This window comes from Cellulosimicrobium sp. ES-005 (assembly GCF_040448685.1).
Taxonomy (GTDB): Bacteria; Actinomycetota; Actinomycetes; order Actinomycetales; family Cellulomonadaceae; genus Cellulosimicrobium; species Cellulosimicrobium cellulans_G.
This window is the reverse complement of sequence record NZ_CP159290.1, coordinates 4,282,087-4,397,429: the sequence shown is the minus strand read 5'-3', so window position 1 is coordinate 4,397,429 and position 115,343 is coordinate 4,282,087. Positions and strand designations below refer to the sequence as shown.

89 protein-coding genes, 1 pseudogene and 2 riboswitches (2 of these 92 only partly in view) are annotated in these 115,343 nt (G+C 74.5%); of the genes and pseudogenes, 42 read left to right on the top strand and 48 right to left on the bottom strand.

Going from position 1 to position 115,343, the window contains the following annotated elements; genetic code table 11:
- Positions 1 to 870: the 5' portion of a DUF3152 domain-containing protein gene (locus ABRQ22_RS19605; protein ID WP_353707895.1), read on the bottom strand. The gene continues 45 nt to the left of window position 1, outside the view; only the first 870 of its 915 coding nucleotides appear in the window; its start codon is at positions 868 to 870; its stop codon lies off the left edge, out of view.
- A 111-nt stretch (positions 871 to 981) separates the two neighbouring features.
- Between ABRQ22_RS19605 and ABRQ22_RS19600 the strand changes: the two genes are divergently transcribed.
- Positions 982 to 1,779, top strand: coding sequence for a TetR/AcrR family transcriptional regulator (locus tag ABRQ22_RS19600; RefSeq protein WP_353707894.1), 798 nt, complete (start codon positions 982 to 984; stop codon positions 1,777 to 1,779).
- A 94-nt stretch (positions 1,780 to 1,873) separates the two neighbouring features.
- The gene (locus ABRQ22_RS19595; protein ID WP_205205335.1) at positions 1,874 to 2,098 is read left to right on the top strand and encodes a DUF3107 domain-containing protein; all 225 of its coding nucleotides are present in this window, start codon (positions 1,874 to 1,876) and stop codon (positions 2,096 to 2,098) included.
- Between the two features lie 58 nt (positions 2,099 to 2,156).
- Here the strand turns inward: ABRQ22_RS19595 and ABRQ22_RS19590 are convergent, their stop codons facing one another.
- Complete coding sequence (locus ABRQ22_RS19590) at positions 2,157 to 2,870, bottom strand: ferritin-like fold-containing protein (RefSeq protein ID WP_353707893.1); 714 nt, start codon at positions 2,868 to 2,870, stop codon at positions 2,157 to 2,159.
- A gap of 243 nt (positions 2,871 to 3,113) precedes the next feature.
- Here ABRQ22_RS19590 and ABRQ22_RS19585 point away from each other — a divergent pair, with 243 nt between their 5' ends.
- Positions 3,114 to 4,760 carry a DEAD/DEAH box helicase gene (locus ABRQ22_RS19585; protein ID WP_353707892.1) on the top strand — a complete coding sequence of 549 codons (1,647 nt, stop codon included), beginning with the start codon at positions 3,114 to 3,116 and terminating at the stop codon, positions 4,758 to 4,760.
- A 98-nt stretch (positions 4,761 to 4,858) separates the two neighbouring features.
- On the opposite strand, the gene ABRQ22_RS19580 is transcribed toward ABRQ22_RS19585, so the two are convergent.
- Complete coding sequence (locus ABRQ22_RS19580; protein WP_253050933.1) at positions 4,859 to 6,049, bottom strand: MFS transporter; 1,191 nt, start codon at positions 6,047 to 6,049, stop codon at positions 4,859 to 4,861.
- A complete protein-coding gene (locus ABRQ22_RS19575) occupies positions 6,046 to 6,756 on the bottom strand; it encodes an FCD domain-containing protein (RefSeq protein ID WP_353707891.1) in 711 nt (236 codons plus the stop codon). The genes ABRQ22_RS19580 and ABRQ22_RS19575 overlap by 4 nt, the downstream gene beginning before the upstream one ends.
- Before the next feature lie 140 nt (positions 6,757 to 6,896).
- Here ABRQ22_RS19575 and ABRQ22_RS19570 point away from each other — a divergent pair, with 140 nt between their 5' ends.
- The gene (locus ABRQ22_RS19570) at positions 6,897 to 8,978 is read left to right on the top strand and encodes a glycosyl hydrolase family 18 protein (RefSeq protein WP_353707890.1); all 2,082 of its coding nucleotides are present in this window, start codon (positions 6,897 to 6,899) and stop codon (positions 8,976 to 8,978) included.
- Between the two features lie 73 nt (positions 8,979 to 9,051).
- Here ABRQ22_RS19570 and ABRQ22_RS19565 read toward each other — a convergent pair whose 3' ends face one another.
- From ABRQ22_RS19565 to ABRQ22_RS19555, 3 genes are all read right to left on the bottom strand, one after another.
- A complete protein-coding gene (locus tag ABRQ22_RS19565) occupies positions 9,052 to 10,836 on the bottom strand; it encodes a family 20 glycosylhydrolase (RefSeq protein WP_353707889.1) in 1,785 nt (594 codons plus the stop codon).
- A gap of 157 nt (positions 10,837 to 10,993) precedes the next feature.
- The gene (locus tag ABRQ22_RS19560) at positions 10,994 to 11,626 is read right to left on the bottom strand and encodes a MarC family protein (RefSeq protein ID WP_253050929.1); all 633 of its coding nucleotides are present in this window, start codon (positions 11,624 to 11,626) and stop codon (positions 10,994 to 10,996) included.
- A 7-nt stretch (positions 11,627 to 11,633) separates the two neighbouring features.
- Positions 11,634 to 12,473, bottom strand: coding sequence for a PHP domain-containing protein (locus ABRQ22_RS19555; protein WP_353707888.1), 840 nt, complete (start codon positions 12,471 to 12,473; stop codon positions 11,634 to 11,636).
- A gap of 118 nt (positions 12,474 to 12,591) precedes the next feature.
- Between ABRQ22_RS19555 and ABRQ22_RS19550 the strand changes: the two genes are divergently transcribed.
- On the top strand, positions 12,592 to 13,479 hold the full coding sequence (locus ABRQ22_RS19550; RefSeq protein ID WP_353707887.1) for an alpha/beta hydrolase: 888 nt from the start codon (positions 12,592 to 12,594) through the stop codon (positions 13,477 to 13,479).
- The gene (locus ABRQ22_RS19545; RefSeq protein ID WP_353707886.1) at positions 13,476 to 15,113 is read left to right on the top strand and encodes an aminopeptidase P family protein; all 1,638 of its coding nucleotides are present in this window, start codon (positions 13,476 to 13,478) and stop codon (positions 15,111 to 15,113) included. The genes ABRQ22_RS19550 and ABRQ22_RS19545 overlap by 4 nt, the downstream gene beginning before the upstream one ends.
- A gap of 22 nt (positions 15,114 to 15,135) precedes the next feature.
- On the opposite strand, the gene ABRQ22_RS19540 is transcribed toward ABRQ22_RS19545, so the two are convergent.
- Positions 15,136 to 15,918, bottom strand: coding sequence for a general stress protein (locus ABRQ22_RS19540; protein WP_353707885.1), 783 nt, complete (start codon positions 15,916 to 15,918; stop codon positions 15,136 to 15,138).
- A 132-nt stretch (positions 15,919 to 16,050) separates the two neighbouring features.
- On the opposite strand from ABRQ22_RS19540, the gene ABRQ22_RS19535 reads away from it, so the two are divergent.
- Both ABRQ22_RS19535 and ABRQ22_RS19530 read left to right on the top strand, forming a co-directional pair.
- On the top strand, positions 16,051 to 17,391 hold the full coding sequence (locus tag ABRQ22_RS19535; RefSeq protein ID WP_353707884.1) for a CBS domain-containing protein: 1,341 nt from the start codon (positions 16,051 to 16,053) through the stop codon (positions 17,389 to 17,391).
- Complete coding sequence (locus tag ABRQ22_RS19530) at positions 17,384 to 17,893, top strand: DUF1003 domain-containing protein (protein ID WP_253050923.1); 510 nt, start codon at positions 17,384 to 17,386, stop codon at positions 17,891 to 17,893. The genes ABRQ22_RS19535 and ABRQ22_RS19530 overlap by 8 nt, the downstream gene beginning before the upstream one ends.
- Before the next feature lie 77 nt (positions 17,894 to 17,970).
- Here the strand turns inward: ABRQ22_RS19530 and ABRQ22_RS19525 are convergent, their stop codons facing one another.
- Entirely contained in the window at positions 17,971 to 18,768 is a 798-nt protein-coding gene (locus ABRQ22_RS19525) for a maleylpyruvate isomerase family mycothiol-dependent enzyme (protein ID WP_353707883.1), read from the bottom strand.
- Positions 18,769 to 18,877: 109 nt separating this feature from the next.
- Here ABRQ22_RS19525 and ABRQ22_RS19520 point away from each other — a divergent pair, with 109 nt between their 5' ends.
- From ABRQ22_RS19520 to galK, 11 genes and pseudogenes are all read left to right on the top strand, one after another.
- Positions 18,878 to 20,026, top strand: a complete 1,149-nt coding sequence (locus tag ABRQ22_RS19520) for a P-loop NTPase (RefSeq protein WP_353707882.1) — start codon at positions 18,878 to 18,880, stop codon at positions 20,024 to 20,026.
- A gap of 454 nt (positions 20,027 to 20,480) precedes the next feature.
- Positions 20,481 to 21,500, top strand: a complete 1,020-nt coding sequence (locus ABRQ22_RS19515; RefSeq protein ID WP_253050920.1) for a secretion protein HlyD — start codon at positions 20,481 to 20,483, stop codon at positions 21,498 to 21,500.
- Positions 21,497 to 22,384, top strand: coding sequence for an ABC transporter ATP-binding protein (locus tag ABRQ22_RS19510; RefSeq protein ID WP_353707881.1), 888 nt, complete (start codon positions 21,497 to 21,499; stop codon positions 22,382 to 22,384). Before ABRQ22_RS19515 ends, ABRQ22_RS19510 begins: the two co-directional genes overlap by 4 nt.
- Complete coding sequence (locus ABRQ22_RS19505) at positions 22,381 to 23,592, top strand: ABC transporter permease (protein ID WP_353707880.1); 1,212 nt, start codon at positions 22,381 to 22,383, stop codon at positions 23,590 to 23,592. The genes ABRQ22_RS19510 and ABRQ22_RS19505 overlap by 4 nt, the downstream gene beginning before the upstream one ends.
- 76 nt (positions 23,593 to 23,668) lie before the next feature.
- Positions 23,669 to 24,640: a hypothetical protein gene (locus ABRQ22_RS19500; RefSeq protein WP_353707879.1), complete on the top strand. Its 972-nt coding sequence runs from the start codon at positions 23,669 to 23,671 to the stop codon at positions 24,638 to 24,640.
- Positions 24,637 to 26,214, top strand: coding sequence for a hypothetical protein (locus ABRQ22_RS19495; RefSeq protein ID WP_353707878.1), 1,578 nt, complete (start codon positions 24,637 to 24,639; stop codon positions 26,212 to 26,214). Before ABRQ22_RS19500 ends, ABRQ22_RS19495 begins: the two co-directional genes overlap by 4 nt.
- 152 nt (positions 26,215 to 26,366) lie before the next feature.
- Positions 26,367 to 27,017 (top strand): ABC transporter ATP-binding protein, encoded by a 651-nt coding sequence (locus ABRQ22_RS19490; protein ID WP_253051431.1) that lies wholly within the window; start codon positions 26,367 to 26,369, stop codon positions 27,015 to 27,017.
- A 68-nt stretch (positions 27,018 to 27,085) separates the two neighbouring features.
- Positions 27,086 to 28,318, top strand: a complete 1,233-nt coding sequence (locus ABRQ22_RS19485) for an ABC transporter permease (RefSeq protein WP_353709587.1) — start codon at positions 27,086 to 27,088, stop codon at positions 28,316 to 28,318.
- Between the two features lie 154 nt (positions 28,319 to 28,472).
- Positions 28,473 to 29,246 (top strand): DeoR/GlpR family DNA-binding transcription regulator, encoded by a 774-nt coding sequence (locus tag ABRQ22_RS19480; protein ID WP_253050915.1) that lies wholly within the window; start codon positions 28,473 to 28,475, stop codon positions 29,244 to 29,246.
- A 53-nt stretch (positions 29,247 to 29,299) separates the two neighbouring features.
- Positions 29,300 to 30,502, top strand: a pseudogene (gene galT, locus ABRQ22_RS19475) (galactose-1-phosphate uridylyltransferase); the annotation flags it as partial.
- On the top strand, positions 30,476 to 31,825 hold the full coding sequence (gene galK, locus ABRQ22_RS19470) for a galactokinase (protein WP_353709586.1): 1,350 nt from the start codon (positions 30,476 to 30,478) through the stop codon (positions 31,823 to 31,825). The pseudogene galT and the gene galK, both read left to right, overlap by 27 nt.
- Before the next feature lie 94 nt (positions 31,826 to 31,919).
- Here galK and ABRQ22_RS19465 read toward each other — a convergent pair whose 3' ends face one another.
- The 7 genes from ABRQ22_RS19465 to chvE all read right to left on the bottom strand — a co-directional run bounded on the left by ABRQ22_RS19465 (position 31,920) and on the right by chvE (position 40,780).
- Positions 31,920 to 32,723: an exodeoxyribonuclease III gene (locus ABRQ22_RS19465; RefSeq protein WP_353707877.1), complete on the bottom strand. Its 804-nt coding sequence runs from the start codon at positions 32,721 to 32,723 to the stop codon at positions 31,920 to 31,922.
- Between the two features lie 102 nt (positions 32,724 to 32,825).
- The gene (locus ABRQ22_RS19460; protein ID WP_353707876.1) at positions 32,826 to 34,262 is read right to left on the bottom strand and encodes an MFS transporter; all 1,437 of its coding nucleotides are present in this window, start codon (positions 34,260 to 34,262) and stop codon (positions 32,826 to 32,828) included.
- An 86-nt stretch (positions 34,263 to 34,348) separates the two neighbouring features.
- Positions 34,349 to 35,230 (bottom strand): bifunctional methylenetetrahydrofolate dehydrogenase/methenyltetrahydrofolate cyclohydrolase, encoded by an 882-nt coding sequence (locus tag ABRQ22_RS19455; protein ID WP_353707875.1) that lies wholly within the window; start codon positions 35,228 to 35,230, stop codon positions 34,349 to 34,351.
- Complete coding sequence (gene glyA / locus ABRQ22_RS19450) at positions 35,227 to 36,516, bottom strand: serine hydroxymethyltransferase (RefSeq protein ID WP_353707874.1); 1,290 nt, start codon at positions 36,514 to 36,516, stop codon at positions 35,227 to 35,229. The genes ABRQ22_RS19455 and glyA overlap by 4 nt, the downstream gene beginning before the upstream one ends.
- A gap of 81 nt (positions 36,517 to 36,597) precedes the next feature.
- Positions 36,598 to 36,707, bottom strand: a riboswitch (ZMP/ZTP riboswitch).
- An 82-nt stretch (positions 36,708 to 36,789) separates the two neighbouring features.
- The gene (mmsB, locus tag ABRQ22_RS19445; RefSeq protein WP_253050910.1) at positions 36,790 to 37,962 is read right to left on the bottom strand and encodes a multiple monosaccharide ABC transporter permease; all 1,173 of its coding nucleotides are present in this window, start codon (positions 37,960 to 37,962) and stop codon (positions 36,790 to 36,792) included.
- Positions 37,959 to 39,524 (bottom strand): multiple monosaccharide ABC transporter ATP-binding protein, encoded by a 1,566-nt coding sequence (mmsA, locus tag ABRQ22_RS19440; protein WP_253050909.1) that lies wholly within the window; start codon positions 39,522 to 39,524, stop codon positions 37,959 to 37,961. The genes mmsB and mmsA overlap by 4 nt, the downstream gene beginning before the upstream one ends.
- A gap of 128 nt (positions 39,525 to 39,652) precedes the next feature.
- Complete coding sequence (gene chvE / locus ABRQ22_RS19435) at positions 39,653 to 40,780, bottom strand: multiple monosaccharide ABC transporter substrate-binding protein (protein WP_353707873.1); 1,128 nt, start codon at positions 40,778 to 40,780, stop codon at positions 39,653 to 39,655.
- Positions 40,781 to 41,023: 243 nt separating this feature from the next.
- On the opposite strand from chvE, the gene ABRQ22_RS19430 reads away from it, so the two are divergent.
- A complete protein-coding gene (locus tag ABRQ22_RS19430; protein ID WP_308202269.1) occupies positions 41,024 to 42,235 on the top strand; it encodes an ROK family transcriptional regulator in 1,212 nt (403 codons plus the stop codon).
- On the top strand, positions 42,232 to 43,032 hold the full coding sequence (locus tag ABRQ22_RS19425) for an ATP-binding cassette domain-containing protein (protein WP_353707872.1): 801 nt from the start codon (positions 42,232 to 42,234) through the stop codon (positions 43,030 to 43,032). Before ABRQ22_RS19430 ends, ABRQ22_RS19425 begins: the two co-directional genes overlap by 4 nt.
- A 12-nt stretch (positions 43,033 to 43,044) precedes the next feature.
- Here ABRQ22_RS19425 and ABRQ22_RS19420 read toward each other — a convergent pair whose 3' ends face one another.
- Complete coding sequence (locus ABRQ22_RS19420) at positions 43,045 to 43,563, bottom strand: GNAT family N-acetyltransferase (RefSeq protein WP_253050905.1); 519 nt, start codon at positions 43,561 to 43,563, stop codon at positions 43,045 to 43,047.
- Positions 43,564 to 43,739: 176 nt separating this feature from the next.
- Here ABRQ22_RS19420 and purU point away from each other — a divergent pair, with 176 nt between their 5' ends.
- Complete coding sequence (purU, locus tag ABRQ22_RS19415) at positions 43,740 to 44,591, top strand: formyltetrahydrofolate deformylase (protein ID WP_253051428.1); 852 nt, start codon at positions 43,740 to 43,742, stop codon at positions 44,589 to 44,591.
- A gap of 30 nt (positions 44,592 to 44,621) precedes the next feature.
- Here the strand turns inward: purU and ABRQ22_RS19410 are convergent, their stop codons facing one another.
- The 5 genes from ABRQ22_RS19410 to ABRQ22_RS19390 form a co-directional block, all read right to left on the bottom strand.
- Positions 44,622 to 45,104 carry a GNAT family N-acetyltransferase gene (locus ABRQ22_RS19410; protein ID WP_353707871.1) on the bottom strand — a complete coding sequence of 161 codons (483 nt, stop codon included), beginning with the start codon at positions 45,102 to 45,104 and terminating at the stop codon, positions 44,622 to 44,624.
- 158 nt (positions 45,105 to 45,262) lie between these two features.
- Positions 45,263 to 51,454, bottom strand: coding sequence for a pullulanase-type alpha-1,6-glucosidase (gene pulA / locus ABRQ22_RS19405; protein WP_353707870.1), 6,192 nt, complete (start codon positions 51,452 to 51,454; stop codon positions 45,263 to 45,265).
- A 256-nt stretch (positions 51,455 to 51,710) separates the two neighbouring features.
- Entirely contained in the window at positions 51,711 to 55,361 is a 3,651-nt protein-coding gene (locus ABRQ22_RS19400) for an ABC transporter ATP-binding protein (protein ID WP_353707869.1), read from the bottom strand.
- 160 nt (positions 55,362 to 55,521) lie between these two features.
- Positions 55,522 to 56,508 (bottom strand): malate dehydrogenase, encoded by a 987-nt coding sequence (locus ABRQ22_RS19395; protein ID WP_353707868.1) that lies wholly within the window; start codon positions 56,506 to 56,508, stop codon positions 55,522 to 55,524.
- Positions 56,509 to 56,650: 142 nt separating this feature from the next.
- On the bottom strand, positions 56,651 to 57,868 hold the full coding sequence (locus tag ABRQ22_RS19390) for an NADP-dependent isocitrate dehydrogenase (RefSeq protein ID WP_353707867.1): 1,218 nt from the start codon (positions 57,866 to 57,868) through the stop codon (positions 56,651 to 56,653).
- 371 nt (positions 57,869 to 58,239) lie between these two features.
- On the opposite strand from ABRQ22_RS19390, the gene ABRQ22_RS19385 reads away from it, so the two are divergent.
- Positions 58,240 to 59,313, top strand: coding sequence for an aquaporin (locus ABRQ22_RS19385; protein ID WP_253050899.1), 1,074 nt, complete (start codon positions 58,240 to 58,242; stop codon positions 59,311 to 59,313).
- A 127-nt stretch (positions 59,314 to 59,440) separates the two neighbouring features.
- Here the strand turns inward: ABRQ22_RS19385 and ABRQ22_RS19380 are convergent, their stop codons facing one another.
- Positions 59,441 to 59,869: a DUF3017 domain-containing protein gene (locus ABRQ22_RS19380; protein ID WP_353707866.1), complete on the bottom strand. Its 429-nt coding sequence runs from the start codon at positions 59,867 to 59,869 to the stop codon at positions 59,441 to 59,443.
- A 54-nt stretch (positions 59,870 to 59,923) separates the two neighbouring features.
- On the opposite strand from ABRQ22_RS19380, the gene ABRQ22_RS19375 reads away from it, so the two are divergent.
- Positions 59,924 to 61,300, top strand: a complete 1,377-nt coding sequence (locus ABRQ22_RS19375; protein ID WP_353707865.1) for an NAD(P)/FAD-dependent oxidoreductase — start codon at positions 59,924 to 59,926, stop codon at positions 61,298 to 61,300.
- 61 nt (positions 61,301 to 61,361) lie between these two features.
- Here the strand turns inward: ABRQ22_RS19375 and purH are convergent, their stop codons facing one another.
- Positions 61,362 to 63,011, bottom strand: a complete 1,650-nt coding sequence (gene purH / locus ABRQ22_RS19370) for a bifunctional phosphoribosylaminoimidazolecarboxamide formyltransferase/IMP cyclohydrolase (protein WP_353707864.1) — start codon at positions 63,009 to 63,011, stop codon at positions 61,362 to 61,364.
- A gap of 59 nt (positions 63,012 to 63,070) precedes the next feature.
- Positions 63,071 to 63,159, bottom strand: a riboswitch (ZMP/ZTP riboswitch).
- Positions 63,160 to 63,185: 26 nt separating this feature from the next.
- Entirely contained in the window at positions 63,186 to 63,842 is a 657-nt protein-coding gene (gene purN, locus ABRQ22_RS19365; protein ID WP_353707863.1) for a phosphoribosylglycinamide formyltransferase, read from the bottom strand.
- Between the two features lie 146 nt (positions 63,843 to 63,988).
- On the opposite strand from purN, the gene ABRQ22_RS19360 reads away from it, so the two are divergent.
- Positions 63,989 to 64,606 carry a hypothetical protein gene (locus tag ABRQ22_RS19360; protein WP_353707862.1) on the top strand — a complete coding sequence of 206 codons (618 nt, stop codon included), beginning with the start codon at positions 63,989 to 63,991 and terminating at the stop codon, positions 64,604 to 64,606.
- A gap of 13 nt (positions 64,607 to 64,619) precedes the next feature.
- Here ABRQ22_RS19360 and manA read toward each other — a convergent pair whose 3' ends face one another.
- From manA to ABRQ22_RS19330, 6 genes are all read right to left on the bottom strand, one after another.
- Entirely contained in the window at positions 64,620 to 65,789 is a 1,170-nt protein-coding gene (gene manA, locus ABRQ22_RS19355; RefSeq protein WP_253050894.1) for a mannose-6-phosphate isomerase, class I, read from the bottom strand.
- 2 nt (positions 65,790 to 65,791) lie between these two features.
- Positions 65,792 to 67,309 (bottom strand): phosphomannomutase/phosphoglucomutase, encoded by a 1,518-nt coding sequence (locus tag ABRQ22_RS19350; protein WP_353707861.1) that lies wholly within the window; start codon positions 67,307 to 67,309, stop codon positions 65,792 to 65,794.
- Positions 67,302 to 68,390 (bottom strand): glycosidase, encoded by a 1,089-nt coding sequence (locus ABRQ22_RS19345; RefSeq protein WP_353707860.1) that lies wholly within the window; start codon positions 68,388 to 68,390, stop codon positions 67,302 to 67,304. The genes ABRQ22_RS19350 and ABRQ22_RS19345 overlap by 8 nt, the downstream gene beginning before the upstream one ends.
- 64 nt (positions 68,391 to 68,454) lie before the next feature.
- Complete coding sequence (locus ABRQ22_RS19340; protein WP_353707859.1) at positions 68,455 to 69,345, bottom strand: carbohydrate ABC transporter permease; 891 nt, start codon at positions 69,343 to 69,345, stop codon at positions 68,455 to 68,457.
- Positions 69,345 to 70,316 carry a sugar ABC transporter permease gene (locus tag ABRQ22_RS19335; protein WP_353707858.1) on the bottom strand — a complete coding sequence of 324 codons (972 nt, stop codon included), beginning with the start codon at positions 70,314 to 70,316 and terminating at the stop codon, positions 69,345 to 69,347. The genes ABRQ22_RS19340 and ABRQ22_RS19335 overlap by 1 nt, the downstream gene beginning before the upstream one ends.
- Before the next feature lie 23 nt (positions 70,317 to 70,339).
- Positions 70,340 to 71,650 (bottom strand): sugar ABC transporter substrate-binding protein, encoded by a 1,311-nt coding sequence (locus ABRQ22_RS19330; protein ID WP_353707857.1) that lies wholly within the window; start codon positions 71,648 to 71,650, stop codon positions 70,340 to 70,342.
- A 329-nt stretch (positions 71,651 to 71,979) separates the two neighbouring features.
- On the opposite strand from ABRQ22_RS19330, the gene ABRQ22_RS19325 reads away from it, so the two are divergent.
- Positions 71,980 to 73,071 carry a LacI family DNA-binding transcriptional regulator gene (locus tag ABRQ22_RS19325; protein WP_253050888.1) on the top strand — a complete coding sequence of 364 codons (1,092 nt, stop codon included), beginning with the start codon at positions 71,980 to 71,982 and terminating at the stop codon, positions 73,069 to 73,071.
- Between the two features lie 22 nt (positions 73,072 to 73,093).
- Here ABRQ22_RS19325 and ABRQ22_RS19320 read toward each other — a convergent pair whose 3' ends face one another.
- Together ABRQ22_RS19320 and ABRQ22_RS19315 are read right to left on the bottom strand one after the other, a co-directional pair.
- Positions 73,094 to 74,800 carry an endonuclease/exonuclease/phosphatase family protein gene (locus ABRQ22_RS19320; protein WP_353707856.1) on the bottom strand — a complete coding sequence of 569 codons (1,707 nt, stop codon included), beginning with the start codon at positions 74,798 to 74,800 and terminating at the stop codon, positions 73,094 to 73,096.
- Positions 74,801 to 74,924: 124 nt separating this feature from the next.
- Positions 74,925 to 79,031, bottom strand: coding sequence for a polysaccharide lyase family 8 super-sandwich domain-containing protein (locus ABRQ22_RS19315; RefSeq protein ID WP_353707855.1), 4,107 nt, complete (start codon positions 79,029 to 79,031; stop codon positions 74,925 to 74,927).
- Between the two features lie 544 nt (positions 79,032 to 79,575).
- Here ABRQ22_RS19315 and ABRQ22_RS19310 point away from each other — a divergent pair.
- Together ABRQ22_RS19310 and ABRQ22_RS19305 are read left to right on the top strand one after the other, a co-directional pair.
- Positions 79,576 to 80,916, top strand: a complete 1,341-nt coding sequence (locus ABRQ22_RS19310; RefSeq protein WP_253050885.1) for a M20/M25/M40 family metallo-hydrolase — start codon at positions 79,576 to 79,578, stop codon at positions 80,914 to 80,916.
- Between the two features lie 57 nt (positions 80,917 to 80,973).
- Positions 80,974 to 82,464 (top strand): MFS transporter, encoded by a 1,491-nt coding sequence (locus ABRQ22_RS19305; protein WP_353707854.1) that lies wholly within the window; start codon positions 80,974 to 80,976, stop codon positions 82,462 to 82,464.
- Between the two features lie 839 nt (positions 82,465 to 83,303).
- Here the strand turns inward: ABRQ22_RS19305 and ABRQ22_RS19300 are convergent.
- The gene (locus ABRQ22_RS19300; RefSeq protein WP_353707853.1) at positions 83,304 to 84,566 is read right to left on the bottom strand and encodes a DUF6350 family protein; all 1,263 of its coding nucleotides are present in this window, start codon (positions 84,564 to 84,566) and stop codon (positions 83,304 to 83,306) included.
- A gap of 81 nt (positions 84,567 to 84,647) precedes the next feature.
- Between ABRQ22_RS19300 and ABRQ22_RS19295 the strand changes: the two genes are divergently transcribed.
- Together ABRQ22_RS19295 and ABRQ22_RS19290 are read left to right on the top strand one after the other, a co-directional pair.
- On the top strand, positions 84,648 to 85,493 hold the full coding sequence (locus ABRQ22_RS19295) for a patatin-like phospholipase family protein (RefSeq protein ID WP_253050882.1): 846 nt from the start codon (positions 84,648 to 84,650) through the stop codon (positions 85,491 to 85,493).
- Positions 85,490 to 86,548: a 1-acyl-sn-glycerol-3-phosphate acyltransferase gene (locus ABRQ22_RS19290; protein ID WP_353707852.1), complete on the top strand. Its 1,059-nt coding sequence runs from the start codon at positions 85,490 to 85,492 to the stop codon at positions 86,546 to 86,548. Before ABRQ22_RS19295 ends, ABRQ22_RS19290 begins: the two co-directional genes overlap by 4 nt.
- A 118-nt stretch (positions 86,549 to 86,666) precedes the next feature.
- Here the strand turns inward: ABRQ22_RS19290 and sucD are convergent, their stop codons facing one another.
- The 3 genes from sucD to ABRQ22_RS19275 all read right to left on the bottom strand — a co-directional run bounded on the left by sucD (position 86,667) and on the right by ABRQ22_RS19275 (position 90,538).
- Positions 86,667 to 87,557: a succinate--CoA ligase subunit alpha gene (sucD, locus tag ABRQ22_RS19285; RefSeq protein ID WP_087471388.1), complete on the bottom strand. Its 891-nt coding sequence runs from the start codon at positions 87,555 to 87,557 to the stop codon at positions 86,667 to 86,669.
- 37 nt (positions 87,558 to 87,594) lie between these two features.
- Positions 87,595 to 88,764, bottom strand: a complete 1,170-nt coding sequence (sucC, locus tag ABRQ22_RS19280) for an ADP-forming succinate--CoA ligase subunit beta (protein ID WP_353707851.1) — start codon at positions 88,762 to 88,764, stop codon at positions 87,595 to 87,597.
- 175 nt (positions 88,765 to 88,939) lie between these two features.
- A complete protein-coding gene (locus tag ABRQ22_RS19275; RefSeq protein ID WP_353707850.1) occupies positions 88,940 to 90,538 on the bottom strand; it encodes an OmpA family protein in 1,599 nt (532 codons plus the stop codon).
- A gap of 153 nt (positions 90,539 to 90,691) precedes the next feature.
- On the opposite strand from ABRQ22_RS19275, the gene ABRQ22_RS19270 reads away from it, so the two are divergent.
- Positions 90,692 to 90,913: a helix-turn-helix domain-containing protein gene (locus ABRQ22_RS19270; protein ID WP_047233082.1), complete on the top strand. Its 222-nt coding sequence runs from the start codon at positions 90,692 to 90,694 to the stop codon at positions 90,911 to 90,913.
- A 1-nt stretch (position 90,914) separates the two neighbouring features.
- Complete coding sequence (locus ABRQ22_RS19265; RefSeq protein WP_353707849.1) at positions 90,915 to 91,490, top strand: Clp protease N-terminal domain-containing protein; 576 nt, start codon at positions 90,915 to 90,917, stop codon at positions 91,488 to 91,490.
- A 29-nt stretch (positions 91,491 to 91,519) separates the two neighbouring features.
- On the opposite strand, the gene ABRQ22_RS19260 is transcribed toward ABRQ22_RS19265, so the two are convergent.
- Complete coding sequence (locus ABRQ22_RS19260; protein WP_353707848.1) at positions 91,520 to 92,446, bottom strand: DUF5996 family protein; 927 nt, start codon at positions 92,444 to 92,446, stop codon at positions 91,520 to 91,522.
- A gap of 107 nt (positions 92,447 to 92,553) precedes the next feature.
- Here ABRQ22_RS19260 and ABRQ22_RS19255 point away from each other — a divergent pair, with 107 nt between their 5' ends.
- Positions 92,554 to 93,243, top strand: coding sequence for a DUF6518 family protein (locus ABRQ22_RS19255; protein WP_253050876.1), 690 nt, complete (start codon positions 92,554 to 92,556; stop codon positions 93,241 to 93,243).
- Between the two features lie 116 nt (positions 93,244 to 93,359).
- Here ABRQ22_RS19255 and pcrA read toward each other — a convergent pair whose 3' ends face one another.
- The gene (pcrA, locus tag ABRQ22_RS19250; protein WP_353707847.1) at positions 93,360 to 96,131 is read right to left on the bottom strand and encodes a DNA helicase PcrA; all 2,772 of its coding nucleotides are present in this window, start codon (positions 96,129 to 96,131) and stop codon (positions 93,360 to 93,362) included.
- A 121-nt stretch (positions 96,132 to 96,252) separates the two neighbouring features.
- Here pcrA and ABRQ22_RS19245 point away from each other — a divergent pair, with 121 nt between their 5' ends.
- A complete protein-coding gene (locus tag ABRQ22_RS19245) occupies positions 96,253 to 96,633 on the top strand; it encodes a VOC family protein (protein ID WP_353707846.1) in 381 nt (126 codons plus the stop codon).
- A 12-nt stretch (positions 96,634 to 96,645) separates the two neighbouring features.
- On the opposite strand, the gene ABRQ22_RS19240 is transcribed toward ABRQ22_RS19245, so the two are convergent.
- The 4 genes from ABRQ22_RS19240 to ABRQ22_RS19225 all read right to left on the bottom strand — a co-directional run bounded on the left by ABRQ22_RS19240 (position 96,646) and on the right by ABRQ22_RS19225 (position 98,988).
- The gene (locus ABRQ22_RS19240; protein WP_253050873.1) at positions 96,646 to 97,128 is read right to left on the bottom strand and encodes a DUF456 domain-containing protein; all 483 of its coding nucleotides are present in this window, start codon (positions 97,126 to 97,128) and stop codon (positions 96,646 to 96,648) included.
- 27 nt (positions 97,129 to 97,155) lie between these two features.
- Entirely contained in the window at positions 97,156 to 97,962 is an 807-nt protein-coding gene (locus tag ABRQ22_RS19235) for an alpha/beta hydrolase (RefSeq protein WP_353707845.1), read from the bottom strand.
- On the bottom strand, positions 97,959 to 98,519 hold the full coding sequence (locus ABRQ22_RS19230) for a PadR family transcriptional regulator (protein ID WP_353707844.1): 561 nt from the start codon (positions 98,517 to 98,519) through the stop codon (positions 97,959 to 97,961). Before ABRQ22_RS19230 ends, ABRQ22_RS19235 begins: the two co-directional genes overlap by 4 nt.
- A 103-nt stretch (positions 98,520 to 98,622) precedes the next feature.
- Positions 98,623 to 98,988, bottom strand: a complete 366-nt coding sequence (locus tag ABRQ22_RS19225; protein WP_253050870.1) for a hypothetical protein — start codon at positions 98,986 to 98,988, stop codon at positions 98,623 to 98,625.
- Positions 98,989 to 99,429: 441 nt separating this feature from the next.
- Between ABRQ22_RS19225 and ABRQ22_RS19220 the strand changes: the two genes are divergently transcribed.
- From ABRQ22_RS19220 to cobA, 5 genes are all read left to right on the top strand, one after another.
- The gene (locus tag ABRQ22_RS19220; protein ID WP_253050869.1) at positions 99,430 to 101,184 is read left to right on the top strand and encodes a nitrite/sulfite reductase; all 1,755 of its coding nucleotides are present in this window, start codon (positions 99,430 to 99,432) and stop codon (positions 101,182 to 101,184) included.
- Between the two features lie 176 nt (positions 101,185 to 101,360).
- Positions 101,361 to 102,074, top strand: coding sequence for a phosphoadenylyl-sulfate reductase (locus tag ABRQ22_RS19215; RefSeq protein ID WP_353709585.1), 714 nt, complete (start codon positions 101,361 to 101,363; stop codon positions 102,072 to 102,074).
- Positions 102,075 to 102,082: 8 nt separating this feature from the next.
- Positions 102,083 to 103,090, top strand: coding sequence for a sulfate adenylyltransferase subunit CysD (gene cysD / locus ABRQ22_RS19210; RefSeq protein ID WP_353707843.1), 1,008 nt, complete (start codon positions 102,083 to 102,085; stop codon positions 103,088 to 103,090).
- Entirely contained in the window at positions 103,090 to 104,478 is a 1,389-nt protein-coding gene (locus ABRQ22_RS19205; RefSeq protein ID WP_353707842.1) for a GTP-binding protein, read from the top strand. Before cysD ends, ABRQ22_RS19205 begins: the two co-directional genes overlap by 1 nt.
- Positions 104,479 to 104,488: 10 nt before the next feature.
- Complete coding sequence (cobA, locus tag ABRQ22_RS19200; protein ID WP_353707841.1) at positions 104,489 to 105,892, top strand: uroporphyrinogen-III C-methyltransferase; 1,404 nt, start codon at positions 104,489 to 104,491, stop codon at positions 105,890 to 105,892.
- An 8-nt stretch (positions 105,893 to 105,900) separates the two neighbouring features.
- On the opposite strand, the gene ABRQ22_RS19195 is transcribed toward cobA, so the two are convergent.
- From ABRQ22_RS19195 to ABRQ22_RS19185, 3 genes are all read right to left on the bottom strand, one after another.
- Complete coding sequence (locus tag ABRQ22_RS19195) at positions 105,901 to 107,445, bottom strand: hypothetical protein (protein WP_353707840.1); 1,545 nt, start codon at positions 107,443 to 107,445, stop codon at positions 105,901 to 105,903.
- A 53-nt stretch (positions 107,446 to 107,498) separates the two neighbouring features.
- On the bottom strand, positions 107,499 to 108,116 hold the full coding sequence (locus ABRQ22_RS19190) for a response regulator transcription factor (protein WP_253051426.1): 618 nt from the start codon (positions 108,114 to 108,116) through the stop codon (positions 107,499 to 107,501).
- 77 nt (positions 108,117 to 108,193) lie between these two features.
- Positions 108,194 to 109,624 carry a PspC domain-containing protein gene (locus ABRQ22_RS19185; protein ID WP_353707839.1) on the bottom strand — a complete coding sequence of 477 codons (1,431 nt, stop codon included), beginning with the start codon at positions 109,622 to 109,624 and terminating at the stop codon, positions 108,194 to 108,196.
- Positions 109,625 to 109,760: 136 nt separating this feature from the next.
- Between ABRQ22_RS19185 and ABRQ22_RS19180 the strand changes: the two genes are divergently transcribed.
- Both ABRQ22_RS19180 and ABRQ22_RS19175 read left to right on the top strand, forming a co-directional pair.
- The gene (locus ABRQ22_RS19180; RefSeq protein WP_353707838.1) at positions 109,761 to 111,512 is read left to right on the top strand and encodes a PspC domain-containing protein; all 1,752 of its coding nucleotides are present in this window, start codon (positions 109,761 to 109,763) and stop codon (positions 111,510 to 111,512) included.
- Entirely contained in the window at positions 111,512 to 112,093 is a 582-nt protein-coding gene (locus ABRQ22_RS19175) for a hypothetical protein (RefSeq protein ID WP_353707837.1), read from the top strand. Before ABRQ22_RS19180 ends, ABRQ22_RS19175 begins: the two co-directional genes overlap by 1 nt.
- A 181-nt stretch (positions 112,094 to 112,274) precedes the next feature.
- Here ABRQ22_RS19175 and ABRQ22_RS19170 read toward each other — a convergent pair whose 3' ends face one another.
- Complete coding sequence (locus ABRQ22_RS19170) at positions 112,275 to 113,048, bottom strand: hypothetical protein (protein ID WP_353707836.1); 774 nt, start codon at positions 113,046 to 113,048, stop codon at positions 112,275 to 112,277.
- A gap of 180 nt (positions 113,049 to 113,228) precedes the next feature.
- On the opposite strand from ABRQ22_RS19170, the gene ABRQ22_RS19165 reads away from it, so the two are divergent.
- Positions 113,229 to 114,389: a glycosyltransferase family 4 protein gene (locus ABRQ22_RS19165; RefSeq protein WP_353707835.1), complete on the top strand. Its 1,161-nt coding sequence runs from the start codon at positions 113,229 to 113,231 to the stop codon at positions 114,387 to 114,389.
- 4 nt (positions 114,390 to 114,393) lie between these two features.
- On the opposite strand, the gene guaA is transcribed toward ABRQ22_RS19165, so the two are convergent.
- A protein-coding gene (gene guaA, locus ABRQ22_RS19160) for a glutamine-hydrolyzing GMP synthase (RefSeq protein WP_308202267.1) crosses the window boundary here: on the bottom strand, positions 114,394 to 115,343 show its 3' portion. Its footprint extends 664 nt past the window's final position; only the last 950 of its 1,614 coding nucleotides appear in the window; its start codon lies beyond the right edge, outside the window; the stop codon is at positions 114,394 to 114,396.

The window sequence follows — 115,343 nt, the reverse complement described above, 5'->3', positions numbered from 1 at the left end:
CGACTGCTGCACCATCACCGGCGCGACCGCGCCCGGGGCCGGGCAGTCCTCGTGGCCGTGCCCGAGCACGTGACCCACCTCGTGGTTCACCAGGTACTGGCGGTACGTCGCGAGGTCGTCCCCGAAGTCGGGGGCGCCGAGCACCCAGCGCTCGAAGTTGAGCACCGCGACGCCGGACACGGAGTTGCCGCACGAGTACTTCCCCTCGGTCGCGAGGGGGGCGCACATCCGGTCGGTGGTCGCGGGGCTGGCGAGCACGACGCGGATCGACGCGTCGTCGGCCGCCGTGCGGGAGAACGTCACGCCGTCGGGGCCGGACCACCCGCGCGGGTCGTTGAGCGTCGCGAGCACGGCCGTCGCGAGGACCTCGCCGTCCACGGGCAGACCCTGCTCGACCTCGACCCGCACGGACCGGACGACGCCCGCCCCCGGCGCCGGGGCCTCCCCCGGGACGACGTCGAGCGCACCCCCGAGGTCGGGCGCGACGACGACGTCGCCCACGAGGCCCGAGCCGGGCTCGGCGACCGGCGCCTCGGGGGTCGTGGGCGCGGGGTCCGGCACGGGGTCCGCGGCCGGAGCCGTCGGCGCGTCCGCGGGGGCGAGCGGCGCGACCACGTCCGGGCGCGGCGCGACGAGCTCGCGCAGCTCCGGGGCCCGCACGACGTCGTCCGCGCGCTCCACGCCCGACCGGCTCGCCGCGTCGGGCTCGTCACGGACGGGCGCGGGCGGGTCCTCGCGGTCCGCCGAGACCGGTGCCGGAGCGCCCGGGACGTCCCACACCTCCGCCGTGGCGGCACCGCCGCCGAAGCCGACGACGAGGCAGGCGGCGACCGCCGCGCCGTGCCGCAGGCCCTGCGAGGAGCGCTTCACGCGCGGCGTCGACGGGCGGTTCGAGGGGGTATGTCTGTCGGGCACCCGCCCATCGTCCCACTCCTCGCGACGCCCGGTCGACACCGGCCCCCGTTTCCGTATCCTCCCCCCATGACCGGAGCCAGCGAGGGACGCACGCGCGGCACGGCCGGGCCGCCCGTCCCCGCGCGCACCCGGATGCCCCGGGACGAGCGGCGCACGCAGCTCCTGACGATCGCCGAGGAGCTCTTCGCCTCCCACGGCTACCACCACATCTCGATGGACGACATCGCGGACCGCGCCGGAGTCGGCAAGCCCGTGCTGTACCGACACTTCCCCTCGAAGCTCGACCTCTACCTCGCGCTCATCGACGACCAGGGCGACCGCCTCGTCCGCTCCGTCCACGAGACGCTCGACCCGTTCCGCGAGCCGGCCCCCGGGATCTCCGCGGGCGACCTCGACGCGCTCGCGGTCGACGGGCTCGCCGTCATCGAGGGCATCGTCCGGGCGTACGTCGCCTACGCGCGCACCGCGGGCAGGTCCGCGGCCCTGCTCTTCGAGTCCGACGTCATGCGCGACCCGGTGGTGCGGGCGCGCGTGCTCGCCCCCGACGCCCGTATCGCCGGGGCGTTCGCCGACGTGCTCGTCCGGATCACCGACCTCGACGCGGACGAGGCGCTCGTCGTCTCGCGGACGTGCACGGCCGTGGGTCGGGCGGCGGCGACCGAGGCCGTGCGGCCGGACGGGACCGCGTCCGCCGACGACGTCACCCGGCTCGTCCCGCGCCTCGTCTGGCGCGGGGTGCACGGGATGCTGCGCCGCTCACGGGCGGGTTCGCCGGACGCCGCGGGGACGACGTCGCCCGACGTCGCCCCGGCGCCGGGCCCGGACCCCGACGCGGCGCTCGACGGGTCGACCGCGGGAATCTGACTACTATCGAACGCGTTGTCGCCGGTGGGACGCCCACGGGCGGCCCGAGACCCGTCGTCGCTGCGCCTGGCGCAGCCGCTGTGAGGAGATGTGCGTGGAAGTCACGATCGGTGTGCAGAACCTGGCCCGTGAGCTCGTCGTCGACACGGACCTGTCCGCCGACGCCGTGGCGACCGCCGTCGCGGACGCCCTCGGCGGCGCCCCCGCCCTCGAGCTCACCGACTCGCGCGGTCGTCGCGTGATCGTCCCGACGGCGTCGCTCGGCTACGTCGAGATCGGCACCGAGGAGCAGCGCAAGGTCGGTTTCGGCTCTCTCTGACCGCCACGACCTGACCGTCACGTGCCGCCGTCGCGCCTCGGGCGCGGCGGCGGCTTCGTCATGCCGCCAGACCCAGGCGGTCCATGCGCCGGGAGTGCTCCGCCGTCAGGCGCGAGAACACCCACGACTGCGTCGCGGGCGCCGGGCCGCCCGACCCGGCGTCGGCCGTCGCGTCCACGCCCGCCGCGACGAGCCGGGCGAGAGCGGGCCGCTCGGACAGGACGACGCCCACGACGCCCAGCGCCTCGCCGACGAGGCGCCGGCCCCACAGCGCGAGGCGGGACGCGAGCACCGGGTCCGCGGCGGCGGCGTCCGCGATGACGGGGGCGTAGCGCTGCGAGGGCGTGTCCTGCGTGAGCGCCTCCACGACGACGTCGCGCGAGCGCTCGTCGAGGCCCTGGGCCGCGAGCAGGCAGAAGTCGTCCGCGACGCCCTGGCCGACGTACCCCTTGAGGATCCCCTCCCACCAGGTGCTCGGACGGGTGCGGGCGTCGAAGTCGTCGAAGAGGCCGTCGAACGCCGTCATGCAGTCGGCGGGGTCGCCGCCGAGCTCGTCGACGCGCACGAGGACGCGCTCCTGCCGGTCGAGCATCGCCGCCGCGAGCCGGGACAGGGCCTGACGCTGGCGCAGCGTGGGCGCGTGCGCGGCGTCGCCCGCGAGGCGTCCGAAGCTCGCGAGCTCGGTGTACGCGACGAGCCCGAGCAGCTCCACCGCGTCCGCGTGGTCCGCCGTGGGCAGGGTCAGGGGGCTCGCGTGCTCGGCGTCGCTCATCGGGACAGGATAGTTCTCCGATATCATGGCCGACGTACATCGGTTGCCCGGTCGTCCAGACCTCACGCTCGTCACGCGGAACGACGACGGCACGGCACGGTCCGCAGCGCGGTCCTGGCCACGACATCCCACGATCGGCTGCCGGCCACGAGGTGCGTACGACCGCGACCGGGAGCCTCCCGGGACCGGGCCCCCGCCGGGCCCGCCGACGGTCGCGCGTGCCCGAACGAGACAGAGGCACCAGTGACCACCACAGACGCCACCCCTGACGTGAGCGCGGACGCGACCACCGTCGCCGCCAGCGTCCACGCGGACAACACCACCTTCGCCGACTTCGGCGTGCGCCAGGAGATCGTCGACGCGCTCTCCGACGCGGGCATCGTCCAGCCCTTCCCCATCCAGGCGATGACGCTCCCGGTCGCGATGTCGGGCCACGACATCATCGGCCAGGCCAAGACCGGCACCGGCAAGACGTTCGGCTTCGGCGTGCCGCTGCTGCACCGCGTCGTCGCGCCGGGCGAGCCCGGGTTCGACGAGCTGCCCTCGCCCGGCAAGCCGCAGGCGCTCGTCGTCGTCCCGACGCGCGAGCTCGCGGTCCAGGTCGCGAACGACCTCGGCACCGCCTCGAAGCGGCGCTCCGTGCGCATCGTCCAGCTCTACGGCGGCCGCGCCTACGAGCCGCAGGTCGAGGCGCTGCAGCGCGGCGTCGAGGTCGTCGTCGGCACCCCGGGCCGCATGATCGACCTGATGAACCAGGGCCACCTCAACCTCACGCGGGCCGCGATCGTGGTCCTCGACGAGGCGGACGAGATGCTCGACCTGGGCTTCCTCCCGGACGTCGAGAAGATCCTGGCCCGCACGCCCGCGCAGCGCCACACCATGCTGTTCTCGGCGACCATGCCGGGCGCCGTCGTGTCGATGGCGCGCCGCTACATGAAGCAGCCGACGCACATCCGCGCGAACGACCCCGACGACGGCGGCCAGACGGTCAAGAACATCGAGCAGGTCGTCTACCGCGCGCACGCGCTGGACAAGGTCGAGATGCTCGCGCGCATCCTCCAGGCGGAGGGCCGCGGACGCACGATCGTGTTCGCGCGGACCAAGCGCACCGCGGCGAAGGTCGCGGACGAGCTCGTCGACCGCGGCTTCGCCGCCGGCTCGATCCACGGCGACCTCGGCCAGGGCGCGCGCGAGCAGGCGCTGCGCGCGTTCCGCAACGGCAAGATCGACGTGCTCGTCGCGACGGACGTCGCGGCGCGCGGCATCGACGTCGAGGACGTCACGCACGTCGTGAACTACCAGTGCCCCGAGGACGAGAAGACGTACCTGCACCGCACGGGCCGCACGGGCCGCGCGGGCAACAAGGGCACCGCCGTCACGTTCGTCGACTGGGACGACATCCCGCGCTGGTCGCTCATCGACAAGGCGCTCGGCCTCGGCATCCCCGAGCCGGTCGAGACGTACTCGAGCTCGCCGCACCTGTACACCGACCTGCACATCCCCGAGGGCACCAAGGGCCGCCTCCCCAAGGACCGGCGCACGCTCGCCGGGCTCGACGCGGAGGAGATCGAGGACCTCGGCGAGACCGGCAAGCGGCACACCCCGGCCGGCGGGTCGCGGGGACGCCAGGGCGGCCGGTCCGACGGCGGTCGCAGCCGGGGCGAGCAGGGTGACCGCGGACGGTCGGGCGGCCAGGGCCGCTCCGGCGGCCGACGCGCGGAGGGCGAGCGCTCGGGCGGTCGTCCCGAGGGCGAGCAGACCGACGCCGCGGGCGCACCGTCCGAGGGCGGCGAGCGCCGTCGTCGGTCCCGCAACCGTCGCCGCACGCGCGGCGGCCGTCCGGTCGAGCAGCAGGGCGGCGCCGAGGCGACCTCCCAGCCCGCCGAGTAGCCCGGAGGCTCCCGCAAGCCCGACGACGAACCCCGGGTCGCTCCCCACGATCACCACGCGGTGGGGAGGGACCCGGGGTTCGTCGCGTCCGGGACCGGTCAGTGCACGTGCGCGTCCCGGCCCGCGAACCACACGGCGACGCCCTGGACGGCGGCCGCGGCGACGAGCAGGAGGAGCGGCAGCGTCCACGCGCCCGTGGCGTCGTGCGCGAGGCCGAGGCCGAGCGGCCCGGTCGCCGCGAGCAGGTAGCCCGCGCTCTGTGCCATGCCGGAGAGCTCGGACGTGTGGGCGGCATCGCGGGCCCGCAGGGCCATGAGCGTGAGCGCGAGGCTGATGCCGCCGCCCTGGCCCAGGCCCACCAGCACGACCCAGAGCGCCGCGGCGCCGGGGGCGAGGGCCAGCCCGAGCAGCCCCGTCCCGACGAGCACGACGAGCGCGATCCCGATGCCCCGCTGGCGGCGCATGCGCCCGGCGAGGACCGGGGTCACGAACGACCCGAGGATGCCCGCGAGGTTGCACAGAGCGAGGAGCCAGCCGCCCGCCTCCGGCGTCCGGCCGAGCGCGACCATGATCTCCGGGAGCCACGCGTTGACGGCGTAGAACGACAGCGACTGCATGCCCATGACGACCGTGACCGCCCAGGCGAGCGGGCTCCGCCACACCGTGGAGCGCGCGACCCCGGCCCCCGCGCCCGCGCCGAACGCCGTCGCGCCGGCCGGGTCGGGCCGCAGCGCGCGCGGCACCCACACGAGCACGCCGAGGACGGCGAGCACGCCCCACGTCGCGAGCGCGCCGCGCCAGTCGAGACCGGCCGCGGTCGCGACCGGGATCGTCAGCCCCGCGGCGAGCGCGGCGCCGCCCGACAGCGCCATCGAGTACAGCCCCGTCATGAGGCCGATGCGGTCGGCGAAGTCGCGCTTGATGAGCGCGGGGAGCAGGACGTTCCCGAGGCCGATCGCGCACCCGGCGACCACGGTCCCGGCGAACAGGCCCCACGTCTCGGGGACGAGCCGCAGCGCGAAGCCGACGCACAGCGCGACGAGGCTCACGAAGAGCGCGCGCTCGAGGCCCCACCGCCGCGCGAGCACCGGCGCGAGCGGCGCGAGGAGGCCGAAGCACAGGACGGGCAGCGTCGTGAGCACGCCGGCCGCCGTCGCGCTGAGCCCCAGGTCGGCGCGGATCTCCCCGAGCACCGGCGAGATCGACACGACGGCGGGGCGCAGGTTGAGCGACGCCAGGACGATCGCGACGACCGCCCCCACCCCCAGCGGTCGGCGCAGCCCGCTCACGCGTCGGCCTCCGTCGCCCCGGCGCGCTCCGCGGCGGCCTCCACCAGGTGCGCGCGCACGGCGTCGATCGTCGCGGCGACCGCGTCCTCGGCCGCGTCGGCGTCGCCGGCCCGGATCGCGGCCACCACCTCCTCGTGGCCGGGGACGTCGCGGTGGTGCAGGCGCTGCTCCCCCGAGGGGTACGTCCGGACGAGCGCGTGGTCGAGGCCGTCGTAGAGGTCCGCGAGCAGCGGGTTGCCGGCGGCGCGCACGACCTCGGCGTGGAACGCGACGTCGGCGGCCTGGAACGTGTCCTCGTCCGCACCGCGGGCCGCGGTCTGGGCCGCGAGCGCCACGTCGAGCCGGGCGAGCGCGTCCGCGTCGTGCCGGACGGCCGCCGCCCGCGCCGCACCGCGCTCGAGGACGCCGCGCACGTCGAGCACGTGGAAGGCGTCGGTGGTCCGCGCGCGGCGCGCCAGGGCGGCGTCGAGGCCGTCGGCCGCGCGGACGTAGGTGCCGTCGCCGCGCCGGGGCTCGAGGACGCCGGCGTGCTCGAGGGCCCGCACGGCCTCGCGGACCGTGTTCCGACCCACGCCGAGCTCGGCCACGAGCTCGGGCTCCGGCGGGATCCGGGAGCCGACCGGCCACTCCCCGCGAGCGATGCGCTCGCTGAGCCGCTCGACGACGAGCTCGGACACCTTGCGGGGCGGGACGATCGGCTGGTTCACCGAAAGAACCTAACATCCCCTGTTTGTCCGCGGCGACGAGGACGGGCCGTACGGGGTCTCTCGTACGGGGATTGACCAGCACGGGGCGCCCGGAGGACCTTGCGCGGGACCGCTCCTCGACGACGAAAGCGAGACCCACCATGGACCCCACGACCCCACGACGCCGACGGCTGCGCAGGATCCTCGCGCTCGTCGCCTCGGCGACGCTCGTCGGGACGCTGCTCACCGGGACCACCACCGCCACCGCAGCGGATACCGAGCTCGCCGTCAACGGCGGGTTCGAGTCGGGGCTGTCGGGGTGGACCTGCTCCGGCTCGACCTCACAGGCGACCGCGAGCCCGGTCCGCACCGGGAGCGGTGCCCTGCGGGCCGCGCCCGCCGGCGCGGACAACGCGCGCTGCTCGCAGTCCGTCCCGGTGCAGCCCTCCTCCACGTACACGCTCAGCGCGTGGGTCCAGGGCGCGTACGTCTACCTGGGGGCGAGCGGCGCGACCGCGCAGGACGTCTCCACGTGGACGCCGTCCGCCTCGACCTGGCAGCGCCTCAGCCTGACGTTCACCACCTCGGCGACGGCCACGTCGGCGACGATCTACCTGCACGGCTGGTACGGCCAGCCGGCCTACCTCGTCGACGACGTCAGCCTCGTCGGCCCGGGCGGCGGCACGACGCAGCCGCCCGCCACGCCCACCGGGCTCACCGCCGGCACCCCCACCGCCAGCAGCGTCGCCCTCACCTGGGGCGCGGTGACCGGCGCCACCGGCTACGCCGTCTACCGCGACGGCACGAAGGTCGCCACCACCACGACCCCGTCCACGACGGTCTCCGGGCTCGCCGCCTCGACCGCCTACTCCTTCCAGGTCACCGCCACCAACGGCGCCGGCGAGTCCGCCCGGTCCACCGCCGTCACCGTGACCACGGCCGGCGGCACGACGCAGCCGCCGGCCACCCCGACCGGCCTCGCCGCCGGCACCCCCACCGCCAGCAGCGTCCCGCTCACCTGGGGCGCGGTGACCGGCGCCACCGGGTACGCCGTCTACCGCGACGGCACCAAGGTCGCCACCACCACGACCCCGTCCGCCAGCGTCACCGGGCTCGCCGCGTCCACCGCCTACTCCTTCCAGGTCACCGCCACCAACAGCGCCGGCGAGTCCCCCCGCTCCACCGCCGTCACCGTCACGACGGCCGACGGCGGCGGCACCGGCGGCGACCTCCCGCCGCACGCGCTCGTCGGCTACCTGCACGCCTCGTTCGCCAACGGCTCGGGCTACACCCGCATGGCGGACGTCCCCGACTCGTGGGACGTCATCAACCTCGCGTTCGGCGAGCCGACGAGCGTCACGTCCGGGGACATCCGGTTCAGCCTGTGCCCGCAGACCGAGTGCCCGAACGTCGAGTCGGTCACCGAGTTCAAGGCCGCCGTCGCCGCCAAGCGCGCGGCGGGCAAGAAGGTGCTCCTGTCGATCGGCGGGCAGAACGGTCAGGTGCAGCTCACGACGACCGCCGCGCGCGACGCGTTCGTCGCGTCGGTGAGCTCGATCATCGACACCTACGGGCTGGACGGGGTCGACATCGACTTCGAGGGCCACTCGCTGTACCTGAACACGGGCGACACGGACTTCCGCAACCCGACCACGCCGGTGATCGTCAACCTCATCTCCGCGCTCAAGACGCTCGCGGCACGCTACGGCGACGACTTCGTGCTGACCATGGCGCCGGAGACGTTCTTCGTCCAGAACGGCTACCAGTTCTACGGCTCCGGGCCGTGGGGCGGTCAGGACCCGCGGTGCGGCGCGTACCTGCCCGTCATCCACGCGCTGCGCGACGACCTGACGCTCCTGCACGTCCAGGACTACAACTCGGGCCCGATCATGGGGCTCGACGACCAGTACCACACCATGGGCGGCGCGGACTTCCACATCGCCATGACGGACATGCTGCTCACCGGCTTCCCGGTCGCGCGCGACACGACCAAGGTGTTCCCCGCGCTGCGCCCGGACCAGGTCGCGATCGGCCTGCCGGCGAGCACGCAGGCGGGCAACGGCCACACCGCGCCGGCCCAGGTCAACCAGGCCCTGGACTGCCTCACGAAGGGCACGGGCTGCGGGTCGTACCAGACGCACGGGCGGTGGCCCGCGTTGCGCGGCCTCATGACGTGGTCGATCAACTGGGACCGCTACAACGGCTGGGAGTTCTCGCGGAACTTCGACGACTACTGGCCCTGACGGCCGTCGTGACGCACCGACCGTGACGCGCCGGCGTCCGGGGGCCGCGACCCCCGGACGCCGGCCGTCCGCCTCAGTCGTCCCAGCGCACGTCGTGCACGCGATTCCACCCGATGCCCGCGGCGTCCCACCGAGGGGCCAGCCGCACGATCCGTGCCTCGAAGTCCTCGTAGTCACGGTCGGCCTGGGCGGTCCAGGCCACCTCGGCGAGCGCGGGCAGGCGGGGGAAGGTCATGAAGTCCACGTAGACGTCGACGTCGACGAACTCGTCGGTGCTCGTCGGCAGGTGAGTGAGGCTGTCCGGGTAGGAGCGGTCCGACCACAGGGGCGCCTCGACCCCGGCGACGCGTCCCGTGACGTCGACCTTCCGCTCCGGGTCGAGGGTCGACGTCAGCTCGGTCTCGGGGTCCCACGAGTACGCGCGCTCGAGGTCGATCCGCGCGGCCCACTCCAGCCCGTACGGGGTGAGGTCGTCGTACTTCATGTCGAGGTACGTGCGGTCCGCGGGAGACATGATCAGGTCGGCGCCGGCGGCGAGCGCCGCGCGGACCTCCTGGACGTCCGCGGTCTCCCGCGCGGTCCCGATGAGCCCTTGGTTGCGCTCGCCCACGCCCCAGTACTGGATCAGGCTGCCCTCCGGCAGGGTCGTGCCCTGCGCCCACTGGTGCCAGCCGACGACCGTGCGCCCGTGCTCCGCGACGATCTGGTTCGCCGCCGCCGTGTAGTTCTCGTACCAGCCCTCCGCGGGGCTGGGAGCCTCGTCCCCGCCCAGGTGCACGTACGGACCGGGGTTCTGCGCCACGACGGCGGCGAGGACGGTGTCGAGGTACTCCTGGACCGCCGGCATGTTCTCGTCGCTCGAGCAGATCATGGGGTTGTTCACCTCCGGCCCCCAGTACGGCTCGCCGGGCGTCCCGTCGCAGCGCAGCGACCCCAGGACGGACTGCGCGGCGAGCGTGTGCCCGGGTCCGTCGATCTCGGGGACGACGGTGACGTACCGGTCGGCCGCGTACTCGACGATCTCCGCGTACTCCTCGGGCGTGTAGAACCACGGCCCGCCCGTCCCCGGCGGCCAGCCCTCCTGCGTCCGGCCGCCCACCTCGGTGAGCTCCGGCAGGCCGTCGACCGTGAGCCGCCAGCCCTGGTCGTCGGACAGGTGCAGGTGCAGCACGTTGAGCCGGTAGGCCGCGAGGTGGTCGACGAACCGCTGGACGTCCTCGACCGGGGCGAAGCGCCGCGCGACGTCGAGCATCGCGCCGCGGTACGCGTAGCGCGGCGCGTCGGTGATCTCGACCGCCGGCACCTCCCACGCGACGTCGTCGACGGGGGCGGACGCCTCGACCTCGGGCGGCAGGAGCTGGAGCAGCGTGCGCGTGCCGCGGTACAGGCCCGCGGGCGTCGTGCTGGCGAGCACGACGCCGCCCTCCCCGGCCTCCAGGGTGTACGCCTCGGCCGCCGGGTCGTCGAGCAGGCCGTCGGGGTCCCACGACTCGCCGCCGGGCTCGAGCCGCAGCACCACCGCGCCGCCGTCGGCCTCGGGGTCCGTCTCGACCGGGAGGTCGAGCGCCGTGGGCGTGCGCAGCTCCGCGGCGAGCAGCTCGCCGACGTGGACCGCGCCCTCCTGCCCGACGGCGCTGCCCGCCGCCGCGTCGACGACGACCCGGGTCCCGCCGTCGAGCACGAAGGGCGCGGCGTCCGAGACCTCGACCGACGCCGGGAGCGGGACGAGCCCGAGCTCCTGCGCCGTCGGTGCCCCTCCGGGGGTGGACGTGCAGCCGGCGAGGGCCACGACCCCGCACACCCCCATCACGGTGACCACGCCGAGCGTGCGTCGCGCCGAGCGCGTGCCAGCATTCATGAGGACCCCTGCCGAACTGGTCGCGCGGACGGCCGTCGTCCGCACCGCTGCCGACCCTAGCGCTCCCCCGACAGGCTCCGCGAGGCCGTGCGCGGCACCACGAGGTGCCGGGTCGGGAGTCGCGGCTCGCGCGGCGCGGCACGACCCGCGGCGGACGTCAGGCGGCCTGGACGAACTGCGTGACGGCGTCGGCCACGAGCTGGACCGCGATGGCGGCGAGCAGCAGACCGGCGATGCGCGTCACGAGGATGGTCCCGGAGTCGCCGAGCACGCGGTTGATGACGTTCGCGAAGCGCATGGAGAGCCAGAGGCACACGTGCACCGCGACGACGCCCGCGACGATCGCGACCCACTCCGCGACGCCGCCTCCGCGCTCCCCCGCGCGCTGGACGAAGACCATGGTCGCGACGATCGCGCCCGGGCCGGCGAGCAGCGGCGTGCCGAGGGGCACGAGCGCGACGTTGACGCCCTTGTTGCCCGACGGCTGCGGCTCCTCCATCTTGCCCGTGAGCAGCTCCATCGCGACGAGGAGCAGCAGCAGCCCGCCCGCGGTCTGCAGGGCGGGCAGCGAGATGTGCATGTAGCTGAGGATCTGCTGGCCGAACGCCGCGAACGCGACGATCACGCCGAACGCGACGAAGATCGCGGTGCGTGCCGCCTGGTTGCGCTGCTTGGCACCCATCGCGCTCGTCAGGCCCAGGAACACCGGCACCGTGCCGGGCGGGTCCATGATGACGAACAGGGTGACGAAGACCTCCGTGAAGAGCCGGACGTCGAAGACCTCGCTCATCGTCCGATCATCGGATCACGTCCAACTGTCCCAGCTCCTCGATCTGCTCCAGCACGGTCGGTGCTGTCGTGTTCTCCCCGAGCCGGTTCGGTTTGCCGGCCCCGTGGTAGTCGCTCGACCCGGTGACGAACAGGCCCAGGGTGCGGGCCAGGTCCTCGAGCCGTGCGCGCTGACGCTCGTCGTGGTCGCGGTGGAACACCTCGAGCCCCGCGAGCCCCGCCGCGGTCATCTCCTCGATCACCGCGTCGGACACGACGTGCCCTCGGCCGTCCGCGCCCGGGTGGGCGAAGACGGGCACACCGCCCGCGGCACGGATCCCCCGCACCGCCGCGACGGCGTCGGGCGCGTAGTGGGGCACGTAGTACGGGGTGTCGGTGGCGAGGATCGTCGCGAACGCCGCCGAGCGGTCGGGCGAGAGCCCTGCGGCGACGAGCGCGTCCGCGATGTGCGGCCGCCCGATCGTCGTGCCCTCGATGGTCTGCGCGAGCACATCATCCCACGTGATCGGGTAGTCCTCGGCGATGAGGTCGACCATCCGCCGCGCCCGGCTCGTGCGCGCGTCGCGCGTGCGGTCGAGCTCCGCGAGGAGCGCCTCGTGCGCCGGGTCGTGCAGGTAGGAGAGCAGGTGCACGCTGATGCCGCCCGAGCGGGCCGAGATCTCCGCGCCGCGCACGAGCGCGACGCCGTGGCGCAGCGCCGCGTCCGTCGCCTGAGCCCAGCCCGCGGTCGTGTCGTGGTCCGTGAGCGCGACGACGTCGAGCCCGGCCGCGGCCGCGGCCTCGACGACCTCCCCCGGCGCGTCCGTGCCGTCCGACGCGGTCGAGTGGGTGTGGAGGTCGATGCGCACGGGTCCCAGGATAGTGACGGGACACCGGGTCGGCGGCACGGGACCCGCACACGATGTGCACACGGGGCGCTATCCCTCCCCACGGCCGTCCCAGGCTCGGGTGCCACAGTCGGGAGCGATGACCCCCACGACGCACGCCCCCGCCCTGCTCGCCCCGCCCGCCCCCCGCACCGACGCGCCCGCCGACGGCCCGGAGCGCCCGCCCGCCGTCGTCTTCGTGCACGGCATGCGCACGTCCGGCGCGATCTGGGACCACCAGGTCGACCACGTGCGCGCCCTCGGGCACGACGCCGTCGCCGTGGACCTGCCCGCGCACGGCGCCCTCGCGCACGAGCGGTTCACGCTCGACCGGTCCTTCGAGGTGCTCGACGAGGCCGCCGCCTCGTTCGGACCGGACCGTCGCGTCGCGCTGGTCGGGCTCTCGCTCGGCGGCTACACGTCGCTCGCCTGGGCGGCCCGCCGCCCCGCGAACCTCGCGGGCGTGGTCGCCGCGGCGTGCACGTCCGACCCCAAGGGCAAGCCCGTCGCGCTGTACCGCGACGTCGCGCGCCTCGTCGTGGCGGGAGGGGGCGCCGTCGGGCGCGGAGCGCGCTGGGCGGCGCGCACGAGCGCGGCGGCGTGGAGCACGATCGCCCGCGGCGGGCGCTCGCTCCCGGGCGGCGCCGCGTCGTCGTACGCGCTCGCCGGTCCGGCCGACGCGGGTGCCCCCGCTCCGGCCGCACCCGGCTGGCACGTCGTGACCGACGCCCTCACCCAGCTCGCGGGCCGCTCGTGGCTCGCCCACGTGCGCGACGTCGACGTGCCCGTCTGGCTCGTCAACGGCGCCCGCGACCACATGCGCCTCGACGAGCAGCGCTACCTCGCCGCCGCCGCGGACGCCGCGCTCGTCGTCGTGCCGCGCGCCGGCCACGACGTCAACAGCGAGGCCCCCGAGGCCTTCAACCGCGTGCTCGGGCGCGCGCTCGCGGACTTCGGCCGCGTGCGCGGTGCGAGACTGGGGGCATGACCGACGCCACCCCCGTCACGCCCGAGCCCACGTCCGAGACGCCCGACCAGGCACCCGACAGCGCCGGCGACGGCCAGGACCTGGCCGCGCGCGGCAGCAACCGCTCCCAGCGCCCCGACTCCGACGCGTTCAAGGCCTTCATCACGAGCGGCTGGGCGCCGCGCGCGGAGCTCGACGTCGAGCCCCTCCCGGCCGCCCCGTACACCGTCGCCCGCCGCGCCGCGCTGTCCGCCCGGTTCCCGGGCGCGCGCCTCGTGGTGCCCGCCGGGCCGCTGAAGACGCGCTCGAACGACACCGACTACCGGTTCCGCCCGCACTCGGCGTTCGCGCACCTCACCGGCTACGGCACGGACCAGGAGCCCGACGCGGTGCTCGTGCTGCACCCCGTGGAGCCCGGGACCGGCGACGGCGGCTCGGACCACCACGCCGTGCTCTACGTGCGCCCGCTCGCCGCGCGCGACACCGAGGAGTTCTACGCCGACTCGCGCTACGGCGAGTTCTGGGTCGGCGCGCGGCCGTCGCTCGACGACGTCGCGGCGGCCACGGGCGTCGAGGCCCGCCACGTCGACGAGCTGCGCGACGCGCTCGCCAAGGACGTCGGCCCGGGCGGGGTGACGCTGCTCGTCGTCGCGGGCGCCGACGAGGCCGTGGAGGCGCTCGTCGAGGCGATCCGCGCGGAGGCCGGGCTGGACGACGTCGAGGGCGCCCAGGACCAGGAGCTCACCGAGGCCGAGTGGCTCGCCCGGGCGGAGGCCGCCTACCGGCGCACCGACGCCGCGCTCGTCGAGGCCGTCTCCGAGCTGCGGCTCGTCAAGGACGCCCACGAGGTCGAGCAGATGCGCGAGGCCGTCGCCGCCACGATCGCGGGCTTCGAGGAGGTCGTGCGGAACCTCCCGCGCGCCGTCGAGCACCGGCGCGGCGAGCGCGTCATCGAGACGACGTTCGACGCCCACGCGCGCCTCGAGGGCAACACGGTCGGCTACGAGACGATCGCCGCGGCCGGCGAGCACGCGACGACGCTGCACTGGATCCGCAACGACGGCGTCGTGCGCACGGGCGAGCTCGTGCTGCTCGACGCGGGCGTCGAGGTCGACTCGCTCTACACGGCGGACGTCACGCGCACGCTGCCCGTCGACGGCGAGTTCACCGAGGTCCAGCGCCGCGTGTACCAGGCGGTGCTCGACGCCGCGGACGCCGCGTTCGCCGTCGCCGTGCCGGGCGCGCGCTTCCGCGACGTGCACGCCGCCGCGATGGAGGTCGTCGCCGCGCGCCTGGAGGAGTGGGGCCTGCTCCCGGTGAGCGCCGCCGAGTCGCTCTCGCCCGAGGGGCAGCAGCACCGTCGCTGGATGGTGCACGGCACGAGCCACCACCTGGGCCTGGACGTGCACGACTGCGCGCAGGCGCGCCGCGAGCTCTACCTCGACGGGATCCTGCAGCCCGGCATGGTCTTCACGATCGAGCCCGGTCTGTACTTCAAGGCGGACGACCTGGCGGTCCCGGAGGAGTACCGCGGGATCGGCGTCCGCATCGAGGACGACGTGCTCGTGACCGCCGACGGCAACGAGAACCTCTCGGCCGCGCTCCCCCGCCGCCCCGAGGACGTGGAGGCCTGGATGGCGCGCCTGCGCGCCTGAGGCGGCCTGCCCTCGTCGTCCGTCAGGCGGGACGCTCGGGCTGGTCCGGCTGCTGCGCTCCCGGGGCCTGCTCGGTGCCGGGCTCCGCGTCGGCCGGCTGGTCCGACGTCGGTCGCATGGCGCCGTAGCGCGGCTCCCCGGTCGGCGTGGTCCAGCGGGGGTCGGGCGTCCGGGCGGGCGGCGCGACCGGGGGCGTGGGCGCCGGGCCGGCGCCCGACGTCGGCTCGGGCGCCGGGGCGGTCGGCGTGGGAGCCGCGGGAGGCGGGGTCGCTCCGGGCGTGCCCCACGTCGGGTTCGCCGGGGCGGCCGGGGCACGGACCCCGCCCGCGCCCTCCGGCATCCGCGCGAGGAGCTGGCGCGCGTCGCCCGCGCGCTCGGGCGCGCAGAGGATCCCGTACGACGAGGCGACGATCTGGCTCTGCGACGTGAAGTCGCGCTTGCCCTGCGTGAGGGCGTACGACAGCACGGAGAAGAGGAGGCCGAACCCGGCGCCGATCGCGATGGCCGTGAGGACGAACCCGCCCTGGCCGGAGAACATGAAGAGCAGCAGGCCGACGAAGAGTCCGAACCACGCGCCGGACGCCGCGCCCGCGATCGCGACCCGCCCGTACGTGAGCCGGCCCGTCACGCGCTCGACCATCTTGAGGTCGGTGCCGACGATCGTCACGAGCTCGACCGCGAACTTGTTGTCGGAGAGGAAGTCGACCGCCTTCTGCGCCTCGAGGTAGGTCGCGTACGACGCGATCTCCTCACCACGGGGCGGGGTGGGGACACGGGGGACGGCACCCGGGCGTGACATGCTCATTCGCCCAGTCTGTCCTACTCGTGCCGACCGCGCGAGGCCCGCCCCTCCGCGCACCCGCGGATCCTGGCCGCCCGAGGGCGCCACCCGTCTCAGGAGCGCGCGGCGGCCCGGGCGCGTGCGTAGGCTGGCGGCGTGAGCGCAGCCACCACCGTCTTCGTCGCGCGCCTGGCCGGGACCAGCGTGTTCGACCCCATCGGCGACCAGGTCGGACGGGTGCGGGACGTCGTCGTGCTCATCCGCCCCAAGGGCGCGCCCCGCGCCGTGGGCCTCGTCGTCGAGGTGCCCGGGAGACGCCGGGTCTTCCTCCCGCTCACGCGCGTCACGAGCATCGACGCGGGCCAGGTCATCTCGACGGGCCTGGTGAACATGCGGCGGTTCGAGCAGCGCGCGATGGAGACGCTCGCCGTCAGCGAGCTGCTGGAGCGCACGGTCGAGCTCGTCGACGGGTCGGGCTCGGCGACGGTCGAGGACCTCGCGATCGAGCGGCAGCGCACCGGCGACTGGCTCGTCACCAAGCTGTACGTGCGGCGCCGCGCGCAGCACAAGGGCACGCTCGGCCTGCGCCGACGGGGCGACGCGATCGTCGTGGACGTGGGGGCGGTCACCGGCCTGGCGGGCAGCACCGAGGCGCAGGGCGCCGCGATGCTCCTGGCCGCCTACGACGACCTCAAGCCCGCCGACCTCGCCGACGTCATCCACGACCTGGGCGACACGCGCCGGCTCGAGGTCGCGGGCGCGCTCGACAACGAGCGCCTCGCCGACGTCCTCGAGGAGCTGCCCGAGGACGACCAGGTCGCGATCCTCTCCGGCCTCGACACCGACCGCGCCGCCGACGTCCTCGAGGCGATGCAGCCCGACGACGCGGCGGACCTGCTGCACGAGCTCCCCGAGGCGCAGGCCGCGCAGCTCCTCGAGCTCATGGAGCCGGAGGAGGCGCGCGACGTGCGCCGCCTGCTCGCCTACGCGGAGGACACCGCGGGCGGTCTCATGACGTCCGAGCCGGTCGTGCTCGGCCCCGAGACGACCATCGCCACCGCGCTCGCGCAGATCCGGCGCAAGGACCTCGCCCCCGCGCTCGCGTCGATGGTGTTCGTCGCCCGGCCCCCGCTCGAGACGCCCACGGGCCGGTTCCTCGGCGTCGCGCACTTCCAGCGGCTGCTGCGCGAGCCCCCGCACGCGGCCGTCGGCTCGGTGCTCGACTCCGACGTCGAGGGCGTCGCTCCCGACGCTCCCCTGGGGCGCGTCACGCGCATCCTCGCGACGTACGACCTCCTGTGCGTCCCCGTGCTCGACGCGGAGAAGCGCCTGCTCGGCGCGATCAGCGTCGACGACGTGCTCGACCACATGCTCCCGGACGACTGGCGCGAGACGGACGACGACGTGGACACCGAGCAGGCGCGCGCCACGCTCGCGCCCGGCTCGCTGCCGCGTCCCGCGGCCCGCGGCGGCGCGACGGGGGTGACCCGTGGCTGACCGCCTCGACACCCCGAAGAGCGCGCGGCGCTCCCTCATCCCGCGGGTCAAGGTCGACCAGGACGCGGTCGGCCGTGCGACCGAGGGCATCGCCCGGTTCCTGGGCACGCCCCGGTTCCTCGTCTACCTCACCGTGTTCTGCGCGGTGTGGATCATCTGGAACTCGTGGGGGCCGGAGGGCCTGCGGTTCGACTCCGCGGAGTTCGGGTTCACCGCGCTCACCCTCATGCTCTCGCTCCAGGCGTCGTACGCGGCGCCGCTCATCCTGCTCGCGCAGAACCGCCAGGACGACCGCGACCGCGTCACCGCCGAGCAGGACCGGCAGCGCGCGGAGCGCAACCTCGCCGACACCGAGTACCTCGCGCGCGAGATGGCCGCGCTGCGCATCGCGCTGAGCGAGGTGGCCACGCGCGACTTCGTGCGCTCCGAGATCCGCAACCTGCTGGAAGAGCTGGAGGAGAAGTCGGCCCGCCAGCCCGACGACGAACCCTCCGACCGCTGACGCGAGGTCGACCCGCCCGTCGCCAGATCGACCCCCCGAGGGTCGATCTCGGCCGCTCGGGTCGATCTCAGGATCCGCTACCGCGTGCCCTCGGCCGCCACGCGGCGCAGGCGCTCGACGAGCGCGGGGTCACCCTCGACGGCTAGGCCGTCGGCCGGGCCCCGGCCCCACAGCCACAGGTCGAGCGCCCACGCGGGGCCGGAGACCTGCGTCGTGGTCGAGCCGGGGAGGTCCACGAGCTGCGCGACGTCGAGGTCGTACGCGGTGCCCGACTCCGGGCCCGTCCCGGTGAAGCGCCCGAACGCGAGCTCCCAGCTCCGGGGCCGCTCCCCGAACCCGTCCACGACGACCGACACCGTCGCGCCGTCGGGCGTGAACACGCCCCAGCCGGGCACGCCGTCGACCATCACCGACAGCACCTCGTCGACGCCGTCCGCCGCGACGTCCGGGTCGGCGGGCGTGACGTCCCGGCCGGCCGTGAGCTCGGCGTCCGCGCGGTGGATCAGCGCCTCGTGCGCCTGCCGGCGCACGACCCAGCCGACGTGGCGGCCGTCGTCGTGCCACGACCAGCACGGCTCCGCCGGGTCGCGACCCGTGAGAGCGGCGACGAGCCGGCTCGTCGAGCGCTGCAGCAGCGCGGGCAGCTCCGCGTCCGACGACGGCCGCGCGAGCGGGGTGACCTCGTCGCCGTCGAGGCCGTGCCCGGGGGCGGGCCCGACGACGCGCGCCCAGAAGTCCTGCACCTCCGCGAGGTGGTAGAGCAGGTCCGCGCCGGTCCACTCGGGGCACGACGGCACGCGCGCGTCCGGGGGCGCGCTGCGCACGGCGTCGCCGAACAGCTCGCTGTCCCGTGCGAGGGAGGCCAGGGCGTCCATCCGTGCACCGTAGACCCGTTCGGCGCACCACGGCGTGCGATGCGCCTCACGTCCGTCCCGGGACCTAGGGCCCGGCGGACCGCGGCGCCGGCGCGCCTACGATGGGTCCATGCCCGACCCTGTTGCAGACCCGCTCGAGCACGCCGTCCGGCAGGCCCTCACCACGGTCCTCGACCCGGAGATCCGCCGCCCCGTCACGGACCTCGGCATGATCCGCTCGGTCGCGGTCGCGCCCGGGGCGCCGGGCGCCGTCGTGACGGTGGGCGTGGACCTCACGGTCGCGACGTGCCCGATGCGCGACACGCTCTCGCGCGACGTCGCCGCCGCCGTGCGTGCCGTCGACGGCGTGGCGGACGTGCGCGTGGACCTGGGCGTCATGAGCGCGGAGCAGCGCGCCGAGCTGCGCACGATGCTGCGCGGCGGCGTGGGCGAGCCCGAGATCCCGTTCGCGAAGCCGGAGTCGCTGACCAGGGTCTACGCGATCGCGTCCGGCAAGGGCGGCGTGGGCAAGTCGTCCGTCACGGCGAACCTCGCGGTCGCGCTCGCGGCGCAGGGCCTCGAGGTCGGCGTCGTCGACGCGGACATCTACGGGTTCTCGATCCCGCGCATGCTGGGCGTCGACCGGCAGCCCACGCGGGTCGACAACATGCTCCTGCCGCCGATCGCGCACGGGGTGAAGGTCGTCTCGATCGGCATGTTCGTCCCGCCCGGCCAGCCGGTCGTGTGGCGGGGTCCCATGCTGCACCGGGCGCTCCAGCAGTTCCTCGCGGACGTGTTCTGGGGCGACCTCGACGTGCTGCTCCTCGACCTGCCGCCCGGGACGGGGGACATCGCGATCTCCGTGGCGCAGCTCCTGCCGGGCAGCGAGATCGTCGTCGTCACGACGCCCCAGGTCGCGGCCGCCGAGGTCGCGGAGCGCGCGGGCTCGGTCGCCACGCAGACGCAGCAGGGCGTGGTGGGCGTCGTCGAGAACATGTCGTGGCTCGAGCAGCCCGACGGGTCGCGGCTGGAGGTCTTCGGGTCCGGCGGAGGTGAGCGCGTCGCGGCGAACCTGTCCCGCGCCACCGGGACCGACGTCCCGCTCCTCGGCCAGGTCCCGCTCGACGTGTCGCTGCGCGAGGCGGGCGACGGCGGCACCCCCGTGGTGCTCGCCGACCCCGGTTCGCCCGCGGCCGTCGCGCTGCACGACGTCGCGCTCGGGCTCGCGCGGAGGCCGCGCGGCCTCGCGGGGCGCTCGCTCGGGGTCACGGTCGTCTGACGCCTCCTGCCGGGGCGCCTGACGCCTCGTGCCGGGGCGCCCGAACGGGGAGCCCGGGGGCCCGGGCGGGCGACGTGCCTCGTCGTCCGGCAGGGCCCCTGTCTTTTCTCCGTGCCACGGTATAGTCTCGCCCGCATCTCGTCAGGGGGGACGGCCGTCGGGCCGGTGAGGGGGATCGTGTCGTGGCGTCGTCGCTGCTCCACGCTGCCCTCTTGCGCCCTCGCACGCCTTTGCGCACCCTCGCCCGTTCCCCGTCGCCCCGCGCGGGGGCGTTCGGCCCGTTACCGATAGGTGACCTCTGGGTGGAGAGAACGCGACGGAACTCCTCCCCAGGGATGACGACGCCCCCGGTCCGCACCCCTAGCCTCGGGCCGGGCGTCCACCCGACCGCCCTCGCAGCACCCCCTCACCGACCGTCACCGTCGTCCCGTCACCGTCGCCCAGGAGCCCGCACGTGGGTATCACCCGCCGGATCGTCTTCCCCGCCCTCCGCATCGTCGTCTGGGGGGTCATCGCCGCCGCGCTCGCCGTGATCGCCTTCCGGTCGGCGCCCGAGCCCCCCGCGGACCCGGCCGTGCCGTCCGCGGAGCTCGTCGAGCCGCGCGTGACCGTGACCACGGGCGACGTCACCAACACCGTCACCCTGACCGGGCAGATCGTCGCGGACCCGGCCGCGCCGCAGAAGGTCACGCAGCGCGGCGTCGTGACGGCGGTGCACGCCCAGCCGGGCGACGTCGTCGAGGCCGGTGCGCCGCTGCTCGAGGTGACGCTCACCGAGCCGCAGGAGCCGGTGACGAAGACCGACCCCGAGACCGGCGAGGTCACGGTCACCGAGCGCCGGCCGAAGGTGACGAAGGAGACCGTGAAGGCCACCACCGCCGGCACGGTCGCCACGTTCACCGCTCTGAAGGACCAGGAGGTCGCCGTCGGCGAGGACTTCGCGTCGGTCTCCCCCGGGACGCTCTCCGTCACGGGCAGCATGGTCGCCGAGCAGCAGTTCCGCCTGCTCCAGATCCCGACCGAGGCGACGGTCACCGTCACCGGCGGGCCCGCACCGTTCACCTGCACGAACCTGCGCATGGGCACTGCCGCCGCTCCCGCCGGGACGCCCGAGGACGGCGCGACCGACCCCGCCGCGGGCGCGACCTCGGCGAGCGTCACGTGCGCCGTGCCGGGCGACGTCACCGTCTTCGCCGGGCTCGCCGCCGAGCTCGAGATCACCGCCGGCTCTGTCGAGGGCGCCCTCGTCGTGCCCGTGACCGCGGTGCTCGGCCGGGTCGAGCAGGGCAAGGTGTGGGTCGTCGGCCCCGACGGCGAGCCCGAGGAGCGCGCCGTCACCCTCGGCCTCACCGACGGCAGCGTCGTCCAGGTCACCGAGGGGCTCGCCGAGGGCGACGAGGTCCTCGAGTTCGTGCCCGGCCAGGACGTCGTGCCGGTCGTCGACCCCCTGACCGGCGAGGTGGTCGGGGGATGAGCCTCCTGGAGCTGAGCGGGGTCGCCCGCTCCGTCCTCCTCCCCGACGACCGCGAGCTGGAGATCCTGCGCGGCATCGACCTCACCGTCGATGCCGGAGAGCACGTCTCGATCGTCGGGCGGTCGGGCACCGGCAAGTCCACCCTGCTCAACATCCTCGGGCTCCTCGACACCCCGACCGGCGGCGAGTACCTGCTCGACGGCGTCCCCATCGGCCGGCTCTCCGGACGCGCCCGGGCGCGTCGCCGCGGGACGGACTTCGGGTTCGTCTTCCAGCAGTTCAACCTCCTCCAGGGCCGCACGGCGCTCGAGAACGTCGTCGCGCCGCTGCTGTACGCGCGCGGCCGGCAGTTCTGGCAGCGCCGGACGCTGGCCGCGGAGATGCTCGACCGCGTCGGGCTCGGCGACCGCCTCGACACCCGCCCGGAGAAGCTCTCGGGCGGCGAGCAGCAGCGCGTCGCCATCGCCCGTGCGCTCGTGCGCGTGCCCCGCGTGATCCTCGCCGACGAGCCCACGGGCGCGCTCGACGTCGACACGGGCAGCGAGGTCATGGACCTGCTCGACACGATCGCGCGCGAGAACGGGTCGGCGCTCATCGCCATCACGCACGACCTCGCGGTCGCGTCGCGCGCGGCCCGCCAGTTCCGGCTCGCCGACGGCGTGCTCACCCCGATCGCCATCAGCGCGCGCAGCGCCGGCTCGCTCGCGTCGCTCGACGCCCCGGGCGCACACCCCGGGACCCAGGACGTCGCGGGGCCCTACGGCCCCGGGGCGGAGGGCGCCACCGCGCCCGCGCTGGAGGCCGGCGACGACCAGGCGGAGCACGTCGCGCGGCCCCTGGTCGCCTCGCACGGCTCCGCCCCGCGCGCGGGGGACGCCGCGTGACCGGGGTCGTCGGCGCCGTCCTCGAGGCGTGGGACGAGCTGCGGGTCCACAAGGTCCGCGTCCTGCTCGCGCTCGTCGGCGTCGCCGTCGCGGTCTGCGCGATCACGGCGATCTCCGCGGCCGGCGAGATGCTGCGCCAGGTCTCCGCCGAGCAGAACGACCGCTGGGGCGGTCGCGCCGCCACGCTCCAGGTGTCGGCCTGGCCGACCGGCGAGAGCGGGAGCGTCATGCCCGCGCCCGAGGAGTACGAGCGCGTGTTCGACGAGGTCGTCGAGCGCTACGCGATCGGCTACTCGTCGATGCTGCGCGACGCGCCGGCGCCCGTCCGCTTCCCCGACGGCACGCGCGAGGTCTACACGACCGGCGTCGAGGCCGACTGGGCCACGATGCACCGCTTCGAGGTGACGTCGGGACGGTGGTTCACCGACGCCGACGCCGACCGCCTCGCGCCCGCGCTCGTCGTCAACCAGGCGTTCCTCGACGCGCTCGGCGGCGTGACCGTGGCCGAGCACCCGACCGTGACGATCGGGGGCGACAACCCGGTGGTCGCGACCGTCGTCGGGGCGTTCCCGGACGACTGGCCGCAGGCCGAGCCGCAGGCCTACGTCCTCGTGGACGCGCAGTCGGCCTGGGTCACCCCGGAGTCGCTGGAGATGACCGGGCCGCCGCGGCTCGAGCTGTGGGTCCCCGACGAGCTCGCCGACGGCCTCGTCGAGGCGATCCAGCGTGACGTCGCGGGCGCGATCAGCGGCACGCAGGCCGAGGTCTACCGGTCCGACTCGGCGAGCTACGGCGTGGTCGACGGCGCGATCCGCTGGGTCGTGCTCGGCGTCAGCGTGATCGCGCTCCTGCTCGGCGGGCTCGGGCTCGTCAACATCGCGCTCGTCACCGTGCGCTACCGGATCCGCGAGATCGGGATCCGCCGGAGCTTCGGGGCGAGCTCGGGCCGCGTCTTCTTCTCCGTGATGATGGAGAGCGTCGTCGCGACGACCGTCGCGGGCGTGCTGGGCGTGACCGTCGCGGTCGTCGCGCTGCACAACCTCCCGCTCGACGCGCTCATGGGCTCGGCCGTCCAGGACGCCCCCGGCTTCCCGTTCTCCGCCGCGGTGACCGGGATGCTCGCCGCCGTCGGGATCGGCGCGCTCGCGGGCCTCCTTCCGGCGCTCGTCGCCGTCCGCGTCAAGGTGATCGACGCCATCCGCTACTGACCGACCGTCACGACGACGTCCGACGTACTCGACCGCTCCGCCCACAGCCAGGAACACCAGACAGGGGATGCACGACATGACACGACGACTCACGGCTCGCGCCACCACCACCGCGATGGTGATGGGGGGTGCGCTCCTGCTCGGGGCGTGCTCGTCGGGCGCAGAACCGTCGACCTCCGAGGCGGACAGCCCTCTGACCGCCTTCTTCGAGGACGTCTACGGGGACTGGGACGAGGAGAAGATGCAGGCGGAGCAGCGGGAGATCGAGGAGGCGACCGCCCGCTGCATGACCGAGCAGGGGTTCGAGTACCAGCCGGTCGACCAGTCCGGGATGAGCTTCACGTCCGAGGAGGACGCCGAGCGCGACCCGGAGCAGTACGCGGCGGAGTACGGGTACGGCTTCACCATCTACGAGGAGCCGTCCGCGGAGGAGCAGGCGGAGATGGACGCCTGGGTCGACCCGAACCAGGAGTACGTGGAGGCCATGTCCGAGTCGGAGCAGACCGCCTACTACGAGGCGCTCTACGGCGACATGGCGAGCATGGAGTACGACGAGGACGAGGAGATGCCGGAGTACGACCCGTCGACGGCCGGCTGCCAGGGTGCCGCGCAGGAGGAGGTCTACGGCGACCAGAACGCCCTCTGGGAGAGCGAGGAGATGACGGCGTTCAACGAGGCGACGACCCAGCTCTACGAGGACATCGCCGCCGACCCGCGCCTCAAGGAGGTCGACTCCGCGTGGGCCGGGTGCATGGCCGACGCGGGCTTCACCGGCTACGCCTCACCGCAGGAGGCGATGGACGACATGATGGAGCGCTCGAACGCGCTGTGGGAGGGTGCCGACCCGGAGGGACCGAGCGAGGAGACCCTCGAGGCGGCCAAGACCCTCGAGCGGGACACCGCCGTCGCCGACGCAGCCTGCCAGAAGGAGGTCGGCTACCAGGAGGTGCACCTGGACGTGCAGATCGACCTCGAGACGGCCTTCGTCGAGGAGCACCAGGCGGAGCTGGAGACGATCCGCGACCTCATGGCGGAGGCCCAGCGGTGAGCGTGGACGACACCCGGCTCCTCGACCCGGCGACGGAGGACCCCGCGGAGCCGGACCCGCAGGACGGCCGCGGGCGCCGCCGGCTCTCGCTGACGGGGCACCGCCTGGTGTGGTTCGTCGCCGGCGTCGCGGTGCTCAGCCTGGTGGCGGGCATCGTGCTCAGCCGGCTCGTCGTCTCGCCGGCGCAGGCGGCCGCCGACGCCGAGCCGCCCGAGGCGGGCCTCATCACCGTGCCCGTGGAGCGGCGGACGCTCGCCAACGACGTGACGCTGCGCGCGGACGCGACGTACGACGACGCGGTGTCGGTGAAGATCGAGACCGGCGACCTGGGTGGTCCCGCGGTCGTCACGGGGCAGGTCCCCGAGGTCGGCGCCGAGCTGGGCGCGGCGGGCGTCGCCCTGGAGATCGCGGGACGTCCGGTGATCGTGCTCCCGGGCGAGCTCCCGGCGTACCGGTCGCTGCGCGTGGGGGTCTCCGGTCCCGACGTGCTCCAGCTCAAGGCGGCGCTCGGTGCCGTGGGCATCGACCCCGGGCGCGCCGACAGCGACCTGTACGACGCCGCGACGGCCACCGCCGTCGAGAAGCTCTACGCGCAGGTCGGCTACCCGGCGCCGTCGGCCGCGGAGGAGGCCGCGCTCGCGCTGTCGAGCGCGCGCGAGGGCGTGCGCGCGGCGGAGGACGCGCTCGAGGGGGCGCGCGCCGCGCTCGCGGCGGCGCAGACCGGGGCGACCGACGTGGAGAAGCTGCAGGCCGACAACGCCGTGCGTGCCGCGGAGCGCGCGGTGGCGGCGGCGCAGGCCGAGGGCGGCGACGTCGCGGGCGCGCAGGACGAGCTCCGGCTCGCGCAGGCGCAGCGGGCCGAGCTCGACCGTCCGCGCCAGACGGCGGCGGAGAGCGCGGGCGTCGAGTCGGCGCGGCGCCAGCTCGCCGACGCGCAGGAGGCCCTCGAGGAGGCGCGGACGCAGACCCTGACGGCGCTGCCGGCGAGCGAGGTCCTCTTCCTCGCCGGGCTGCCCCGCCGCGTCGACGAGGTGCAGGTCGAGCGGGGCAGCACGATCGAGGGTCCGGTCATGTCCGTGTCCGGGGCGACGCTCGTGCTCGAGGCGTCGGCGGCGGCGTCCGACGCCGAGCTGCTCGAGGTCGGAGCGGCCGCGACGCTCACGCTGCCGGACGACTCCGAGGCGACGGCGACCGTGACGGCGGTCGAGCCGGCGTCGGCGGCGAAGGACGGCGAGGGCGAGGGCGACGAGAAGGGCGGGGGCGCCGGTCGCTTCACGGTCTCGCTGACCCCCGACGCCCTCACGCCCGAGCAGGTCACCGCCCTGCAGGGCCAGAACGTGCGCATCCGCGTCCCGGTCAGCTCGACGGGGGGCGAGGTGCTCGCCGTCCCGCTCGCGGCGCTCACCGCGGGGCCGGGGGGCGAGTCCCGCGTCGAGGTCCGGCGCGGGTCGGGCGCGGACGCGACGACCGAGCTCGTGGACGTCGAGACGGGGCTCGCGGCGCAGGGGTTCGTCGAGATCGTCTCCGCCGACGGCGAGCTCGACGAGGACGACCTGGTGGTGGTCGGCGAGTGACCTGGACCGAGCTGGGGCTCCCAGGGACCGATCCCGGCGGCGGCCCCGACGCGGTGGCCCCGGGACCGCCCGGCGGCACGACGTCGACCGACGGGTCGGCCGACGGCACCGGGGGCGGGAGCGTCCCCGCGGCCGTCGTCGACCTCGTCGACGTGTCGCGCAGCTTCCCGGGTCCGCCCCGGGTGGACGCGCTCCGGGGAGTGAGCCTGCGCGTGGACCCCGGCGAGTACGTGTCGATCATCGGCCCGTCGGGCTCGGGCAAGTCCACGCTGCTCAACATCCTGGGCCTCCTCGACCGGCCGACGTCGGGCGAGTACCTGCTCGACGGCGTCCCGACCGGGAGCGCGTCGGAGTCGGTGCGCTCGAGCCTGCGCGGCGGTCGGATCGGCTTCGTCTTCCAGTCCTTCCACCTGCTGCCGCAGCGCACGGTGCTCGACAACGTCCTGCTCGCGACCCTGTACAGCGGCGTGCCGCGCGGGGAGCGCGAGGAGCGGGCCCGCACGGCGCTCGAACGCGTGCACCTCACGCACCGGACGACGTTCCACCCGACCACCCTCTCGGGGGGCGAGCGCCAGCGGGTCGCGGTCGCCCGGGCGATCGTCGCCGCGCCGCACCTGCTGCTCGCGGACGAGCCCACGGGCAACCTCGACTCGACGAACTCGGCGGAGGTCATGGACCTGTTCGACGAGCTCCACGGGGACGGGCTCACGCTGGCCGTCATCACGCACGACCCGGTCGTCTCCGCGCGCGCCGAGCGGCGCGTGCGGATCGCGGACGGCCGGCTCGAGGAGCTGGACCGGTGAGGGCGCCGTGGGACCGGGTCCGGCACGCGCGCCGGCGGGGCGCCGCGCGTCCCGGGCGCGACGCCCGGCTGCGGGTGCGCGGGCGCGACCGGTTCGGGGCGCGCGACCTCTTCGCCGAGGCGGCGCACGGCATCGCCGCGCGGCCCGGCCGGCTCCTGCTCACCGTGCTCGGGACCGTCCTGGGGATCGCGTCCGTCGTCGTGACGGTCGGCCTCGCGCAGACCGCCGCCGGGCAGATCAGCAAGCAGTTCGACGCGGTCGCGGCGACGCAGGTCGTCGTCGAGCCGAAGACGACGACGCTCATGTCGGGCGAGGAGCGCGCCGTCGCGCGGCTCCCGTGGGACGGCCCCGAGCGCGTGCTGCGCCTCGCAGGCGTCGAGGAGGCAGGGGCGGTCGCGGCCGTGGACGTCGCGGGGGCGTCCGTCACGGCGGTGCCCGTCAACGACCCGTCCGTCGCCGCCCAGGCGAGCCCGGACGTCGTCGCCGCGACGCCGGGGCTCCTGGGCGCCGTGCGGGGCGAGGTCGTCACCGGTCGGTTCTTCGACGCCGGGCACGACGCGCGCGCCGACCGTGTCGCGGTCCTCGGGGCCCGCGCGGCCGAGCGGCTCGGGATCAACCGCGTGGACCGTCAGCCGTCGGTCTTCGTGGGCGAGCGGTCGTACACGGTGATGGGGATCGTCGACGACGTGCAGCGCCGTACCGACCTGCTGGACGCCGTGATCCTCCCCGCCGGCACGGCGCGCGCCGACTTCGGGGTCGGCACCCCGGAGGAGCTGCAGCTCCGGATCGCGACGGGCGCGGGGAGCGTCGTGGCGCGGCAGGCGCCCGTCGCGCTGGACCCCAACGCCCCGGAGGGCTTCGTGGTCAAGGCGCCCACGTCGGGCTCGGCGCTGCGGGAGAACGTCCAGGCGGACGTCAACGCGATCTTCCTCGCGCTCGGCGGCATCGCGCTCCTCGTCGGCGGGGTGGGGATCGCCAACATCACGCTGCTCTCGGTCATGGAGCGGGTCGGCGAGATCGGGCTGCGGCGCGCGCTGGGGGCGACCCGACGCGACATCGGTGCGCAGTTCGTCGTGGAGTCGGTCGTCGTCGGGCTGCTGGGCGGCCTCGTCGGGGCCGCGCTGGGCGTGATGGCGGTGGTCGTCGTCTCCGTGGTGCAGGAGTGGACGCCGATCCTCGACGTCCGCATGGCCCTCGGTGCGGCGCTCCTCGGCGGCGTGGTCGGCCTCCTCGCCGGCACCTACCCGGCCCTCAAGGCCGCGGCGATCGAGCCGATCGCTGCGCTCCGCGGCGGGACCTGACCGCGCGGGTCGCGCGGGTCGCCCGGTCGGGACGAGTTCCCGACCGGGCGTCCCGCCGGGCGACCCGTCGTCGTCGGCCTGCGCGCAAGCAACCCGATGTTTGGTCGTGTTCGATCGTGTTGGATTTCTCGGCGATGTGGACAATACTGGTCGCATGCTCGCCTCACAGCGCCAGGAGCGCATCCTCGCGGAGATCCGGGACCACGGCGCGGTCCGCATCGGCGACCTGACCCGAGAGCTCGGGGTGTCGGACATGACGATCCGGCGCGACCTCGTCGAGCTCGCCGACCAGGGGCTCGTCCGCAAGGTCCACGGGGGCGCCGTCGCCCCCCACACGACCGCGCACGAGCCCGGCTTCGCCGCCAAGAGCTCGCGCGAGGCCGCGGAGAAGGAGGCCATCGCGACGGCCGCCGCCCGGCTCATCACCGCGAACGCGTCGGTGGCGCTCAGCGCCGGCACGACCACCCACCTGCTCGCCGCCCGCATCGCCGCGGACCCCGCGCTGCGCCCCCTGACGGTCGTGACGAACTCTCTCCCGGTCGCCGAGATCCTGCACCGGGCGAACGACCCGCGCCTGGAGACGATCCTCACCGGCGGCAGCCGCACCCCGTCCGACGCGCTCGTCGGCCCCCTCGCGGAGGCCGCGCTCGCGGGCCTGCGCGTCGACCTCGCGTTCGTCGGCGCGCACGGCGTGGACCCGGAGATCGGGCTCACGACGCCGAACCTGGACGAGGCCGCGACCAACCGCGCGCTCATCGAGTCCGCGGGCCGCACCGTCGTCCTCGCCGACCACACGAAGTGGCACACGACCGGCCTGCGCGTCTTCGCGACCTTCGCCGACGTGGACGTCCTCATCACCGACGCCGGTCTCGCCGAGGACGAGCGCGCGCGTGTGCAGGACCTCGTCGAGCAGCTCGTCGTCACCTGACGGCGGACCGCAGCCGCCTCCTCCCACCGCACCGCGATCGGAACACCGCACGCATGAACCCCCACCTGCGCCGCACCTCGACCCGCCTCGCCGACGGCCGCGAGCTCGTCTACTTCGACGACTCGCCCGCGTACGTCTCGGGTGAGCGCTCACGTCGGCTCGACGACCCGCGGCCGCTGCCCGACCGGTTCGCCCCGGTGCCCGGCCCCGACGGGACCCCGCGCCCGTACGTCGGCCCCGAGATGCGCCGCGACCCGCTCACGGGCGACTGGATCCCGCTCGCCGCGCACCGGATGAACCGCACGTTCCTCCCCGCGGCCGACTCGTGCCCGCTGTGCCCCGCGCGTCCCGGTGCGGCGTACTCCGACGGCGAGGTCCCCGACACCGACTACGACGTCGTCGTCTTCGAGAACCGCTTCCCGTCGCTGCAGCGCGTCCCCGGGGTCGAGGACGCCGTCGTCGAGGACGCGCCGCTCCAGGTCCACGCCCCGGCCGCGGGCCGGTGCGAGGTCGTGTGCTTCTCGAGCGACCACCGCACGTCGTTCGGCGCGCTCTCGCCGCAGCGCGTGCGCACGATCATCGACGCGTGGGCCGACCGCACGGCCGCCCTCGGGGCCGAGCCGGGCGTGGAGCAGGTCTTCTGCTTCGAGAACCGCGGGCAGGAGATCGGCGTCACGCTGCACCACCCGCACGGGCAGATCTACGGCTACCCGTACGTCACGCCCCGCACGCGCGCGCTGCTCGACGAGGCGCGCGAGCACCACCGTCGCACGGGCCGCAACCTGCTGCGCGACGTGCTCGACTCCGAGCTCGCGGACGGGCGCCGCGTCGTGCTCGAGACCGAGCACTGGGTCGCCTACGTGCCGTTCGCGGCGCGCTGGCCCGTCGAGGTCCACCTCGCCCCGCGACGCGACGTGCCCGACCTGCCGGCCCTCACCGACGCCGAGCGCGACGACCTCGCGACCGCCTACCTCGAGCTCCTGCGCCGCCTCGACCGGTTCTTCGAGACGGCCGACGGCGACCCCATCCCGCTCCCCTACATCGCCGCGTGGCACCAGGCGCCGGCGCACGAGGGCCGCTCCGTCGCGGACGGCGGCACGGACGACGTCACCCTCGCGCGGCTGCACCTCCAGGTCTTCTCGGTCCTGCGCGCGCCGGGGAAGCTCAAGTACCTCGCCGGCTCGGAGTCCGGCATGGGCGCGTGGATCAGCGACACGACGCCCGAGCGGATCGCGGCGCGGCTCCAGGAGCTCGCGCCGTCGAGCGCGGCGCGCGGGTGGGTCCGCTCGTGGTCCGACGACGACGGCGCCGCCCGGGCTCGCGCGGTCTTCGCCACGGCGTTCGGCGCCGACGCGGCCGACGCCCGCGCCGGTGACGGCACCGGCGGCGAGCACGAGGACGACGTCCACGTCTGGGCGGCGCCCGGTCGCGTCAACCTCATCGGCGAGCACACCGACTACAACGCGGGCCTGTGCCTGCCGGTCGCGCTCCCCCACCGCACGTACGTCGCGCTGCGCCCACGCCCGGACTCGGTCGTCCGGCTCGCGTCCGCCCAGGCGCCCGGCGAGACGTGGACGACGACGCTCGACGACGTGGCCCCGGGCACGGTCGCGGGCTGGGGATCGTACGTCGCGGGCGTCGCCTGGGCACTGCGCGAGCACCTCCTCGCCCAGGGCACCGACCCCGGCGCGATCAGGGGCTTCGACGCGGCGGTCGACTCGAGCGTCCCGTTCGGGGCCGGGCTCTCCTCGTCGGCCGCGCTCGAGTGCGCGGTCGCGGTCGCGCTCGACGACGTCGCCGGGCTCGGCCTGGCCGCGACCGACGCCGGCCGCGCCGCCCTGGCGGCGGCGAGCGTCCGCGCCGAGAACGAGATCGCGGGCGCCCCGACGGGCGGCATGGACCAGTCCGCGTCCCTGCGCGCGCACGCCGGCCACGCGCTCCTCCTCGACTGCCGTCCCGGGCTCGACCCCGTCGCGTCCGCCGAGCAGGTGCCGTTCGACCTGGACGCCGCGGGGCTGGCCCTGCTCGTCGTCGACACGCGCGCCGAGCACCGGCTCGTCGACGGCCAGTACGCCGCGCGCCGCGCCACGTGCGAGGACGCCGCCCGCACGCTCGGGCTGGACTCCCTGCGCGAGCTCGCGGACGACGTCGCCGCGAGCGACGACCCTGCAGCCACCCTCGCCGTGGCCCTGGAGAAGCTGCCCGACGACGTCACGCGCCGCCGGGTGCGCCACGTCGTCACGGAGATCGCCCGCGTCCGCGACCTCGTCGCGCTCCTGCGCGACGGCCGTCCCGACGCGATCGGGCCGCTCATGAACGCGTCGCACGCGTCGCTGCGCGACGACTACGAGGTCTCGAGCGTCGAGCTCGACGTCGCCGTGGACGCCGCGCGCGTCGCCGGCGCCCTCGGCGCGCGCATGACCGGCGGCGGGTTCGGCGGCTCCGCGATCGCGCTCGTCCGCGCCGACCAGGTCGAGGTCGTCGCCGACGCCGTCCGCGCGGCGTTCGAGCGCGAGGGCCTCGGCGCCCCGGGCTTCCTCCTCGCGACCCCGTCCGCCCCAGCCGAGCGCGTCGCCTGACCCGACACGACGTCACACGCCGCCGAGCACGACATGAGGGTCGCAATGCGGCACATGACGACCCTCATGTCGTGCTCGGCGGGGGCGGAACGTCTCAGACGTCGTACGTGGCGACGAGGGGAGCGTGGTCGCTCCAGCGCTCGTCGTGCGTCGGCGCGCGGTCGACCTCGACCTTGACGGCGCGCTCGGCGAGCGACGGCGTGGCGAGCTGGTAGTCGATGCGCCAGCCCGAGTCGTTGTCGAACGCGCGCCCGCGCCACGACCACCACGTGAACGGGCCGGGGCCCTCGCCGCCGTGGACGCGGCCGAGGTCGACGAGGCCGATCTGGTCGAGCCAGGTGTCGACGTACGCGCGCTCCTCCGGGAGGAAGCCGGCGCTCTTGAGGTTGCCCTTCCAGTTCTTGATGTCGACGTTGTGGTGGGCGATGTTGAGGTCGCCCGCGAGCAGGACCTTCTCCTCCGTCGCCGCGAGCTCGCGCAGGCGCGCGGTGACCTTCTCGAGGTAGGCGTACTTGGCCACCATCGTCTCCGGCTGGCTCACGGTGCCGGAGTGGATGTACGCGGAGACCACGGTGAGGCGACCGCCGTCGGGCAGCTCGAGGTCCGCCTCCACCCAGCGGCCCGTGTCGACGGGCGGCTCCGGCTCGCCGGCGCCCAGCCCGACGCGCACCGCCGAGACGGGCAGCCGCGAGGCGACGGCGACGCCGGCCCGGCCCTTGATGTCGCACGCCTGGTGCGCGACGTGCCACCCGTCGAGGAGGTCGTTCACGATCGAGTCGGGGGCGCGGACCTCCTGGAGCAGGAGGACGTCGGGCGTGCGGGACGCGATCCAGGCGTCCATCCCGCGGCGGTAAGCGGCACGGATCCCGTTGACGTTGGCGGTGGCGATGGTGAGCAAGTGGGCTCGTCCTCCCTCGATGACGGTCGCGCGCGGCTGCCAGGACGGCCGCGGCACGCCGGCCATCCCATCACACGCCACCGACAGGACGGCTCCCTCTCGTCACGCGGGCGGCGTGGTCTCGCTCACGCTCACGAGGGCGACGCGGGCGGGCCGGAACGCGCCGGCGAGCACCGCGGAGACCGCGGCGAGCACGGCGAGGACGACGAACCCGACCCGGAGGTGGTGGGCGGTCGCGAACACGCCCGTGAGCACGCCGCCGAGCACCGCGCCCGCGTAGGTGAAGACGTTGAGGCGCGCGACCGCACGGTCCGTGACCGTCGCGACGATCCCGGCGGGAGGTTCGACCGGCGCCCCGCCCGCGTCCACGTCGACGAGCACGTCCTCGACGACCCGGTCGACCCCGCCGGCGTCCTCGACGTGCCCGCCCGGGGTCGCGGGCCCGGTGCTCACCGAGCCCGCCGCCACCGCCTCGCGGGCCCGGTCCCCGATCGCCGAGAAGGCGAGCGGCGCGACGACGCCGAGCCCGAGCCCGGTCGCCGCCAGCCCGAGCACCGCGACCGGCCAGGCGGGGGCCGCGGCGACCGCGACGAACCCGAGGGCGCCGAGCGTGCCGCCCAGGCGCACGACCCGCACCCGGCCGAGACGCTCGACGAGACCGTCGCCGACGAGCCGCGACACGATGAGGGCTGCCTGGTACGCCGCGTACCCCAGCGGGGCGGCGGCGGCGCTCGCCGCGAGGACGTCGCGCAGGAACGTCGCGCTCCAGCTCGACACGGCCGAGTCGGCGACGGGGAACGCGAGCATCCCCGCACCGAGCAGCGCGATCGTGCCCGCCGCGACCCACGGCACGGTCCCGAGCGCCGCCGCAGGACCGGGCTCGCGCGTCGACCCGACGGACGACGGCTCCGGACGGCCGGTGCCCGACGGCGCCGCGTGCGGCCGCGCCGAGCCTGCCGTCCCGTCCGGGAACGTGGCTGCGCGGGCCGCAGCCCCGCCGTCGGGCAGCCGCAGCGCGAGCCAGCCGGCGCCCGCGGCGACGAGCAGCGCCACGAGCGGGAGCGCGACCGGCTGACCGAGCCCGACGAGCGCGCTGCCCGAGACGGCGAGCGCACCCAGCACGCCCCCGGCGGCGTTGGCCGCGTAGAACGAGGCGAGCAGGCTGCGACCGTGCCCGCGCTCGACGTCGATCCCGAGCATGTTCATCGCGGCGTCGACGGCGCCGAGCGCGAGCCCGTAGAGCCCGATCGCCCCGAAGAAGAGGAGCCACGACGGCGCGGTCCCGATGCCCGCGACCGCGACCGCGGCGAGCAGCAGACCCCCCACGACCACGGCCCGCGCGCCGCGCCGCGCCGCCACGACGCCGGAGAGCGCGCTGCCCAGCCCGGCGAGGACGCACACGCCCAGCACGACGAGCGTGACGACGTCGTCGCCCATGCCGAGCCGCTCCTTGTACCCGGGGATGCTCGTGAGCACCACCGCGAACCCGAAGCCCTGCACGGCGTACGCCGCCGTCGTCGCGATGCGCGCCCTCGTCACCCGCGCAGACTAGCGCCTGCAGGCAAGCCCGGGAACGCCGCAGGGCGCGGCCGCGGGACTGCCCACGGCCGCGCCCTGGGGCGTGCTCAGGCGGTAGCGCGCTCCGCCGCGTCGACGACGTTCGCGAGGAGCATCGCGCGCGTCATCGGCCCGACCCCGCCGGGGTTCGGCGAGATCCAGCCCGCGACCTCGGCGACGTCGGGCGCGGCGTCCCCGACGACCCGGCTCTTGCCGGTCTCCGGGTCGACCTCGCGCGAGACACCGACGTCGATGACGACGGCGCCGGGCTTCACCATGTCGCGCGTGATGATGCCCCGGACGCCCGCCGCCGCGACGACGACGTCGGCGCGGCGCACGAGCTCGGCAAGGTCCGTCGTCCCGGTGTGCGTGAGCGTCACGGTCGCGTTGACGGCCCGGCGCGTGAGCAGCAGGCCGATCGACCGGCCGACGGTCACGCCGCGGCCCACGACCGCGACCTCCTTGCCCGCGAGGGAGATCCCGTGCCGCTCGATGAGCTCGATGATCCCGCGCGGCGTGCACGGCAGCGGCGAGGTCACCTCCTCGTTGACGCGCAGCACGAGGCGCCCGAGGTTCGTCGGGTGCAGCCCGTCGGCGTCCTTGGCCGGGTCGATGAGCTCGAGCACGCGGTTGGTGTCGATGCCCTTCGGGAGCGGGAGCTGCACGATGTACCCCGTGCAGGCCGGGTCCTCGTTGAGGCGGCGGACCGCGGCCTCGATCTCCTCCTGCGTCGCGTCGCCGGGCAGGTCCTCGCGGATCGAGGACAGCCCGACCTCGGCGCAGTCGCGGTGCTTGCCCGCGACGTACCACTGCGATCCGGGGTCGTCGCCGACGAGGAGCGTGCCCAGGCCGGGCACGACGCCCTTCCCGGCGAGGACCGCGAGGCGGTCCTTGAGCTCGGCCTTGATGGTCGCGGCGGTCGCCTTGCCGTCGAGGATCTGCGCGGTCACTGGTGGAGGCCCGGGTACAGCGGGAAGTCGGCCGTGAGCTTCTGCACGCGGGCGCGCAGCGCGTCGGCGTCGGTCGCGGCGCCCTCGCGCAGCGCGGTCGCGATGATCTCGGCGACCTCGGTGAACTCGGCGTCGCCGAAGCCGCGGGTCGCGAGCGCGGGCGTGCCGATGCGCAGGCCGGACGTGACGCGCGGGGGGCGCGGGTCGAACGGCACGGCGTTGCGGTTCACGGTGATGCCGACCTCGTGCAGGAGGTCCTCGGCCTGCTGGCCGTCGAGCGCGGAGTGGCGCAGGTCGACGAGCACGAGGTGGACGTCGGTGCCGCCCGTGAGGACGGAGACGCCGGCCTGGGCCACGTCGGCCTGGGCGAGGCGGTCGGCGATGATGCTCGCGCCGCGCAGCGTGCGCTCCTGGCGGTCGCGGAAGTCGTCCGAGCCCGCGATCTTGAAGGAGACGGCCTTGGCGGCGACGACGTGCATGAGCGGGCCGCCCTGCTGGCCCGGGAAGACGGCGGAGTCGATCTTCTTGGCGTACTCCTCCTTGCTCAGGATGAAGCCGGAGCGGGGGCCGCCGATCGTCTTGTGCACCGTGGAGGAGACGACGTCCGCGTAGGGCACCGGGGACGGGTGCAGGCCCGCGGCGACGAGGCCCGCGAAGTGCGCCATGTCCACCCAGAGCTTCGCGCCGACCTCGTCCGCGATCTCGCGGAACGCGGCGAAGTCGAGGTGGCGCGGGTAGGCGGACCAGCCGCCGATGATGACGTCGGGGCGCGTCTCGAGGGCCTGCTTGCGCACCTCGTCCATCTCGACGCGGTACGACTGCGGGTCCACGCCGTACGCCGCGACGTCGTACAGCTTGCCGGAGAAGTTGATCTTCATGCCGTGCGTGAGGTGGCCGCCGTGCGCGAGCTCGAGGCCGAAGATCTTGTCGCCCTTGTTGATGAGCGCGTGGAGCACGGCCGCGTTCGCCGTGGCGCCCGAGTGCGGCTGGACGTTGGCGTGCTCGGCGCCGAACAGCTCCTTGGCGCGCGCGATCGCGAGGTTCTCCGCGATGTCGACCTGCTCGCAGCCACCGTAGTAGCGGCGGCCCGGGTAGCCCTCGGCGTACTTGTTGGTGAGCACGGAACCCTGCGCCTGCAGGACGGCGCGCGGGACGAAGTTCTCGGACGCGATCATCTCGAGGGTGTCGCGCTGGCGCGCGAGCTCCCCGTCGAGGACGGCCGCGATCTCGGGGTCGAGCTCGGCGAGCGGGGTGTCGAGGACGTTGTCGGCTGGCTGGGCGCTCATGGCGTCTCCTCCGCGGGTGCTTGGCAGTGTGTCGTCGGTGGTCACGTTCCCGGCTCGCCGGGTACGCCCCACCAGGGGGTGACCCGGGGCCCAGGCGAACGACCCGTCGTCTGCACAGCGTGTCGCTCCCCGGTGGTGATCCACCCTGCCCGGGCGAGTTCCACCGGGCGGCGCCAGTCGCGACGCGTCGATCCTAACCCACGTGCCGGCCGGCCGAGGGGGACGACGGCGCGCCGTCGGGCACGACACCCGACGACGCGCCGCCCGTCCCCGTCAGCGCAGGGACGCCCGGCGCTTGCTCACGAGGTCGAACGCGACCGCCGCGAGCAGCACCAGGCCCTTGATCGCCTGCTGCCACGCCGCGTCGACCGCCATGATCGACAGGCCCATGTTGAGCACGCCCATGATGAGTGCGCCGATCATGGCCCCCGAGATGCGGCCGATCCCGCCCGTCACGGCGGTGCCGCCGATGAAGCACGCCGCGATGGCGTCGAGCTCGTAGTTGACGCCCGCCGCCGCCACGCCTGCCCCGGCGCGGGAGGTCGTGATGACGGCGGCGACCGCCGCGAGCACGCCCATGTTGACGAAGATGCCGAAGTCGACCCGGCGCGCGCTGACCCCCGACAGGACGGCCGCGTGCCGGTTCCCGCCGATCGCGTAGACGTGCCGCCCGAACACGCTGCGGTTCAGGACGAACGAGTAGGCGATGATGAGCGCCCCCACGATGAGCAGCACGATCGGCGTGCCACCCGCGCTCAGGGCGAGCCAGTACGTGACCACGCCGATGAGCAGGGCCGCGACGACGATCTTGACGACGAACGCCGCCATCGGCTCGACCGACAGCCCGTGCTTGCGGAGCGACGTCCGCGAGCGCCACTGCGCGACCGCGAACGCGAGGATGCCGAGCACGCCGATGCCGAGCGTGACGACGTCGAGGTCACCGACGAAGCCGAACCAGTTGGGCACGGAGCCGTTGCTGATCTCCTTGAACCCCTCGGGCAGGCCGGCGACCGTGGTCCCGACGAGGACGATCGCGAGGCCGCGGAAGACGAGCATGCCGGCGAGGGTGACGATGAACGCCGGGATCCCGACGTACGCGACCCAGAAGCCCTGCCAGACGCCGACGAGCGCACCGACGACGAGCGACAGCGCGACCGCGACCAGCCACGGCAGGTCCCACTGGGTCATCATGATCGCGCACAGACCGCCGACGAACGCCACGACCGACCCGACGGACAGGTCGATGTGGCCGGCCACGATCACCATGACCATGCCGATGGCGAGCACCATGACGTAGGCGTTCTGCTGCACGAGGCTCGCGACGTTGTTCGGGTAGAGCAGGCGCCCGTCGGTGAGCACCTGGAAGAGCAGGACGATGACGAGCAGCGCCGCGACGATGCCGTACTGGCGGACGTTGCGGCCGAGGTACTCCCTGACGGCGTTCATCGGTCGATGACTCCCTTGTCCATGGTCATGTAGTGCATGAGGGTCTCCTGGGTCGCCTCGGCGCGGGAGACCTCGCCCGTGATCCGCCCCTGGCTCATCGCGTAGATGCGGTCGCAGATCCCGAGGAGCTCGGGCAGCTCGGAGGAGATCACGAGGACGGCCTTGCCCGCGTCGGCGAGCGCGTTGACGATCGAGTAGATCTCGTACTTCGCCCCGACGTCGATGCCGCGCGTGGGCTCGTCGAGGATGAGCACGTCGGGGTCCGCGAAGACCCACTTGCCGAGCACGACCTTCTGCTGGTTGCCGCCCGAGAGCTTGCCCGCGAGCGACTCGACCGTGGGCGCCTTGATCCGGAAGTCGCGGCGGTAGCGCTCCGCGACCGTCGCCTCCTCCTCACGCTGGACGAACCCCCAGCGGGCGACCTTGCCGAGCGCGGACGCCGAGATGTTCTCGCGGATCGTCTGGATGAGGTTCAGCCCGTAGCGCTTGCGGTCCTCCGTCGCGTAGGCGAGCCCGTGCGAGATCGCCTCGGCGACCGTCCGCGTGCGGACGGGGACGCCGTCCTTGTAGACCTGCCCGGAGATCCGCGTCCCGTACGCGTGCCCGAACACGCTCATGGCCAGCTCGGTGCGCCCGGCACCCATGAGACCGGCGAGCCCGACGATCTCACCGGCGTGCACGGTGAGGTTCGCGTGGTCGACGACGACGCGCTCGGTGTCGACGGGGTGGTGGGCCGTCCAGTCCTCGATGCGCAGCACCTCGCGCCCGACGGACGGCTCCCGTGCGGGGAACCGGCTCTCGAGCTCGCGACCGACCATGCCGCGGATGATGCGCTCCTCGCTCACGGGCTCCTCGCCGCGGAGGTCGAGCGTCTCGATCGTGCGGCCGTCGCGCAGGATCGTGACGCGGTCCGCGATGGCGGCGATCTCGTTGAGCTTGTGCGAGATGATGATCGAGGTGATCCCCGCCTCGCGGAACTGGTCGATGAGACCGAGCAGGTGGGCGCTGTCCTCGTCGTTCAGGGCTGCCGTCGGCTCGTCGAGGATGAGCAGGTCGACGCGCTTCGACAGCGCCTTCGCGATCTCGACGAGCTGCTGCTTGCCGACGCCGAGGTCCATCGCGAGCGTCGAGGGGTTCTCGTGCAGTCCTACGCGTTCGAGGAGCTGCGAGGCCTCCGCCGCGGTGCGGTTCCAGTCGACGACGCCCCCGCTCGCCTTCTCGTTGCCGAGGAAGATGTTCTCGGCGACCGACAGGAACGGGACGAGCGCCAGCTCCTGGTGGATGATGACGATCCCGCGCGCCTCGCTGTCGCGGATCCCCCGGAACTCGCACGGCTCGCCGTCGAGCACGATGTCGCCCGTGTACGAGCCGTGCGGGTACACGCCCGACAGGACCTTCATGAGGGTCGACTTTCCCGCCCCGTTCTCCCCGCAGATCGCGTGCACCTCGCCGCGACGCACCTCGAGCGTCACGTCCTGCAACGCCTTGACCCCGGGGAACTCCTTGCTGATCGCGTGCATCTCGAGGATGTTCCTCGTCTCGAGCACGTTCTCGAGAACCATCCCTGCTCCTGTCTCGTCACGGGCGCGCCGCGACGCGTCGTGCGGATCGTCCGGCCCCCCCCCGGGGGGGGGGGGGGGGCGGGGGGGGGGGGGGGGGGGGTCGGGCGGCCTGCGCCGCCCCGACCGGGTCACAGACCGAGCTGCTCGGCCGTGTAGAAGCCCGAGTCGACGAGCTTCTGCTGGACCGTGTCGGCCGTGACGACCTCCGGCGGGAGCAGGTACGAGGGGACGACCTTGACCCCGTTGTCGTAGGTCTCGGTGTCGTTGACCTCGACCTCGGCCCCGTCGACGATCTGCTCGACCATGGTCGCGACCTGGTCGCCGAGCGTGCGGGTGTCCTTCCAGACGGTCATCGACTGCGTGCCCGCGAGCATGTTCTTCACGTTGGCCTCGTCCGCGTCCTGGCCGGTGACGATCGGCCAGTCGGCCGACGTGTACGCCGCGCCCTCGAGCGCCTGCTCGATGCCGAGCGCGAGCGAGTCGTTCGGCGACAGGACCACGTCGACCTTCTTGTCCGTGTAGAACGAGTTGAGCCGGTTCTCCATCTCCGACTGCGCCTTCGCGGACTCCCAGCCCTGGATGCCGATCGACGCCCAGTCGTCGACCGTGGCGGGCGCCTTGCCGGAGGGGACGACGAGCTGGCCGGACTCGACGTACGGGCTCAGCACGTCCCACGCGCCCTTGAAGAAGAACTTCGCGTTGTTATCGTCGGGCGAGCCCGCGAACGGCTCGAGGTTGAACGGGCCCGCGCCGTCGGCGAGCCCGAGCTGCTCCACGATGAACTCGCCCTGGAGCGTTCCGACGAGCTCGTTGTCGAACGTCGCGTAGTAGTCGACGTGCTCGGAGCCGTTGATCAGGCGGTCGTAGGCGATGACGGGGACGTCGTTCTCCGCCGCCTGGTCGAGGACCGGGCCCAGCGCGGTCCCGTCGATGGAGGCGATGACGAGGACGTCAGCGCCCTGGTTGATCATGTTCTGGAGCTGCGTGATCTGCTGGTCGACCTTGTTGTCCGCGTACTGCAGGGTCGTCTCGAAGCCGGCCTCCTGGAGCAGCTCCTCCAGGTGTGCGCCGTCGTTGTTCCAGCGCTCGAGGCTGCGCGTCGGCATCGCGATGCCGACGAGCGTGTCGCCCGAGTCCGCGGCCTCCGAGGCGCCGTCACCCGAGTCGCTCGCCCGCTCCGCGCTGCACGCGGCGAGCGAACCGACCAGGAGTGCGGTCCCCGCGAAGGCGGTGACCTTGCTGCGCCATGACGTCATCGTCGTCTCCCTCTCGTCGTCGAAAGGCCGCACCCCCGAGGTCGGGTGGCACGGCGCTCCGCCGGGCGGTCGTCCGTCGTCGGACGGGAACGCTCCCACGGGCTGGGAGGGACCGTAGCCGCGCTTGAGTTCGCCGGTCAAGCGCACGAGAGACCCCGTAATCATTTTGTGTTCGAGCATCGAAGCCATGAGGATCCGCGCTGCGGCCGACCTCCGCGGCGCCGCACCGTGTAGCCTGCGCGTGTGAACAGCGACCGGTCCACCCCCGGGTCGCAGGCGTCCCTCCGAGAGGCGAACCGACTTCGCATCGTCGACGCGGTGAGGCGCTTCGGGGGTCTCACCCAGGTCGAGCTCGCCGAGGCGACGGGGCTGTCGACAGCGACCGTCTCGACGATCGTCAAGGAGCTCACCGGCGCGGGCGTCGTCGACACCCGCCCGGCGTCCCGGTCCGGGCGGCGTGCGCAGATGGTGACGCTCGCGCGCCGGCTCGGCGTCGTCGCGGCGATCCAGTTCGGGCGCCGCCGCCTCACGGTGGCGATCGCCGACCCGACGCGCGAGATCCTCGCCGAGCAGCACATGCCCCTGCCCGTCGACCACCGCCTCGACACCGGGCTGGACCGGGCCGCCCTGCTCGTCGTCGAGATGCTGGACCGCGTCGGTGCGGCGCCGGACGAGCTGCTGACCGTCGGCGTCGCCCTGCCGGCGCCGGTCGACGAGGACACCGGCATGATCTCCGTGCGCGGGGTGATGCGCGGGTGGGACGACGTCCACGTCGGGCAGGTGCTCGCCAAGCGGCTCGCACGGCCCGTCAAGGTCGACAACGACGCGAACCTCGCGGCGCTCGCCGAGCACGAGCTCGGCGCGACGCGCGGGTACCGGGACTCGATCTTCGTGCGCGCCTCCTACGGCACCGGCGCCGGCATCGTGCTCGGGGGCCGAGTCCATCGGGGCTACGCCGGGACGGCGGGCGAGATCGGTCACATGCAGGTCGACCCGGCCGGCCCGATCTGCCGCTGCGGGAACCGCGGGTGCCTCGAGACCGTCGTGGGGTCCGACGCGCTGCTCGCCCTCGTCCGGACGAGCCACGGGGACCTCACCCTGCACGACCTCGTCCAGGGCGCGCTCGACGGCGATCCGGGGTGCCGCCGCGTCGTCGCCGACGCGGGGGACCGGATCGGGTCCGTGGTGGCCGGTCTGGCGACGGCGCTGAACCCGCAGGCGGTCGTCGTCGGGGGCGAGCTCGCCGAGACCGGCGAGGTCCTGCTGGCCCCGTTCCGCGAGTCGATGCGCCGCCACCTCGTCCCGAACACCATCGCCCCCGTCGAGGTCCTCGCGTCGGACCTCGGCTCTCGCGCCGAGGTCCTCGGCGCGCTCTCCCTCGCGCTCGCCGCGACCGACCTGGCCACCGACGGCCCGGTGGTCGCCCCCTCCCCCACCGAAGGTGACCCGACGTGACCACCCGCCCTGCTGTCCCGGCGCTCGCCCTGCACGGGATCGACAAGTCGTTCGGCGCCGTCCAGGCCCTCACCGGCGTCGAGCTCGAGGTCCACCGGCACGAGGTCGTCGCTCTGGTCGGCGACAACGGTGCCGGCAAGTCCACGCTCGCCAAGATCGTCGCGGGCGTGCTGACGCCCGACGCCGGCTTCATCGAGTCCGACGGCGTCCCGGTCGTCATCCCGACCCCGGCCGCCGCCCACGCGCTCGGGATCGCGACCGTCTTCCAGGACCTGGCCCTGTGCGACAACCTCGACGTCGTGTCGAACCTCTACCTCGGCCGCGAGCTGCGTCGGGGGCGGGGCCTCGACGAGGCGACCATGGAGGGGACCGCGCGGCGCGTGCTGGCCGACCTCAACGCGCGCGTGCCGTCGGTACGGGTGCCGGTCTCGTCGCTCTCGGGCGGCCAGCGCCAGAGCGTCGCGATCGCCCGCACCCTCCTGGGCTCCCCCCGCATCGTCGTGCTCGACGAACCGACCGCGGCGCTGTCCGTCGCGCAGTCCGCCGAGGTGCTCACGCACATCCTGCGGCTGCGGGACATGGGCCATGCCGTCATCCTCATCAGCCACAACATGACCGACGTCCGCGCGGTGGCGGACCGGGTCGAGGTGCTGCGGCACGGCCGGAACAACGGGAGCTTCTCCGGCCCCGACGCCAGCTACGAGGAGATCATCGCGGCGATCACCGGCGCCTCGACCCTCACGTCCCCGCGCCACGACTCGTCGGTCTCGGCCACCCAGTACCCACGGCGCGGCTGAGGCCTCCCGGGACTACTCGTGCCCGACGGCGTCCGACTCGTTGCGCGCCTCGGCCTCGCCCAGGATGCGGCGCAGGTAGGTGTAGGTGAGGTCGCCGGCCGCCTTGTCGTACTGCTCCTCGTACCCGTGCTTGGTGTACATCGCGAGGTTCTGCTTGGAGTCCTTGCCCGTGAAGACCCAGATCTCCGAGGTCTGCTCCGGGAGATAGGGCAGCACCTCGAAGAGCATCTGCGTCCCGATGCCCCGGCCCTGCATGTCCGGCGCGACCGCGAGCCGCCCGAGCGTCGCCTTGCTGTCCTCGATCTCGACCCGGACCGAGCCGACCAGGCGCGGGCCGAGCCACGCGCCGATCGTCACGACGTCCTCGCGCGCGAGGTCCTCGCGCAGCTCGTGGAGGGTCTGGGTCAGCGGGGGGATGTTGGGGTCCTGGTAGAGCTGCGCCTCGGTGACGAACGCCGCCCGCCGCAGGGTCAGGAGCTCACCGGCCTCGGCGTCGTCGACGAGGCGGGTCGTGATCTGCGCGTCGTTCATGAAGACATCGTGTCAGACATCGCGCGGCGCGACCGCGCGTGTCCGGGTGATGTCGGGCTGCCGGACGGCGGTCCCGGCACCGCCGGGACGCGGCTACCCTCTGAGGGGTGTCCACGACAGATCCCCGTGGCGCCGACGTCCCCGACACCTCGGCGCTCCGCACCGCGCAGACCCCGATCGGCGACCCCACGCACTGGGTCCTCACGCTCTCGTGCCCGGACGGGCCGGGGATCGTGCACGCCGTCGCCGGTGCCCTCGCGCGGCTCGGCGGCAACATCACGGAGTCGCAGCAGTTCGGCGACCCGCTCTCGGGGCTGTTCTTCATGCGCGTGCAGGTCACCGCGGCCGCGGAGCGCGCCGAGCTGGAGCGGGCGGTCGAGGAGGTCGCGGCCCGGTTCGCCATGACGTGGCAGCTCGACGTCGTCGGGCGACGGGTCCGCACGCTGCTCATGGTCTCCAAGGCCCCGCACTGCCTCGTCGACCTGCTGTACCGCGAGCGCTCCCAGGGCATGCCGATCGAGGTCGTGGGCGTCGTCGGCAACCACCGCGACCTCGAGGACATCGCGACGTTCTACGGCAAGCCGTTCCACCACGTCCCCGTGACGAGGGACACCAAGGCCGACGCCGAGGCGCGCCTGCGCGAGCTCGTGCGCGACCTCGACGTCGAGCTCGTCGTCCTCGCGCGCTACATGCAGATCCTCTCCGACGACCTGTGCCGCGAGATGCCCGGGCGCATCATCAACATCCACCACTCGTTCCTGCCGAGCTTCAAGGGCGCGCGGCCCTACGCCCAGGCGCACGACCGCGGCGTCAAGCTCATCGGCGCGACGTCGCACTACGTGACCGGCGACCTCGACGAGGGCCCGATCATCGAGCAGGACGTGGAGCGCGTGGACCACTCGCGCCGCGTCGAGGACCTGGTCGCGATCGGCGAGGACGTCGAGCGCCAGACGCTCGCGCGCGCCGTGCGGTGGCACGCCGAGCACCGGGTGCTCCTCGACGGGCACCGCACGGTCGTCTTCCGCTGATGCCCTGACGGCGGCCGCACGCGGCCGCCGTCAGAGCGGCAGCTTGAACCCCTCGTGGGACTGCTCGTAGCCGAGCGACCGGTAGAAGCGGTGGGCGTCGTCGCGCTGCTTGTCGGACGTGAGCTGCGCGAGGGCGCAGCCGCGCTCCCGCCCCCACGCGTGTGCCCACGCCATCATGGCCCGCCCGACGCCCTGGCCCCGCAGCCGGCGGTCCACGCGCACCGCCTCGACCAGCAGCCGGGAGGCTCCGTGGCGGGAGATGCCCGGGACCACGGTGAGCTGCATGGTGCCCACGACCTCGCCGTCGCGCTCCACGACGACCAGGGCGTTGTTCGGGTCCGCGTCGATCGCGGCGAACGCCGCCTCGTGCTCCGGGCCGACGTCGCCGGTGCGGTCGCGTGCGATCGCGTCGTCGGCGATGAGCTCGACCACGCGAGGCAGGTCGGCGGCGACGGCCGTGCGGAACACGAGCCCCGCCGTCGGGCGGACGGCGGGCCGGGGCGAGGTGGTCACGGCTCGCGACCGTAGCACCCGCCCCGCCGGGAGAGCACGAGGACGTCCCGAGGACGGCCGCGGCCGACCGAGAAAGACCCGAGGCCCCGCCGAGGTAGAGCCGAGGTGCGCCGAGGTAGAGCCCTGGTGATGACCAGGGCTCTACCTCGGCGTTCGACTCAGGAGCAGGTGACCGCCTCGTGCTCGACGGTGAAGGTCGAGGTGACCTCCTCGCCGTCGACCACCGCGGTGGCGGTCACCGTGGCCTCGCCGGCCGCGACCGCCTTCTGGCGCGTCGCGAACGACTGGTAGGCGTTCCTGCCGGGCGCGACGTCCGCGACGGCCTTCTCGCCGAACGGCGTGGCGAGCCGGACGTCCACCGGCACGGCGCCGTCGTTCGTCGCGCGGACGGCGACGTACGCCTTGCCCGCGAGGCAGCGGGGCTGCACCTCGACGGAGACGGGCAGGTCGCCGCCCGCCTGCGGCTCGACGAGCACCGCGACGGTGCGCGCCGGGACCGTGACGGTCCCAGACGCCGCGTCCCACGTGGTGCCGCGCACGGCGTCGTCGCTCCCCTCGGCCTGGACCGGCGAGAGCACGTACTCGCGGCCCGCGAGCGCGGACAGCGGGACGGTGACCTCGTCCGGCGAGGCGTTGAAGACGGCGAGGAGCCCGTCGAGCGCGGGGTCGACGTCGGTGCCGACGGTGTCGTCCACCGCCATCGCCACGACCCCCGGGACCTGGTCCGTCCCGGCGTCCGGGAAGGTGACCTTCTCCCGGATGAGGTCCGCGTCGCCGAGCCGGAACAGCTCGGTCGAGTGCCGCAGCCGCAGGAGGTCCTGCGCCTGCGCCGACGCGGTGGCGATGTCGTCGGGCGACGGCTTGAGCGCCGGGTCCGCGAGGAGCGGCGCCATGAGCGGCCACTTGTCCTCGTTGTCCGCCGCCATCGGCAGGCCCCTGCCGAAGCCGTTGTCCTGACCGGTCCAGTCGATCGCGTTGAACCAGTCGCCCGAGTCGTAGCTGTTGCGGTCGAGCGACTTGGACCGCAGCAGGTCCGTGCCCGCGTGCCAGAACGACGGCGTCTGGGAGAGCGCCGCGGTCGCGAGCGAGACCGTGTTCATGCGCACGCGCTCGTCCATCGGCGTGTCGGCCGGGAGCTTGAGCGCGAGCAGGTCGAACAACGTCTCGTTGTCGTGCGCGTCGACGTACGTCACGACCTCCTCGGGCGAGTCGGCGTAGCCGGCCGGCGCCCCGCGGTAGTCGATCTCGTCGCCGCGCTTCTCCTCGCCCGTCGACGTGACGAGCGTGTAGTCGCGCAGGTTGCCCGCGAGGCCGAGACGCACGAGGTCGGTCTGGTGACCGAGGTCGGCGAGCTCGTCCGCGGACCCGTCGTTCACGGTCCCCGGCTCCCCCGCCCGGGCGGGCTGCCCGTTCGGGTCGGTCGCCAGGCCCGTGCCGAAGCCCTGCGTGAACGTCGAGGCGCCGTCGACGGGCGATCCGCCGTGCACGGCGTCGCGCAGCCGGTCGGAGAACGTCCCGATGCCCGTGCCGCCGAGCTGGCCCTGCGTGGCCTGCTCGAACAGCGCGTTGCCCGCGACCTCGCCGAAGTCCCAGCCCTCGCCGTACAGGTAGACGGACTTCCCGTCGACGCCGTCCTCGGCGAGCGTGAGCTCGTCGAGCGCGGCCCGGACGTCGAGCATGTTCTGCTTCGAGTGGTGGCCCATGAGGTCGAAGCGGAACCCGTCGACGCGGTAGTCCTTCGCCCACGTGACGACCGAGTCGACCATGAGCTTGCCCGCCATCGCGTGCTCGGTCGCGACGTTCTGGCAGCACGTGCTCGTCTCGACGGAGCCGGTGGTCGGGTTCTGCCGGTGGTAGTAGCCCGGCACGACCTTGTCGAGGACGGACTTCGCGTCCTGTCCGCTCGCGGCGGTGTGGTTGAACACCTGGTCGAGCACGACCTGCAGCCCGGCACCGTGGAGCGAACCGACCATGGTGCGGAACTCGGCCACGCGCGCGCCGCCGTCCGCGTCGACCGCGTACGACCCCTCCGGCGTGCTGAAGTGCCACGGGTCGTAGCCCCAGTTGAAGCCGTCCTGCGCCTGCACCGCCGCGACCGCGGCCTGCTGCTCGGTCGAGTCCGGGGCGAACCCGGAGAGGTCGCCCGTGGTCGCCTGGGCAGCACGGTCCTCGGGGATCGACGCGATGTCGAACGTCGGGAGCAGGTGCACCGTGGTGACGCCCGCGTCCGCGAGCTCGCGCAGGTGCGTCATGCCGGCCGAGTCCGTCTCCGCGAACGCGAGGTACGTGCCGCGCCGCTCCGCCGGGACCGTCTCGTCGGAGATCGAGAAGTCCCGGACGTGGAGCTCGTAGATCGTCTGGTCCACCGCCCGCTCGACGACCGGGGCGGGCGTGCCCTCCCAGGCGCTCGGACGGAACGCAGGGTCGTCGAGGTCGACGGCCACCGAGTGCGTGGAGTCGAGCGTCAGGCCCACCGAGTACGGGTCGGTGACGACGTTCGTCTCGACCTTCCCCGTGCTCGGGACGTAGACGCGCACCTCGTAGAGGTAGCGCGCGCCCTTCCAGCCGACGGCCGCGCCGCCGAGCTTCTTGTCTGCCGCCTTGCCGTCGAGGGTCCACGTGCCGTCGGCCTGGCGGGCGGCCTCGAACCGGCGCGGGTCGTCGTCGAGCGACGCCCCCGCGGGCCACGCGAGCACCGAGACGGCCTTCGCCGTCGGCGCCCACAGCGCGAACGACGCCCACTTGCCGTTGGCGTGCCACGAGACGCCGAGCTCGCGCTCGGCCGCGTCCTGCGCGAACAGGTCGTCGACGACGCCCGGCACCTGGACCCCGGTCGCGGCCGTGAGCGCGCCGCCGTCGGCCCGGGTGACGAGGAGCTGGCCGGTGAGCGCCGCCTCGACCTCCGCGCGGTCGAGCGGCTCGCCGTCGTCGAGCACGCGCAGCGCGGTGTGCCCGGCGAGCGCCGGGAACTCGGCGGCGACGTCGTCGGGCAGGCCCGACGGGTCGACCTCGAGCGTGTACGACGCCGTGCCCTCCGGCGCCTGCACCTCGCCGTCGGCGCCGCCCGGGGTGACCGAGAGCCCGCCCTCCGGGGCGGACCACAGGGTCCACTCGTCGCCCGTGCCGAGGTCGCCCGGCCACGCGACGACGCCCTCGCGCACCCAGTGCGCGGCCTGCTGGCCGGTGCCGGGGAGCGGCGGGTTCGCGACGTCGATCGTCAGGACGTGGGACGCGAGGTCGTAGGAGAACGTGACCTGCTCTCCATCGCCGACGGAGAACTGGTAGTTCGCCCCGTCGCGCGCGCCGCCGACGCCGTAGTTCTCGGCCCAGCTCAGGCCGTGCGCGACCTTGGCCTCGTACGCGCCGGCCGCGAGGCGGTCGGTCGACCAGGTGTAGACGCCGTCGCCGTCCGGGTCCTTGAGCCAGGAGGCGAGGCAGTCGGGCGCCCACGAGCCGGGGCAGCCGACCTGGTCCTGGAACGAGCCCGCGAGCGTGACGATCGGCCCCTGCGCGGTGCTCGAGAAGTCCTTGCTCACCGGGTCCCAGTAGAACGTCACCGGGCCGCCGGTCGTCGTGTACGTCGCGTTGCCACCGTCCTGTACACCGCCGACGCCGTAGTTCACGGTCCACGACCCGTTGAGCGCGACCTTGTACTCGTACGTCCCGGCCGGGATGTCGAACGTGCCCGCGTAGACGCCGTCGGCGCGCTTCGTGAGCTGCGCGGCCTCGCACGCCGGGGCCCAGTCGCCCGCGCAGCCCATGGCCGCGTTGTGGCTGCCGGGCACGGTCACGAGGTCGATCTCGGGCTCGGGCTCCTCGCCCACGACCCCGCTCACGTCGACCCCGACGCTCGCGAACGTGGACGCGGCGGCGCGGTCGCCGTCGGCGTCGGTCGTCACGGCGCGGTACTCGACGAGCGTGCCGTCGGCGAGACCCGCGACGTCGTGGAAGACGCGCGGCGCCGTGTCCTCGGCGGTGCCGAGCGGGTGCCACTCGGCGCTCCCGACCTCGCGCCACGCGAACGACGTCTCGGCCCACGCGTCCGGGTCGACCGTGGCCGTCACGGGCGCGACGCCCGTGACCGCTCCCCCGGCCCGCGGCACGGTGACGGCGATCTCGCCCGACGAGTCCGCGCCGACCTCGCGGTCGGCCCGGAGCACGACGGTCCCCGTCGCCGGGACGGTCAGCGTGACGACGCCGTCCGCGTCGGCGGTGACGGGGGCGGCCTGCTCGCCGTAGAGCACCTCGTACGAGGCGCCGGGCGTGAGGGTCGTGAACGTCGCCGTCCGCTCCTGCGCCGCGTTGTTCAGTGCGACCAGGTGCTCGATCTTCTCCTCGCGGTCGACGCGGCTGAACGCGTACACGCCCACGCCGTTCTCGACGTAGCGCTCCACCTGGGCGCCGTCGGCCAGCGCCGGGTGCGCCTCGCGCAGCGCGGCGAGCCCGGCGATGTGCGCGTAGAGCGGCGCGTCCGTGCCGAAGCGGTCGACGCTGCCCGCCTGCTCGCCGGTGACGAGCGGCTGGTCGGCGTACTCGTCGACCTGGGTCGCGAACAGGGTCTGGCGCGCGTCCTTGTCGCCGCCCTTCCCCGCGAAGCCCTGCTCGTCGCCGTAGTACACGACCGGCTGCCCGCGGGTCAGGTACATGAGGTCGTGCGCGAGCTCGTCGCGCGCGAGCGGGTCGTCGGTGCTCGCGAGCATGTAGCCGACGCGGCCCATGTCGTGGTTGCCGAGGAACGTCGGCAGCGCCTGCGCGTTCGTGGTGGGCGTCGTGTACATGTCGTCGCTCGCGAAGAGCGAGGCGAGACCCTTGGCGCTGTTGCCGCTCGCGAAGCTCGTCGCGGCGGACTGGAACGTGAAGTCGAGCGTCGAGCTCATGTCCGTCTTGCGCACGTAGGGCGAGAGCTTCGCGGCGTCGGCGTCGTACACCTCGCCGAACATGAAGAAGTCGTCCTTGCCCTGCGCGTGCGCGTAGTCGAGGACCTCGGCGGTCCACGTCTCCCAGAACTCGAAGTTCACGTGCTTGACCGTGTCGATGCGGAAGCCGTCGATGCCGAGGTCGATCCAGTCCTGGTAGACGTCGACGAACCCGTCGACGACCGTCGGGTGCTCGGTCATGAGGTCGTCGAGGCCGTCGAAGTCCCCGTACGTCACGGACTCCCCGGTCCACGTCGAGTTGCCGCGGTTGTGGTACAGCGTCGGATCGTTGAGCCAGGCCGGGACCTTGAGGTCCTGCTTGCCCGCGGGGACGACCGGCGTGTACGGGAACGACGTCGCGGCGTCCAGCGCCGGGAAGTCGCCGGTGCCCGCGTGGTCCGCCGGGTCGAACACGGTGCCCTCGGCGTCGCGGTACGGCGACGTGGCCTGGTCGACGTACGCGTACTGCTTCTCCTCGTAGTCGATGACGTCGGCCGTGTGGTTCGTGATGATGTCGAAGTAGACCTTGATGCCGCGGTCGTGCGCCTCGTCGATGAGCGCCTCGAGCTCGGCGTTGGTGCCGAGGTGCGGGTCGATCTGCGTGAAGTCGGTGATCCAGTAGCCGTGGTAGCCCGCCGACGCGTCGGCGCCCGTGCCCTGGACCGGCTGGTTCTTGAACGACGGCGTGAGCCAGATCGCCGTCGTGCCGAGGCCCTCGACGTAGTCGAGGTTCTGCCGCAGGCCCGCGATGTCGCCGCCCTGGTAGAAGCCCTTGTTCGTCGGGTCGAACCCGGAGACGAGCGGGTCGTCGCCGAGCCCCGCCGTGTCGTTCGACGGGTCGCCGTTCGCGAACCGGTCGGTCATGACGAAGTAGAAGCGCTCGTCCGACCCCGGCTGGCGCACGGGGGGCACCACGAGGTCGGCGTCCTGCGCCTCGTCGTAGTCCCCCGCGAGCCCGAGCGGCGTGAGCGCGATGCGATGCGTCGACTCGTCGAACGTGACGCGCACGGTCGCGTCGCCGCCGAGCACGAGCGGCGCGTTGTCCTGGCCGCCGTCGCGCCCGTACGCCTCGTCCCAGGCGTCGTCGTAGGCGACCTTGTACTGGTAGGTGCCCGCGGGCACCTCGAAGTCGGCGGACCAGACGCCGGCGGCGTCGGTGGGCGCGAGCTCGGTCGCCGCGCACGCGGGGTCCCAGTCGGCGGCGCAGCCGAGCTCGGACTGGAGGTCGCCGACGAGGGCGAGCGTGCGCTCGTCGGCCCCCACGGCGGGTGCGGCGAACGCGGCGAGCGTGACGCCCGCCAGGCCCGAGGTGGCGAGCGCGACGGCGGTAACCGACGCCGTCGTCCTGGCCCCGCGCGGACGGCGGGGCGGCGGGTCGGATGGGTGGGGCGACGGGATGCGCGGAACGCGGCGACGTCGCGGCGTGGAGGTCATGAGGACTCCCTCGTCCGGTGGCTGGTGCGGGACCGCACGCGTGAGCGGGCAGGGCCGACAAGTCCACGGACGACGAGACCGGCAGCGGGCGACGTCGACCGCGGCTTCCTCAGCGTACGGCTGAGCCGAACTGTACTGGTTGCAGAAACTTGCAGCAAGACTCGGAAACCCCGGAGACGCCGAACCCGGGGTCGCTCCCCACGGAACACGTCCGGTGAGGAGCGACCCCGGGTTCGGCGGGGAGCGGGAGGGGAGGTCAGCCCGCCAGGTGACCCCAGCGCGGTGCCAGGTCGCGCCACGGCCCGACCTCCGCGACGCGGCCCTCGTCGAGCACGACGACGCGGTCCGCGCGCGCGAGCGCCGCACGCTTCGACGTCGCGCCGATCACCGTGGTCCCGCGCTCCCGGAGCGAGGTCCACAGCTCGATCTCGGTCGCCGCGTCGAGCGCGCTCGAGACGTCGTCCGCGAGCAGGAGCTCGGCGTCGGTCGCGAGCGCCCGTGCGAGGGCGAGCCGCTGCACCTGGCCGCCCGAGAGCCGGACGCCGCGGTGGCCCACCAGCGCCTCGTGGCCCCCGGCCTCGACGACGTCGCGCTCCAGGCGCGCGGCCGCGACCGGGCCGTGCACGTCGCGCTCGTGCCCGAGGCGCACGTTGTCGGCGAACGTCCCCGAGAGCACACGCGGGACCTGCGCCACGTGGGCGACCTGTCCCGGCCGCAGGAACGTCTGGGCGTCGACGACGTCGGTCCCGTTCCACCGGATGTGCCCCGTGTGCTCCATGAGGCCCGACAACGCCGAGAGCAGGCTCGACTTGCCCGCCCCGACCTGCCCGAGCAGGAGGACGAGCTCGCCGCGACGCACCGCGAGGTCGACGCCCTGGACGCCGATCGTGCCGTCGTCGTGCAGCGCGGTGACGTCGGACAGCTCGAGCCGCTCGAGCGGCTGGCGCGGCCCCGGGTCGGGCACGGGGGCCTCGCCCGTGAGGAGGTCGACGCCGGGTGGCAGGTCCATGAGATCCGTGCCCCCGGCGAACCGGCTCGTGGCGCGCTGCCACGAGCGCGTGCCCGGCGCCTCCGTCACGACTGCCCCCGCGACCACGCCGAACCAGCCGAAGCCGGTCACCGCGTTGGCGACCAGGAGCGCGGTCGCGAGGTCCCACGTGCCCGCGAGCAGCCCGGCCCACGCCGCCACGACGCCGAGCTGGATCATCACGAGCGGGACGCCGTCGAGCGCGGCCTGCACCCGGTGCTCGAAGATCGCGGCCCGCACGCGCCCCCCGTCGACCTCGCGCAGGTGCGCGTGCACCTGCGGCGTCCGGGCGGCGAGCTTGACCGTGCGCGCCGAGTCGAGCGCCGAGACCAGCGCCCGCCCGAACCGGGCGCGCGCCGCCGACGACCGCGTGGCCGACCGGCCCGCGATCGGGCGCCCGAGCGCGGACGCCGCCGCGGACACGACCATCACGGCGAGCAGCACCGCGCCCGCGAGCCACGACCCGCTGAGCAGCGCCGTGACCCCCGCGACGACGAGGCCGTTGACGAAGTCGACCCACCGGTCCGCGTACCGGACGAAGCGGTCGGCGTCCATGGCACGCGCGACCACCTCGCCCGGGGGCGTCGCGGTGAGCCGGTGCTGGCGCGTCTGGCCGGCCATGACGGCCATGCGCACGCGCAGCAGCACCTCGATCCACCAGCGCGGGTAGACGTACAGCGCCCACGCGAGGCAGAGGGGCGCGAGGACGAGGAGCACGGCGAGCGGCACGAGCAGCTGCGCCGGGAACCCCTCGTCCAGGTCCTGCACGGCGCGGCCCCAAAGGAAGCCCGTGACGGCGCCCTGCGCCGAGACGAGGCTCGTCACGAGGAACAGCAGGGCGCCGACGACGCCCCACGCGGGGCGCACGAACAGCGCGTGCAGCACCCCGCGAGCGAGGCTGGGCCCGTCGCCGGGGTCCGCGAGGACCGGCGGCGTGCCACGCCGTCGGCGGCCTCCGACCGACTCCGCCGCCCGGTCCGCAGCCGCGCCGTCGGCGTCGCCGGGACGGCCCGACGCGCCCGGGACGGGCGACACGTCGCGCGCGCCGTCGTCGTCGAGCAGGGCCTCGCCCGCACCGGGGTGCGCGCCGACGACGCCCGTCCCGGTCTCCTCGGCGACGCTCGCGGCGAGCAGGTCGCGGTACGGGCCCGCGACGCGGGCGAGCGCCGCCCGCTCGCCCTGCTGCACGACCCGCCCGTGGTCGAGGACCGCGAGCAGCCCGGCCCGCTCGATCGTCGAGAGACGGTGCGCGACGAGCACGCCCGTCCGCCCGGCGAGCAGCCGCTCCGAGGCCGCGACGACGCGCGCCTCGGTCAGCGGGTCCATGCGCGCGGTCGCCTCGTCGAGCACGACGACCTGCACGTCGCGGACGAGCAGCCGCGCGAACGCGACGAGCTGCTCCTCCCCCGCCGACAGCGACGTGCCACCGGGTCCGAGCAGCGTGTCGAGGCCGTCGGGGAGGCCCGCGACCCAGTCGTCGAGGCGCAGCTCGCGCACCGCGGCCTCGACGTCGGCGCGCGGCACGTCGGCGAAGAGCGCGACGTTCTCCGCGAGCGTGCCCGCGAGGATCTCGGTGCGCTGCGTCACGACCCCCACCGCGGCGCGCAGTGCCTGCAGGTCGAGGTCGCGCACGTCCACGCCGCCCACGAGCACCGCGCCCCGCGGCGGCTCGACCGCGCGCGAGAGGAGGGACGCCAGGGTCGACTTGCCCGACCCCGTCCGCCCCACGAGCGCGACCGTCTCGCCCGCGGGCACCCGCAGGCTCACGCCGTCGAGCGCGAACGTGCCCTCGGCGTAGGAGAAGTGGAGGTCGCGCAGCTCGATCCCCACCGGTCCGGCGGGTAGCGTACGCCCACCCGTCGGCTCGGGCTCGACCGCGAGCATCTGCCGGATGCGCGTGAGCGCCCCGATGCCCTCCTGGATGTCCGGCAGGTGGTGGACCAGGTTGTCCACCTGGCCCACGAACATCGCGGTCACGAGGAACAGGGTGACGAGGCGGTCGACGCCCAGGTCGCCGTCGGCGGCGAGCGCGGCGCCCGCGACGGCCACGCCCGCGAGCAGCGACGCGAGGACGAGCCCGGCACGCCGCAGCATGCGCGACTCGATCACGAGCACGGCCTGGAACTTCCGGTGCACCTGGGCCGAGCGCTCGGCGAGGCGCCGCACCGCGAACGACTGGCCGAGGCTCGTGCGCAGGTCGTCCCGCGCCGCGACGGACTCCTCGAACGCCGCGGCGTGGTCCGTCCACGCGGCCTCCTCGATCACCTTGCGGCGCGCGATCTCGCCCAGCATGGGGCGCACGATCACCGCGGCGACCGCGCCGAGCACCGGGAAGAGGATCCAGGCCGGCCACCAGGTGAGGCCCGCGACGACCCACATCGGCAGGACGCCGACGACCGTGCGGCCCGCGCCCCAGAGCTGGCGGCGCACCAGCGTGCCGACCGCGTGCGTGTCGTCGTCCACGCGGTCGAGCACCTCGCCCACCGCCTGCTCCGTGAGCGTGGCGAGCGGCTGGTGGAGGGCGGCCGTGAGCAGGTCGCCGCGCAGGCGCCCCTCGGCGCGGTCGACGACGCCGGCCCACACGACCTGGCCGACGGTGTCGAGCAGCGCGGCACCGACGACGCACAGCGCGAGGAGCTGGAGCGTCGCCGTCGTCGGGTCGTCGGCGAGCCAGCCCGCGATGACGGTCCCGAGCGCGGCACCGACCGCTCCGAGCGTGAGCGCGACGAGGGCGACGACGGCCAGCGGCCCGCGCAGGCGCCGCCAGTCCAGGCGGCGGGCGGGGTCGACGGGTGCGCGCGACGCACCCGCCGCCGGGGTGGGGTCCTGGGTGGTCGGGGGGTTCGGGGGCTGCTCGGTCGGCAGGGTGGCGTCGATCATGGCCCGTCGACCCTACGGCGCGGCACCCTCGACGGCGCAGCGAATTTCCGCTCGGTCACCCATCCCCGGACGCCCCGCACCGCCGCTCCCGTCCGGCCCCCGGAGCGTCCCCGGTCCCGCGGTCCGGACCGTGCCTCGGACCACGGGACCGGATCCCGGCTCAGACGAGCCCGAGCTGCTCCACGGCCTGCCGCTCCTCCTGGAGCTCCGCGACCGACGCGTCGACGCGCCCGCGCGAGAACTCCGACAGCTCGACGCCCTGGACGATCTCCCACGACCCGCCGCGAGACACCACCGGGAACGACGAGATGAGACCCGTCGGGACGCCGTACGACCCGTCGGACACGACGCCCGCGCTCGTCCAGTCGCCGTCCGGCGTCCCGAGCACCCAGTCGCGCACGTGGTCGATCGCCGCGTTCGCGGCCGACGCCGCGGACGACGCGCCGCGCGCGTCGATGATCGCCGCGCCGCGCTTCGCGACCGTCGGGATGAACGTCCCCTCGAGCCACTCGCGGTCCTCCGCGAGCCGCGCGCCCGGGGTCCCCGCGACGTCCGCCTGGAAGATGTCCGGGTACTGCGTCGCCGAGTGGTTGCCCCAGATCGTCACCTTGCGCACCTCGGACACCGGCACGCCCGCCCGCTTCGCCACCTGCGTCAGCGCGCGGTTGTGGTCCAGGCGCGTCATCGCGGTGAACCGGTCCTTCGGCACGTCCGGCGCGTTCGACGCCGCGATGAGCGCGTTCGTGTTCGCCGGGTTGCCGACGACCAGGACGCGCACGTCGTCCGCCGCGCCCGCGTTGATCGCCTGGCCCTGCGGCTTGAAGATGCCGCCGTTGGCCTCCAGCAGGTCGCCGCGCTCCATGCCCGGACCGCGCGGGCGCGCGCCCACGAGCAGCGCGACGTTCGTCCCCTCGAACGCGGCGGTCGGGTCGTCGAAGATGTCGATGCCGGCGAGCAGCGGGAAGGCGCAGTCGTCGAGCTCCATCGCGGTGCCCTCGGCGGCCTTGACGCCCTGCGGGATCTCCAGGAGGCGCAGGCGCACGGGGGTGTCGGGGCCGAGCATCTGGCCCGACGCGATACGGAAGAGCAGGGCGTAACCGATCTGACCGGCCGCGCCGGTCACCGTCACGTTCACGGGGGAAGTCATGCGCTCACTCTCCCACAACGCGACCCGCACGGACGCGCGGAGCGGCGCGCCCGCGGGGCGCACCCCGCCGCCAGGGTCCGGGGACGACGACGGCGGCACCCCCTGCACGAGGGGGCGCCGCCGTCGGGCGTGCGGAGGGCGATCAGCCCAGGCGCGCCTTGAGGTTCTCGTCGAGCGCGGCGAGGAAGTCCTCGGTCGTCAGCCACTCCTGGTCCGGGCCGATGAGGAGCGCGAGGTCCTTCGTCATCTTGCCGGACTCGACCGTCTTGATGACGACGTCCTCGAGCGTCTGCGCGAACTCGGTGACCTCGGGCGTGCCGTCCAGCTTGCCGCGGTGCATGAGGCCACGGGTCCAGGCGAAGATCGACGCGATCGGGTTGGTCGACGTCGGCTTGCCCTGCTGGTGCTGGCGGTAGTGACGCGTCACGGTGCCGTGCGCGGCCTCGGCCTCGACGGTCTGGCCGTCCGGGGTCATGAGGACCGACGTCATGAGGCCGAGCGAGCCGAAGCCCTGCGCGACGGTGTCGGACTGGACGTCGCCGTCGTAGTTCTTGCAGGCCCAGACGTAGCCGCCCTCCCACTTCATGGCCGAGGCGACCATGTCGTCGATGAGGCGGTGCTCGTACGTGAGGCCCTTCGCGGCGAACGCCTCGGCGAACTCGGCGTCGAACACCTCCTGGAAGATGTCCTTGAAGGCGCCGTCGTAGGCCTTGAGGATCGTGTTCTTCGTCGAGAGGTACACGGGGTACTCGCGCTGGAGGCCGTACGCGAACGAGGCGCGCGCGAAGTCGCGGATCGACTCGTTGAAGTTGTACATGCCCATCGCGACGCCGCCCTCCTCGGGCATGGTCACGACCTCGAACCTCTGCGGCTCGGAGCCGTCGGCCGGCTCGAACGTCATCGTGATCTTGCCGGGGCCGGGGACCTTGAAGTTCGTCGACTTGTACTGGTCGCCGTGGGCGTGACGGCCGATGATGATCGGCTTGTTCCAGCCCGGCACGAGGCGCGGGATGTTGGAGATGATGATCGGCTCGCGGAAGACGACGCCACCGAGGATGTTGCGGATCGTGCCGTTCGGCGAGACCCACATCTTCTTGAGGCCGAACTCCTCGACGCGCGCCTCGTCGGGCGTGATCGTCGCGCACTTGACGCCCACGTTGTACTGCTTGATCGCGTGCGCGGCGTCGATGGTGACCTGGTCGTCCGTCGCGTCGCGGTTCTGGATCGACAGGTCGTAGTACTTGAGGTCCACGTCGAGGTACGGGTGGATGAGGCGGTCCTTGATGAACTGCCAGATGATGCGCGTCATCTCGTCGCCGTCGAGCTCGACGACCGGGTTGACGACCTTGATCTTGCCCATGCGCAGATCGCTCCATTGTCGGGGACTGGTGCCCCCGGGAGCCGGACGGCGACCGTCGGCCCGTCGGGCCCGGTCCGTCGCACACAGGGGCGTTGCTGACCGCGGTCCAGGGTACTCGACTTCTCGACGTCAAGATACTTTCGGGGCTCCCGCCATCCGACCGCATCGTGAGACGGGCCGTCCGTTCTCAGGTGGGGCACCGCCGATTTCCACACTTCTCCCGGGTGGTGGTGGCAAGATGCCCCCAGATGCCGGAATGGCCGGGCACTCGGTCAGGCATCGTGCCGTCGTCCCGACCGCCTCCCGGTGCCGCACCGTGGCGGCCGGGCCCGGGACTGCCCGAAGTACCCACCGAACCAGACAGGATCATCATGTCCCAGGACACCACCGCTCCCGGCGCGCCGGAGGGCTTCGTCGAGGACCCGAGTCCCGCGCCCACCGAGGCCGTCGCCGTCGTCCAGCCGAGCCTCCTCGCGCGTCTCGGCGCCGAGGTCTTCGGCACGTTCTTCCTCGTCCTCGCGATCGTGGGTGTGGCGCTGTACACCTTCGTCAGCCAGCAGAACGCCCTGGCCGTCGGCCTGGCCGGTGGTATCGCGGTGGTCGCGGGCGCCGCCGCCGTGGGCAACGTGTCCGGTGGCCACTTCAACCCGGCCGTCACGCTCGGTGCCGCGATCGGCGGCCGCACCGCGTGGCGCGACGTCCTGCCGTACTGGGTCGCGCAGCTCGTCGGCGCGCTCCTCGCCGGCCTCGTCCTGCTCGCGACCGTGCCCTCCACGCTCCCGCAGCTCCTCGGCCAGGACGGCCGGGGCGGGGTGTTCGTCGCGACCGCCAACGGCTACGGCAGCTTCTCCTCGCTCTCGACGGCGTCGCAGGGCGGCACGGAGTTCGGCCTCGTGCAGGCGCTGCTCATCGAGACCATCGTCACCGCCGTGTTCGTGGGCGTGATCCTCGGCGTCACCGACAAGCGCGCGAGCGTCCAGTACGCGCCCGTCGTGATCGGCTTCACGCTGACCGCCCTCATCCTCGTCGCCGCGCCGATCACCAACGCGTCGATCAACCCGGCACGCTCGATGGCCTCGGCGGTCTTCGCCGGCGACGGGGACCTGTGGAAGCAGCAGTGGGTCTTCTGGGTCGCCCCGCTCCTCGGCGCCGCGATCGCGGGCCTGTTCTACCGTGCCTTCGCCTTCGCCCCCAAGCAGGACGACCTCCTCGGCGAGGACCAGGTCGTCACGCTGACCGAGGCCGGGGCCCCGGCGTACTCCGCGGCGGCCGGCGCGGCGGGTGCGGGCGCGGTCGCCGCCGTGGTCGAGGAGGAGGTCGTCGTCACGGACGAGAACGGCGACGTCGTCGCGGTCGAGGAGGTCGTCGAGGTCGTCGAGGCGGACGAGCCCGAGGCCCCGGCGACGGATGACGCCCCCGGCACGGACGAGGCCCCCAAGGCCTGACGTCCCGCACGCCCCGACGGGCCCGGACCGCGACCGCGGTCCGGGCCCGTCGTCGTCCGCGGCACCGCGTCCGGAGGGTTGCCCCCCCGGCCCCTCCCGGGGGGCGTGGGCAGGCGCCCGCGACGGGTCAGATCTCGCCCTGGTCGAGGGTCAGCGCGAGGAACGCCATGACGACCGCGGGCGCGAGGAAGAGGAAGACGTCCAGCCCGCGGGAGCGCACGGTGATCCCCACGGGACCCGGGCCCGGGACAACCGCGCGGCACACGCCGGCCACCGCGAGCAGCCCGGCGAGCGTGAAGCAGCCGGCGCGCGCGCCGACGAGCACCGCGACGAGCATCGACACCGCGACGCCCGCGAGCACGAGCCACATCGCCGGCTGACGCGACGGGGCGAGGCTCGCAGGCGGTTCCGGGACCGGGGGCCGGGCCTCGTCGTCGGGACGCGCGCCCGCCGGGCGCCCGTCGTCTCCCGGCTCGTCCTCGACGTGGTGCCACGCCGGCACGAGCGTCGCCGGCGGCCGGTGCCGCGTCCCCCCGTCCGCGGTGACGTCGGTCACGCTGCTGCACCTTCCACGCCCGGAAGCCTACCGTCGTGGCCTAGCGTGACGTGCATGTCGTCCGCCGAGCCGCCGGTCCTCCCGCCACCCTCCGCGCACCGCGCGTCCCCTCGCGCGACGGACCCGGGAGCGCCCGCGTCGGTCGTCGTCGTGGGCGCGGGGCTCGCCGGCGCCCAGACCGTCGGCGCGCTCCGGCGTCGGGGGTACGCCGGGAGGGTGACGCTGCTCGGCGCGGAGGGCGTGCCTCCCTACGACCGGCCACCGCTCTCGAAGGAGCTCCTGAGCCGCCCGGGCCCGGCGTGGCTCGCCGAGGACCTCGGCGTGGACGTCGAGGCGCTCGCCGACGAGGTGCGCCTGGCCGACCCGGCAGTGCGGCTGGAGCGCCGGGCGACGCCCGACGGCCGTCTCTGGGAGATCACGACGCGGTCGGGCGAGCGCCGGGCCGCGGCGGCCGTGGTGCTCGCGGTCGGCTCCACGCCCGTGCGGCCCGACGGCTGGGAGCACGCCCGCCTCCTGCACACGGTCCGGGACGCCGAGGCCCTCCGCGGCGCGCTGCGGCCGGGGCTCCGCCTCGTGATCGTGGGCGCGGGCTGGATCGGCGCCGAGCTGGCAGGGGTCGCCGCCGGCGCGGGGGCGCATGTCACGGTCCTCGAGGCCGCTCCCGCCCCGCTCCGGCGCCAGCTCGGTCCGGCCGTCGGCGCGCACCTCGCGCCCTGGTACGCGGCCGTCGGCGCCGAGCTCGTGACCGGTGCCGCGGTGGCGGAGGTCCGGCCCGACGGCGTCCGGCTCGCCGACGGGCGCGAGCTGTCGGCCGACCTCGTGCTGGCCGCCGTGGGCGCCCGCCCCGCGACGGACTGGCTCGACGGCGCGGTCCCGCGCGACGTGCGCGGCAGCGTGCCCGTGGACGCCACCGGCGCCGTGCCGGGGCTGGCCGGGCTCTGGGCCGTCGGCGACTGCGCGACGCGCGAGCACCCGCTGCTCGGCGCGGTGCCCGGTGGCCACTGGTCCGCCGCCCTCCACGACCCGGACGCGACCGTCGCCGCGCTGCTCGGCGACGAGCCCGACGCTCCCGGGCACGCCCCGTACGTGTTCTCCCAGCAGCTCGGGCACGACCTCGCCCTGTTCGGCGTGCCCGACGAGGCCGACGACGTGCTCTTCCGCGGCGACCCGTCCGGCGGCCCGACCGGCCACGAGGGCTGGGCCGCGTTCTACCTCGCCCCGGGGACGACCTCCGGCTCCACCTCGGACGGCGGCACGACGGCGGACGGCGGCCCGGAGCGTCGGGTCACCGAGGTCCGGGCGGTCCTCCTGGTCGACTCGCCGCGCGACGTCGGCCCGGTCCGCAAGGCGATGAACCGCGCCGGCCGCCTCGGCGTCGACCTCGACGTCGCGCTCGACCCGACCCGCCGCCTCCGCGACGCCCTGGTCTGACGCCCGGCGCGCGACGGCCCCACCGGTCCGGAGACCGGCGGGGCCGTCGAGCAGGGCCGTGTCAGTGCGCGAAGTGGCGCGTGCCCGTGAAGTACATCGTCACACCCGCGGCGCGCGCCGCCTCGATCACCTCGGCGTCGCGGATCGACCCGCCCGGGGCGACGACCGCGCGGACGCCCGCGTCGAGCAGGATCTGGAGGCCGTCGGCGAAGGGGAAGAACGCGTCGGACGCCGCGACGGCGCCACGCGCACGCTCCTCGCCGTCGGCGAGGGTGTTGGCGCGCTCGACCGCGAGACGGCACGAGTCGACGCGGTTGACCTGCCCCATCCCGACCCCGACGGCGGCCCCGTCGCGCGCGAGGAGGATCGCGTTGGACTTGGCGGCGCGGATCGCGCGCCACGCGAACGCGAGGTCCGCGAGGGTCGCGTCGTCGGCGGCCTCCCCCGTCACGAGGGTCCAGTGCTGCGGGTCGTCGCCGCCGGTGACGGTGCCGTCCTCGGCCGTCACGACACCGTCGATGTGGTCGACCGTCTGGACGAGCAGACCGCCCGAGATCGGACGGAACTCGACGGGGTCGCTCTGCGCGCCCTCCGGGAGCACGAGGACGCGCAGGTTCTTCTTGGCCGCGAGGATCTCGAGCGCGCCGTCCTCGTAGCCCGGTGCCACGACGACCTCCGTGAACACGGGCTTGAGCGCCTCCGCGAGCTCGGTCGTCACCACCCGGTTCGCCGCCACCACGCCGCCGTACGCGGAGACCGGGTCGGTGGCGTGCGCCTTGCGGTAGGCGGCCGCGATGTCGTCGTCGGTCGCGACGCCGCACGGGTTGTTGTGCTTGACGACGGCGACGGCCGGGCCGGAGTGGTCGTACGCGGCCCGGCGCGCGGCGTCGGCGTCCACGTAGTTGTTGTAGCTCATCGCCTTGCCCTGCAGCTGGGTCGCCGTGGCGAGCCCGCCGCGCCAGTGCGTGTACAGCGCGGCCTGCTGGTGCGGGTTCTCGCCGTAGCGCAGGACGTCGGCCCGCTCCCAGGTGGCGCCCGTGAACGCGGGGAAGGCCACGTCGTCGGGCGCGTACGACGACGCGAACCACGACGCGACGGCGACGTCGTACTGCGCGGTGTGCGCGAACGCCTGCGCCGCGAGGCGCTTGCGCTGGGCGAACGTGAAGCCGCCCTCCTGCACGGCGGCGACGACGTCGTCGTACCGGGCCGGGTCCACGACGACGGCGACGCTCGGGTGGTTCTTCGCGGCCGCGCGGACCATCGAGGGACCGCCGATGTCGATCTGCTCGACGACCTCGTCGGGGCCGGCGCCGGACGCGACGGTCGCGGCGAACGGGTAGAGGTTGACGACGACGAGCTCGAACGGCGCGATGCCGAGCTCGTCGAGCTGCGCGAGGTGGTCGGCCTTGCGCGAGTCCGCGAGGATGCCGGCGTGCACGCGCGGGTGGAGCGTCTTGACCCGGCCCTCGAGGCACTCGGGGAACCCGGTGAGGTCCTCGACCTTCGTCACGGGCACGCCCGCGGCGGCGATCGTCGACGCGGTGGAGCCGGTGGAGACCAGCTCGACGCCCGCCGCGTGGAGCGCGGTCGCGAGCTCGACGAGGCCCGTCTTGTCGTAGACGCTCAGGAGCGCGCGCCGCACGGGGCGCTGCGCGTCGTCGGCGAGCTGGACGTCGGGGGCGGAGGGCACGTGCGGGGCCGGGTGGGACATGACGAGGGGCTCCTCTGGGTCGCGGTCGCCGCGTCGACGGACGCCGACGCGAGGCAGAACCCAGGCGCCCAGGCGGTCGACGCTCCAGCAGGTAGATCCGGCCGCTCCCCGGTGGTCGTTCCCACCCTCGCCAGTCGCGTCCGGGACGAGTCTACCGGGTGCCGCGCGGGCGGCTCAGGCGCCCGCCGACCGCCCGACGACGGCCCGGCGGCCCTCGACGCGCAGGCCCTCGCGCGCGGCGCGGCCGACCGTCTCGACGAGGAGCGCGCGCTCCGCGACCTTGATGCGCTCGTGGAGCGACGACTCGTCGTCGCCGTCCTCGACCGGGACGGCGACCTGGGCGATGATCGGGCCGGTGTCCACGCCGTCGTCGACCACGTGGACGGTGCACCCGGTGACGCGGACGCCGTACGCGAGCGCGTCGCGCACGCCGTGCGCGCCCGGGAACGACGGCAGGAGCGCCGGGTGCGTGTTGATCGTGCGGCCGGCGAAGCGCCCGACGAATGCCGGACCGAGGATGCGCATGAACCCGGCGAGCACCACGAGGTCCGGCCGGAAGACGTCGACGGCCTGCGCGACCGCCTCGTTCCACGCGGCCCGGTCGTCGAAGTCGCCCGGGGCCACGACGACGGCGGCGATCCCGGCCTCGCGGGCCAGGTCGAGGCCGCCCGCGTCGGCCTTGTCCGACACGACGCCCACGACGCGCGCCCCGTAGGCGGCGTCGTCGTGCGCGGCGAGGATCGCGGCGAGGTTGGAGCCTGCGCCCGAGACGAGGACGACGACGCGGGCGGCGGAGGTGGACTCGACGAGGTGGCCGGACGGCGTCTGCACGGTGCTCCTGCGGGTTCGGGGTGGCTCGGGGCGGCTCAGGTGGCTCGAGCGTCGGGCTCGGCGGAACAGGGAGGGCGCCCTCCCGGGCACCCGGTCTCCGATGGGAGAATGTACCGCGAGCCGCCCGACCGACCGAGGAGCTGCCCGTGGGCAACCCGTACGCACCGCCCCGTCCCGACGCGCCGCAGCACCCTCGTCCGGAGTCGCCGCAGCCGCCGGAGGAGGGCACGCGTCCGGGCGCTCCGGTCCCACCGGGCTCCGGCCCGGGCACGCCCCTCCCACCGCCCCCGCCCGGCCGGCCGGACCCGCTGACGCCCGGGGGCGGCCGTCCTCCGGCACCGCCCGAGCCCGCGGAGCCGGACCCCGAGCTCGCGCGGCAGGCGACGCGGCGCGTGCTCCACTTCGGCCTGCTCCTGCTCGCGGTGATCGTCGTGAGCACCATGCCGTTCCCGTGGCAGGCCGTGAGCCTCGCGCTCGCGCTCGGGGCGATCGTCGTGGGCGTCCGCGCGCTCGTGGCCGTGTGGCGGGCGCGGGTGCGCGGTGCGCTCGTCCCGGCGCTGGGCATCGGCGTCGGGCTCTCCGCGATGCTCGCGCTGCAGATGGTCTCGACGCTCGTCACGTGGGACGTCGCGCTGGCGCACCAGCAGTGCCTGGACGGCGCGATCACGGTCTCGGCGGAGAAGCGCTGCGACGTCGAGCGGACCCAGGCTCTCGAGGAGAAGTTCGCCCGCTGGTTCCCCACGCCGGCCCCCGCGTCGTCGTGACGACGGCCTGACCTCAGGCCCGCGCCACGACGGCCGTCCCGTGCCCTGAGACGACGAGCGGTCCGTCCACGTGCGGGACGAAGACGGACTCGCCGGGCAGGAGGCGCCGCGCGTCCGCCGCGACGACGCGCACCTCGCCCTCGACGCACACGACGATCCGCGGGCCGTCCTCCGGCCCCGGCAGCTCGTCTCCCGCGCGCGGGGTGGCGACGCGCAGGCCCAGGTCGGCGGCCGGCGCGACGTAGTCCACGACACCGGGCACCACGCGCACCGGACGCAGGAAGCCGGTGAGCCGCGGCGTGAAGTCCGTGATCGCCAGCAGCTCCGCCACGTCCACGTGCTTCGTCGTCAGGCCGGCGCGCAGGACGTTGTCGGACGCCGCCATCACCTCGACGGCCATGCCCCGCAGGTAGGCGTGCAGCGTCCCGGGGGCCGTGTAGAGGGCCTGGCCGGGCTCGAGCCGCTCGTGGTTCAGCAGGAGCGGAGCGAGGAGTCCGGGATCGCCGGGGAACTCCTGCGCGAGCTCGTGCACCACGGCCAGCTCCGGCCGGGCGCCCACGGCGTCACGCGCGGTCTCGGCGACGGCCTCCACCCACGGCGCCGTGCTCTCCCGCTGGCCGAGGAGCCAGGTGAGCGCGCCCCGGTGGGCGTCGTCGCGCCGCTCACGCAGCAGCACGACGAGGGGGTCGAGCGCGGGCACCTCGAGCTCGGCGACGAGCTTCGCCGCCTGCTCCGGCTCCCGGAGCCCGCTGAGGAGCTCGAAGGGCGTGAGGGCGTACACGATCTCCGGCTTCGCGGAACGATCCCGGTACGTCCGCACCGGGTCGGTGCGGGGGACGCCGCGCTCGTCCTCGGTCGTGAAGCCCGCCTCGGCCTGGGCGGTCGTCGGGTGCACCTGGACCGACAGCGCGCGGGCGGCGGCGAGGATCTTGGCGAGGAACGGCAGGCGCGGGCCGGACCCGGCCAGCACGCGGGGTCCGAGCATCGCCTCGGGCTGGGACGCCACGAGCGCGTCGAGAGCGACCCGGCGTCCACCACCGTCGGCGGTGGACGGGTCGTCGGGGTGGGCTCCCATCCAGACCTCGGCGACGGGACGACCGTCGACGGGGCGGCCGAGGAGCTGCTGCACGAGCGTGGTCGAGCCCCACGGGTAGCGGCGCACGGGGTTGTCGAGGAGGTACATCGTCAGCGCCGCCCTCCCCCGACGGCCGCGCCGCCGCTCGGCGGCCCGCCGCCCTCTGCGGGCACCGTCGCGAGCGCGTCGAGGACACGGTCGCGGACCGCGCGCATCGTCCCGACGTCGGCGGCCTCGACGTTCAGCCGCAGGACGGGCTCGGTGTTCGACGCCCGCAGGTTGAGCCACCACGGGTCGTCGCCGTGCCAGCGGCGGACGGTCGTGCCGTCGAGCTCGTCGACGTCGAGCGATGCGGCGTCGTAGGCCTCCCCGAGGACGTCGAGCACCGCGGCCGCCGCGGTCTCCGGGTCCGCCACGGCGACGTCGACCTCCCCCGAGCGCACGTACGGGTCGAGGCCACCGACCAGCTCCGAGAGCGGACGGTCCTGCTCCGAGAGCGCTGCGAGGACGTGCATCGCGGCCAGGAGGCCCGAGTCGGCGCCGAGGAAGTCACGGAAGTAGAAGTGCCCGCTGTGCTCGCCCCCGAAGACGGCGTCCTCGGACGCCATGAGCGCCTTGATGAACGAGTGGCCCACGCGCGTGCGAACCGTCCGCACCCCTTCGGCGCCCAGGATCTCGGGCACCGCGCGCGACGTGATCGCGTTGTGCAGCACGACCGGCACGCCGCCCTCGCCCCGCACCCGGCGTGCCTCGCGGAGCCCGACGAGCGTCGTGAGCACCGAGGGGTCCACCCTCCGGCCCCGCTCGTCGACGACGAAGCACCTGTCGGCGTCGCCGTCGAACGCCAGCCCGAGGTCCGCACGCCGACGCACGACCTCCGCCTGGAGCACCGCCGTGTTCGCCGGCACGAGCGGGTTGGCCTCGTGGTGAGGGAACGACCCGTCGAGCTCGAAGAACAGCGGGACGATCCCGAGCGGGAGCGGCGGCAGGCCCGCTGCCATCCCGAGGACGGCCGGGACCGTGAGCCCTGCCATACCGTTGCCGGCGTCGACGACCACGCGCAGCCGGCGACCACCGGAGAGGTCGACGAGCGAGCGCAGGCGTTCGGCGTAGGACCGCAGGACGTCGACGGCCTCGTGGCCGCCGCGCGGCCCGGCGTCGACGGGCTCGCCCGCGAGCAGCTCGTCGGCTCGGTCCCGGACGGCGCGCAGGCCGGTGTCCTGGCCGATCGGGCGTGCCCCGGAGAGGCACAGCTTGATGCCGTTGTACCGGGCGGGGTTGTGGCTCGCGGTGAACATCGCGCCCGCGGCGTCGAGGAGACCCGACGCGAGGTAGAGCTCGTCGGTCGAGCACAGACCGGCGTCGAGCACGTGCGCGCCGGCCTCCCGGGCGCCGTCGACGAACGCGGCCAGCAGCCCGGGGCCGCTCTCGCGCATGTCACGGGCCACCACGACCCGACGCTCCCCGTCGGCGCCCGGCCGGACGACCGTCTCCACGAAGGCCGCGCCCAGCGCGCGCACGACGTCGTCGTTCAGCTCGTCAGGGACGACACCGCGCACGTCGTACGCCTTGACGACGCGCCGGAGCGCCTCGTGCGCGGTGAGGTCCGCAGCCCGGCCCTCAACCATCGAGACGCACGAGCTCGGCGACACCGATCCGGGAGTCGGCCATGCCGTAGAAGACGAACCGGCGTCCCTGGATCTCCTCGACGGCCGTGGGGAACACGACGTTGCCGAGCGTGCCCTCCAGCTCGGCGGCGGTCTCCGGGACGAGCAGCGGCTCGGGCGTCCGGGCCAGCACCCGGCGCGGGTCGCCCGGGTCCAGGATCATCGCGCCCGCCGTGTACCGGGAACCGTGAGCCAGGGCGAAGCCGGAGAAGTCGGCGCCCGTCACTCCGTGGTGGAGGACGAGCCAGCCCTCGGGAACGCGCAGGGGTGCCGGGCCACCACCGATCTTCGACGACTCGTACGCCATCTCCGGCGTGGCGACCGGCGCAGAGCTCTCGACGTGCGTGAGTGCTCCGAGGTCGCGCGTCACGGCATCGAGGTCGACGTAGCCGATCCAGATGGACGGCCGCGGGTCGGCGACCCCGGCCGGCGGACGAGCCCCCTCGCCGGGGCGGAGCCAGTCGAGGTCCCACATCGGCCGGTGCAGGAGCGCGAGCGCGGGTCGGCCGTCGGGACCCGGGACGGCCTCGGGGAAGAACACCACGTCCTTGTTGGGGAAGAGGTTGAGGTCGGTGTCCAGCTCGGGCTGGTAGGCGAACCGCAAGGGCCCGAGCCGGCGCCACGACACGGTGTCCCGGGAGACGGCCAGCGCGGGCTTCGGGCCCAGCGGCCCGTACGCGACGTAGGTCATGACGTGGAGGTCCAGGGGCTCGACGAACGTGATCCGGGGGTCCTCGACCCCCGCGTTCTGCCGCCCGTGCTCCCAGCCCTCGTCGGGGGCGAGCACCACCCCGAGCCGCTCCACGCCCACGGGCACCCCGTCCTCGAGGACGACGCGCGCCCGACCGATGCGCGAGACGTTCCCCTCGGCCACGAGGCGGGGGTAGAGGTACAGCGTGCCGTCCGGCCCCCACGCGGTGCCGGGGTTGAGCACGCCCTCGACCTCGAGGGGCTCCCCGGGCAGGGGCGACATGATCGTCCCGAGACGACGCAGGGCGTACGGGACCGTCATGAGGGACTGAGAGTGGTTCACCTGGGTCATTTCCTAGCCTTGAGAGGTCGGGGCGGGGCCGGCGCGGTCTCGCGCCGCCCCGCACGGTGACGGGTCAGCCCTTGACGGCCGAGCCGAGGTTCGCGGACGTGAAGTGCCGCTGGAACAGCAGGAACAGGACGACGGCGGGCACCGCGAGCACGCACGCGCCCGCCAGGACCGCGCCCATCGGGTTCGCCTGGAACGACGAGTTCGCCTGCGAGAAGTTGGCGAGGCTCACCGCGAGCGGCTGCATCGACGCGTCCTTCGTCACGAGGAACGGCCACAGGAACTCGTTCCACGGACCGATGAACGTCACGAGCATCGCGGTGAGGACCGCCGGGCGGACCAGCGGCACGGCGATCGACCGCAGGATCCGCAGCTCGCTCGCGCCGTCGATGCGCGCCGCGTCGAACACGTCGTGCGGGATCTGGAGGAAGTACTGCCGGAAGATCAGGACGGCGACCGAGTTCACGGCGAACGGCAGGATCATGCCGAGGTAGTTGTCCGCGAGGTCGAAGTACCGCACGACCATGACGTAGAGCGGGATCATGAGCAGCTGGAACGGGATCGCCTGGACGAGCAGGACGAGCGCGAACACGAGCCCCTGGCCGCGGAAGGACAGCACCGACAGCGCGTACCCGACGAGCAGCCCGAACACGAGCGTGCAGCCCACGACGCCCGCCGTCATGATCAACGAGTTGAGCAGCGACCGGGCGAGGTCGATCGACTCGTTGACCCCCACGAAGTTGTCGAGCGTGAGGTTCCGGGGCAGCGGGAGCAGGCCCAGGACGCTCGTGTCCCGCTCCCTCTGCAGCGCCCCGAGGAGCATGTAGTAGAACGGCACGAGCGCGAGGAACGCACCGAGCAGCAGCACCGCGAAGCGCAGCACGCGCAGCAGCCGGCCTCCGCCGGAGCCGCGGGCCCGGGTCGCGTCCCGCCGCGTGGTCGAGGTCGTGGAGGCCATCAGCCTTTCCTCTCCGTGAGACGGCGCGAGGCCAGCGACAGGAGCATGACCGCGAGCACGAGGATCATGCCGACCGCCGCGGCGATGTCGGGCTGCCCCTGCTGGATGCCCTTCTGGTACATGAGCAGCGCCGGGGTCATCGAGGCGCCGTTCGGTCCTCCCCCGGTGAGGAGGTACGGCTCGGTGAAGATCTGTCCGGTGGTGATGACGGAGAGCAGCACCACGAGCGAGGTCACCGGCCGTACGGCAGGGAGCGTGACGGCCCGGAACCGGCGCCAGGGCCCGGCGCCGTCCATCGCTGCCGCCTCGTGCAGCTCCTTCGGCACGTTCTGCAGCGCGGCGAGGTAGAGCAGGACGTAGAACCCGAGGTTCTTCCACGTCACGTAGACCGCGATCAGGGGCATGATCAGGCTCGGGTTCGCGAGCCAGGTCGGCTCCGGCGCGAGGCTCCCCAGGAGCCTGTTCACGACCCCGTTGCCGTTGAACATGAAGATCCACACCGCGAGCGTCGCGACGGACGCCGTGACGTACGGGACGTAGTACGAGACCCGGAAGAAGCCCTTCCAGTGCACGACGGCATCGAGGCCCGACGCGAGGAGGAGCCCGAGCACCACCGTGAGCGGCACGTTGATGAGGCCGAACACCGCGAGGTTGCCGAACGCCTGACGCACCGCCGGGTCCGCGAGGACCTGCCGGAAGTTGTCGAGCCCGACGAAGGGGTGCGGGACCTGCACGCCGGGTGCCGTGAAGAAGAAGTCGTGGAACGACATCCACACGCCGAATCCGAACGGCACGAGGAACACCACGACGACGAACGCCACGTACGGGGTGCTGAGAAGGATGCCGAGGGGGTTCTCCCCGAGCCAGCGCTGGAGTCGCCGGCCGCGAGGTCGCGGCGGGTCCTGGCGCGGGCCACGGAGCTCCGTGGCCCGCGCGGACGGCTGCACGTCCTCGTCGTGAAGGGTGACCATGAGTGCGTCGCCTCGTCCTGGGCTCAGCCCGCCAGGCCGTCGATCGTCGCCGCGGCCTCGCCGAACGTCGTCTCGAGGTCGCCGGACCCCGACTGCACGGACCCGCTCCACGCGTCGCGGAAGACCTGCATCTTCTCGGCGAGCCCGTCCACCGTCGGGACGTCGACGGCGAGCGGCACGGACGCCGCGAACGGCTCGAAGAAGGTGTTCTCCGCCAGGAAGTCGGCCGCGAGCTCGGGCACGTCCGTGCGGGTCGGGAACTGGCCGGTGATCTCGAGGAGCGCGAGGTCGTTCTCGTCGTTCGTCGCGAACTTGAGGAAGTCCCACGCGGTCTGCTGGTTCTTGCACGAGGAGTAGAGGCCGACGTTCTTCGAGTCCGCGAACGTCGACGTCTCGTCGGCGGGCACGCCGTCGGCGGTCGGGAGCGGGACGACGCCGAAGTCCACCTTGCCGTCGAACTGCCCCTTGCCCCACGGGCCGGCGACGCCCATGGCGGCGACACCGTCGGCGAACGGACCGGCCCACATGTCCCCGCTGTACGCCTCCGCGGACGAGAAGCCCTCCGCGTAGAGCGTCTGCCAGAAGCCGAGAGTCTCCAGGCCCTCGTCGCTCGTGAACGTCGCCCGACCGTCCTCGATGAGCTGCGTGCCGCCGGAGTTGGCGAGGAAGAACGGGTAGAAGTCAAAGTTGACGTTCGTGTAGTCCGCGGTCGCCGGCGGATAGATCGCGAAGTCGGCCGCCCCGGCGTCCTTGATCGCCTGCGCCGCCGCCAGCACGTCGTCGTACGTCTCGAGCTGCGGGTCCTCGGCGTCCAGGCCGGCGGCCGCGAACACGTCCTTGTTGTAGTACAGCATGAAGGGGTTCGTCTTCCAGGGAAGCTGGTACAGGTCCCCGTCGGCGCTGCGGAACCCGTCCGCCGCGGCGCCCGAACGACCCGTGACGTAGTCCTCCGCGTCGTCGAACGTCGTCGACAGGTTCACCAGGCCACCCTGCTTCTGGAACGCGGGCACGGCGGCCGGGGCCGTGTTGAACACGAGGCACGGCGTGTTCCCCGCCGTGATCGAGGCGGCGATGACGTCCTCGGACGAGCTGCCCGCGGGGATCGCTTGTGCGCTCACCTTCTGGTCCGGGTGCTCGGCGTTCCACGCCTCGACCACCTGCTCGCCCCAGGCGACCTCCTGCTCGTTGGTCGAGTACCAGACGTCGATCGGTCCGCTCGTGAGACCTCCCTCGGACCCGCCGGTACCGCCGTCGCCGCCCGATCCGCACGCCGCGAGCGGCAGGACCACCGCAGCCGTCGTCGCCAGCGCTGTCATCCGTGCGCCACGCTTCATTGCGCCCAACTCCTCATCCGGGCTCGTCACCCGCTCGTCGCTCTGGCCCCCGCCCCTCGGTCCCCCGCACGGCGGCCCGCCGACGCCGTCGTCCTGACGGCGTCGACGCGACGATTAAACCGGTTTGAACAACGCGCGTCAAGATCACCCGGACAACCGGGCGGCGCAAGCAGTCACGGCGGGCCCCTGCCCGCGGTCGATCCCCGCGGATGCCTGGACTTGCAGCGCTCAGCGCGCCTCTCAGCCGCGATGCGGTCGACGTCCGCCCCGACGAGAGTGCGCGCGACGGCTACTAAACACCGGGTCAAACCGTGCGCTATCCTGACGAGGTGAACGCAGCGGAGCACTCGACCCTCACCCCCGGCGACCGGACCACCCGGACGGTCGGCGCCAAGCGCGTGACGATCGGTGACGTCGCGGCCCGCGCCGGGGTCTCGAAGAGCGCCGTCTCGTTCGTGTTCAACAACCGACCCGGCGTCAGCGCAGCGGCACGCGAGCGCATCCTGCGCGCCGCCGACGACCTCGGCTGGCAGCCCAGCGCCCGTGCGCGCGCTCTCTCCCGGTCGCGCACGCAGGCCGTGGGCCTCGTGATCCGGCGGGAGCCCGAGCTCCTCGCCACCGACCCCTTCTTCCCGCTCTTCATGGCGGGCGTCGAGATCGGCCTGTCCGAGCAGAACTACTCGCTGGTCCTCCAGGTGGTCAAGGACCAGCACGGCGAGCGCGACGCCTACGAGCGGCTCGCGCGCGAGTCGCGCGTCGACGGCGTGTTCCTCACCGACGTCCGGGCCGGGGACACCCGCCCCCGGGACGTCGGCGCGCTCGGGCTGAGCGTCGTCGTCGTCGCGCCCGAGGAAGCGGACACCGAGGCGGACGTCGTCATCGGGATGGACGACGCAGCCGGGGTCCGCCGCGCGGTCCACCACCTGCACTCGCTCGGCCACCGGCACATCGGCCACGTCATGGGTGTGCCGGGCTACGTCCACACCGAGGCGCGGCGCCGAGCCTGGGAGGACACGCTCGACGAGCTCGGTCTGCCCGTGGGCCCCGTCGTGACCGCCGACTTCACGGGCAGCTCCGGCGCGCGCGCGACGCACGAGCTCCTCGACCTGCCGCGGCCCCCGAGCGCGATCGTCTACGGCAACGACCTCATGGCGATCGCCGGGATCTCCGCGGCCACCGACCGCGGCATCCGTGTCCCGGAGGACCTCTCGGTCGTCGGCTTCGACGACATCCCGCTCGCCCCGTACATCGTGCCGCCGCTGACGACGGTCCGGCAGAACGTGGTCGCCTGGGGCACGGCCGCGGCCCAGACGCTGGTGGCGCTCGTCGAGGGGAAGGAACCGCCGGAGATCCGGTTGCCGTCCGTCGAGTTCGTCGTGCGGGGCAGCACCGGGCCGACGCGGCACCGGCGCCCGTCCTGAGACGGGCGCCGGTGGGCGCGGGTCAGCCGCAGCTCTTCGCCGCGTACTCCTCCTGAACCGTCACCGGTGCCCGACCGGCCACGGTCGCCGTGACCGTCGCGGTGCCGGCGTCGGCCCGTGCGGCCCGTGTGCTGAACGACTGGTACGCATGGCGTCCCGGCGCGACGTCCGCGCCGGCGCGCTCGCCGAACGCGGTCGACAGCACGACGGCCGCCGCGGCGTCGCCCGTGTTCGTCGCCCGTACCGCCACGTGCGCGGTTCCCGCCATGCACCGCACGACCGCCTCGACCTCCGGCGCCCCGCTCGGCACGCACGCCTCGTCGCAGACCCGCAGCGACGCCAGGACGGCCTTGTGGTCGGAAGGCCAGACGGCGTCCGGCGTGAGGATCACGTCGGCGCTGTCGTCGTCGACGCGCTCGTCGCGCACGATCGTCGACTGCGGGCCCACGACCTGGGCGCCGTGAACCGCCACGCGGTCGTCGGGTGCCACGAAGACGTAGTCGATCCGGTCCCGCTCGTCGGCCTCCGGCGCCCACGTCAGCTCCGACGTGGGGAACAGCGTGTTGTCCGCGGGCCACGTGAAGCCCGGGTTCGACACGGGGTCGGGGTGGACCTCGCGGAACACGTCCACGAGACCGCCGTCGAGCAGGGTCTGCGTCGTCTGCCACGGGACGACGACGCCGTGGTGGTCGAACAGGTCGGCCGTCGCCTCGGTCCAGTCCTGCGCCGACGGCTCGTTGAAGTCGCCGCCCACGACGACCAGGCGACCGGCCGCGCGCTCCGCCCGGACGTCGTCGAGGAGCGCGGCCGCGGACGCCGGGCGACCCGACTGGAGGTTCGCCGCGAGGATCGCGCCGACGTCCGTCACGGGCGCGTCGAGCCGGTCCCACGTGCCCCACCCGGCCGGCCAGTCGCCGAGGACCGCTCCGCCGTACCCGCGCGGCAGGTACGTCGTGTACCAGCGGTACTCGAGGTGCCCGCCGTAGGCCACCACCTCTGTGCCGTTGACGTCGAGCACGGCCTTCGACCACCGGTCGCCGACCGTCCCGGTCTCGAGGATCGGGTAGCGCGACACGATGCCGGTGCCGGTCGCGAGAAGATGGTCGTACCCCAGGAGCGCCGCCACGTCCGCCGGGGTGTCGTTGCGTTCCGGCATGAACGTCACGTCCGCATCGGTCTCCCGGAGGACGTCGGCGATCTCGCGCGCCCCGTCCGGGATCTGCGAGCCACCGTGCCACAGGTTGAAGGTGAGCACGTTCAGCTCGCTGACGCCGTCGACCTCAGGCTTGGGCTCGGCGGGCTCGACCGGCCGCACCGCCTCCACGGTCAGGTCGACCGGCCCGGCGAGCACGTCGTACCCGTCGTCGGCGAGCAGGTAGACGTCGTAGTCACCCGGACCGATCGACGCAGCACCGCGCGTCCAGCCCGCGCGGTGCTGCGGGCCCCAGGTCACGCTGCCGGACGCGTCCGGCACGTAGCGCCAGTCGAGCGAGGGCGGCCCGCCGGGCAGCACGCCGTCGCGGTAGACGCCGAGCCAGTTCTTCGCGCTGACCGCCGCGCCGGCGGCATAGGTGATCGTCACGGACCCGTCGGCCGTGATCCGCGGCGTGTCGAGGCGGAGCGAGGGCTCGGTCGTCGCCGCGGCCGGGGCGACGGCGAGCGCCACGAGGGCAGCGCCGGCGACCGCCGCCGTGGCTCGGCGACGGAGTCGTGTCAGGTGGGGAAGCATCGGTGGTTCCTCTCGGGACGGGTGACCGCGACGACGCGGTCAGGGATCTCTGACGGAGCGGACCGGGCCGTCGCGGCGGTGTCCTCCGACACCGCCACGACGGCCCGGCTGCGGCCGCCGCGGCTCAGCCGCAGCGCTTCGCCTCGTACGGTGCCTGGACCGTCACCGGCTCGCGACCGCGTGCGGTGGCCGTGATGCTCACCGCTCCGGCGTCCACCTCGGCCGCTCGGGAGCTGAACGACTGGTAGGCGTTCCCTCCCGGCGCGACCGCGGCGTACGTCCGGTCGCCGAACGGTGTCGACAGCACGATCGCCGCTGTCTGCTCGTCCGTGTTCGTCGCGCGCACCGCCACGTAGGCCGTGCCGGCCAGGCAGCGCGCCGTCACCTCGACGGTCGGCGCCGTGGTCACCGGGGCCCGCTCCACGAGACCCTCGAGCGCCGCCGCGAGGGCCGCCGTCTTCTCGTCGACGTCGCCCTGGGTCGCGCCCTCCGCGCGGGCCGCCTCCTTCGCTGCCTCGAGCGCGGGCAGCAGGGGCGCCCAGCTCTCGGGCGTGTACTGCCTGCTGTCCAGCGCGTCGGCCTGCGCGACGAGCCGGTCGAGCTCAGCCGTGTCGACCGCGACGACCACGTCGCACCACGCGATCTCGTCACCCTTCGCGTGCGTGACCAGGACGGCGGTCCTCCCGGCCTGGCCGGTGGCCAGGCCGAGCTCCACGCGCCCGTCGCCGACGCGGGGGTCGCCCACGACCGACGCCACCGACTCGTCGAGCGAGAAGGCGATGAACTCGTCGTCCGGTTCGAGGGGCGTGACGCTGGCCGTCGCCACCGCGCTGGACGCGGGATCCGCGGCCACGGGCGACGCGTCGCACTGCAGGTTGTACCCGCCGTACACCTCGAGCTCGAAGATCGAGAGCCCGTACTTCGTGACGGGCAGGCCGATCACCCGGACGTAGCGCACGTCGGACTCGGGCAGGTCCACGACGTTCCGCAGCTCTGCCGAGGTCTTCTCGACCCTGGCCAGCTGCTCCCAGGTCCGGCCGTCGAGCGACCCTTCGACGCGGAAGTCGTTCGACGTCGCCGCCTCCCAGGTGACGACGACCTGGTTGATGCTGCGGGTTCCCTCGAGGTCGACCTGGAGCCAGCGCTCGATCGTGTACGGCGCGTCCTGGCGCTGGGAGGACCAGCGCGTCGTGAGGTTGCCGTCGTTGGCGTTGCGGGCGCCGGCGGTCGCGTTGTAGGTCGAGTCGGCCTGGACCGGCCGGGCGAGGGCCAGGTTCTCCCGGCCCGCGGGCACGGTCGGCGCGTCGACGACCACGTCGTCGGCGAACACCTCGAGCTCCCACAGCGAGACGCCGTACTGGGTCGTGCTGCGCTGGACCGTCTGCATGCGCACGTAGCGCGCTCGCTCGTCGACCGCGACGGCGTCCGTCCCCCCGTCGCTGCCCGCGCCCGTCGTGGCGTAGGCGTCGCGCCAGGCGGTGCCGTCGTCGGAGACCTGGATGCGGTACTGGCGGGCGAAGGATGCCTCCCACCACAGCCGCACGGCGCCGATCTGCTGCACGGAGCCGAGGTCGACCTGCGCCCAGGCGCTGTCCGAGAGGTTCCCGCTCCAGCGGGTGTCCATGTTGCCGTCCGTGATGCTCGCGGCGGCCCCGCCCGACGAGCCGGAGGCGGTCACCGGCCGACCGAGGGCGAGGTTCACGCTCGAGTCGACGTCGAGCTCCCGGACGGCGTACCCGTCGTCGCCGGGACCGTCCAGCAGCACGAGGCGGACGAAGGCGGCCGCGGTCGGGGTCAGCCCGAGCCGGGTGCGACCCCCGGCGCCGTCCTGCACGAACCGGTGGTCGGTCCAAGTCGCGCCGTCGAGCGACGTCTGCAGCAGGAAGCGCGACGCGTGCTGGTCGCCCCACGACACCGTGGCGCCGGTGACGAACGACCCCGGCGCGAGACGCCTCGTCAGCCACGCCGTCCCGTCTCCGTCGGAGCGCCAGGCCGTGGCGTCGTCCCCGTCGCCCGCGAGCGCCGCGCCGTGCCCGTCCAGCGCGCTGCTCGCGGTGAGGTCCGAGTCCGTCCCGGCGTCCGACGAGAGGGGCGCCGTGACGGTCTTGCCCAGGCTCGCGCCGGAACCCAGGGCGAACGTGCCGCGGTGCTCGCCGTCCGGACCGCCGAGCACGACGGAGACGACGAGGCCCGGCCGGTCGGGGTTCGCGACGCTCGCCACCGGGACCTCGCCCGACTCGTCCACGAGGACGATCGCGGGCTGGTTCACCTCGAGCGTCCGGCCGGCACTGAGATCGAGGCTCCCGGCCTGGTAGAACGTCGCCATCGTGCGCCGGAGCCCGGCGTGCCGCACCGCCTGCACCGCGGCGTCGTTGCGGAGCACCTGGACGGCGGGTGCCGCGGCATAGGCCTCGACCTCCTGCGGGGAGGCGGCGGGGAGCACCACGTACTCGTAGCCGGCGTCGCTCGGACGCACGCCGTGGTCCACGTAGAGCGTGAAGGCGTCCCGGCTCACCGGGTCCTGACCGACCCAGCTCCCCGTCTGCGCCGTGTTCGAGACGAGCACTCGCTGACCGGCCGGGAAGACGTAGCCGACCTCGTCGTTGTAGGCCCACGACGGACCCTCGAGCGCGGCGCCCACGGTCCCCGGAGCGACGGGTCGGCCGTCGGCCGAGGCGTTGTCCTTCGCCACGGCCTGGTTCACCGTCGTGTGCACCGGCGCGTCGGACTCCGAACGGATACCGGCGCCGAGCGCGACCATCTCGTCGTCGAGGTAGAAGTAGCTCTTCCTGCCCTGGGTGTCGGCACGGTCGAGGCTGTGCACGCTCACGCCGTAGGTGCCGTCCGAGACGCCGCCCGTGAAGCTGCCTCCGTTGCCCGTCCGGCCGGCCGTGCCACGCGTCTGCTCCTTGACGTAGGGAGCGGTGACGCCGGGGTAGTGGAACCAGTCGAACGCCGGACCGAGGTCGACGTACTCCCGGTTGGTCACCTGGATCGCTGTGGCGCCCGCCGCGTTCCACACGATCTCGTTGCCGACCTCCGGGCGGAAGGTGGAGCGGTACTCGCTGCCGACGGTGCGGCTCGAGTTGAGCCGCGTGAAGATCCCGTACCCGTCGCGCAGGTGGGACGAGAACTCCGACCGCCAGAAGTACTTGTTCCCGGTGACACCGTTGGTCCGGGTCGTGCCCCTGATGCTGTCGATCAGCTCCTGGTAGTCGGTCGCGTACAGCGGGTCCGTGCGCTCCATCTTGGTGAGCGGCTCGAGGAACTCGGCGGCGTACCCCGTGACGCCGCCGACGGTCTTCGGCTCTCGATAGCCGAGGTACAGCATGCCGACCTCGCCGCGGATCATCCACCGCGTGCCGTTGACGACGTAGAACGCGATCGTGTCCAGGTGCTCCCGGGTGAACGCGAGACCCGTGCCGCGCGCCGCGTCGGCCCACAGCGCCACGTTGGTGAAGAGCGCCATGCCGTACCCCTCGCTGTACAGCTGCGCCCCGTGCGCCCAGAAGCTCCCGTCGGGCTGCACCGCCTCGTTGGTCGCCCCGGAGCGGTCGACGGCGACGGTCTGGACCATGGTGTCGAAGCCGGACACGATCTTCTCGTGGTCACGGGTCGCGAGCGCCTCGAAGAGGTAGTTCGTCGTGCGCCACGCACCGTTGGCGCCGACCGGGTCGAGCCTGCCGGTGTTGTGCTCGAGCGCGACGGCCTTCGCCTCGGGGCTCAGCTCGTCGCCGAGGAAGACGGTGAGACGCCCCATCGCCATGGACTCGCCGATCTCGGTCTCCCACCAGTTCGTGTTGCCCGGGTCGACCGCGTCCCAGTGCACGAGTGCGCGCTCGACCGCGGCGAGGACGGCGGGGTCCTCGAAGCCCGCGGCGTCCGGGTCGCGGTAGGCCTGGGCGAGCGCGAGCATCCGGTAGAGCGCGATGTACGCGGACCAGGTCGCACCGTTCGCGGAGCTCGTCCGGTCCGCGTAGTCGACGTCCGGCCACGATCCGTCGGCACCCTGCGACGCGACGTAGTCGAGAGCCTCGGAGGTACGTGCCAGGTAGATGCCGTTCGCGATGATGATGTCGTCACCCTGCCCCAGGTAGTACTCCCGGAGGCGCGACGTGATCGTGTCGACGTCGTCGCCGGGCGGCGCCGCGCCCGCGGGCGCGACGACGAGTCCGACAGCGCTCAGCACGAGTGCCAGGAAGGCGGAGATCAGGGCTCTGACGCTTCTCATGGGGTGCTCCCTTGTGGTGGTCCGTGGCGCGCGCACGGTGCGGTCGGGGCGGCGCAGGCCGACGTCGGTCGTCGTCCGTCGGGAGCAGCGCGGGACGGGTCGCCTCTCGGCACGGGCGCCGACGGCGGTGCCGGACTTCTGACGCGTCATCGCGCAGGTGCTCCTTCACGGTGAGGCGGCCCGTGCCGCCTCCGACGGACGGTTCGACCGCCTGGCGAGGCGCCAGGCGGGCCGCGTCCTGCCTCGCCTCCTGTGGCGAGGTCGCCGGCCGCGCGCCCACGGGTGACGCCTCCCTGCGCCGACGGTGACGTGGCGCTAGTAAACCGGTTCTTGACAGCGCAGTCAAGATGGCACCTGCCCCTTCGGCACACGTGGCGAGGCGGAATCCGCCCGGAACTCCCTGCCTCGGCGCAATGCGCCGCATGCCCCGTGGCTGCCTTCTCCCCCGAGTCACCACGTCTGACTAAATCGGTACAGGATTCATGGGCCACGGCACGGAGATCCCCGTCGCCCGCTCGTGACGTCGAGTCTCTAGGGTGGGGCCATGACGACCGCGCCCGTGACCCCTCGGCCCGGTGCCGACGAGCGCCTCTCCCGGCTCATCCGGATCCCCACGGTGTCCGCCGAGCTGGAGGAGCGAGGGCTCGCGCCCTTCGACGAGCTCGTCGACCTCCTGCCCGAGCTCTACCCCCTGGTCCACGAGCACCTCGACCGCGAGCGCATCACCGACCTCGGGCTGCTCTACCGGTGGCGCGGCCGGTCCGACGAGGCGCCGCTCGTGCTCATGGCGCACTACGACGTCGTCCCGGTGGACGAGAGCGACGCCTGGACGTACCCGCCCTTCGAGGGGCGCGTCGCCGACGGCTGGGTCCACGGGCGCGGCGCGCTCGACGACAAGGGGCCCCTCGTCGTCGTGCTCGAGGCCGTCGAGAACCTGCTGGCCGCGGGCTTCACGCCCGCGCGGGACGTCTACCTGTCGTTCGGCGGCAACGAGGAGTCGTACGGGGCCGCCGCCGCGGCGATCGCGACGACGCTGCGCGACCGCGGCGTGGTCCCGTGGCTCGTGCTCGACGAGGGCGGCGCGGTCACGGACTCCCCGCTCCCCCTCGTCCCCGGGAGCGCGGCGATGATCGGCGTCGGCGAGAAGGGCGTGCTGACGCTCCGCCTCACCGCGCGCGGCGAGGGCGGGCACGCGTCGGCCCCGCCCACGACGACGGCGGTCCGGCGGGTCGCGCGCGCCGTCGAGCGCCTCGGTCCGCGCACCTTCCCCGCCCGCACGCCGGTCGCGATCTCGCGCATGCTCCGCCTCTTCTCGGACCGCGCGACCGGCCCCGCGCGGGCGGCCCTGCGCACCCTCGCCGCGGCACCGCCCGCCGCGGCGCAGGCCTTCGCCGCGATGGGCGGCGAGGCCGCCGCGATCGTCCGCACGACCGTCGCGCCGACGATGCTCTCCGGGGGCACGGCCGCGAACGTCCTGCCGTCGCAGGCGTCCGCGACCGTCAACCTGCGGATCGCGCTCGGCGAGACCGTCGCGGGCACGGTCGAGCGCGTCCGCCGGCGCGTGGCCGACCCGCAGGTCGAGATCGAGGTCGTCGAGGCCAGCGAGCCGTCCCCGGAGTCCCCCGTGGACGACGAGCGGTTCGCGCTCCTCGCGGCGTGCGTCGGCGTCTCGCACCCCGACGCGCTCCCCGCCCCGTACATCACGATGCAGGCGACCGACGCGCGGCACTTCCACCGGTTCTCGCCCGCCGTGTACCGGTTCGCGCCGCTCGCGATGTCCGCCGAGCTGCGCGCCACCATCCACGGCGTCGACGAGCGCGTCGAGGTCGCCGAGCTCGCGCGGGGCGAGCGGTTCCACCGCGCGCTCCTCGAGCGGCTACCCTGACGCTCCCCACCTCCGGGGCGCGCGACGACGCGCGCCTCCCCACGCAAAGGAGCAGCGATGGCTCGCTCGCTCACCGGGCGCCTCGCGGGTTCGACCCTCGCCGGCGTCGTCGGGTTCCTCGCCTTCGTCGAGCTGACGAGCGGCGTCCTCCAGGGCTACTACACGCCGATGCTCACGGACATCGCACGGCACCTCGGCGTGCACGACGCCGACGTGAACTGGCTCGAGGGCTCGCAGCTCATGCTGTCCGCACTCGTCGTGCCCGCGCTCGCCAAGCTCGGCGACATGGTCGGCCACCGCCGCATCCTCCTGTGGTCGACGGCGGTCACCGCGGCCGCGTCGCTCGTCCTGCCGTTCACCGACTCGTTCGCGGTGTTCCTCGTGGCGTGGGCCGTGCAGGGGTTCTACGTCGTGTGGCTGCCGCTGGAGATCGCGCTCGTCTGGTCGCGCGCCCGACGCCTGGCGAACCCCGCGGCCGTCACCGCGCGGGCCGCGGGCGTCCTCGTCGCGGCGCTGGAGACCGGCGCGATCGTCGGCGCGCTCGCGGGCGGGGCGCTGGTCGACGCGCTGCCGCTGCGCGTCGTGCTCCTCGTCCCGGCGCTGCTCGTCGTCGTGTGCTTCGTCGTCGTGCTGCTCGGCGTGCAGGAGTCGCCCGACCCCGCGGGCGGGCGCTTCGACACCGTCGGCCTCGTGCTCGTCTCGCTCGCGCTCCTCGCGCTGACCGGCGGCCTCAGCCTGCTGCGCCTCGAGGGCGTCGCCGCGGTCGCACCCTGGGCGCTCGTGCTGCTCGGCGCCGCGCTGCTGTGGCCGTTCGCCCGGTGGGAGCTGCGCCAGGACGACCCGCTCGTCGACGTGCGCATGTTCCGCTCCCCCGCGCTCGGCCCGGTGTTCCTCACCGCCGGCCTGTTCGGCGTCTCCGTGCTGGGCGCCCAGGCGCCGCTGTCCACGTTCGCCCGCACCGACCCCGCCGAGCACGGGTACGGGCTCGGCACGACCGGCTTCCAGACGTCCCTGCTCATCGGCGTCTACCTCGTCGGCATGATCGTCGGCGCGCTGTCCTACCCCCGCGTCGCCCGCCGCGCGACGCCGCGCCTCACCCTGGTCGGCGCGTCCACCCTCGTGGGCGTCGGCTTCCTTCTCTTCCTGCCGTTCCACGGGACGTACGCGAACGTGCTCACCAACATGGTGATCGTCGGGCTCGGCTCCGGCGCGCTCGTGGCGGCGCTGCCCGCGGCGGCTGCCGCCGCGGCTCCCCCGACGCTCACCGGCGTCGCCACCGGCCTCACGAACTCCGTGAAGACCGTCGGCGGGGCGATCGCGTCGTGCGTCTTCGGCATCGCGCTCGCGGGCGCCGCGCTCCAGGGCGGCGCCACGGAGGGCACGGCCGGCTCGTTCGGCGGGTACGTCACCGTCTGGGTCGTGTGCGGCACGACGGCGCTCGTCGCCGCCGTCTTCCTGCTCGTCGTCGTCCCGCGCCAGGCCTTCACCGACCCCGCAGCCGCAGCTCCCGCCGTGGGCAAGCCCGCGATCACGTCACCGACCGCCTGAACCTCCCGAGCCCGAACCCTCGCGCGGCCGAGGCAGAACCGTGGTCACGAGGTAGAGCCACGGTCACGCGAGGTAGAGCCGTGGTCAGCCCAGGTAGAGGCCTGGTTTCGTGCCCGACGGCGGTCTGGTCGCCTTGGGTGGCGGGGTGGGTGGTGGTGCCGCGTCTACCATCCGCCGCTCGTTCCTCGCGGCTCCCGCCAGGCCCGACCACGACGCGGCACCACCACCCACCCCGCCCGGCGTCGTCTCACCCTGGTCGTCCCTCACCCGGGCGACCGCCCGCGGTGCCGGTCTCGCCGACACGTTCCCGTTGCTGCGTCCGCGTGCAGCGTGACACCGCACACCTCCGCCCGTCGCGCGCCTCGCGGGCGCCACTGCGCGACTGCGCAGCGGCTGCAGCTGCGGGTCAGGGTCGTGGGTCGTGGGTCGTGGGTCGCGACTCGACCTGTTCCTGCGACGTCGCACCGGGCCGTCGCGAGGTCGCCCGGGCCGCACGACGCCACGCCGAGCAGGTCGTCTCGGCCCGACATGAGTGCCGGACGAGCCAAGGTCGCCTGGTCAGGCTGCCAGGACCACCTGGTCGGCCGGTCGCCGAGCCACAGTGGGCCGACGGCCGAGCGGTGGGGGTGGGCTCGGATGCGAAGGGGCGTCAGAGCGGCGCTCCTAGAACCCACGCCCGACAGACCAGGGTGACGGCGCCGCAGCCCCGAGCACCGAGCCCACCCCCACCGCGGACCTGACCCCGCGGGCTTGAGACCCGACCATGCCACCTCACCGGACCACAGCTCTACCTCGCCGACCATGGCTCTACCTCGGCGGACCGGGGCTCTACCTCGGCGTCAGGGCTCGTCGTCGAGGGGGGCGCCGTGGTGGCGGCCCAGGACGTCGAGCCGCGCCCAGAGGATCGCGAGCGCGGCGCCGCCGCCGATCTCCGCCGCCGCGAGGGCTCCGACGACGAGCGCGTCGGCACCGACGACCTCGAGCCGCCCGGGCCCGACCGCGCCGCCCGCGAGCCAGCTCACCGCCCCGACGAGCAGTCCCGCGCCGAGCGCGACCCCGCCCAGGGCGAGGCCCACGTCGAGCCACCGGACGTCGTCGTCCGGGTGGGTGCCTGTCACGTCGCGCAGGCGGCGCCACACGAAGGCCCCGACCACCACGCCGAGCGCGACGACGACGGCCGGCACCCACGGCGTCAGCGGGTTGGTCCAGTCGTCGCCGGGCAAGGCGCCGAGCAGCGGGATCGCCGGCAGCGCGCCGGGCTCGGAGCCGGTCGGGGCGAACGTGCTGCCCTCGCCGACGGCGAAGCCCGGCCCGACGAGCCACGCCCCGGCCCAGGCCACGACGTTCGGCAGGACGGCGAGCTGCGCGAGCGCCAGGACGATGCCACCGACGGTCCCGGGCACGAGCCCCGCGACGATGTCGCCCGACGTCGCACGCCCGGCCACCAGCCACGCCCCGACGACGACGGCGGAGACCCCGGCCAGCAGGCTCGTGCCGAGCAGGCCGCCGCGCAGGCCCAGCCGTACCGACGGCGGGAGCCACCGGTCGAGCCGCTGCGTGAGGTCGCCGACGAGGGGCGCGTCGGGTCGTGCGAGGATCCCGGCGCCCAGGCCGAGCCCGCCGACGACGGCGCCCCCGACGACCGCGACGCCGAGACCCCACGGGGGCGTCGACCCGGCGAGCAGCGCGACGCCGAGCGTCGCGAGGGCATAGGTCACGGTGCCCGCGACCCAGGCGGACAGGGTCGTGTGCGCGGATCGTCGGGCAGACGCGAAGCAGCAGAACAGCGCGAGGGCGGTGAGTCCGAGCGGCACCAGCGTGACCGTCGTCCCGCTCGCGACGAGCGGGACCCCGTGCCCGAGGAGCCAGAATCCCGCGGCGATCGTCACCGACTGCCCCCACCCGGAGCCCTCGGGGGACCCGGTGGACGACGCGAGGAAGGCGACGACGCCGGGCAGCACCACGACGGCGAGCGACAGCGCGAGCGCCTGGAGCGCGGCGAGCACTCCCGAGGGCCCGCGCCGGACCACGACCGGTGCGGGGGCCGGGCTGCCGTCCACGGTGCGCGTGCGCGCACCACGCGTCGTGCTGGTGGTGCTCATGGTGCCCATCGTCGTCGATCGAGTGGTCGGTCTGCGGCATTCGCCCCGGCGCGCCAGCCTACCCGCGCCTACGATCGGTCCATGACGACGCCGCCCGCCCCGACCGCGTTCGTCCTGGGCGGGGGCGGGGTCCGGGGCGCCGTCCAGATCGGCATGCTGCGTGCGCTGCTGGAACGCGGCATCACGCCCGACCTGGTGGTCGGGACGTCGATCGGTGCGATCAACGGGGCGGCCCTCGCGGCGGACCCGACGCCCGCGGTCGTCCCTCGCCTCGAGTCCGCCTGGTCGTCGCCCGCGGCCGCGCAGGTCTACGGCGAGGCGTGGTACCGGCAGGTGCACCGGCTCGCGACGACGCGCACCCACCTCGCCAGCCCGGCTCCCCTGCGCGCGCTGCTGCGCCAGGTGCTCGGCGAGCGCACGACGTTCGCCGACCTCGCCGTGCCCCTCGTCGTCGCCGCGGCGTCGATCGAGCGCGCGGCGGAGCGCTGGTTCAGCGAGGGTCCGTTGGTCGACGCCGTGCTCGCCTCGGCGTCCGTCCCGGGCGCGCTGCCGCCCACGCGCATCGGCGACGAGCACTACGTGGACGGCGGGGTGGTCTCCTCGATCCCGCTGGGCGAGGCGGTGCGCCGCGGCGCACGGACGGTCTGGGTGCTCCAGGTCGGGCGGATCGAGGAGCCGTTGCGGCCGCCGCGGACCGCGGTCGAGGTCGCGAAGGTGACGTTCGAGATCTCCCGGCGGCACCGGTTCGCGCGCGAGCTCGCCGAGGTCCCCGACGACGTGACAGTCCACGTCCTGCCCAGCGGCGGGCCGCTGCCCGGCGACGACCGGCTCTCGTCGTCGCGCCGGCTCGACACGACCCGAGCGCGCGCCGCCTCGTCGTACGCGGCGGCGCGCCGCTACCTGGAGGAGCTGGGGGGCGACGCGTGAACGTCGCGCCCCCGCCGCGCTGGGTCCGCCGGCTGCTGCTCGCGCCGGCCGTCGTCGTCCTCGCGGTCCTGCTCGTCCCGACGAGCCTCATGCTCGTCCTGCTCGTCGGCGGCATCGTGAGCTGGGCGCTGCCCGGTCGCCTGCGCGCGCCGCGCGTCCTCTGGGTCGCGAGCTTCTACGTCGTCTGGGACGCGGTCGCGGTCCTGGCGCTGTTCGGGCTCTGGGTGGGCTCCGGCTTCGGCTGGGCGCTGCACCGGCCCGCCTTCCGGCGCGCGCACGTGCGCCTCGCCGGCCGGATGCTCTCGGTGCTGTTCTGGCAGGTGCGCTGGACGCTGCGCCTGCGGATCGACGTCGACCTCAGCGAGGCCGACGGGCTCGACGGGGCCCCGGTGCTCGTGGTGAGCCGCCACGCCGGGCCCGGCGACTCGTTCGTCCTCATGGACCGCATCGTCAACGCGGCGGGACGCGAGCCGCGCGTCGTGCTCAAGGACACGCTCCAGTGGGACCCCGCGATCGACGTCCTGCTCCACCGCGTCCCGGCGTACTTCGTGGTGCCGCGCTCGCGGCGGCCGCACGGCGCGCCGTCCGGCAGCGAGGCGGTCGCCGCGCTCGCGACGGACCTCGCGCCGGACTCCGCCGTCCTCCTCTTCCCCGAGGGCGGGAACGTCACGCCGCGCCGCCGCGACGCCCGGATCGCCGCGCTGCGCGCCTCCGGCGAGGAGGACCTCGCCGTGCTCGCGGAGGGGATGCCGCACGTCATGGCGCCGCACGTCGGCGGGTTCCTCGCCGCGCTCGACGCGACGCCGACGACGGGCGTGGCGGTCGTCGCGCACACGGGCCTCGAGCGCCTGGTCACGGTGCGCGACATCTGGCGCGAGCTGCCGATGGACAAGCGCCTCACGCTCAAGATCTGGGCGACGCCCCGCGAGGCGCTCCCGGCGGGCGACGAGGAGCGCGCCGCGTGGCTCTACGCGCAGTGGGTGCGCCTCGACGCGTGGCTCGCGGCGTCGGGGGCGCCCACCGTCCCGAGCGCGGACCGCGACCCCGCGGCCTGAGGCGCGATCTCCGGCACGCGCGGACCACGACGGCGGACGCACGACGCCCCGCGGCCGGCGGAGCGGTCACGGGGCGTCGTGTGCGTGGACCCGGGTCGCGGGTCCGGCGGGTCCAGCGTCAGGCGAGGACCTCGCGCAGGAGCGCGGCGGTCTCGGACGGCGTCTTGCCGACCTTGACGCCGACGGCCTCGAGGGCCTCCTTCTTGGCCTGCGCGGTGCCCGCGGACCCGGAGACGATCGCGCCGGCGTGGCCCATCGTCTTGCCCTCGGGGGCGGTGAAGCCCGCGACGTAGCCGACGACCGGCTTGGTGACGTGGTCCTTGATGTAGGCCGCTGCGCGCTCCTCGGCGTCGCCGCCGATCTCGCCGATCATGACGATCGCCTTGGTCTCGGGGTCGTTCTCGAACGCCTCGAGCGCGTCGATGTGCGTGGTGCCCACGATCGGGTCGCCGCCGATGCCGATGGCGGTCGAGAACCCGAGGTCCTTGAGCTCGTACATCATCTGGTAGGTCAGCGTGCCCGACTTCGACACGAGACCGACCGGGCCCTTGCCCGTGATGGTGTGCGGGGTGATGCCGGCGAGCGACTCGCCCGGCGTGATGATGCCGGGGCAGTTCGGGCCGATCATGCGCGTCTTCTTGCCCTGCAGGTAGGCCCAGACCTCGGCCGTGTCCTGGACGGGGACGCCCTCGGTGATGACGACGATGAGCGGCATCTCGGCGTCGACGGCCTCGATCGCGGCGTCCTTGGTGAACGCCGGCGGGACGAACAGGACGGACACGTTCGCGCCCGTCTCGGCCATGGCCTCCGCCACGGTGCCGAACACGGGGAGCGTGACGTCGTTGCCCTCGTGGTCCTTGTGCGTGACGGTCGTGCCGGCCTTGCGGGCGTTGACGCCGCCGACGATCTGCGCGCCCGAGTCGAGCATGAGGGCGGTGTGCTTGGCACCCATCCCGCCGGTGATGCCCTGGACGATGATCTTGGAGTCGGAGTTCAGGTAGATCGACATGGTGTTCTCTGTCTCAGCTTTCCGCGTCTTCGGGCGATCAGGCGTTGGCCAGCTCGGCAGCCTTGTCGGCCCCGCCGTCCATGGTCTCGGCGAGGGTCACGAGCGGGTGGTTCGCCTCGCGCAGGATCGCGCGGCCGAGGTCCACGTTGTTGCCGTCGAGGCGCACGACGAGCGGCTTGGAGGCCTCGTCGCCGAGGATCTCGAGCGCGCCCACGATGCCCTTGGCCACCTCGTCGCACGCGGTGATGCCGCCGAAGACGTTGACGAACACCGACTTGACCTGCGGGTCGTTGAGGATGACGTCGAGGCCGTTCGCCATGACCTGCGCGTTGGCGCCGCCGCCGATGTCGAGGAAGTTGGCGGGCTTCACGCCGCCGTGGGCCTCGCCCGCGTACGCGACGACGTCGAGCGTGCTCATGACGAGCCCCGCGCCGTTGCCGATGATGCCGACCTCGCCGTCGAGCTTGACATAGTTGAGGCCGTTCGCCTTGGCCTTGGCCTCGAGCGGGTCGGTCGACTCCTTGTCCTCCAGCGCCTCGTGGTCCGGGTGACGGACCTCCGACGCGTTGTCGTCGAGCGTGACCTTGCCGTCGAGCGCGACGATCGAGCCGTCCTCGGTGCGGACGAGCGGGTTCACCTCGACGAGCGTCGCGTCCTCCGCCGTGAAGACGGTCCAGAGCTTCTGGATGACCGCCGCGACCGGGGCCTTGAGCTCCTCGGCGAAGCCGGCGGCGTCGACGATCTCGCGCGCCTTGGCCTCGTCGATGCCGACGATCGGGTCGACCGCGACCTTGGCGAGCGCCTCGGGGCGCTCGACCGCCAGCTGCTCGATCTCCATGCCGCCCTCGACGGAGCACATGGCGAGGTAGTTGCGGTTCGACCGGTCGAGGAGCACCGAGAAGTAGAACTCCTCGGCGATCTTGGCGCCCTGGGCGACCATGACGCGGTGGACCGTGTGGCCCTTGATGTCCATGCCGAGGATCTCGGACGCCTTCTCGGCGGTCTCCTCGGGCGAGTGGGCGAGCTTGACGCCGCCGGCCTTGCCGCGGCCGCCGGTCTTCACCTGGGCCTTGACGACCACGGTGCCGCCGCCGAGCTTCTCGGCGCCCGCGCGGGCCTCCTCGGGCGTCGTCGCGACGACCCCGCCCAGCACGGGCACGCCGTGCTTCTCGAAGATGTCGCGCGCCTGGTATTCGAACAGGTCCACCCTGCTGCGTCCTTCCGTCTGATGCGCCGTGTGCGGCATGACCGATGTCTCGACATCAAGACATCCCCGTACAGGGTAGCCCGGGAAGTCCCGGGCTCCTATCGCTCGGCGGCGGAGGACCGCGGGCGCCGCGTGTTCCGTTCGTCACGCGGCGCCGCGCCCGGGTGACCCCGGCTCAGTCCGCGACGGGCACGTCCACGAACCGCACCGGCGTGCTGCCGTCCGTGACCTCCGTCGACCCGTCCGGCACGTCCACGACGACCGTCTCCCCGCCCCGGTCCGGCCAGACGACGGTCACGCGCGACGTGACGCCCGGGCTCAGCGAGCCGACCGACAGGTCCGCGAGGACGCTGCGCGCCGAGTCCGGGTAGAAGGCCGGGTCGACGAGGTAGTCGACGGGGTAGACGCGCACGCCGCCGTCGAGCAGGGTCACGTTGTTCGCCCCGAGCCCGCCTTCTCCCAGCTCGCCGCGACCGTCGAGCACGGATCCGAGCACGCTCACGAACGCCGCGTGGTCCGTCCCGTCGTTGCGCACGTCGAGGGTCCCCACCAGATAGCCGTCCGCGCGCCGGACCTCCACGAGCTCGACGTGCAGCGTCTGGGTCCCGCCGAGCCCGTCGGCGTGCTCGAGGGTCGCACCCGCGAGCCCGTCGACGGTCGCACCCTCCGGCGCCGTGAGCTCGCCGGCCGCCGGCACCTCCGCGGGCGAGCGGTCCGTCGCGGGGACGAACTCGACGGTCACGCGACGGTTGAGCGCCCGCGCCTCGTCGGTGCCCTCGGTGGCGACGGGTTCGGTCTCCCCGCGTCCCTCGACCCGCACGTCGAACCGGCCCAGGTCGGCGATCTCGCCGAGCCGGTCCGCGACCGCGCGCGCACGGCGCTCGGAGAGCTCCTGGTTCGCGGCCTCCTCCCCCTGGTCGTCGGTGTGCCCGACGACGACGAGCTCGCCGTCCGCAGCGAGCGCGAGCTGGTCGGCCACGGCCTGGAGCGCGGCGTCCGACGCGGTGCCGAGCTCGGCGGAGTCGACCGCGAACAGGACGTCGGAGTCGATGGCGACGCTCACGAGGTCGTCCGTGTCGCGGGTGCTGACCGCGTCGTTCGCGCTGGTGCTGAACGTCTCGAGGACGGCGGTCGGCGCGACGACGTCGTCGAGACCGGCGGGCGCGAGCTCGGCCGCCGGGACCGTGAGGCCCTCGGCGTCGTCGGCCGCGACGACGGGGACGTCCTCGACGAGCCCGAGGTAGGGCACGAGGACCGCCGTCGTGGCGGACGCGGGGGCGGCGAACGCGACGTGGCCCACCACCGGCTCCTCGTCCGGCCCGAGCTCGAAACGGTCGTCCTCGAGGGACGCGAGGGCGACGCCGTCGGCCGCCCGGGCCGGCTCCCCGACGACTCCGGCGTCGAGGTCGACGAGGCGCACGCCGTCGAACGTGTCCTCCTGCGAGAGCGTGCGGTTCGCGAACGCCTCCCCGACGAACAGGGTGTCGTCACCGCTCGTGGCCTCGGCCTCGACCCGCAGGACGGCGAGGTCGCCGTCGAGCACCACGGGCCCGACCGACATCTCGATCTCCCGCCCGAGCACGTTCCCCGTCACGACGACCGGCGTCGCGTCCGACGAGGACGCCGGCACCTGCGCCTCGGCGGCCCCCGTCGTGGCGGCCGGGTCGGGTGCCCCGTCGCCCGCACCGCAGCCCGCGAGGGCGACGGCCGCCACGACGACGGTCGCGAGCGCGGGGACGACGCGCGTCCTGGGTGTGCCGGTCCACTGGTGCACGGTGACTTCTCCTGTCGGTCGACGGGGTCGGTGGGCTGCTCACGCCCACAGGTCGACGTGGACGCTAGCGGACGGACGACCGGCTCGGACGAGCCGCCCATCGCCGTCAACTCGGGTTGACACATGCGAGATCGTCAACCTAGATTGACACGTATGGAACCCGTCGACATGGACGCCGCGAGCAGCACCGATCCCGACACGGGCCTGCGTGCCGTGCGGTCGCTGCGCGTGCTCGCCGAACGCCTCGAGGCGCTGCAGGTCGAGCACGCCCGAGCGCTCGGCTGGTCGTGGCAGGAGATCGCCGACCGCCTCGGCGTCACCCGCCAGGCCGTGCACAAGAAGTACGGCGCGTCCCGCACCACCAGGAGGTCATGACATGTTCGAACGCTTCGCCGCCGACGCCCGCGACACGGTGGTCGGCGCCCAGGAGGTCGCCCGCTCCCGCGGCGACGACGCCATCGACGCCGTGCACCTGCTCCTCGCTCTCGCCCGCCAGGACGGTGGCGCGGGCGCGGTCGCCCTCGCCGCGGTCGGCGTCGACGCCGACGACGTCGAACGCCAGGTCGACTCCGCGCGCAGCCACGACCCGCTCGACGGCCAGGCCCTCGCCGCGCTCGGGATCGACCTCGACGAGATCCGCGCACGCACGGACGCGGCCTTCGGGCCGGGAGCACTCGACCGCGCGGGCGACGACGAGCGCCGCCGCGGGCGGCGGAACCGCCGCTCGCACGTCCCGTTCACGCCCGAGGCGAAGAAGTCGCTCGAGCTCTCCCTGCGCGAGGCGGTGCACGCGGGCTCTCGCGCCATCGACTCGGGCCACGTGCTCGCCGCGGTCGCGCGCGCGAAGGGCTCGACGGCGCACCGCGCGCTCGTCGACGCGCTCGCCGCGGCGGGGTCCGACGTCGCGGGCCTGCGCGCCGCGCTCGCCGCAGGGCACCGCAAGGCGTCCTGACCCGATACCGCCGACCGGTCCCCGGGCGCTCAGCCCGGCGGGACCGGCCCGGTGAACGCGGCGAGGTCCCACCCGGCGGCCGTCGCCAGCTCGCGGTAGGAGCGCTCGAAGAACGCGAGCAGGACGGCGTCGGGGTCCGCCGCGTCGCGCAGCACCCCGCACGGGAGCACCACCTCGCGCAGGCCGGGGTCCCAGTACCCGGGCGCCAGGTCGAGGTCGGCCACCCCCGGCGGCTGCGGGTACGCGTACGCGTAGACCTGGTCGGCGTGCGTCGTCGGGTCGCCGGGCCAGTAGCCGACCGCGACGTTCTCCGCGTTCTCCGCGAAGCGGTAGATGGGCTCGACGTCGTCCGGCTGGTGGAAGGGCCGCCCGTTGAACAGCGTGAGCCCCAGGTCGAACGCTCCCCAGTAGAAGCGCGGACCGCTCGACTTGCCGTAGAACCCGGAGCGGAACCGCTCCATCACCGCCGCGACCCGCTGCACGGTCGCGAGCCACGTGCGCGTGAGCTCGCCGTCCCACTCCCCGACCGCGGTGTCCTGCTCGAACGGCACCGGGTCGGGGATCTCGCGCGGCGTCGACCACACCCGCACCGGCACGGCGAGGCGGTCGAGGCACGCGAGGGTGCGCGCGTAGAAGTCGGCGACGGACATCGGCCCCAGCCCGACGGTCTCGGTGCGCCCGTCGGACGTGCGGAACGCGACGTGCTCCGCCACCAGGTCGATCTCGACGTCGAGCGCGCGCTCGCCGACCTGCATCACGGGCGTGACGAACCCGCGCGACGTCACGTGGAACGCGACGTTCCACCAGTGGTTGACGAACGGCGTGAGGTCGAGCACGACCTTGCCGACCACCTGCGTGAACAGGTGGAGCGGCCGGCGCGTCGGCTCCCACCGCCGCACGTCGAGGTCGGGCCAGGGGGCGGGCGCAGGGGCGGGGCGGGCGGCCGGCTGGGTCACGGGAGGCTCCTCGGGGCTCGGTCGTCCTGCCACGGTAGGACGCGTCCCGCTGCCGTGCCCGCCGACGGGGTGACGCCTAGCCGGCGCGGGCCGCCTAGCGTCGTGGCGTGCCCGAGACGACCTCGCTCCCCGACCGCGCCGACGACCGCCCGTCGGCACCGGACCGACCCGGCCGGGTCACGACGTCGTCCGGTCGCCCGTGGCGGCGCGGTGCGGTCGTGCTCGCCGCGAGCTTCCTGCTGGGCGGCCTGACGTCGTACGCCCAGGGGTTCCTGCCCGACGCCGCGGCGCCCTTCGCGAACTCGGCGAGCGGCTGGACGCTGCTCACCGCGCTGCTGGTCGCCTGGTCGGCGCGCGCCCCGCGCTCCCGGACGTGGCACGCCGCCGTGCTCGGCGCCGCGAGCTTCGTGCTGCTCACCCTGGGCTACGCCGTCGCAGCCGACCTCCGCGGGTACTTCTACGACCCGACGACGTTCGGGGTCGTCGGCGTCGTCGTCGGCCCGTTCGTCGGGGTCGCGGCGGCCTGGCTGTGGCGGACCGGCACCCCCGCCGCCCTCGGCACCGCGGTGCTCGCGGGCATCGGGGTCGGCGAGTCCGTCTACGGGCTCACGACCGTCGTCGAGACGACCGGCGCCACCTACTGGGTCACGATCGGCGTCGTCGCGCTCGTCCTGCTCGGCGGCATGCTCGCGCGCCGGCTCCGCGGCGCGCTGCCGGTCGCGACCGCCGTCGGGGGCACCGCCGTCGTGGCAGCAGCGTTCGTCCTCGCCTACCGCGCCCTGGGCACGATCGGCTGACCCGGCGGTCGAGCCCCCGCACCCCGAGAGAGCGGCCCCCGGCTCAGAGCCCGGTGCACGGCACCCGGTACGTCACTACCTCGGTCAGTGGTCGCCGTCTCGGCGCCGAGGCGCTCTCAGAGCTTGGTCACCGGCGAGTAGCGCAGCAGGAGGCGCTTGGTCCCGTCGGCCCCGAAGTCGATCTTCGCGACCGCGTTCGGGCCAGCGCCCTCGAGCGCGACGACGGTCCCCAGCCCGTAGGCGTCGTGGGTCACCTTGTCCCCGACTGCGAGGTTCGGCACGTCCCCGTCGGCCCGCGGCGTCGCCGACCCGAACTTCGCCCCACCGGACGGCGAGCCGAACGCGGCGCGGGCAGGGGCCGACGACGACGGGTCGTGGCGGGTCTGGCGGGAGCGGCCCGAGGAACGAGGGCCGCGGATGGTAGACCCGTCGTCGTCGGCCCCTGACCGCGCCCCCGACCCGAACCCCGACCGCGAACCGGACCACGACCCCGAGCCGCGGCCCCAGACCGACCCGCCCGCGCGCAGCGTCGCCATCGACGACTCGCGCCGCCGCCAGTCCCACAGCTCCTCGGGGATCTCCTCGAGGAACCGGCTGGGCGGGAACTCGTTCGCCATCCCCCACGCCGACCGCACCGCGGACCGCGACACGTAGAGCCGCTCGCGCGCGCGGGTGATGCCCACGTAGGCGAGGCGGCGCTCCTCGGCGAGCTCGGCGTCGTCGTGCAGCGACCGCATGTGCGGGAACGTGCCGTCCTCCATGCCGGTGAGGAACACGACGGGGAACTCGAGGCCCTTGGCGGTGTGCAGGGTCATGAGGGTGACGACCCCGGGGTCCTCCTTCTCCGCGCCCTCGCTCTCGCCGTCGGCCACGTCCTCCGCGGGGATCTGGTCCGCGTCGGCGACGAGCGAGACGCGCTCCAGGAAGTCGGACAGCGTGCCCTCGGGGTCGAGCTCGGTGAACTCGGTCGCGACGGCGTGGAGCTCGGCGAGGTTCTCGACGCGCGTGGCGTCCTGCGGGTCGTCGCTCGCGCGGAGCTCGGCGAGGTACCCGGTGCGGTCGAGGACGGCGCCGAGGATGTCCGACGGCGTCGCGCCGGAGTCGGCGAGCTCGCGCAGCCCGGTCATCAGCTCGACGAACGCACGCAGGGGGTTGAGCGTGCGGTTGGTCAGGCCGGGGATCTCGTCGATGCGGGCGAGGGCCGCGCCGAACGAGATGCGCTCGCGGTCCGCGAGCGCCGCGACCGCCCCCTCGGCCCGCTCGCCGAGCCCGCGCTTGGGCACGTTGAGCACGCGCCGCAGGTTCACGTCGTCGTCGAGGTTGTCGATCGCGCGCAGATAGGCCACCGCGTCCTTGACCTCGCGCCGCTCGTAGAAGCGCGTGCCACCGACGACCTTGTACGGCAGGCCGACGCGGATGAGCACCTCCTCGAGCGCGCGGGACTGGGCGTTGGTCCGGTAGAACACCGCGACGTCGCCGGGGCGCACGCCCTCGGAGTCGCCGAGGCGGTCGATCTCCTCCGCGACGAACCGCGCCTCCTCGTGCTCGTTGTCGGCGACGTAGCCGATGACCTTCGCGCCCGCGCCCGAGTCGGTCCACAGCCGCTTCGGCTTGCGGTCGGGGTTGCGCGAGATGACGGCGTTGGCGGCCGAGAGGATGTTCTGGGTCGAGCGGTAGTTCTGCTCGAGCAGGATGGTCCGTGCGTCGGGGTAGTCGGCCTCGAACTCGAGGATGTTGCGGATCGTCGCGCCGCGGAACGCGTAGATCGACTGGTCCGCGTCGCCGACGACGGTGAGCTCGGCGGGGTCGAGCGCGGGCACCTGCGCCTCGCCCGTCCCGCTCGTCGCGGCGTCGGTAGCGGCGGAGTCCTCGCCCACGCCCGCGAGCTCGCGCACGAGCACGTACTGCGCGTGGTTGGTGTCCTGGTACTCGTCGACGAGCACGTGCCGGAACCGGCGGCGGTAGTGCTCCGCGACGGCGGGGAACGCCTGGAGCAGGTTGACCGTGGTCATGATGATGTCGTCGAAGTCGAGCGCGCTCGCCGCGACCAGCCGCGCCTGGTAGCGCGTGTAGACGTCGGCGAGCACCTGGTCGAACTCGGGGACGCTCGCGCCGTGCGGGCCGCCGCGCGCGGCGAGGCCGTCGTCCGTCGCGTGGGCGCCCGAGTCCCGCGCGTACGTCTCGGGGTCGACGAGCTCGTTCTTGAGGTCGGAGATCTTGTTGGCGAGCGAGCGCGCCGGGTACTTCTTGGGGTCCAGGTCGAGCTCGCGCGTCACGAGCGTGATGAGCCGCTGCGAGTCCGCGGCGTCGTAGATGGAGAAGCTCGACCGCAGCCCGAGCGTCGTGGCCTCGCGGCGCAGGATGCGCACGCACGCCGAGTGGAACGTGGAGACCCACATGTTGCGCGCGGCCGGCCCCACGAGCGTCTCGACGCGCTCGCGCATCTCGGCCGCGGCCTTGTTGGTGAACGTGATCGCGAGGATCTGCCCGGCGTTGGACCGGCGCGTGGCGAGCAGGTAGGCGATGCGGTGCGTGAGCACGCGCGTCTTGCCCGACCCGGCACCCGCGACGATGAGCAGCGGTCCGCCCGCGTGCACGACCGCCTCGCGCTGCTGCGGGTTGAGCCCGTCGAGCAGGGCCTCGGGGTCGAGGTGGGCGTACCGGCCCCGCCGCTCCCCCGCGCCCGACGCCGCCCCGTCGCCTCCCGGCCCCGGGCCTCCCCGGGTGGCGTCCCCGACGGGCGACCCGGCGCCGTCGGGCACGGCCGGGTCGTCGGTCCAGCGCGGGGCGGTCCGCGGGAGGCGGGACTCGCCGCCGTGGTCGACGCGCGGGCCGTCGAACAGCGTGTCGAGGCCGGGCAGCGGGAGGTTCTCGAAGAGCGAAGCCATAGCCCCTCCAGCCTAGGCGCCCCCGCCCACACCCCGTGCCGACCTCGCCGATGAGTCCTGTCGTCCGCGACGGTCTCCCCCGTCACGACCGCAGCACGTGCCGCACCACGAAGGAGACACCATGACGACGACCCACCTCACCGGCGTGCACACCGTCGCGGTCCCGGTCACCGACCAGGACCGCGCGCTGGCGTACTACACCGGGGCGCTCGGGTTCGAGGTCCGCATGGACGGCGAGCTCCAGGAGGGGTTCCGCTGGATCGAGGTCGCTCCCCCGGGCGCCGCGACGTCCGTCGCGCTCGTCGCGGCGGGCGACGGCCTCCCCGCGGGGATCGACACCGGTATCCGGCTCACCACGACCGACGCGGCCGGCGACCACGCGACGCTCACCGCCGCCGGGGCGAGCACCGGCGAGCTCCTGGCCTGGGAGGGCGTGCCGCCGATGTTCTCGCTGCGGGACGTCGACGGGAACACGCTCTACGTGATGGAGATCCCCGGCTGATCCGACCGCGCCTCAGGTGAGGGCGAGGCCGACGCCCCAGGTCGCCGCCGCGAGGAGGCCACCCAGGAGCTGGACCAGGATCGTGATGCCGGTCGCCTGCATCGCGGCGACGGTCGCGCGCCACGCGGCGCGGCGGTCGCGGCGGCGCAGGAGCTCCGCGACGAACACCGCGAGCACGAAGCCGATGAAGAGCCCGATCACGGGGATCACGAAGAACCCGACGACGCCCGCAATCCCGCCCCACACGAGGGTCGACCAGGGGACCTCCGCCCGGCGCATGTGGCGGCCCGCGAGGACGTACTGCGACACCTCGGCGGCGACCACGAGCACGGCGGCGACCGCGAAGACCACCCACGCGGCGGTGCCGCCCGTGACGATCGCCCACACGAGGACCGCGCCGAGCACGAGCACGTTCCCGGGCAGGACCTGCACGACGATCCCGACCAGCCCGACCAGGATCGCCAGCCCGACGAGGACCTCTCCACCGACGCTCACGGGGGAAACCCTCGCACGTCGGGCGCGCTACGCACGCCCCGCGAGCGGCACCAGCCGCGGGTGCGCGACGCCGTCGAGCACCCACGACCGGATCATCGCGCCGAACAGGTCCGGGTCCTCCGCGCTCCACTGGTGGTGCATCCCGGGCGCCACGCGCACGACGGCGCCCGGGACGCGGCGCTCGATCGTCGACAGCGCGCTGCGGGCGGGGCGGAGGTCGCGGCCGCCCGCGACGGCGAGCACGCGGGCCCCGGACTCCGCGAGGCCGTCGGGCCAGCGCCCGCCGTAGACGTCGGCGAGCAGCCGCGCCATGGTCTCGCGGCGGATCGCGAGACCCGAGCGCACGAACAGGTCCCGGGACTCCGCGGGGATCCCGGTGGCGACGGCCTGGCCGCGCCAGTACCAGCGCCGGTCCCAGACCCGGAGCTGCGCGCGGCCGAGCGCGCCGGCGAGCCCGGGCACGCCGTCGACCACCGCGCCCGACGACAGGACGGAGCGCACGAGCCCGGGGTGCCGCGCGGCGAGGTGCAGCGCGACGACCCCGCCGAGCGACAGGCCGACGACGTGCACCTCCTGCCCGGCGGGGATCGCGGAGACCGTCGCGGCGACGTCGTCGACGACCGCGTCGAGCGACGCCGGGACCTGGTCCCCGCGGCCGCCGAAGCCGAGCAGGTCGGGCGTCCACACGTCGAGGTCGTCGAGCGCCTCGACCTGCGGCTCCCACATCCACGACGCCACGGTGCCCCCGTGCAGCAGGACGACGGAGACGGAGCCGGTGCCCGGCGCGCCCGGGCGGCTCGCCGGGTGGTGCACGACGGCGTCCGGCAGGCTCACGGGAGCACCTCGCGCTCGGTCTCGTCGAGCCACGCGAGCTCGGTCCGGGCGTGCGCGAGACCGTGGCGCAGCGTCGCGAGCCGGAGGGCGAGGCCGCGCGTGCCGCGCACACGCTCCGCGTCGGGGCCGCCGTCCGCGAGGACCGCCGCGACCCGCTCCTCCTCGGCGGTGAGCGCCGCGACCGTCTCCTCGGCCAGCGCGCGCCGGGACGCGAGCAGCGCCGCGACGCCCTCGTCGTCGAGCTGGTCGGCGAAGAACAGCCGCCCGAGGAAGGGCTCGCGCGAGTCCTCGTGCGGGAGCGGCGAGGCGAGCCAGTCGCGCAGCGCCGCGCGGCCGGCGTCCGTGATCGCGTGGACCTTGCGGTCCGGGTAGCTCTCCTGGGGCACCACCTCCACCTCGGCGAGCCCGGCGTCCACGATCGCGGCGAGGGTGCGGTAGAGCTGCGAGCGGTCGGCCGCCCAGAAGTGGCGGACCGAGGAGTCGAACGCGCGCTTGAGGTCGTAGCCCGTCATGGGCCGCACCGTGAGGAGCCCGAGCACGAGGTATCGAAGGACCATGCGACTAGTGGACCATGCACCTAGTCCAGCGTCAACACCTCGGGGGACGACGAGAGCCCGCCGACGGACGATCTGTCGACGGGCCCCGGCCGGGTCGCTGCGGTCAGTTCCAGAAGACCGCGACGAGGATGTTGACGAGGGTCAGGCCACCGATGGCGTGCTTGACGCCCGGCGCCACGGCGCCGTCGGCCGCCTTGGCCCCCTGGCGCTTGGCGACGAACGCCAGGACGGCGATGACCAGGGCGATGACCAGCTTGACGCCGATCTTGGCCATGTCGGGGCCACCGTCACCCCAGACGGACGCCTCGCCGATCCCGACCATGGCGATCCCCGCGACGAGCGCGGTGAGCGCGCCGTGGAAGACGCCCTTGTACAGGCCCGGCGAGCGCAGGGACGCGAGGTAGCCGCCGAGGACGATGGCCCACCCGATGAAGTGCAGCGCGACGAAGACGTTGTAGAGGAACTCCATGACCCCATCCTATTTGCTGACGCCCCTGTCGTGAAACTTTGCACAAGGTGGCCCGTCGCGTCGACCGCCGCTCGCCCGACAGCCGGCGAGGGGCCGGGTCGCTCGACAAACTGGACCCATCCAGTCTAGTATTTCAGGTTTCCCACCATGCGGACGAGGGGTGTCCACCACGCTGGACGGCGGCTATCGTTCTGCGCATGACCACGGCAGCCCGCACCCTCCTCGTGACCTCGCGTCACGGGATGCCGGCGTGCGCGCACACGTGTCTCAGCTGTTGTCGCTGAACCGCGCCCGACTCAGCGCGAGCCCGCACGCTCGCCTCTCTCTCCCCGGAGAAACCCTGAGAACCGGCGCGCGCCGTCGGTCCTCAGCCACTCGCACCCTCGCTGAGCGCTCGCCGTCGCGCGTCCCCGCCCCCGAACGAGGACACGAGGAACCCCGATGACGCAGGCCACGACTGCGCCGGAGACCACCGAGGACGCCGCCGCGCGACCTGGTCGTCCCGCCGGCGAGCGCGCCGCCCGGCCGGCGCGCGCCGCCCGCCCGAACGGGCAGTGGAAGGTGGACGGCACCGAGCCGCTCAACGCCAACGAGGAGCTCAAGCGCGCGGGCAACGGCCTCGACGTGCGCGAGCGCATCGAGACGATCTACGCCCGCGAGGGCTTCGACTCCATCCCCGGCGACGACCTGCACGGCCGCTTCCGGTGGTGGGGCCTCTACACCCAGCGCAAGCCCGGGATCGACGGGGGCAAGACGGCGACGCTCGAGCCGCACGAGCTCGAGGACAGGTACTTCATGCTCCGCGTCCGCTCGGACGGCCAGGAGCTCGACGTCCGCGCGCTGCGCGTCCTCGGCGGCATCTCGCGCGACTTCGCGCGGGGGTCGGCCGACATCACCGACCGGCAGAACATCCAGTACCACTGGATCGAGATCGAGTCCGTCCCCGAGATCTGGGACCGCCTCGCGACCGTCGGCCTCGAGACGACGACGGCCTGCGGCGACACCCCGCGCGGCTTCCTCGGCAGCCCGGTCGCCGGCATCGCGGCGGACGAGATCATCGACCCGACTCCCGTGATCCTCGAGATCAAGCGCCGGTACATCGGCGACCCCGAGCTCGCGAACCTCCCGCGCAAGTTCAAGACCGCGATCACCGGGCACCCCAGCCTCGACGTCGTGCACGAGATCAACGACGTGTCGCTCGTCGGCGTCGTGCACCCCGAGCTCGGCCCCGGCTACGACCTCTGGGTCGGCGGCGCGCTCTCGACGACCCCGCGCCTCGGCGAGCGCCTGGGCGCCTTCGTCACCGAGGAGCAGGCGGCCGACGTGTGGCACGGCGTCGTGCGGATCTTCCGCGACTACGGCTACCGCCGGCTGCGCAACAAGGCGCGCCTGAAGTTCCTCCTCGCCGACTGGGGCACGGAGAAGTTCCGCGAGGTGCTCGAGAGCGAGTACCTGGGGTACCGCCTCGCCGACGGCCCCGCGCCCGCGCCGGCGACCGGTCCGGGCGACCACGTGGGCGTGCACCTCCAGAAGGACGGGGACTACTACGTCGGGGCCGCCCCCGTCGTGGGGCGCGTGGGCGGCAGCACGCTCACGGGTCTCGCGGACCTGGTGGAGAAGGTCGGCGCCCGGTCGGTGCGCCTCACGGCGCACCAGAAGCTGGTCGTCCTGGGGGTCCCGCCCGAGGGCGTGGACGAGCTCGTCGCGGGCCTCGAGCCGCTCGGGCTCACCGCCCGGCCGAGCCCGTTCCGCCGCTCGACCATCGCGTGCACGGGCATCGAGTTCTGCAAGCTCGCGATCGTCGACACCAAGGACACGGCCGCGCGCGTCATCGGCGAGCTCGAGGAGCGCCTCGCGGACGTCCCGTCGCTGGTCGAGCGGCCGCTCGACCTCAACATCAACGGCTGCCCCAACTCGTGCGCGCGCATCCAGACGGCGGACATCGGCCTGAAGGGCCAGATCATCACCGTCGACGGCGAGCAGATGCCCGGGTACCAGGTGCACCTCGGCGGCGGCCTCGTCGGCACGGGGCGCGACGAGGGCGGGCTCGGGCGCACGGTGCGCGGTCTCAAGGTGCCCGCGACGCAGATCGCCGACTACGTCGAGCGCGTCGTGCGCCGCTACGAGGCGGACAAGGACGGCGCCGAGACGTTCGCCGAGTGGGCGCACCGGGCCGACGAGGAGGCGCTCCAGTGAGCGGGGACCAGGACGTGACCACGACGACGGCCGGCACCTCGCCGTCGGGCGCTCCCGACCCACTGGCCGCGCTGCGCGCCGCGGCGCAGGCCAGGGCCGAGCAGCGCGAGAGCGCGAAGGCCGCGCACCACGCGGAGCGCGCGCGGCACGGCCGGCCGAAGCGGTCGCTCGACGAGCTGCGCGAGATCGCGCGGCGCGGCGCGGCGCTGCTGCACGGCGCGGGCACGCCCGGCGTCGAGGGCGCCACGCGCCCCGAGGCGACCGCGGAGGAGGTCATCGCCTGGGCTGCGCGCGAGTTCGGGACGTCCGTCGCGGTGGCGTGCTCCATGGCCGACGCCGTGCTCCCCCACGTCGTGGCGGCGCAGATCCCCTGGGTCGACGTGCTGTTCCTCGACACGGGGTACCACTTCGCCGAGACGGTCGGCACGCGGGACGCCGTCGAGCAGCAGATGGACGTGACGATCGTCGACGTCCGGCCCGAGCTCACGGTCGCCCAGCAGGACGCCGCGCACGGCAAGGACCTGTTCTCGCGCGACCCCGGCCTGTGCTGCCAGATGCGCAAGGTCGAGCCCCTGCACCGCACGCTCGCGGGCTACGAGGTGTGGGTCACGGGGGTGCGCCGTGACGAGGCGCCGACCCGGACGGGCACGCCCCTCGTCACGTTCGACGAGAAGAACGGGCTCGTGAAGATCAACCCGCTCGCGGCCTGGTCGTTCGACGACCTGCTCGCGTACGCCGCGCGGCACCAGGTGATCCTCAACCCCCTGCTGAACGACGGCTACCCGTCGATCGGCTGCCAGCCGTGCACCCGGCGCGTCGCGCCGGGCGAGGACCCGAGGGCCGGCCGCTGGGCGGGGCTCGACAAGACAGAGTGCGGACTCCACGTATGAGGACGGGCATGACGACCATCGACCTGACGACCGACGCACCGGGCTCCCCCGCCGGTGCTCCCGCCGGCGCCCGCGCGGACGCGCCGGTCCCCGGCTCGGCGCTGCCCGGCGGGCGCCGTCTCGCGCAGCTCGACGCGCTCGAGAGCGAGGGCATCCACATCGTCCGCGAGGTGGTGGCCGAGTTCGAGCGCCCCGTGCTGCTGTTCAGCGGCGGCAAGGACTCCGTGGTGATGCTGCACCTCGCGGTCAAGGCGTTCGCGCCCGGCCCCGTGCCGTTCCCGGTGCTGCACGTGGACACGGGCCACAACTTCCCCGAGGTGCTCGCCTACCGCGACGCGACGGCGGCCCGCCTGGGCCTGCGGCTCGAGGTCGCGAGCGTCCAGGACTACCTCGACGACGGCCGCCTGCGCGAGCGCGCGGACGGGACGCGCAACCCCCTGCAGACGCAGCCGCTGCTCGACGCGATCTCGGGGCACAAGTTCGACGCCGTGTTCGGCGGCGGCCGGCGCGACGAGGAGAAGGCGCGCGCCAAGGAGCGCGTGTTCTCGCTGCGCGACGAGTTCGGACAGTGGGACCCGCGCAACCAGCGCCCGGAGCTGTGGAACCTCTACAACGGGCGCCACCGGCCCGGCGAGCACGTCCGCGTGTTCCCGCTGTCGAACTGGACCGAGCTCGACGTGTGGCGCTACATCGCACGCGAGCGCATCGAGCTCCCCGAGCTCTACTACGCACACGAGCGCGAGGTGTTCGACCGCGACGGGATGCTGCTCGCCGTCGGGCCGTACTCGGAGCCCCGCACGGACGCCGAGGCCGCGTCGCGGCGGACCGAGACGGTGCGCTACCGGACCGTCGGCGACATGTCGTGCACCGGCGCCGTGCGGTCGGACGCGACGGGCGTCGAGGACGTCATCGCCGAGGTCGCCGCGACGCGCATCACCGAGCGCGGCGCGACCCGCGCCGACGACCGCCTCTCCGAGGCCGCCATGGAGGACCGCAAGAAGGAGGGGTACTTCTGATGGGCACCCAGACCAGCACCGGCGCCGTCACCGAGGGCACGACCGTCCCGCTCGACGACGCGCGCCGCGGCACGCTGCTGCGCCTCGCGACGGCGGGCTCCGTCGACGACGGCAAGTCCACGCTCGTGGGCCGCCTCCTCTTCGACTCGAAGTCCGTGCTCGCGGACCAGCTCGACGCCGTCGAGCGCGTCTCGCGCGACCGCGGCCTCGAGTCGGCCGACCTCGCGCTCCTCACGGACGGACTGCGCGCCGAGCGCGAGCAGGGCATCACGATCGACGTGGCGTACCGGTACTTCGCGACCGCGCGCCGGTCGTTCATCCTCGCCGACTGCCCCGGGCACGTGCAGTACACGCGCAACACCGTCACGGGAGCGTCGACGGCGGACGTCGTCGTGCTGCTCATCGACGCGCGCAAGGGCCTGCTCGAGCAGACGCGCCGCCACCTCGCGGTCGCGAGCCTCCTGCGCGTGCCGCACGTCGTCGTCGCGGTCAACAAGATCGACCTCGTCGACTACAGCGAGGCCCGGTACGAGGAGCTCGCGGCGGACATCCGCGCGGCCGCGACCTCGCTCGGCGTCGGCGACGTGCACACCATCCCGGTGTCCGCGCTCGTGGGCGACAACGTGGTGGACCGCGCGAGCGCGAACACGCCCTGGTACGACGGCCCGAGCCTGCTCGAGCTGCTCGAGGAGCTCCCGACGGGCGACGACCCGGAGACCGAGGCGTTCCGCTTCCCCGTCCAGGTGGTCATCCGCCCGCAGGCGGCGGCCGACGAGCGCTACCGCGACTACCGCGGGTACGCCGGGCAGGTGGCGTCGGGCGTCGTGACGGTCGGGGACGAGGTCGTCGTGCTGCCGTCCGGTCGCCGCACGACCGTCGTCGGGATCGACACGGCCGACTCGCTCGCGTCCGGCGAGGTGCTCACGGAGGCGTTCGCGCCGCAGTCCGTGACGATCCGCCTCGCCGACGACGTGGACGTCGCGCGCGGCGACCTCATCGCCTCCGCCGCGGAGGCCCCCGAGGTCACGCAGGACGTCGAGGGCACCGTCGCGTGGCTCAGCGACCGCCCGCTCCTGCCCGGCGCGCGCGTGCTGCTCAAGCACACGACCCGCACGGTGCAGGCGGTGGTGCGCGACGTCGTCGGGCGGCTCGACCTCGACACCGCCGAGCTCGACCCGGCCGAGCGCCTCGACCTCAACGACATCGGCCGCGTGACCCTGCGGCTCGCGTCGCCCGTCGCGGCCGAGGAGTACGTCGTGGCCCGCCGCACGGGCGCGTTCCTGCTCGTCGACGCCCAGGACGGCGGCACGCTCGCCGCCGGCATGGTCGGCGACGCGCTCGCCGCCGCCCGGCGTCCGGCGTCCCGGCCCGGCTCGTACGCGATCTAGGCTGGACGCCGTGACCGCACCCGAGCACGAGACGTACCCCCTGGGCCTGCGTCTCGACGGTCGCCGGGCCGTCGTCGTCGGCGGCGGCCCCGTCGCGGCGCGCCGCACGCGGGGGCTCCTCGACGCGGGCGCCGTCGTGACCGTCGTCGCGCCGTTCGTCTGCGAGGACCTCGCGGAGCTGCTCGCGGTGCACGGCCCCGCCGGCGACGCGCACGGGCACGTCGCCCTGCCCGCGGACCACGGTGCGCGGCTGTCGTGGGTGCGGCGCGACTACCTCACCGGGGACCTCGACGGCGCGTGGCTCGTCCACACCGCGACCGGCGACCCGGGCGTGGACTCCCAGGTCGCCGCCGACGCCGAGGCCGACCGGGTCTTCTGCGTCGCCGCGGGCGACGCGGACCTCGCGACCGCGTGGGTGCCCGCCGTGGCACGCACGCGCGTCCCGGGCGGCGCGTCCCGCGGCGCCCCGGCCGCGGAGGTCACGGTGTCCGTCAACGCGGGCCGGGACCCGCGCCGCGCCCAGCGCGTCCGCGACGCCGTCGCGGCGCTGCTCGAGACGGGAGAGCTCCCGCTCCGTGCGGTCCGCCCGGCGGGCACGCGCCCCACGGCCGACGACGACGCCCCCCGCGCCGGGGCCGTCTCGGAGCCGCTCGTGCGGCCGGTGGGGACGGTCGCGCTCGTCGGGGGCGGCCCCGGCGACGCCGGGCTGATCTCGGTGCGGGGACGCCGCCTCCTGGCGGAGGCGGACGTCGTCGTGGTCGACCGGCTCGGGCCGCGCGGCCTGCTCGCCGAGCTCGGCGACGACGTCGAGGTCGTGGACGTCGGCAAGACGCCGGGCCACCACCCGGTGCCGCAGGCGGAGATCAACCGGATCCTCGTGCACCACGCGCTCGTCGGGCGGCGGGTCGTGCGGCTCAAGGGCGGCGACCCCTACGTGTTCGGGCGCGGCGGCGAGGAGGCCGAGGCGTGCCGCGAGCACGGCATCCCGGTCGAGGTCGTCCCGGGCGTGACGAGCGCCGTCTCCGTGCCCGCCGCGGCGGGCATCCCCGTCACGCACCGCGGCCTGTCGCGCGGGTTCACCGTGCTCACCGGGCACGAGGACGTCGGCAAGGTCCCCGCCGCGACCGACCACACGGTCGTCCTGCTCATGGGCGTCTCTCGCCTCGCGGAGACGGCCGCCGCGCTCGTGGCGCAGGGCCGTCCGCCCGAGACGCCGGTCGCGGTCGTGGAGGACGGCTACGGCCCGCGCCAGCGCACGACCGTCGGCACCCTCGCGACCATCGCCGACCGCGCGCGCGAGGCGGGCGTCCGCCCGCCGGCCGTGACCGTCGTCGGCGACGTGGTGACCCTCTCCCCCGCCTGGCCCGCCGACGCCCCCGGCGACGGCCACGGCGCGCGTCGCCGCTCCGGGTAGCCGCTGACTCAGCCTCCCGGTCGCGCCGGGTCGTCGTGCGGGACCAGCACCCGCACGCCCGGGCGGTCGAGCACGGTCGTCGTCGCCTCGTCGAGAGCCCGCCACGTCTCGTCGCTGAACCCGTCGCCGGTCGTCCGCACGAGGACGGCGGACGTCCCCGAGGTCAGGTAGCGCAGCGCCTCGGCCTGCCAGGCGAGGTTCCGACGGCGCGGGACGGCCTCCCCGTCGGCGTCGCGCGCGCCGAGGTCGTAGGTGTACCCCGAGAGGTCCACCGGGAGCTCGCAGCCGCGCTCCAGGTCGCGGCTCAGCACGTCGAGGACGGCCAGCATCCCGGGGGAGTCGGCGCGCACGCAGCCGTCGTCCGGGAGCCGGGCCGCGACCTCGGCCGTCGGGAGGGGCACGAAGCGGGGCGCGGTCAGCACGGCCGCCACCAGGAGGGCTCCCGCCCCGGCGCTCAGGACCGTCCCCGCCACGACCCGGCCCGGGCGCGGCAGGAGCGAGCACGCCGCTGCCAGGACGAGGACCAGGGCGGGCGCCGGGAAGGCGGCGTACTGCGCGTACGCGGACGGCGCGGCCAGCAGCACGCCGACCTGCGCCACGAGCAGCACGACCCAGAGCCGTCCCCGCCGCCCGGCCCAGGCGACGACCGCCGCGACGGTCAGCAGCACCAGCACGGTCCAGACGGCCGCGACCTGGGCCCGGGGCGACACGAGCTCCTCGAGACCTCCCGTCCCCGTGATCCACACGAGCCGCTGCTCGAGGTCTTTCGGCTCCCGCGGCCGGCCGAGCTGGGAGAGCACCACCATGCGGACCATGTCCGGGCCCGCAGCGAGGAGGAACGGCAGCAGCACGGTCGCCAGCGCGACGACGGCGCCCGCGGCGGCGCGGGCGGCGGTGCGCCACCCGGCGACGGCCAGGAGCCAGAGGAGCACGACGGCCAGCGGCACGACGCCCCAGATCTTGACCGTCGCGCCGAGCCCGAGGACGGCGCCGCCCGCCCACGCCCAGAGACGCCCGCTGCCGGTGCCCTCCCGGCGTGCGTCGAGGCCCCGGAGCAGCAGCACGACCCCGCCGAGCAGGCACAGGGAGCCCAGGGGCTCGAGCAGCGTGAGGCGCTCGGCCCACGCCGCGGCGTAGGACACCGCGTACAGGACGCCGCCCACGACCGCGGCCGTCGCGCCCCACCGGCGCGCGACGCGCGTCACGAGCACGGCGTTGGCCGCGCCGACGAGCATGAGGCCGACGCGCGCGGCGACCAGGGCGTGGTCGTCGCTCGTCCATGCGGTGAGCCCCGCGAAGGGCGTCAGGGCGAGCATCGAGCCGGGCGGGTGCAGCAACAGGAAGTCCCGGTAGGGCAGGCGGCCGTGCACGAACGCCACCGCCGCCGAGAAGTACACGCCGTCGTCGTACCCGCGGTACGCACCGACCCCGGCCGAGCCGCCGACGAGGTGCCACCGCACCGCGAACGCCAGCACCGCCACGACGGCGGCCACGATCCACCCCCACCGAGCGGCAGCGGGCTCGCGGCGCGGGGCACGGGCTGCCATGCTCACACCCGCCAGTGTGCGTCAGGCCCGGGGCGGGCGCGCGACACGGGGCGGTGCCGCTAGAGGAGGCGGCGCTGGGCCGCCCAGCGGGTGAGCTCGTGGCGGGAGGACAGCTGGAGCTTGCGCAGGACCGCGGAGACGTGGGTCTCGACCGTCTTGATCGAGATGAACAGCTCGGACGCGACCTCGCGGTAGGTGTACCCGCGCGCGATGAGGCGCATGACCTCCTGCTCGCGCGCGGACAGCCGGTCCAGCTCGTCGTCGCGCACCGCGACGTCGCCCGCCCCCGTGCCGAACGCGTCGAGCACGAAGCCCGCGAGGCGCGGCGAGAACACCGCGTCGCCGCCCGCGACCTGCCCGACGGCGGCCGACAGGTCCGGCCCGGAGATCGCCTTCGTCACGTAGCCGCGCGCACCGGCGCGGATGACCGCGACGACGTCCTCCGCGGCGTCGGACACCGACAGCGCGAGGAACCGCACGTCGCCGAGCACGTCGGCGCAGCGCTGGACGACCTCCGCGCCGCCGCCCCCGCTGCCGCCCGGCAGGTGCACGTCGAGGAGCACGACCGGGGGGCGCAGCTCGTGCACGCGCGCGACGGCGGACTCGACGTCGTCCGCCTCCCCCACCACGGTGACGAGGGCGGGGTCGAGGCTCGCGCGCACTCCCGCCCGGAACATGTGGTGGTCGTCGACGAGCACCACCGGGACGGGGCCGGTCGCGGGTCCGCCGGCGGCCGGCGTGCTGGGGATGGTCGTCACGGGGTCTCCTGGTTCGACGGTGCGCTCGACGGTGCGCTCGACGGCGGGCGGGCGGGCTCGGGCTCGGCCGTCAGGGCGCGCGGCACGCGCAACCGTACCTCCGTGCCCCATCCGGGCCTGCTGATGATCTCGGCCTTCCCGCCGCGGCGCTGGACCCGGCCGAGGATCGACTCGCGGACGCCGAACCGGTCGGGTGCGACGTCCTCCATGTCGAAGCCGTCGCCGCGGTCGCGCACGAAGACCTCGACGGCCGCGTCGCTGACCTCCAGGTAGACCGAGTAGGGCGGACCGCCGTGCGCGACGGCGTTGACGAGCGCCTCGCGCGTCGCCTGCAGCAGCGCCGCGGTCTCCTGGGTGGGCGTGCAGTCGCCCACCACGACGACGTCGACCACGACCGGCCCGGGGTCGGTCTCGCCGGTCGACCCGCCGGGCGCCCCGACGGGCGCGCCGATGGGCTCCGCACGACGGCCCACGCGCCCGTCCTCGACCTCCGCGACGAGCCCGCGCAGCTCGGCGGCGAGCGACGTCCCGGGCGAGGGGCGGTCGTCGTACAGCCACTCGCGCAGCTCGCGCTCCTGGGCGCGCGCGAGGCGCGCGACGGTGTCGGCGTCGGACGACCGGGCGCGGATGAGGGCGAGCGTCTGCAGCACCGAGTCGTGCAGGTGCGCCGCGATGTCGGCGCGCTCGGCCTCGCGGGCGCGCGCGGCGCGCTCGTCGCCGAGCTCGCGCACGAGCTTGAGCCACCACGGCGCGAGCACGATCGCGACGCCGGCGAGCACCGCGACCGCCGCGACCGCCGCGCGGACGATCTGGGTGGGCCGCGCGTCCTGCCCCACGAGGAGGACGATGCCCACGAGGACGAGCACGACGCCGCCCGCGATGCGGAGGACCCCGGCGGGCGTGCGCCCGCCGGCACGGGTGAGCAGCCGGCCGCGCTCGACGGCGTCGAGCTGGCTCCACGCGAGCGCCGCGCCCGCGAGCGCGATGAGGACCGGGATCACCCACGACACCTCGACGTCGACGCCCGTGCGCAGCGCCACGAGCAGCGCGGCACCGCCCAGCAGGACGACGCCGATCGCGACGTCGCGCACGGGCAGGCGGCGCACGCTGCCCTGGAGCCGGGGGGCGAGCCGCGACAGCGACGCCGGGCGCTGCTCGTCCCGTGCCGCGGCCGGGTCGCCGGACGGGACCGTGAGCCACCAGAACACGTAGAGCGCGACGCCCGCGCCGCCCGCGAGCCCGAGGAGCGCCATCACGAGGCGCACCACCCCGACGCTCACGCCCAGGTGGGCCGCGAGCCCGGCGCACACGCCCGCGACCCACCGGCCGCGCTCGGGGCGGCGCAGCGGCAGGCCGCGCGGTCGGGAACCGGGCCCGGGACCGGTGGGTGCACCGGGCCGCGGGCCGGGGCGGGCAGGAGTCGTCACCCCCCGATCGTCACACGTCGCGGGCGCCCGGAGCGTCCCCGGACGGGGAAACCAGGGTCGGTCCGCGGCCGGTTCAGGGTCGGGTCAGGGTGGCACCCGATACCGGCGGGCCGGCTCCCGGGCCAGCATGGTGGCCATGAGCACTCCCGACCTTCCCGGACCCGGCGCCCAGCCCGGGCCCTCCGGCGGCGCCGCCGACGCGTCCGGCGCGCAGCCCGGCACCGTCCCTCCCGGGCCGAGCGGACCCGACCCCGCGTGGGCCGGGCCCGCCGGCCCGTCCGACCCCGGCCAGGGCCCTCCGCAGGGCAGCCCCCAGGGCCCTCCGCAGGGCCCTGGCGGGACCCGCCCGAACGGCACCGACGGCTTCTTCGACGCCGTCCGCCGCGTGGGCATCTTCCGCTCGGACGACCGGTGGATCGGCGGCGTCGCGTCCGGCGTCGCCGAGCGGTTCGGGATCGACCCGCTCATCGTGCGCGGGCTCCTCTTCGTGACGTTCTTCCTGTCGGGCGCCGGGCTCGTCCTCTACGGCGCGGCCTGGGCCCTGCTGCCGGAGCGTCGGGACGGGCGCATCCACCTCCAGGAGGCGTTCCGCGGCAACGTGGACGTCGCGCTGCTCGGCGCGGCCGCGTTCGTCGTCGTCGGGTTCTCCTGGGGCGGCGGCTGGTGGTCGTGGTGGGACGCGCTCCACCTCGGGTGGCTGACCGGCCTGTTCTGGGTCGCGGCGTTCGTCACCGTGGCGGTCGTCGTGGTCTCCGCGCTCACCCAGCGCGGCCCCCGGGGGCCCCAGGGCGCACCGCCGCAGGCGCCGCCGTGGCCCGGTGGCCCCGGCGCACCCGGCCACGGCCCAGGTGGACCGGGCTACGGTCCGGGCGGGCCGGCCTACGGTCCGGGCGGGCCGGGCTACGGTCCGGGCGGGCCGGGCTACGGTCCGGGCGCTGCCGGTGGCGACCCCGCGCCGGCCGACGCCCCGTGGGGCTCCCCGGGAGCGCCGTCGGGCACCGCGCCGTCGGGTCCGCAGGACCGCACGACCTGGTCCGCCGAGACGAGCCCGTACGCCTCGACCGCGCCCGGCGCCACCGCGCCCCTCCCCCCGTACGCCCCGGGCGCACCGCTCGGCGCGACCGCGGCACCGCAGCGGGCCCACCAGGGACCGCGGAACCCGTCCGCGCAGCAGCCCCCGAGGCCTCCGCGCGCCCCCCAGCCGCCGAAGCCCCCGCGGCCTCGCGGACCCGGCGCGACCACGACGGGGGTCGTGGTCGGGCTGAGCCTCCTGCTCGGTGCGTTCCTGCTCGTCGTCGACCGGCAGGGCGAGCTGCCCTGGCCCGTGTTCCTCACCTGGGCGGGCTTGTCCGGGATCCTCGCGGGCCTGGCGATCGTCGTGAGCGGCCTGCGCGGGCGCACCAGCGGCGGCCTCGGCTGGCTCGCGGTGCTCCTGCTGGTCGTCGCGCTCCCCGCGTCCGCGTGGCGGTCCGCCCCGTTCACGTTCTTCCTCGACGACTCCGTGCGGACCGTCACGGACAGCACGCACCGCGTGACCGACCCGGACGTCGCCGAGGAGGGCTTCGGCGTGACCTTCGGCGACCCGACGATCGACCTCTCCGGGCTGGACCTGTCCGACGCGTCCGGCGCGTCCCCCGTGGAGGTCCCGATCCAGCTCGGCGCCGGGGACGCGACCGTCGTCGTGCCCGACGGCGTCCCCGTCCGCGCCCAGGTCCAGGTGCTCGCCGGGAACGCCCGCTGGCACGTCGACGGCGACCGGCAGGAGATCGGCGGCGTCAGCACGCAGCCGGTCACGTTCGACAACGACGAGGTCCAGTCCGGCGACGACCCGCTGCTCGTGCTGCGGGTCGAGGTCGGTGCCGGCCAGATCACGATCGAGGAGGACTGATGAACGACTCCGGACGCCGCGACGACGAGACGCGGCCGCTCGGCGACGAGCTGTTCGACACCCCGCAGGCCGGGTCCCCGAAGGCGGACGCCCACCCGACGGTCCCGCTGACCACCGAGCCTCCGGCCACGGAGCCGCTCGGGTCGCCCCGACCCGCGGTCCACCCCACGGAGCCGCTGCCCACCACGCAGGCACTGGACGGGGAGACCTCCGTCCTGGACGTGGGCGTGCCCGCGACGCCTGCGCACACGGGTGCTGCTCCGGACGGCACGACGACGTCCGGCCAGGCCGCCGGTGCCGTGCCACCGGTCGGGCCGTCCGCCTCGGCGACGCCCTCGACGCCCTCGGCTCCCGCGTCGCCCGTCGCGCCCGCCGGACCCCCGTCGCCCGGCCGGCGCGGACCGCGCGTCTCCACGATCGTGTGGGGATTCGTCCTCGTCGCGTTCGGCGTCGTCGTCCTCGCCGCCGCACTCGGTGCGCGGGTCGACCTCGGGCTGGCCACGATCGTCGTGCTCGCCGCGGCGGGCCTCACGCTCGTGGTCGGGTCGATCGTCTCGGGGGCTCGGCGCCGGCGCGGCTGAGCCCGGACCCGTCGCGCGCGGACCGGTGACCGGGGACGCACACCCGGGCGGGAGACACCGAGGGGCCGTGGCACGTGTGCCACGGCCCCTCGCCGTGTCCGAGCGACGCCGCCCCGCACGCTCTCCCCGGTGCGACCCGGTGGGAACGGGTCCTCGGCGTCCGGACGGACGGCCGGGACGATCAGGGGGTGGGCTCGTCACCCCGGCGCTCGGGCGAGGTGCCCGTGGGTCCGGTCACGGGCGGCGTCGTGTCCGGTGAGGCGGCGGGCGACGCGCCGGGGGCGGACGGCGTCCCGGTGCCCGGTGCGCCGGTCGGCTCGACCGGGGTCGCGGCCGCGCGGGCCTCGGCGCCGGGCGTCGAGAGCGCGGACGTGCGGCCCGGCGCCTCGACGGGACGAGTCGGCTCCGGACGGACGGGCGGGGCGGTCCGCGCGGGCTCCGCGTGCACGGGGGCGGCGTGGCGTCCCGCGTCCGACAGGTCGCCCGACGACGTGTACGCCCCCGGCGTCTCGACCGCGACGCTGGGGCCGCCCGCGAGTCGCCGGAGCGCGATCCCGACGAGGATGAACAGGATGCCGAGCCCCATGACGAGCAGGCACACCCCGAACGCGACGACGGACGTGAAGAGCGACGCCCGGAGGAACGACGCCGTCATGACCGTCTGCCGCGTGGGGTCGTCCTGGTCGAGCTCGGCGTACGTCTGGCCGCCGCTCGCCTCGAGCGCGTGCTTGTTGATGACCTCGGCCTGCGCGTACGCGGTGAGCGGCCCGTTGACGTGGCGGCCCGCCAGGAACGACGCGTCGTCCGAGACGGTGATCTCCTCGGCGGACAGCTGGTTCGCCACCACGATCCAGGTGCCGATGCCCGCGAGGAGGAGGACGATGCCGGCGATGATCGACACGAGGCCGATGCCTCGGGCCCCCTTGGCCGGCGTGACGGTGACGGTGCTCGACATGGCGCGTTCTCCCCTTCGTCAGGACCCACCTGCTGCCGCACCGCGGTCCGCGACCCGCGGGCGCGGGTCCGCCGCAGGGCGGTCGAACCACCCATACGGGACCCACGGTAGCGACGACGGCGGTCCCCCGCGCGGCGAACGCGCACCTCAGCGCCGCGCCGGGATGGGAGGATGCCGACCGTGCGCATCACCCACCTGACCGACTGCTACCTCCCCCTGCTCGGCGGGATCGAGACCCAGGTCGCGCGGCTCGCGCAGCAGCAGGCGGCGGCCGGCCACGACGTCGCGGTCGTGTGCACCACGCCGGCGCGCCCCGGCGCGCACGGCGTGTCGACCGAGCGGGACGGCGACGTCACGGTGCACCGGCTGGCGGCACGCGTGCCGGGCGGCTACCCCGTCCACCCGCGCGCGCCGCACCACGTGGCGCGGATCCTCGGCGCGGACCGGCCCGACGTCGTGCACCTGCACATGGGCGTCCTCACCCCCTCGACGCAGGCGTCGCTGCGCACGGTCGTGCGCGCCGGGCTGCCCGCCGTGCTCACCGTGCACAGCGTGTGGGGCGGGGCCGAGAAGGCGTTCGCCGCGCTCGACCGCGTCACACGCTGGTCGAGCTGGCCCGTGCTCTGGTCGGCGGTGAGCGAGCTGACCGCCGCTCCCCTGCGCCGCATCGTCGGCGACCACGGCGAGGTCGTGGTCCTGCACAACGGCCTCGACCTCGACGCGTGGCGCGTCCCCCGCACCGAGCGCGCCGACCGCATGGAGGGCGCGGCCGTCCACGTCGTGGCCGCGACGCGGTTCGCGCCGCGCAAGCGCGTGCTGCCGTTCCTGGAGGTCGTGCGGGACGCCGTCGGGCGCCTCCCCGAGGGGGCGCTCCACGTGACGCTCGCCGGGGACGGACCGGAGCTGGCCGACGCGCGGCGCTTCGTCACGGAGCACGGGCTGGGGTCGGTCGTGTCGCTGCCCGGCCGCCTCGACGCGACCGGGCTCAAGCGCCTCTACGCACGGGCCGACGTGTTCGCCGCGCCCGCCGTCGAGGAGGCGTTCGGCATCGCCGCGCTCGAGGGCCAGGCCGCCGGGCTGGCGGTGCTCACCCGCTCGCAGTCGGGCGTCGCGGAGCGCCTCACCGACGGCGTCGACGCGCTCCTCGCGGACGACGACGCCGGGCTCGCCGACGCGCTCGTGCGGCTCGCGACCGAGGACGACCTGCTCGACCGGATCGTCGCGCACAACCGCGACGTGCCGTCGTCGGCGGGCTGGCCGCGCGTGCTCGCCGACGTGGAGCGGGCATACGAACGGGCCGCGACGATCGCCGTGGATCGTCGGGCCCGTCCGTCCCGCTAGGGGGTCACTCCCACTCGATGGTGCCCGGGGGCTTGCTCGTCACGTCGAGCACGACGCGGTTGACCTCGGAGACCTCGTTGGTGATGCGCGTCGAGATGACGGACAGCACGTCGTAGGGCAGGCGCGTCCAGTCGGCCGTCATCGCGTCCTCGGACGAGACGGGGCGCAGCACGATCGGGTGGCCGTAGGTGCGGCCGTCGCCCTGGACGCCGACCGAGCGGACGTCGGCGAGCAGCACGACCGGGCACTGCCAGATCTCGTCGTCGAGTCCCGCCTTCGTCAGCTCCTCGCGCGCGATCGCGTCGGCCGCGCGCAGCGTCTCGAGGCGGTCCGCCGTGACCTCGCCGACGATGCGGATGCCGAGCCCGGGACCCGGGAACGGCTGGCGCGCGACGATCTCCTCGGGCACGCCGAGCTCGCGGCCGACCGCGCGGACCTCGTCCTTGAACAGGGTGCGCAGCGGCTCGACGAGCGAGAACTGCAGGTCGTCGGGCAGGCCGCCGACGTTGTGGTGGCTCTTGATGTTCGCCGCGCCCTCGCCGCCGCCGGACTCGACGACGTCCGGGTAGAGCGTGCCCTGCACGAGGAACTTCACCTCGGCGCCGTGCTCGCCCGCGTCCTCGACGATCTGGCGCGCGGCGTCCTCGAACACGCGGATGAACTCGCGGCCGATGATCTTGCGCTTGGTCTCCGGGTCGCTGTGCCCGGCGAGCGCCGTGAGGAACCGCTCCTTCTCGTCGCGGATCACGAGGTTGACGCCCGTCGCCGCGACGAAGTCGCGCTCGATCTGCTCGACCTCGCCCGCGCGCATCAGCCCGTGGTCGACGTGCACGCACGTGAGCTGGTCGCCCACCGCGCGCTGCACGAGCGCCGCGGCGACGGCGGAGTCGACGCCGCCCGAGAGCGCGCAGATGACGCGCGCGTCGCCGACCTGGGCGCGGATCGCCGCGACCT

Bases quoted from the DNA above. Each gene is read 5' to 3' on its own strand.
- ABRQ22_RS19600 (WP_353707894.1), top strand. From the start codon at position 982: ATGACCGGAGCCAGCGAGGGACGCACGCGCGGCACGGCCGGGCCGCCC.
- ABRQ22_RS19590 (WP_353707893.1), bottom strand. From the start codon at position 2,870: ATGAGCGACGCCGAGCACGCGAGCCCCCTGACCCTGCCCACGGCGGAC.
- ABRQ22_RS19570 (WP_353707890.1), top strand. From the start codon at position 6,897: ATGGACCCCACGACCCCACGACGCCGACGGCTGCGCAGGATCCTCGCG.
- ABRQ22_RS19565 (WP_353707889.1), bottom strand. From the start codon at position 10,836: ATGAATGCTGGCACGCGCTCGGCGCGACGCACGCTCGGCGTGGTCACC.
- ABRQ22_RS19560 (WP_253050929.1), bottom strand. From the start codon at position 11,626: ATGAGCGAGGTCTTCGACGTCCGGCTCTTCACGGAGGTCTTCGTCACC.
- ABRQ22_RS19550 (WP_353707887.1), top strand. From the start codon at position 12,592: ATGACCCCCACGACGCACGCCCCCGCCCTGCTCGCCCCGCCCGCCCCC.
- ABRQ22_RS19545 (WP_353707886.1), top strand. From the start codon at position 13,476: ATGACCGACGCCACCCCCGTCACGCCCGAGCCCACGTCCGAGACGCCC.
- ABRQ22_RS19540 (WP_353707885.1), bottom strand. From the start codon at position 15,918: ATGAGCATGTCACGCCCGGGTGCCGTCCCCCGTGTCCCCACCCCGCCC.
- ABRQ22_RS19525 (WP_353707883.1), bottom strand. From the start codon at position 18,768: ATGGACGCCCTGGCCTCCCTCGCACGGGACAGCGAGCTGTTCGGCGAC.
- ABRQ22_RS19520 (WP_353707882.1), top strand. From the start codon at position 18,878: ATGCCCGACCCTGTTGCAGACCCGCTCGAGCACGCCGTCCGGCAGGCC.
- ABRQ22_RS19510 (WP_353707881.1), top strand. From the start codon at position 21,497: ATGAGCCTCCTGGAGCTGAGCGGGGTCGCCCGCTCCGTCCTCCTCCCC.
- ABRQ22_RS19500 (WP_353707879.1), top strand. From the start codon at position 23,669: ATGACACGACGACTCACGGCTCGCGCCACCACCACCGCGATGGTGATG.
- ABRQ22_RS19480 (WP_253050915.1), top strand. From the start codon at position 28,473: ATGCTCGCCTCACAGCGCCAGGAGCGCATCCTCGCGGAGATCCGGGAC.
- glyA (WP_353707874.1), bottom strand. From the start codon at position 36,516: ATGAGCGCCCAGCCAGCCGACAACGTCCTCGACACCCCGCTCGCCGAG.
- mmsB (WP_253050910.1), bottom strand. From the start codon at position 37,962: ATGAACGCCGTCAGGGAGTACCTCGGCCGCAACGTCCGCCAGTACGGC.
- mmsA (WP_253050909.1), bottom strand. From the start codon at position 39,524: ATGGTTCTCGAGAACGTGCTCGAGACGAGGAACATCCTCGAGATGCAC.
- chvE (WP_353707873.1), bottom strand. From the start codon at position 40,780: ATGACGTCATGGCGCAGCAAGGTCACCGCCTTCGCGGGGACCGCACTC.
- ABRQ22_RS19420 (WP_253050905.1), bottom strand. From the start codon at position 43,563: ATGAACGACGCGCAGATCACGACCCGCCTCGTCGACGACGCCGAGGCC.
- pulA (WP_353707870.1), bottom strand. From the start codon at position 51,454: ATGACCTCCACGCCGCGACGTCGCCGCGTTCCGCGCATCCCGTCGCCC.
- ABRQ22_RS19400 (WP_353707869.1), bottom strand. From the start codon at position 55,361: ATGATCGACGCCACCCTGCCGACCGAGCAGCCCCCGAACCCCCCGACC.
- ABRQ22_RS19395 (WP_353707868.1), bottom strand. From the start codon at position 56,508: ATGACTTCCCCCGTGAACGTGACGGTGACCGGCGCGGCCGGTCAGATC.
- ABRQ22_RS19390 (WP_353707867.1), bottom strand. From the start codon at position 57,868: ATGGGCAAGATCAAGGTCGTCAACCCGGTCGTCGAGCTCGACGGCGAC.
- ABRQ22_RS19385 (WP_253050899.1), top strand. From the start codon at position 58,240: ATGTCCCAGGACACCACCGCTCCCGGCGCGCCGGAGGGCTTCGTCGAG.
- ABRQ22_RS19375 (WP_353707865.1), top strand. From the start codon at position 59,924: ATGTCGTCCGCCGAGCCGCCGGTCCTCCCGCCACCCTCCGCGCACCGC.
- purH (WP_353707864.1), bottom strand. From the start codon at position 63,011: ATGTCCCACCCGGCCCCGCACGTGCCCTCCGCCCCCGACGTCCAGCTC.
- manA (WP_253050894.1), bottom strand. From the start codon at position 65,789: ATGTACCTCCTCGACAACCCCGTGCGCCGCTACCCGTGGGGCTCGACC.
- ABRQ22_RS19350 (WP_353707861.1), bottom strand. From the start codon at position 67,309: ATGGTTGAGGGCCGGGCTGCGGACCTCACCGCGCACGAGGCGCTCCGG.
- ABRQ22_RS19345 (WP_353707860.1), bottom strand. From the start codon at position 68,390: ATGACCCAGGTGAACCACTCTCAGTCCCTCATGACGGTCCCGTACGCC.
- ABRQ22_RS19340 (WP_353707859.1), bottom strand. From the start codon at position 69,345: ATGGCCTCCACGACCTCGACCACGCGGCGGGACGCGACCCGGGCCCGC.
- ABRQ22_RS19335 (WP_353707858.1), bottom strand. From the start codon at position 70,316: ATGGTCACCCTTCACGACGAGGACGTGCAGCCGTCCGCGCGGGCCACG.
- ABRQ22_RS19330 (WP_353707857.1), bottom strand. From the start codon at position 71,650: ATGAAGCGTGGCGCACGGATGACAGCGCTGGCGACGACGGCTGCGGTG.
- ABRQ22_RS19320 (WP_353707856.1), bottom strand. From the start codon at position 74,800: ATGCTTCCCCACCTGACACGACTCCGTCGCCGAGCCACGGCGGCGGTC.
- ABRQ22_RS19315 (WP_353707855.1), bottom strand. From the start codon at position 79,031: ATGAGAAGCGTCAGAGCCCTGATCTCCGCCTTCCTGGCACTCGTGCTG.
- ABRQ22_RS19310 (WP_253050885.1), top strand. From the start codon at position 79,576: ATGACGACCGCGCCCGTGACCCCTCGGCCCGGTGCCGACGAGCGCCTC.
- ABRQ22_RS19305 (WP_353707854.1), top strand. From the start codon at position 80,974: ATGGCTCGCTCGCTCACCGGGCGCCTCGCGGGTTCGACCCTCGCCGGC.
- ABRQ22_RS19300 (WP_353707853.1), bottom strand. From the start codon at position 84,566: ATGAGCACCACCAGCACGACGCGTGGTGCGCGCACGCGCACCGTGGAC.
- ABRQ22_RS19295 (WP_253050882.1), top strand. From the start codon at position 84,648: ATGACGACGCCGCCCGCCCCGACCGCGTTCGTCCTGGGCGGGGGCGGG.
- sucD (WP_087471388.1), bottom strand. From the start codon at position 87,557: ATGTCGATCTACCTGAACTCCGACTCCAAGATCATCGTCCAGGGCATC.
- ABRQ22_RS19270 (WP_047233082.1), top strand. From the start codon at position 90,692: ATGGAACCCGTCGACATGGACGCCGCGAGCAGCACCGATCCCGACACG.
- ABRQ22_RS19265 (WP_353707849.1), top strand. From the start codon at position 90,915: ATGTTCGAACGCTTCGCCGCCGACGCCCGCGACACGGTGGTCGGCGCC.
- pcrA (WP_353707847.1), bottom strand. From the start codon at position 96,131: ATGGCTTCGCTCTTCGAGAACCTCCCGCTGCCCGGCCTCGACACGCTG.
- ABRQ22_RS19245 (WP_353707846.1), top strand. From the start codon at position 96,253: ATGACGACGACCCACCTCACCGGCGTGCACACCGTCGCGGTCCCGGTC.
- ABRQ22_RS19230 (WP_353707844.1), bottom strand. From the start codon at position 98,519: ATGGTCCTTCGATACCTCGTGCTCGGGCTCCTCACGGTGCGGCCCATG.
- ABRQ22_RS19225 (WP_253050870.1), bottom strand. From the start codon at position 98,988: ATGGAGTTCCTCTACAACGTCTTCGTCGCGCTGCACTTCATCGGGTGG.
- ABRQ22_RS19220 (WP_253050869.1), top strand. From the start codon at position 99,430: ATGACGCAGGCCACGACTGCGCCGGAGACCACCGAGGACGCCGCCGCG.
- cysD (WP_353707843.1), top strand. From the start codon at position 102,083: ATGACGACCATCGACCTGACGACCGACGCACCGGGCTCCCCCGCCGGT.
- ABRQ22_RS19205 (WP_353707842.1), top strand. From the start codon at position 103,090: ATGGGCACCCAGACCAGCACCGGCGCCGTCACCGAGGGCACGACCGTC.
- ABRQ22_RS19190 (WP_253051426.1), bottom strand. From the start codon at position 108,116: ATGTTCCGGGCGGGAGTGCGCGCGAGCCTCGACCCCGCCCTCGTCACC.
- ABRQ22_RS19180 (WP_353707838.1), top strand. From the start codon at position 109,761: ATGAGCACTCCCGACCTTCCCGGACCCGGCGCCCAGCCCGGGCCCTCC.
- ABRQ22_RS19175 (WP_353707837.1), top strand. From the start codon at position 111,512: ATGAACGACTCCGGACGCCGCGACGACGAGACGCGGCCGCTCGGCGAC.
- ABRQ22_RS19170 (WP_353707836.1), bottom strand. From the start codon at position 113,048: ATGTCGAGCACCGTCACCGTCACGCCGGCCAAGGGGGCCCGAGGCATC.